Raw genomic sequence first — 115,343 nt, forward strand, 5'->3', positions numbered from 1 at the left:
ACTTATTGAAGATGAATGAAGCAGAAATTGCCAATGCTGGAGTTGGGCGTAAGTTTCAAAAACCGACCGTGATTGAATGTCTAACCGTTTGGCAAAACCTTGAATTAGCCATGGCGGGCGACCGCTCTGTTTGGTCTACTTTCACTGCGGTGATGTCTGGTGAGCAGAAGGACAAGCTCACCTCGGTACTTGAACTTATTCACCTAAAAGACGAAGCCGCCAACTTGGCTGGCAATCTCTCTCACGGACAAAAGCAGTGGTTAGAGATCGGCATGTTATTGATGCAGAACCCCAAGCTGTTACTGGTGGATGAGCCCGTTGCAGGTATGACTCACCAAGAGATGGATCGTACATCGGAGTTACTTAACTCACTGGCAGGCAAACACTCTGTAGTCGTGGTTGAACACGATATGGATTTCGTTCGTTCAATCGCTAGCCATGTCACCGTACTTCATCAAGGTCACGTGTTGGCCGAAGGCACCATGGATCAAGTGCAAGCTCACCCTGAAGTTAAACAAGTTTATCTCGGAGAATAGGATGCTAGAGGTTAAATCAGTTAATCAATATTACGGTGAGAGCCACACATTGTGGGATTTAGACATGCAGATCCCAGAAGGCAAATGCACGGTATTGATGGGACGCAATGGCGTTGGTAAAACGACTCTTCTGCAATGCATCATGGGGCTAGTTAAAGTCAAAAGTGGTGACATTTCGTTATCGGGTGAATCGCTTTTGAAAACCGATGCCGAAGATCGTGCTCGCCAAGGAATCGGTTATGTGCCGCAGGGACGTCAGATCTTTCCGATGCTTACTGTGCAAGAAAATCTAGAAGTCGGTTTGCCGATTCGCGACAAGGGTGACCGTAAGATCCCAGAATTTATCTTCGATATCTTCCCTGTATTAAAAGAGATGCTGCATCGACGTGGTGGCGACTTATCTGGTGGTCAGCAACAACAGCTCGCGATTGGTCGTGCGTTGGTGGTTAACCCTAAGCTATTGATCTTGGATGAACCGACAGAAGGTATTCAGCCCAATATCGTGCAAGAGATTGGCGACATCATTCGTATGCTTAACGAGAAGATGGGACTCACGGTTCTGCTTGTAGAGCAAAAGCTACCATTTGCGAGAAAGGTTGGTGATCGCTTCTGCATTCTTGACCGTGGACGTCAGGTCGCGGAAGGAGAAATGAAAGGGCTCAATGAATCCTTGATCAAGGAGTACCTGACCGTATGAGTGCTTTATTTTCTTTGAGCGAAGAAAGGGACGCTTCTCTAACCGAGGCTTTGTCTCTGAATGAAACCATTGAACAAGATATTCGAGACGGCTGGCAGGCGAGCTTAAACCTCACCTTTGTCGACCGTGGTGATAAAACCGTTTTAAAGAATCGTCAGCAGTCTGGTCCGCTTGCGGTGCAACGCCCCTTGTATCCTGATGGGGAAACGTGTCACACCTACTTACTCCATCCCCCCGGCGGAGTAGTAGGTGGTGACACTCTCAACATTGAAGCGACCATAGAAAGTGGCGCTCATGCGCTAATTACCACCCCCGGTGCCACTAAGTTTTATCGTTCTAATAATAAGTACGCCAAGCAGAAGCAGACCTTGCGAGTGAAGAAAGATGCACGCTTGGAATGGATGCCGCAAGAGAACATTTTTTTCCCTAATGCACACGTACGTTTAGACACTGAAATTCGGCTAGAAAAGGGCGCACAGTTTTGGGGTTGGGAGATGCACTGTTTTGGGCGACCTGCACAGAATGAGGGATTTGAGCATGGTCACCTTGTAGGGAAAACAGAAATCTATCTTGATAATCAAAGGCTTCTCACTGAAGGTTTTAATTTTCATGGTGGCGATAAGTTAATGATAAATATGGGGTTACTTGATTTCTCAATGATGGGAACCTTTTATCTTACGTTAAATGAGAAGCAAGATTTAGAGTTGGTACAGAGCTTGCTCTTATCTATTACACAGCAAGCTTCACAGCAATCAGTCACATCGAAAGTGCCGAATGAGCCCACATTAATAATGGGTGCGACGCAAATAGAGGGATTGATTGTGGTGCGAGCCTTGGGTAATTGGAGTGAAGACATCCTCCAAGCCTTTGGTCAGATATGGCAAGCAACTCGCTCTCATTTGTGTGGTAAGACTCCTGATTTACCAAGGATTTGGGCGACTTAGCGATTAGCCCTTTTTGTACCGAGGGCGACTTCCGGCCCTCGGTACATTTTTTAAAGCTTGCTGTGTTTGAATCCCACTTACTGCTCATCCGTTTTTGAGCACTAAGAAAACAACACTAACAGCGGGCGGCTAAATGGAATTAACACCAAGAGAAAAAGATAAGCTACTTATCTTCTGTGCAGGAATGCTGGCACAGCAGCGCAAACAAAAAGGCTTAAAACTCAACTATCCAGAATCTATTGCACTGATCAGCAGTGCCATTCTCGAAGGTGCCCGCGAGGGTAAAACCGTTTCAGAGTTGATGGATTTTGGACGCACACTTCTTACTGTCGATGACGTTATGGAGGGGATCCCTTCCATGATCCCTGATGTACAAGTCGAAGCCACTTTTCCTGATGGCACCAAGTTGGTGACCGTTCATGAACCTATCGTGTAGGGAGAAGTAAGATGGCTGGTTCCACAAAAAAATACTCAGGTTTCGTTCCCGGCAAAGTAGAAACCGCTCCCGGTGACATCACCTTAAATGAAGGTCGCGAGACAACGTCAGTTAAAGTTCAAAACATTGGCGATCGTCCTATTCAAATTGGCTCTCATTACCACTTCTATGAAGCAAATCCTTCGCTGATCTTTGATAGAGAAACCACTAAAGGCTTTCGACTCAATATCCCTGCGGGCACTGCAACTCGATTCGAGCCGGGTCAGTCGCGTAGCGTCGAGTTAGTACGTTATGCCGGTAAGTTAGAAATTTACGGCTTCCAAGGAAAGGTGATGGGCAAGCTTTAAGAGCTCCTCACGGAAATAATTAAAACAACAAAGGATTGATCATGGCGACGATATCCAGACAGGCTTACGCCGAAATGTTCGGGCCAACAGTTGGAGACCGAGTGCGTCTTGCTGACACCGATTTATGGTTAGAAGTTGAAAAAGATTACACCGTTTACGGCGACGAAGTGAAATTCGGCGGTGGCAAAGTCATCCGTGATGGACAAGGGCAAAGCCAACGTCCAAGTGCTGAGACACCGGATTTGGTGATTACCAACGCCATCGTATTAGACTACTGGGGCATCGTGAAAGCCGATGTCGCAATTAAAGATGGCCGAGTTCAGGCATTAGGTAAAGCGGGCAACCCAGATGTTCAACCGGGTGTTGATATTGTGATTGGCCCAGGCACCGAAATTTTAGCCGGTGAAGGCTCTATTCTGACGGCTGGTGGCATTGATTCACACATCCACTTTATCTGCCCGCAACAAATTGAAGAAGCGCTAGCTTCAGGTGTTACCACCATGATTGGCGGTGGCACTGGGCCAAATACGGGTACTAACGCAACCACATGTACGCCAGGGCCTTGGAACATGCACCGCATGTTGGAATCACTCGATCAATTCCCAATGAACTTTGGTTTGTTAGGTAAAGGTAATGCAAGTCAGCCAGAAGCTCTACGCGAACAAGTCGCAGCAGGTGCAGTCGGTTTGAAGTTGCACGAAGACTGGGGAACAACCCCCGCTTCAATCGATACCTGCTTAAGTGTTGCTGACGAGATGGACGTACAAGTTGCGATTCATACCGACACTCTGAATGAATCTGGTTTTGTTGAATCGACACTTGGCGCAATCGGTGACCGCGTGATTCATACATATCACACCGAAGGTGCGGGTGGTGGTCACGCTCCTGATATTATTCGTGCTGCAGGTGAACCGAATGTTCTGCCTTCTTCGACTAACCCTACACGACCTTACACCATAAACACCGTCGATGAGCATTTGGACATGTTGATGGTATGTCACCACCTTTCCCCGTCTATTGCTGAAGATGTGGCGTTCGCCGAGTCGCGTATTCGTCGTGAAACCATTGCCGCTGAAGACATTCTTCATGATTTAGGTGCGTTTTCTATGATCGCTTCGGATTCTCAAGCGATGGGGCGAGTGGGTGAAGTAATAACTCGAACTTGGCAAACCGCGCACAAGATGAAAGTTCAGCGCGGTAGCCTAAAAGAAGATTCAGACTACAGCGATAACTTCCGTCTAAGACGTTATGTCGCTAAGTACACCATCAACCCTGCGATTACTCATGGTATGTCTCATGAAATCGGTTCTATCGAAGCCGGAAAATTAGCAGACTTAGTGTTGTGGAAGCCCGCTTTCTTTGGTGTGAAACCAAGCGTGATTTTGAAAGGCGGCATGATCGCCATGGCACCAATGGGTGATCCCAATGCTTCTATCCCAACCCCTCAGCCAGTTCACTATCGCTCTATGTTTGGTAGCTATGGCAAGGCGTGTCAGAACACATCGATGTTGTTTGTTTCCAAGGAAGCCAAGGCGCAGAACATCGATAAGCAGTTGGGGCTGCAGAGTTTGATTGGCGTAGTGAGCAACTGCCGAAACATCAGTAAAGCTGACATGAAGCTTAACGATTGGATGCCGAAGATTGAGGTCGACTCTCAGACTTATCAAGTGCGCGCTGATGGCGAGCTGCTTACGTGTGAACCTGCTGAAGAACTGCCAATGGCTCAAAGATATTTTCTATTTTAATAGCTCGGCTGAAGGCTCTTATCTTAGACCTTTAGCTGAAGCTCGTGTTTTAGCTCTTGGCTGAGGGCTCTTATTTTGAACGTTATAAATCTCACAAGGAGATTGAGGTAATAGCATGATTGAACTAACTCATATTCAAGAGGAGTTAAACACGACTCCTGATGGCTTTCTAAGTCTACCGATCGATAGTCGTATTAAGAGTCGTCTTAAAGTCACACTCGATGACGGGCGCAATGCAGGGCTGTTTCTACCACGAGGTCATATCTTGCGTGGCGGTGAACAACTCTCAAGTGAATGTGGCTTGGTCGTGGAAGTGAAAGCGGCACCTGAAACCGTTTCGACTGTTTACTGTGAAGATCTGCTCCTACTAACGCGAGTGGCTTACCACCTTGGCAATCGACATGTTCCGTTGCAAGTGGAAGCTGGCTGGGTTCGTTATCAACACGACCATGTTTTGGATGAAATGGTTGAAGGCTTAGGCGCTAAAGTGACCACCGAGACACAACCGTTTGAACCTGAAGGCGGCGCTTATGGTGGTCGCTCGGGTGGTCATCACCACCATCATTAATCGAGTCATTTGAGACTCACCCATTTATAGATACAACCACGATATTAATAACTATAAACGCAAGGAACTCGCGATGAACTTTAAAACAGCTGCAGGCTTATGTACTTTCACAATAGCTTCTCTAACAACATCGACATTGGCATTGGCTCATCCAGGTCATGGATCTCACTCGGTTCATGAGTCTCACTCATTTATGTCTGGCTTAACTCACCCTGTGACAGGCATGGATCACCTGATCATGCTGATCGCTTTTGGTCTATTAATTGGCGCACTGTCATTTTCAACCAAGATCAAAGCAGCTTTGATTGGTGGTGGATTAGTATCGTTAATGCTTGGTCTTATCGCAGGCCAAGCCTTGGGTTTCTCTGTGATTGTTGAACCAGCGATCATCGCTTCTCTGTTTGTAGTTAGTTTATGTTTATGGCATGTATTCTCACCATCAACTAAGCGTGTAAACAGTGTATTAGGGGCTTCGATTGGTATGTTGTTTTTCCATGGTTACGCACACGGTGTTGAGGCGGCAAGTAATCTGACTCAGTTTGCAGCAGGCATGGGCATCAGTGCTTTGGCATTAATGGTTATCGGCACTTTGGTTGGCCGTGCGGTTTACTCTAAATGGCTGTCGGTTGGCGTGGCTTCAGCAAGCGCACTATTGATTTTAGGCGCGTAAGCTCTCGAACTTTTTGATTCTAGAAGGCAGAGAGCAAGAGTATGACCAAAACAGAAAATATCGCTATTTATCGTCTCTTTCAATTGATCAGTCCATCGTTGCCGATTGGTGGTTTCACTTATTCGCAAGGGCTAGAGCTTGCTGTAGAAGCGGGGTGGGTGACCGATCGCAACAGCATGGAACAGTGGCTCAATACCATCGTCAGTTCCAGTGTCGCGACTTTGGAATTGCCCATCTTAGAGCGCCTTTATCACGCGCTAGAAAAAGGCGAGCTCGATGAGATTGAGCACTGGTGTAACTATTTGTACTCAAGTCGTGAAACCAGTGAATTGCGAGCGGAAGAGAAACAGCGTGGACAAGCCTTGAATACTCTGTTGAAGCGTTTAGACATCGATATTTCGTTGGTGGACTCTGTTGATAGTCATCCTAACCAACTGTTGGGCATGTGTATGGCTGCTCAACATTGGGGCATTGATTTAGAAAGTCTCAAGCAAGGTTATTTATGGAGTTGGCTTGAAAACATCGTTACCGCAGGGGTCAAGTTAGTGCCTTTAGGTCAAACCGATGGTCAGTTGGCACTGATTAATATCACCAACACGTTTCCCGAGATCATTGAGAAAGCACGCACGATAGAAGATTGGATGATAGGCAGCTTTTCGCCATCAATGGCATTAGCAAGTTCACTGCACGAAACACAATATACGAGACTATTTCGTTCGTAGCGGTCAGCACAAGCGATGTAGTAAAAAGAATATAAGGAAGTAGACAATGGAAAGTTATAAGCAACCCCTTCGAATTGGTATTGGCGGCCCGGTAGGCTCTGGTAAAACAGCCTTGTTAGAGGTGCTATGTAAGGCGATTCGCGACAAGCTAAACATTGCCGTAGTAACCAACGACATCTACACCCAAGAAGATGCCAAGATACTCACACGTGCTGAAGCTCTCGAACCTGACCGCATCATTGGCGTAGAAACCGGTGGTTGTCCGCACACGGCTATCCGTGAAGATGCGTCGATGAACTTAGCTGCCGTAGAGGAGCTTGCTAAGCTACACAAGAACCTCGATGTGGTATTCGTCGAAAGCGGTGGTGACAACCTCAGTGCCACGTTCAGTCCTGAGTTAGCCGACCTTACTATCTACGTGATTGATGTTGCTGAAGGGGAGAAGATCCCACGTAAAGGTGGCCCAGGTATTACACGATCTGATCTGTTGGTTATCAATAAAATCGATTTAGCACCGTATGTTGGCGCGTCACTTGAGGTGATGGAGCAAGATACGCAGCGCATGCGTCCAACCAAACCATACGTGTTCACCAACCTAAAAGAGAGCCAAGGTTTGGACTTCATCATCAACTTTATTGTGACGGAAGGTATGCTGACTATGAAGGAGCCTTCTACGACTGAGTCGTGAATCATGAATAGGGAGTAGAGTTTAAATCCGTTCGCTTTCTAATTTATTAGACACAAAAAAGCCCTGTCGATTATCGATAGGGCTTTCTGATTTTAAAGGGCTTTTAACGTTCGAGTCGAATCTAAAGCTCGCTCTTAGCGACTCTTGTTGTCACTTGTGACTCAATCACGCCATCTTCAACTTGAGTGGTGATCACTTCACCTGGTTCGACATCGTTAATTGATGACACGGTATTGCCCGATGTTGAATGGGTAATGCTGTAGCCTCGCTTCAAGGTTGCCAGTGGGCTCACTGTCTCTAACTTCTCTGCAGCCATGGCTAGCTGGTGGCGAGTGGTTAGCAGTGTTTTATCCATCGCATCCAATAGCTTCTGTTCTGAGCGTTGTAGATGCAACTTCTGTTCGCCAAGGCGCTTCACTGGCGAGTTCAACTGAAGCTGATGTTGTTTACGTTCAACACGCTGTGCATGCTGCTTTAGGTATTGAGCCATACCACGACGTAAGCTCATGTCTAAGTCATCAAGCTGCTGACTCTGTTTTTGCAGTTGGTAGCTAGGGTGTTGTTTCTCTAAGCGGTATTTCAACGTTTGAGTTGATTGCGCTTGTTTGATTAGTACATGACGAATTGCACTGACTAAGCGAGCGCGTTTAGAGACAAAAGCTTGTTCTTTATGACTGTTATCACGGCTAACCAGTTCGGCTGCTGCTGACGGTGTTGGTGCACGCATATCTGCGACGAAATCAGCTATAGTGACGTCAATTTCGTGGCCAACTGCGCTGATAATCGGGATCTGGCTTGCTGCAATTGTGCGAGCAACGATCTCGTTATTAAAGCACCATAAGTCTTCTAATGAACCGCCGCCACGACCCACGATCAACACATCACATTCATTGCGTTCGTTAGCTCGTCCAATCGCTTGAGCTATCTGAATTGCAGCCTCTTCGCCTTGAACCATGGTTGGGTAAACCACAACAGGTAATGAAGGATCGCGTCTTTTCAGTACATCAAGGATGTCAAACAGTGCAGCACCGGTTTTTGAGGTGATCACGCCAACGCGCTTTGGGTGTTCAGGAAGCGGTTGCTTGCTTGATTGAGCAAATAATCCTTCTGCGGCGAGGTTCATCTTAAGCTTTTCAAACTCTTGTTGAAGCTTACCATCACCTTCTGGCTGCATGCTTTCGATGATTAGCTGATAGTCACCACGCGGCTCATAAAGAGACAGACGTGCTTTGACTAAAACTTGATTACCGTTCTGAGGCTTAAAAGTCACACGACGGTTATTGCCACGAAACATAGCGCACTTAACTTGAGCGCGAGAGTCTTTAAGGGTGAGGTACCAGTGACCAGAGACAGGTGCAGAGAAGTTTGAGATTTCACCAACGAGCCAGACTATCCCCATTTCGTTTTCTAATAGGAGACGAACCTCTGAGTTGAGGCGAGAAACAGTAAAGATGTTTGGATTAGTCATAGAAGCACTATCTTTCCTTGAAGGAAGGTCTTTCTTGGAATCTCACAGGGCGTGAGTATGGAAGATAGCGGCAATATAATACATAGCAAGGGGGTAAATGCAAATTAAAAATACAAAAATGTGTAGCCAAGCGATTTCGTTGGCCGTATAATCCGTCCGCAATATCTAATCCAAATGCAGTTTAATTTTCCTTAATTGGCTGCCCTCATTAGGCGAAACGATGAGATTGGATTGTTTCTTTTTACTCCTATTATTGTGAGATATTGCAAATGCTAAGAATTGCCAAAGAAGCGCTGACATTCGACGACGTACTGCTAGTGCCAGCACACTCCACCGTTCTCCCTAATACAGCTGATCTTCGCACTCAGCTGACGAAGAATATTTCCTTAAACATCCCTATGATCTCTGCATCGATGGATACTGTGACAGAAGCTCGCCTAGCGATTGCACTGGCACAAGAAGGCGGAATCGGCTTCATTCATAAGAACATGTCTATTGAACAGCAAGCTGAAATGGTTCGCCAGGTTAAAATTTACGAAGCAGGTGTGGTTTCTCACCCTGTTACTGTAAACCCTGACGCGACAATCGCTGATGTTGTAGCTCTTACTCAAAAACACGGCTTCGCTGGTTTCCCTGTTGTTACTGAAACAAACGAACTTGTTGGTATTATTACTGGCCGTGACGTTCGCTTTGTGACTGACCTTTCTAAGAAAGTTGACGTAGTAATGACACCTAAAGCTCGCCTTGCTTCTGTTAAAGAAGGTGCAACTCGTGAAGAAGTTCAAGAGAAAATGCACGAAGCGCGTGTTGAGAAAGTTCTTGTTGTAAATGATGACTTCCAACTTACTGGAATGATCACTGCAAAAGATTTCCACAAAGCAGAACGTAAACCAAACGCTTGTAAAGATGAGCGCGGCAGCCTACGTGTAGGTGCAGCTGTTGGTGCTGGTGCTGGTAACGAAGAGCGCGTTGCTGCTCTTGTTGAAGCTGGCGTAGACGTTCTACTTATCGACTCTTCACACGGTCACTCTGAAGGCGTACTTAACCGTATCCGCGAAACTCGTGCTGCCTACCCTGATCTACAAATCATCGGTGGTAACGTAGCAACTGGCGCTGGCGCTCGTGCTCTTATCGAAGCGGGTGTAAGTGCAGTTAAAGTGGGTATCGGCCCGGGTTCAATCTGTACGACTCGTATCGTTACTGGTGTTGGTGTTCCTCAAGTAACAGCAATCGCAGACGCAGCTGAAGTAGCAAACGAATACGGTATTCCAGTAATCGCAGATGGCGGTATCCGCTTCTCTGGTGATATCTGTAAAGCGATCGTTGCTGGCGCATCTTGTGTGATGGTTGGTTCAATGTTCGCGGGTACTGAAGAAGCACCGGGTGAAGTTATCCTTTACAACGGTCGTTCTTACAAGTCTTACCGTGGTATGGGTTCTCTTGGCGCTATGTCTCAAGGTTCTTCTGACCGTTACTTCCAATCTGACAACGCTGCAGACAAGCTTGTTCCAGAAGGTATTGAAGGTCGTATCGCATACAAAGGTCGTCTAAAAGAGATCGTTCACCAACAGATGGGCGGTTTACGCTCAAGCATGGGCCTAACGGGTTCTGCAACTGTTGAAGACATGCGTACTAAAGCTGAGTTTGTTCGTATCTCAGGTGCGGGCATGAAAGAATCTCACGTACACGATGTTCAAATCACGAAAGAAGCACCTAACTACCGTTTAGGTTAATAATACGTCCAAACGTTTGAATAATGTGCTGATTTAGTCGGCACATTAATATACCAATCGTAGTAAATAACGGGTCATCCTAGCTTGTTAAAAAGCTCGATAACTTCGTTAGAATTTTTGATTGTAGAATAACTACTTATCAGAACTCTTTGTCGAATAGAGCAGCCTTGTTCTCAAGCTTTTTTCCTGCGCTATTCCTGAACACTTACTTACTGTGATTGGTATTATATCTACCGCTTGTTTTGTTTAGAGAGTGATTCTCACAAAACATCGCCTTACAGATAACCTACGAAAACGTTTGCTTTATTTCTTGAAGAGTTAATCAGAGGTGAGTAAACTCGCCTCCGTTTTATCACATAGCCAATAAGACTACTTACAATGACTAAAAATATTCATGACCAACGTATTCTAATTCTGGACTTCGGTTCTCAATACACACAGCTAGTTGCTCGTCGTATTCGTGAGATCGGTGTTTACTGTGAACTTTGGAGCTGGGACGTAGAAGAAGCGGATATTCGTGAATTCAATCCAGACGGCATTATCCTATCTGGCGGCCCTGAAAGTGTAACGGAAGAGAATTCTCCACGTGCACCTCAGTACGTATTTGATTCAGGTGTTCCTGTCTTCGGTATTTGCTACGGCATGCAAACTATGGCTGAGCAACTTGGCGGTAAAGTAGCGACGTCTACTGAACGCGAGTTCGGCTACGCAGCTGTACAAGTGACTGGCGAATCAGCACTTTTCGCTGACCTTGAGACGACTCAAGATGTTTGGATGAGCCACGGTGACAAAGTGGTTGAGATCCCTGCTGATTTCACAAAGATCGCTGAAACAGACACTTGCCCATACGCTGCAATGGCAAATGAAGATAAGAAGTACTACGGCGTACAATTCCACCCAGAAGTAACACACACTAAGAACGGCCTAAAAATGCTTGAGAACTTTGTTCTTAATGCATGTGGTTGTGAAGGTCTGTGGACTCCAGCTTCAATCATTGAAGATGCAGTTGCACGTATTAAAGAACAAGTAGGTGACGACGAAGTTATCCTTGGTCTTTCTGGTGGTGTTGATTCATCAGTAGTAGCAATGCTTGCTCACCGAGCGATCGGCGACAAACTAACATGTGTATTTGTAGATAACGGCCTTCTTCGTTTAAACGAAGGTGAGCAGGTTATGGAGATGTTCGGCAATAAGTTTGGCCTAAACATCATCAAAGTAGATGCTGAAGAGCGTTTCCTTAACGCTCTGGAAGGCGAAGCTGAACCAGAAGCGAAACGTAAGATCATCGGCCACGTATTCGTAGATATCTTCGATGAAGAATCTAAGAAACTGAAGAATGCTAAGTGGCTTGCTCAGGGTACTATCTACCCAGACGTAATCGAGTCTGCTGCATCTAAGACAGGTAAAGCACACGTAATCAAATCTCACCACAACGTTGGCGGCCTTCCTGATGATATGGAAATGGGCCTTGTTGAGCCTCTACGTGAGCTGTTTAAAGATGAAGTACGTAAGATCGGCTTAGAGCTTGGTCTTCCATACAACATGCTTTACCGCCACCCATTCCCGGGTCCAGGTCTAGGTGTTCGTGTACTTGGCGAAGTGAAGAAAGAGTACTGTGATTTACTGCGTCGTGCTGATGCTATCTTCATTGAAGAGCTTCACGCTGCTGACCTTTACCACAAAGTATCTCAAGCATTCACGGTATTCCTACCAGTACGTTCAGTTGGCGTAATGGGTGATGGCCGTAAGTACGATTGGGTTGTATCTCTACGCGCAGTAGAAACTATCGACTTCATGACTGCTCACTGGGCACACCTACCATACGACTTCCTAGGTAAGGTTTCTAACCGTATTATCAACGAAGTTAACGGCATTTCACGTGTTGTTTACGATATTTCTGGTAAGCCACCAGCAACTATCGAGTGGGAATAATCTTTTAGAGATTTAACCAGCTTTGATTAAGATCTTAAGCCTCGAACTCAGTTCGGGGCTTTTTTCTTTTTGATTCAGGGTATTAAAGAGCCATATCTAACCTCTAGAAACCAAATGGGTTGGAAATTAGATATCAGCTCAAGAAACCATGAGACGCTTTGTTGTATGAGCTATATATCAAAAATATCACTCGCAATTTTTATAAATTCATACAGCAACGGCTATGGTATTTCGCGTGTGAAGCATACTCTTTGATGGACTTATTAAGGACAGATAAGAGAATCCATCATGTTAAAAATCAAATATTTGGCGACAGTGCTCGGCTGCACATTGGCTGCGCAAAGTCATGCGTCTTTGAATATCCAACCTGATCCGCAAAACCCGAATGGTTACCTTGTTGAAAAGTCGGCATTACAAGCTGCTGAACAAGCGAAAACATCCGATCCTATGTATGCGATCTGGTCACAGGTATTACAAACTCGTCCCAATAGTGTTGTTGAAGCTATAGAGCCGGGCTTAGCCTCGAATCCTGAAAACGTAAAACGAGTCGAACGTGTATTCCCTCAATCTGAATGGAACTTCCTCACTCAGATGGCTGCACCAGAATACACCTACACTCGTTTCTTACGTGCGATTGGTAAATTCCCCGCTTTCTGTGGAGAGTACACCGATGGTCGTGACTCCGACGCTATCTGTAAAAAATCCATTATCACGGCCTTTGCTCATTTCTCACAAGAGACGGGTGGCCACATCGCGATAGACAACACCTCTGATAACCCATTAGCGCTAGAAGAGTGGCAGCAAGCGTTGGTACATGTTCGTGAAATGGGCTGGTCTGAAGGCCAAGAGGGCTACACTACGGGTTGTGGTCAGAACGATTGGCAAAATGCTCGCTGGCCATGTGCCGCGGGGCAGGGTTACTTTGGGCGAGGTGCCAAGCAGCTTTCTTACCATTTTAATTACGGTGCGTTCTCTGAAGTGATGTTCGATGGTGATGCAACGGTGTTACTGAATAATCCGGGCTTAGTCGCTGATTCTTGGCTGAACTTGGCTTCTGCTATCTGGTTCTTCCTTACTCCTCAAGCACCTAAACCAGCAATGCTGCACGTTATCGACCGCACTTGGACGCCATCTCAGCGCGAATTAGATGCGGGCATTGGTTATGGGTTTGGTACCACGATCAATGTGATTAATGGTGGTATTGAATGTGGGGAGCAGAACAAAGATAAAGGCCAACCGGTTAACCGTATTCGTTATTGGGAAGGGTTAGCAGCACACTATGAAATCCCTGTAGAAGCGGATGAAGCTAATACTTGTTGGCAACAAACGCCTTACGGAAGCTTGAACCTCAATGGAGCAACCGATGTGTTGTACACCAACTGGGATGGCAACTGGAAATACTACGCAGACCGCCCAGAAGGTTATTCATTTGAATGTGAGCTTGTTGGTTTCCAAACTGCATACTCTGCCTTGGTTGCTGGAGATTACGAGAAGTGTGTGACCAATTTTTATGGTTCTCATGCGAGCTGGCCTGAAGTGAAGGTGGTCGAAAAGCTTGATCCGGTAGACCCTGGTACTGATCCGGGTGGTAATGGTTGGAGTGCGACTAAGGTTTACAACGCGGGTGACCAAGTGACTCACTATGGTGCGACTTACGAAGCGAAATGGTGGACACAAGGGGATGACCCTGCCAATGGCGGCCCTTGGAAGTTGCTTACTGGAGATCCGACACCACCCGTCGTCACAGACCCGTCGCCAGTCGATCCAGTTCCGGTAGAACCAACACCGGTTGAGCCGCCTGTCGTCGTTGACCCATCGGTATTTATTACATGGCAAGCAGGTGTCAGCCAGGTGAGTAATGGTGACAAGGTGACACATAACGGCAAGTGCTTCGTAGCTAAAAACGGTCCGGGTGTTTGGGAAAGCCCCGTACAGTCGAATTGGTTCTGGGATGAAATTAGTTGTCAGTGATCTGTCATTATTAATCAACCTCTGCTTTAGATTGGCTTACTAAGCTGACCCGTGTTGTTCAAAAGCCGAAAGTTATGACTTTCGGCTTTTTTATTGCGCCTTCTCACCATGAGAGTTGAGAAGCCACACTATCCACACTATCAAACACTGAGTTGAATAATGACTCCTACTTTCTTTCATTAAGGAAATCGTTTCAGGTAGGTTGCTCTGCACTCTCGTTAATAAGAGGATTATTTAACTAGTTATGAAATAAAGTTCTGTACAAATGACTCTTGTGAATTTATATTCATTTTTTAATTATATTTATTCTTTTATTTTAGGGTTAAGGTGTACCTATGGAACAGACAGATATCACGTCACTCATCCCCATTGTGATTACTTTGGTGTTGTCATTGGCGACAAGGAATGTAGTGATCGGCCTTTTTGCTGGCGTATTGAGTGGTGTAGCAATGCTCACCGGTATGTTTAGTGAACTTAATCCTCTTGATACGTTCGGCACTATGGTGAAAGGCTATCTGGTACCTCAACTGACCGATAGCTATAATGCAGGTGTGATTATGCTTTTGATTTTCATCGGCGGTTTTGTTGCTTTGATGGAAAAGTCCGGTGGTGGTGTCGCATTCGCAAAGCGGGTGACTCAGTGGGTAAGCAATAAATGCCAAGCTCAAGTGTCTGCTTGGTTAGGTGGAATTGTTATATTTTTCTCAGACTTAGGCACTCCTTTAATTGTCGGCCCTGTTTTTCGTCCCCTTTTCGATAAACTGAAACTTTCAAGACAGAAGCTAGCATTCATTATTGACTCAACCTCCTCTCCCGTCGCGATTCTTATCCCTTTTATTGGCTGGGGTGTTTATATCATGGGGTTGATTCAAAAAGAGTTTACCGCTTTGAATGTCAACATGTCGGATTGGGATGCTTTCATCGGCGCGATTCCTTTTCAGTTCTACGCTTTCTTAGCGATCTTTATTGTTCCTTTAGTTTCTTTTAAAGGTTTAGACTTCGGACCAATGGCAAAGGCAGAGCGTGATTGCCAAGCGGGTCTTTGTTCTGGTGCGAATAATGAGTCCTTGAATCCTTTCTCGCATAAAAATGCAAAAGCATCTTTTGTTTGGGCACCGCTACTCGTGATGGTCGTTGTATTGTTCACCATGTTGGTTCCGCAAGGCTTCCCGTTCCAAAAGGTTGCAGGTTCGTCATTCAGAGCGGCTTTATCATCGGCTTATTTTTTTGCTGCGATTACCTTGATCTCGCTAATGGCTTATTACGGTGTAAGAAAATTGTCTGATGGTGTTTCGGTGTATTTAAAGGGCATGGGAAATATGATGCCTGTAGCGATCATTCTTGTATTGGCATGGGCGTTAAGCACCGTCGGTAAAGAGTTAGGCGCCGCGGCTTATATTGCAGAACAAGCACAAAGTGGCTTTCCTTACTGGTTAGTGCCTGCCGTCGCTTTTTTGTTGTCGGCGATTATTTCATTCGCAACGGGATCGTCGTGGGGAACCTTCGCGATTATGATGCCATTGGTTATTCCAACCGCTTTTGCGATTGATGCGCCTTTACTAGTGGCAATCGGTGCTGTGTTGTCGGGAGGTTTGTTTGGGGATCACTGTTCACCGATCTCTGAAACAACCATTCTTTCTTCAACTGGCGCAGGGTGTGATCAATTTGAACACTTTAAGACTCAACTTCCTTATGCGTTGATGAATGGCTCTATCGCATTGGTGAGCTTTGTTGTGGCAGGCTTTACGGGAAGTACATGGGTTGTGCTAGGAGCTCTGATTGCTCAGCTTATCCTTGTGACTCTGTTAGCCAAGTACGATGCGAGTAAAAACACTTCTTCAGAAGTTCAACCTCAAGTGTCTGAATCTAAAACACAACAAGCGTAATTTAAGATTACAGAAGAGGGCGAGATTCCAGATATCTCGTCCCTCGATTCTGGAATGACGATCCAATGAGTAGATACGGGATGCGAGTAAACGAGTAACGAAAAGCTCGCCATCTGTTGCCTACGTTTGCTATTAAGGGTGCGCTTACTCAAATCTAAAGACTCTTTTCGCATCCCCATCTCGTTTATCGTACCTAAAAAAACCTCGTCATTCCCCACAGTAAGTAACGAACGTGACAGAGGGCTTTTGTGTGCCGCAAGTGCTCATATCGAAGAGTAGATTCCAGATATCCCGTCCCTCGATTCTAGAGTGACGTAGCACCAGGCTTTGTCTCATTGCCTCAACACTTACCTCACTCGTCATTCCTTACAGTGAGGAACGAACGTGATAGGGAATCTGTTTATTGATAGTTTCGGTGAATTGAATAGGTTCATTATGAAACCTATTTTCCATAAGATCATTTGTACAATCTTAGTTTTCGATAACTGGATTACCTAGTTGTACGGTTTATAGATTAAAATTTTCTGATAATTTTTATCGTTTTTTTTTAATCAACCACTTTAATAAGGTAAATTCGTAATGTCGACCAAACTAGCTAACCCAGCGCCACTAGGCTTAATGGGTTTCGGTATGACCACCATTCTTCTTAATATCCACAACGCAGGTTTCTTCCCAATCGATTCTATGATTCTTGCAATGGGTATTTTTTACGGTGGTTTGAGCCAAGTTATCGTGGGCACTATGTGTTTCAAACGTGGTGACACGTTCGGTACAACTGCGTTTACTTCTTACGGCCTATTCTGGTTGTCTTTGGTTGGTTTGATTGTAATGCCTTACATGGGCCTTCCAGCAAGCCCTGCTGCATTCATGGGTTGGTACCTATTACTATGGGGTATCTTCACAGGCTTCATGTTCATCGGTTCTCTATGTTACCCAGTTGCGAAGCAAGTAGTATTCGGTTCACTAACTATCTTGTTCTTCCTACTAGCCGCTCGTGATTTCACTGGCAGCGAACTAATCGGCACTATCGCTGGTTTTGAAGGTATTTTCTGTGGCGCTTCAGCTATCTACTTTGCAATGGCACAAGTAATCAACAACGAATACGGCCGCACAGTATTGCCTATCGGTGAGAAGAAAGCACCTCAAATGGCAACACAAGAAATCGCTGCTTAATGCTCTAACTCGGGAACAGTTAGTTTGTTATAAGCCGTTTATTGGTTATGAACAAAACAAAAGGGGTTAGCCGAAATGGCTAACCCCTTTTTTATGCGTTATTAATAGAGCCAGTTAAAGAGGTCTATTTGTTAAAGCAATCTATTTGTTAAGGCGAGTTTAAGCTGAAGGTTGCTCTACAGGTTTAGTGTCTGCAGTTTCAGCTTCAGGAGATTTTCCTGTTTTACGCTTGTACTTCTCTTCCCAGTAGGTAGCACCTTTAATGCCTAGTTTTACAGGGTTGAACGTGTACTCAGTGACGCCTTGTTTCTGCTGTTCTTCGTAGTCTGCAAGAGCTTTAAGCGCAGGCTTAGACATGAAGAAGATGATCAGAATACCGACAATGTTTAACCACGCCATCAAACCAACACCAACATCACCCATTGCCCATGCAAGGTTAGCTGTTTTAACTGTGCCATAGAAAACGGCAGTAATAAGAACAAGCTTAAGTACGAACATCATACCAGGAATTTTGATAGTACGACGTAGGTAAGCAATATTCGTTTCTGCGATGTAGTAGTAAGCAAGAATTGTTGTAAATGCGAAGAAGAACAGAGCAAATGCGATGAACGGCTTACCAATGCCTGGTAGTGCACTTTCAATAGCAAGCTGTGTAAATACAGGACCGTTGGCACCAATGTTTGCTGCTAGGTTCTGAACAAGGAACACACCTTCAGCGCCGCCGTGAACGTTGTAAGCACCAGTGATGATGATCATGAACGCTGTAGCTGAACATACTAAAAGTGTATCGATGTAGATAGAGAACGCTTGTACCAAACCTTGCTGAGCTGGGTGATCAACACTTGCAGCCGCAGCCGCGTGAGGACCTGTACCTTGACCCGCTTCGTTTGAGTAAACACCACGCTTAACACCCCAACCAATTGCAGCACCGAAGCCTGCCATAGGTGTGAATGCATCGCCAATGATCATTGCGAAAACCGTTGGCACTTGGCCGATGTTTAGCAGAATGATAACGAACGCGATGATGATGTAAGCCAGTGCCATGAATGGAACAACGATTTGTGTGAAGTTCGCAATACGTTTAACACCACCAAAGATGATGAACGCTAGGATAATAGCAACTACAGTACCAGTGAAAATTTTAGCGAAACTGAATGTACCGATAGCTGTTTCAATCATGTCACCTGAGCCAAATGCAGCTTCTACAGCATTACCAATACTGTTTGACTGAACACCTGGAAGCAAAATACCACATGCAAAAATAGTCGCGATAGCAAAGATCCAAGCGTACCATTTTTGACCCATCGCTTTTTCGATGTAGTAAGCCGGACCACCACGGAACTGGCCTTCATCTTCTTCTTTGTAGATTTGCGCTAGCGTTGATTCTGCGTAAGCTGTTGCAGCGCCAAAGAAAGCCACTACCCACATCCAGAATACTGCACCTGGGCCGCCGAAACCGATAGCGGCAGCAACACCAGCAATGTTACCTGTACCGACACGGCCAGATAGAGAAACGGCCAGAGCTTGGAAAGACGAGATGCCTTTTGACGAGCTTTTACCCGATAGTAGCAAGCGCCACATTTCAAAGAAGTGACGGATTTGAACAAATCGAGTCATGATGGAGTAGAACAAACCTGCACCTAAACATAGGTAGATAAGTACTGGACTCCAGATTATTCCATTCAAAAAATCAACGAATGACTGCATGAGTATTTTCCCTGTTAGTTTTGCTTATGATTGTTTTTCGAACAACACAATACTTCACTTGTAACCCGAGTGTTAAATTATTTAACTGCTTATTAGGATTACTGTGACATAAAGCATGTTACAGGGAGTGTTTGTTAACGCTTAGTGCTAATTTGATAATCGTTTCATTAAAATTGATATGCAATTAGTTGTTTTTAGTGTCGGTTTGTAAAGTGAATAAATAGTGATTAATACAAATTTTCGAAACTCACAATATGTGTCAGAAGGGAAAGTAGAAGAAAAATGAGAGGAAACGTTGTTCAGTACTAATGACTGTTAACACATTACGACGGTAAAGACGCAAGAATATATCACCGATATAGTGAGATTAGGCAGGTTTAAGGGGAGGTATTATTTAAAATATCAGTAGTGATTTTTAGAACTTTCCGTAAGGATTACCGTAATCAGAAATCGTGAATCAATCGCCTGTTTTAAACGACTTTAAATCCTTTCCCAACCAAAGCTTGAGCGAACTCAGACTGAGTGTTTGGATCTCCGTGAATCAAATGTACCTCTTTGGGTGGCACGGTTATTTCTTCTATAAATCGATTGAGATCATCTTTATCAGCATGGGCAGAGTAGCCAGACATGCCATGAATTTGAGCATTGACCTCAACGTGTTGGTTATCGATGGAAACCTGTTTCTCTCCTTGTTGTAGCTCTCGCCCGAGCGTTCCGTGAGCTTGATAGCCTGCTAAAATTACATCGGTGCGTTTATCGGGAAGTAAAGCTGATAAGTAGTTCATTATCCTGCCGCCCTGACACATCCCAGAAGCTGCGACCACAATTGCGGGTTCACCTGTCGAACGCAGGCGATTGACGATTTTCTTGTGCATTCTATGCCCATCAACAGTAATGCATTGCTCAAAAGCGAGTGGGTGACGTTTCAGTTCAAGACGTTGTTTTGCTTCTTGCCCCCACAACTCTTTAAAGCGTCGGTAGGAACGCGTCACTTTCTCTGCCATGGGAGAATCGAGGATGATAGGAATATCGCTACTGAGTTGATGCTTAAAGATCAGGTGTTCGATATCAAACAAAAGCTCTTGTGTTCTACCGACGCTAAAAGCCGGAATTAGAATGACGCCACCATCGAGCAGCGAACGATCAATGATCGCTTTGAGGCGGTCTGAACGAGTAGCAATATCATCATGTTGACTTGTGCCATATGTGGATTCAATAAACAGATAGTCGGCTTGTTGTGGTGGCTTTGGATCGGGCAGAAGTGGTGTGTTACTTGGCCCTAAGTCACCAGAAAAGACCACAATCTCTTGGCTAGATAACTTAATCTCGATATAGGCGGAACCTAAGATGTGCCCAGCAGGTTGAAAGCGAGCATACAGAGTATTTGGCCTATGATGATCCATTCCGTTATTTTGCAGCTTAGGAGCGATTGAAAACCACTCACCATAAGGCTTAGGAGCAATCAACGAATGAATTTTTTTGAGTATGAGTTTTGATTGTTTATGACTGAGCCCTTGCAGTTTTAGCCCGTCTTCAATCATTAAAGGAGCGAGTTCAGCGGTGGCTTGCGTACAATAAATCGGTTGGTTAAAGCCGCTGGCGAGTAACCAAGGTAATCGGCCAATATGGTCAATGTGAGTATGAGTCAGCAGCAGAGCGCTGAGGTGGGACGTTTCAAATTCAATATCAAGAGGGTGTGCGTCTTCCCCTTGAAGCTTTTTACCTTGAAGATCCAAACCTTGAAAAAGGCCACAATCGATGAGCACCGCTTGGCCTGAATCTCTTAGCTCGTGACAAGATCCGGTGACAGTATGTTTGCCACCATGGTGAATCACTTCCATCGTTTACTCCCATTGCTCTATAAAGCCGTTACGCCTGTTTTTATTTTGCGGATAAACGCCAGCAAGTAAAACGAGAACAATGAGAGTTGCGATCGTTGAGTGTCTTTTTAAGTCATTGAGCGATGGCTCAGTGTGTTCGTTGTGATTTAGCTCGTAGAAGAACGGTCTGAATCCAGCTCTGGGTGTTGTTGTTCCTCTAAACGAGCCACTTCGGCATCAAGTTCTGCGATTTTCTCTGCCATGAGTGCGTGACAGCGATTGGCTAACTCTCTTGCGTCGCTGAGCTTGTATCCAGACACATCGATAGGTTCCAGCATCTCGGTGATCACAATGCCATTATTAACTCGGTTGAGGTCAATCTTATTGTGCGTAGTGCTGGTACACACTGGGGTAATAGGTACGCCGGCTTCAATCGCCATCCGGAAAGCCCCTGTTTTGAATGGCAATAATCCACGCCCTTTACTGCGTGTTCCTTCTGGATAAACCCAAACAGACAGATCTCGCTGATGAATCGCTTCTGCCACTTGCTTGATGGTATCGCGTGCTTTGGATTTATCTTCACGATTAATCAGAATGTTACCTGTGATCCAATACAGCAAGCCAAAGAAAGGCACATACAGCAAGTCGCGTTTACCCAGCGAAACAGTACGCGGCCTCAGCATCCCCGGATCGGTGACAAAATCCAATATGCTTTGGTGGTTAGAGATGTAGACGCTTTTTTCTGACGTTGGCGCATTGTCTAGGCCGCGCTGCACCAGTTTTACACCGACGATCTTTTGTAGCTGGTTGAACCAACGACAGAAAACGTACACATGCTTGGGGTTCTTGGGGCTAAACAAGCAGTAAACAAAAGCACAGAGGGTAGTGAAAATAATAAACACCGTAGCCAAAATTATACGAAGAACAGCAAGCACAATTCACTCCTTACTCACCGCAAGATTGCAGTGATTAAATAGTTTTAGATGCTTGAAGTTTTCACTCTATTTAACCGAATTGCAACAATTAACTGTTATAGGGTTCTGTTTTTAGATCTTTATATAAAACAAGGACTAACAATGGGTGTTTGACACGATCATCGAGCTTACACGTGTTCACTAGTAGCGAGGCATGTTCACCAATACTGTTTATTTGGATCCAACTTTTCTACCCATTCTGGATCTTGACGCGATTCCAAGTAGAGTTGTAGACCGTTATAAGACATGAAAGCTGCAGGGCCACCAAGATGTTCGAAATAGTCAAAATAATCATCTTCGAGTGAACAAAGGTGAGCTAAATCTTTAACGTTATTCATCATTGCCCATTGAATAGCGAACACCGGAGCCGTCGAACCTGAAATGCTGACTTCTTCGACATTTGGGTTGAACAGTGAATTGGCTTGCTCAAGCTGTATCTCTTCTTGCTCAGACTCTTGCTGTAACACCTCTTCGATGATCTCTGAGCGTTTGGTATTAGAGACATTCTTATTCAGCTTGGCGATTCGAAGCGCGTAGCTAAAACGGTCAGTTGAAACGATGTCGACAAGTTGCGATAGCAGCTCTTTGTCTACGCCCGCAGCCTTGGTGAAGTAGTCGATACACGAATTGATTGAAGCATAACGAGTACCGTCGAATTCAAAGCCACTGGTTTCGTCGTAGGCCTCGATTACAATGTCATCAACCGACAAAGGCCAACCTTTATAGTCAATTCGCTGCTTGGCGATTTGATACATCTTCCAAGCACTGCGCCCAAACCCGCCAAGCGTCGAGCCCGAGAAATCTGAATCAATAAGCTCTTGCTCCGTCCAGTTCTCACCAACCCCTAAGTGCTTTGCATATTTATCGATGAGTGCGTGTTTTATCTGATCGCGCACAGCCCAAATTGAGGTCAGATTCTTTGAGTAGTTAATTCTCGCACACTCATTACAAGCCGGCAGTGCTATCGGTGAGTGACCAATCTTGGCAACAGCTTGCGCTGTCTTAGGAAATTCAACAACATCATTGGAAGGTTCACCACAAAACCAACAGGTGTGGCGTAGGTTGAACGGGGTATCTATATGTGAGTATGTGTTCATTAGTCTAATTCTGCAGGGGGTGAGGTTGGGGTAGCATCAAAATAATTATCCCTGTTCACGTGTCACCTTGCACCTGGTTTGTTTCATTTTCCGTGGAGTTTAATTTTAAGTCGTAGATTACAGGAATCGTCCTATAGATATATATTGATATAAAACAGTGACTAACGATGAATGTTTATGGATGTAGCTGAAGTTACATGTGCCGCTAGTAATCCTGTATGGCCGCCATTACTATGGTGTTAATTTCCTTACTCCAATAGCGCATATGTCCTCATCGATTCCTTTTTACGATAAAAATGCCCACACACTTTGTGAGCAGTACAACTCAGTGACGTTCGAGACGGTACATCAAAGTTGGCAAGCTTATTGGCCCTTAGAGGGTGATAAAGTGCTAGATGTCGGTGCTGGTAGTGGACGTGATGCGTTATGGATGCAGAAAGTTGGGGCTGACGTTATCGCAATAGAACCCAGTGACTCATTACGCGAGCAAGGCTCTGAATATACCGGGCCAAGTGTTACATGGATTGATGACTCACTTCCTTCGCTTGGCCGCACTGAAAACCTCGGAATGCGCTTTGACCTGATACTGGTGAGTGCTGTTTGGATGCACTTAGCCCCGTCCTATCGAGAGCGTGCATTTAGAAAGTTGTCTAACTTATTAGCCCCAAACGGCAAGTTGGTGATTACTCTGCGTCATGGGGAGTTTCAGGATAGTCGAGAAGGGTACCAAGTTTCAGTTGAAGAACTTGAGCGGTTATCAAAAAACAGTGCCTTGTTGGTTCGTCATGTCGATGATAGCCAAGATACTTTGAACCGCAGTGAAGTGTGGTGGCAAACCGTGGTGATGACATTACCTGATGATGGTTCCGGTGACTTGAACAAGGTGCGACACATTATTGTGAATGACAATAAGTCAGCGACATACAAGTTGGCCTTGTTAAGAACCTTACTGAGAATAGCTGATGCTCATTCTGGCGCTGTGATTGATCGAACTGATGGGAAAATCTCACTTCCAATGGGCTTGGTCGCTCTTTATTGGGTTAGACAGTTTAAGCGCTTGATTGATATCGATATAGAAGGCACTGGGATTCAGCAAAATAGCAACACAACGAAGGGACTTGGGTTTGTAAAAGAAGATGGCTGGAACAAACTCAAGCACTTAAGTGCCGATGATCTAGCTATTGGAACTATGTTTTTGGGCGAGGAAGCCAAGGCTTTACAAAAGCTATTTTCACAGACGATTAGCACCATTAAATCAGGGCCTGTGACGTTTATTTATCAAGGCTCGAAAGACAACAGACTATTCGATATATACCCTCCTCAAAAACGACGGAAGAGCCGGGAATCATTGGTCATGGATAGTGAGTTCCTAGAAAGTTTTGGCTATTTCACTCTCGATGAAAGCCTGTGGGAGTGCTTTAGAATCTACCACTCTTGGATTGAACCGCTAGTGGTGAATCAATGGGTCATGGAGATGCAGCGTTTCGAGTTAAACCGACAGCGAAATATCTCATTACAGACTTATCACGACTGCTTGGTATGGATCGATCAAAACCACGACACTCGCGATGTGCGTAAACGTGTCGAGCAACTTAGATCTAATCGTGCCGACATTGTTAGCGTCTGGAGTGGAAAGTCATTGAAAAATGAGTATCACGTTGATCACTGTTTGCCTTTTGCTTACTGGCCAAACAACGATAAGTGGAACCTCTTTCCAACTACGAGCAAAGAGAACCTAAGTAAAAGTGATAAAGTTCCCACAGCGGAAAAGCTTCGTTCGTCTAAGTCTCGGATTCTTGAATGGTGGCAATTGGCGTGGAGCGACTCTGATCATTTTGAACAGCAGTTTTTTTCTGAAGCGGCACTTTCTTTACCCAACATACCAGCACTGTGTCGAGACTTTGAAGAGGTGTTTGATGCAATGGGCTTGCAAGTACGTGGAGTAAAAAGTCGACTTCTGATCAGTGAGTGGAACTGAGCAGAAAATAAACGAGTTATTGAGGCGATTTACTATCAAGACAACAATGAAATACATCGGAATTGATGGCTGCAAGGCGGGGTGGATCGCTTGGATTGTCTCTGGCAATGAGCTACCTACGTTCAAAGTGGTAAACACGCTCGATGAGTTAGTCGATGAACTTGCAGGTTCGACGACGTTAATCGATATGCCGATTGGTTTTAGCGATTCACAGACTCCGGATAGATTATGCGACAAAGCAGCAAGGCGTTTTCTTACCAGCAAACGTGGATCTTCGGTGTTTCCGGTACCGTGTCGTGAGGCGGTTTATCAAACCGATTACATTGCGGCGTGCAGTGCAAATGTGGAGCAGCTTGATAAGAAGTTTTCTAAGCAGACTTGGGGAATTGTGCCCAAGATCCGTGAGCTTGATGAACTCATTGAAGCTCATCCAGATCTTTCTATAAGAGAATCACATCCTGAGGTCGTGTTTGCAGCTTTGAAAGGCGAACCGTTGACCTTTTCCAAACGAACACAAGAAGGCAAAGATGAACGGCTTTCTATTATTCAGCAACTAGCCCCTCAATGGTGTGACGGTTTGTTGTTGGCCATTTCAAACACAAAGCGTAAAGACGTTGCAATAGACGATATTTACGATGCGTTCGTACTTATGCTGGTTGCCTGTCACGCTCCGCAATTATCGACCTTGCCTGAGCTTTCTGATGTTGGTGGAGCTCCTGACACAGATCAGAACGGACGAGTTAGAGAGATTGTTTATTGGAATAAACCGCGCTAACAAAGCGTGCGTTTAGCTTTGTTTAATGTGTTATTTTTCAAACCCTGTTTACTTCCACTCTTATTATTTTTGAGTCTTTGATATGAAACGTTTTTTTGTCGGCTGGCTGGCCACTGTGCTTAGTGCTGCGAGTTATGCTCAAGTTGCCCCTATATCTCAATGGCAATGCGACATGATGAAAAAGAACAATGTCTTGAGTAGCGGTGCCCCCGTTGGTTGTGAGCGATTATCCAAAGTGGATTTCGATTTCGTTAACTTTAAGGGCGAAACGCAGCAGGGGAACATGATTGTGCTTGATGTTGTTGCGCCGGCTGTTGAACAAATCTTTTCAGAGCTCAAACTGCGCAATTTTCCTCTTCATTCCGCTCGTTTAATGCGTGAATTCAGAGGTGACGATAACGCCTCAATGGATGCGAACAACAGCAGTGCGTTTAACGCTCGTCCTATTACAGGCGGAGGAGGTTGGTCGAAACATGCGTATGGTGTGGCAATAGACATCAACCCAGTTCAAAACCCTTTCTTAGCGTTTGATAGCAACGGAAAAATCACGGTAAAGCCTTCAAAATCTGCGACAAGCTATGTGAATCGTACTCGTTTTCGCGCGCGTGATGAAATTGAACGTCGAGGCATGGCAGAAGAAGTGGTTGAGCTGTTCGCCCATCATGGTTTTATGATCTGGGGAGGGGATTGGAATAGCCCAATCGATACTCAACATTTTGAGGTTGGATCAAGAAAGTTCGTTACCCAACTGCTCGATAAACCTCTACCTGAAGCAAAGGTGTTATTTGAGCGTTACATCGAATCTTATCGACAATGTTTAAATAAGAACCACAGTGATTCAAAAAATAAAGGTGAGGACGCAGAAAAAGCTCGCGCTATCTGTGCAAAGAAAACAGTCGGGACTTTTTAGTGCTATGTTTATCTAGAACCGTTTGTGTTTTAGCAAGTTAAGCCTGCTTAAGGTGTGTTTTGAATCGCTAAGGTCAACGTATGTCGTTGGCCTTTTTTATATTCATTTCTTCAATATAACACTAGGCATTAAAAAGGTTATTGGGTATCCATTAGTCAATAATCGATAAGGTATTGCTCTGCAAAGTCATCGGTTTGTCATTGAAAAACTCATAGCGTTAACGTTATGTGAGAACCTGTGCTGGTAGGGGAACTCTTCGCCGAAACGCCAGTATTATTAGTGAACTGATCACAACGGACCAACTAATGAAAAAGATACCTTTGGCTCTAACTCTTCTAAGTACGCTACTTTTTTCACAATATGCTTTGGCTACAGACACTTCGCACACGACTCAAAACCCAACTTATGAATTGGATGGTAAGGCGGTATTAGGCCGTACTGAGAATGTATACCTCTCTAGCGTTCAAGGGCTAAAAGACGTTCCTTTCATTGGCAAAATCGACACTGGTGCAGAAACTACCTCTATGCATGCTGAAGATATTCATGTGAAGAGCACGAATGCCGATTATAAGAATCTTAAAGACAAAGAGTTGATGGCGGCGTTAACCGAAGACTTGTTGAATAATTCCGATGTTGATTACGATGATTGGAATGGCAGTGCCTTTGCGAAATATGAGGCTGTGGTGTCTTTTAAAGTTCAAAACCCGCGCACGGGAGATATGGTATTAATCGAAGCGCCTTTAGAGCGTGTCAGCATGATACGTAGCCGCACCAGCAGCACGCCTTTACTTCGTCCTACCGTAAAAATGTCACTCACCATTGCGGATCAAGAATTAAAAACAGACGTTAACCTTACCGACAGAAGCCATTTTTCAGCACCAGTGCTGATTGGCAAAACTTTTCTTGCTGATAACGCTTTAGTATTTGCGGGCTATGACTACTTGCAAGAGCAGGAAAACGCGACAGTAGTAGGTCGAAAAGAGGTAGTGTCTATTTCAGGAATGGCGATGAATGGGACCTTCTCTTTAAAGAATCGATACAGTATTTTGCATTCAAAAAATATCGATGTAGACAAGAAAAACAATGAAGTCACGTTTGATATGGTCGATAACGACGGTAAGCAAAAAGAAATGACACTGCCATTAGTTCGTATGTTGAGCGTGAGTGGTAAGAAGAGACCTTTGGTGTATGTACCTGTTCAACTCGATGAAAACATCACTAAAGATGTTCTAGTGTACTTACGTGACCGTTCAAGTAGTGAGTCACAGTTGAGGTTTGGAACCAGCACCGCTAGCGAACTTTTCATGATTGATACCAACGCTGAAAATATTCTTTCTGAAGGTTCTGAGAATTTCAGCGAGGTCGCGAAGAAGACTGAGCCACTGATTATCTCACCGGAAGAAGATATCACATTAGATGGTTTCCCTATGAAGGCTGTTGCTTCATTTACTGTCAACACGCCTTTGTTGAAGGTCGACAGTTTTGAAATGACAGGTAAAGGCAAAGATGCTTCTGTTGAATTCTTCCTTATTGATGCGAATGGTGAGCAACAGAAAGTCATTAAGAAAATAATCAAAAAGCTTCGAGTTGGGGATGACGTTCGCCCAGTTGTAAGTGGTGAATTTTTAGGTGCTGGTAAAGTTCGCCAACAAGAATTTGCTATCGACGTACTTAATAGCAACGAGAAAGAGTCCTACTTCGTGTTAGGCAAAAAGATGGCGAAAGATGGGGTGTATGTGAATACTCGATCTGACTACCTTTTGAAATCGGAGCCTTTATTTAAAGTTGGGCACATCGAAGTTGTTGAAGTCAACGGCATGACGTTCCCTGCCAAGTTGGATACTGGCGCGGATGTCAGCTCAATGAATGCAGTCAACATCAAACGATTCAAGAAAGATGGCCAAGACATGGTGAGTTTTACCTACCAAAACAACCAAGGCGATAAGCAAGATTTCACTAAGCCAGTGATTGATGTGATGCGTATTAAAGCCAAGAAAGGCGAGAAGGTGAACATTCGCCCTGTCGTCGAAATGAAGGTTAAGTTAGGTGACTTAGAGAAAGAGGTAAGGGTAAACCTTCAAGATCGCTCTCGCTTTGAATACAGCATGATCCTAGGTAAGAACTTCTTAAAGCACGGCGCAGTAGTGAGCAGTAATGAAGATTACTTGCTGGGCGAGATGGATTAACGCCTGAACTTATCTAAGTTCGTAAGATAACAGTTCTAGACGGCCACACATTTCAGCAACGGGATGTGTGGTTTTTTATTGTTGACGTGCTAAAGGTAAGTCACTGTTAAAAAGAAACTTTCCTTGTTATGGCTAGTAAAATAAAGATAAAAAAAGGGCCAACTCTTTCGAGTTGGCCCTTTCCAAACGTTTGGTGGAGCTGGCGGGAGTTGAACCCGCGTCCAAAAATCATTCATCATTGGTACTACATGCTTAGTCGATCTTTAATTTCACCAGCAACCTGCGAACCGACACGCTAGTTAAAGGCTAACCTGAATTATAATTCGCGCTTTTCCTCTCAGGTGGGAGAATCCGCGCTAGCTAGTTTGGGTTTGATCTCTTATTGGTCCCCGTCTTACGAGCGGAAGCTAGGGTAAGAGAGCTCTGAGCAGGTTATTAAGCTGCTAGTGCGTAGTTTTCGTCGTTTGCGACTATTTTTTTGCGGCTTTTAACGTGGCCAACCGCCCCACGGCATGCACCTCAGACTTCAAAATTCCTGTCGAATCCTAAATCAGCCCCAAGTGTTATTTGCATAGTACCAGAAAAGCTTACCCTGTCTAGCACTGTGCGTTTAAGTGCTTAAAATTAACGCAAATTACTCTTCATAATTCGTGCTTTATCTCTCGCCCAATCTTTTTCTTTCATATCAGTACGTTTATCGTGCAGCTTTTTACCTTTCGCTACGCCAACTTTAATCTTCGCCCAAGAGCGAGACCAGTAAAGCGCGGTTGCGACAAGTGTCATGCCTTCACGGTTAATACGACCGATAAGGTTATCGAGTTCTTTTCTCGACATTAATAGTTTACGGATACGTGTTGGGTTCGCCACGATATGAGTACTCGCTTGAGTTAGCGGAGTAATCGTCATACCACTGATGAATGCTTCGCCATCTCGGATGTATACGTAGCTTTCTGCGATATTGGTTTTGCCTTCACGTAGGGATTTTACTTCCCAGCCTTGTAGCTCAAGCCCCGCTTCTATCTCATCATCGATGAAATATTCGTGGCGAGCTTTCTTATTAAGCGCAATGGTATTACTACCGGCTTTTGATTTTGATTTATTCTTTGCCATAATGGCCTCATTATACGGAATGCGCCCTAGATGGGGAATCCTTTTTATTTGCGCTCTGGCCCAATACAATTAAAATTGCAGTTTGTGTTAATGTAACGCTGTCTTTAACAGGAGTCTATATGCCAAAGGTTACTCGTTCAGCATTAGTGTCTTTTAGTGCCGACCAGATGTTCAGCTTGGTCAATGATGTTGCTCGTTATCCTGAGTTTTTGCCAGGATGTTCTGGTTCTCGTGTGATCGAATCTTCAGATTCCGCGATGGTGGCTTCGGTTGATGTCTCTAAAGCTGGTATCAGTAAAACATTCACTACGTCGAATCGAATGGCGGATGGTGCTGAAATTTTAATGGAGCTGGTAGATGGCCCGTTTAAGAAGCTGGAGGGGGGCTGGTATTTCACTCCTCTAGACGACCAAGCATGTAAGGTTGAACTTAAACTAGAATTTGAATTTTCTAGTCGAATGATTGAAATGGCATTTGGCAAGATTTTCAATGAACTGACAAGCAATATGGTCAGTGCTTTTACTCAACGAGCGAAACAGGTTTACTAAGCCATGACTATTGAATCAGATATGATCCACGTAGAAGTTGTGTTTGCGCTTCCACATGAGCAGCGTGTATTTACCTTAGTGGTAAATAAGAACGCGACCGTTGAAGAGATTATTGCGCAGTCTGGTGTTTTAGAGTTGTATCCAGAAATCGACTTAGCGAAAAATAAAGTTGGCGTATACAGCCGCAACGTTAAGTTAGATGCAACCGTTCGAGATAAAGATCGTATCGAAATTTATCGAGCACTGTTAGCTGATCCCAAAGAGATTCGCCGTAAGCGTGCTGAACAAGCAAAAGCGGCTGCAGCTAAATCGTAATGCTAAACAAATTTGAGTAAGAAGAGAGCTCGCTATATTGGCGAGCTTTTTTGTGTCCGTTAGCCTGAAAATGAAGATTAATTTGTTACAGGATATTAAAAAGCCTGCTCATGTGAGCAGGCTTTTGCGATTCTTACTTTGTCGGCTGAGAGCTTTGTCGACTGATAGCTTTTGACTGGAAAGCTTTGTTGGTTGAAAGCTAGCGAAGGCTTTCGAAGAATTCATCACTGGCTTCAAAATCACCATTGATCGTCACTAAGGTGCCCGTTGCATCAAAGTTAACAACAAGATTTTTTTGAATCGAGTCTTCATGGCCTTTTGTGTGGTGGTAAATGTAGTACCACGTATCTGGGTAGCCATTTTCGATAAGCATAGGTGAGCCCATAACGTAACGAACTTGTGTTTTTGTCATGCCAAACTTCAGCTGATCGACAGCTTCTTGTTCAACATAGTTACCCTGATTGATGTCAATTCGATAAACCAACTTCTCTAGTAGAGAGCAACCGGTCAACATTGTTAGTGCAAGTGGAACTGCAACTAACCACTTTTTAATTCGCATAGTCTGAGATCTTTCTTCGCTAAAATACTGCCTGATAATAAACAAGCTCCAGCAAGAAGTAAAAAGCTCCTTGCGCTTTGAGCTTGTTATGACTGGCAATTTTGAATTAAGTTGCAAAATTGGCAAGATTTTTCGGTAAATTATCAGAAAGTTGCTGAATATGTAACCTAAGCAGCGATTAATAACTCTTTTGCGTTGGCCAGTGTCGATTCGGTAATCTGGCTGCCACCAAGCAGTCGAGCAAGCTCTGAGACGCGTTGTTGCTCATCAAGCGTGTGCATTTGGGTCTCGGTTTTACCTGATTTCGTGTTCTTCGCTACAAACAGTTGTTGGTGACCGCAACCGGCAACTTGAGGTAAGTGCGTCACACACATTACTTGTGTCGATTCGCCCAGCTTACGTAGCATTTTTCCGACAACTGCTGCTGTTGGCCCACTGATACCCACATCGACTTCATCGAAAATCAGGCTTGGTGTGTCCACTTTTTGCGCTGTGATCACTTGGATCGCTAATGAAATACGTGAAAGTTCACCACCAGAGGCTACTTTAGCAATGGGCTGCATTGGTTGGCCTGGGTTGGTCGAAACAATGAAGGTCACATTATCCATACCCAATGGAGAAGGGTGTGTGTTGGTGTTGTTCACTTCAATGGCAAACTGTGCTTTTTCCATGCTCAGTTCGTGCATGCTTTGCGTGATCAGCTTGTTGAGCTCTTTTGCGTAACGAGTTCGAGATTTATGAAGCTTCTCTGATTTAGCAACGAACGATTGGTATTGGTTTTCTACCTCGTTTGCCAATTCATCCAATTTTTCATCGGAACAATCAAGCGCTTCAACTTGTTGTAATAAATCTTGGTGATGCTTGTAAAGCTCTTCTGGCAACACGTGATGCTTGCGAGACATCGACATCACTTTTGAGAAGCGTTCTTCAACGTAAACCATACGACCTGGATCGACATCAATGCTGTCTAGGTAGGTTCTTAGTTCACTGTTGGTCTCTTCAATCTGAATGATGGCTTCAGAGAGTAAGTTGGGCAGATCAACTAACCTTTCATCAAGCTCAGCTAATTGAATTAGGGAGTGATTGGCCGATTGCAGAATACTAAGCGCATTAACTTCTTCGCCTTCGTAAATAAGCTCGATAGCCTGCTGGCAGGTTGAGGCCAATTCTCCGCTATTGGAGAGGCGCTTATGCTCTTGTTCGAGGTCTTCATATTCTTCCTCCCCAATAGATAGCTCATTTAACTCTTTGATTTGATATTCTAGAAGCTGTTTTTGAGCTTGGTTTTGCTGGCTATTTTCACGTAACTCTTTTAAGTGGTTATCGGCTTGTCGCCATGCTTGGTAAGCATTACGTGTCGATTTCAATAGGTTTAAGTGGCCTGCGTATTGATCAAGCATGGCCATTTGGTGGTCGCTTTTCATCAGCTGGTGGTGCGCGTGTTGGCCATGAATGTTGATCAACAACTGCCCTAGTGATTTCAATTGTGAAAGAGGGACAGGACTACCGTTGATGAATGCACGAGAGCGACCTTCTTTGGAGATGGTTCTACGTAGGATGCATTCACTGCCATCAAGCAGTTCATTGTCTTCTAACCAGCGTGTAGCGTGCAGATTGTTCTCAAGTAAAAAAGCGGCACTGACTTCGGTTTTATCTTCTCCTTGTCTTACCATTCCTGCATCAGATCTTCCCCCAAGACATAAGCCTAAAGCATCGATAGCGATAGATTTACCCGCACCCGTTTCACCGGTGATTGTTGTCATGCCTTTAGAGAGTTCTAGCTGTAAAGACTTAACAATAGCGAAATTATTAACACTTAAATGAGCCAGCATTTTTATTTACCTGTATAACTGAACAATACTGTATATAAGCTCAGTATATACTGTTTCTTTATACAGTAAAGTCGACAGGTGAAATTTTTTTGTGACAGATCTCAGAATTGAGGTTGCCTGTAGGCTACTGAAACCGCTATAGATTCCCAACTTAGTCTGGGCGTGAAGGGATGAGGTACATTAGGGCTATGAGGACTTATAAGGTTTCGACGGGTAAAAAAAAGGCTGACGAACATCGTCAACCTTTCAAATTCTCGTCTACTGCCAGAGTCGCTAATTCAATTAGAACAGCTTACTTGACCAGCCTAGTTTGTTACGTAGGACATGGTAGTAGTTGTAGTCTTTAGGGTGAATCAGCTTGAGTACATTCGGGCTTTGGTAAATGTGGATCTCATCGCCAGGAGAAACAGGCAGTGAAATTTGACCATCGCAGCTTACTTCCTGAGTGCCGCGGTTATCAGGCGATACGATAAGTTTAATACGACGTTTGCCATCAACCACTAATGGACGACTTGAAAGCGTGTGTGGGAACATTGGCACTAGCGAGATTGCATTGAGGCTTGATGACAAGATAGGGCCACCACCAGAAAGCGAGTAAGCCGTTGAACCCGTTGGAGTCGATACGATCAAACCATCAGAACGCTGTGAGAACGCAAAGCTGTCATCGATATACACTTCGAACTCGATCATGTGTGCGACTTGACCTGGGTGAAGTACGGCTTCGTTGAGCGCTGCGTTATGACTTTTTATTTGGCCATGACGATGAATTTCAGTCTCTAGTAGGAAGCGTTCTTCTTCCATGAACTCACCTTTGAGTACATCGATAAGTGCGCTTTGGAAGTTTTCAGGGTTGAGATCGGTTAGGAAGCCAAGGTTTCCTCGGTTCACACCGATGACTGAAATATCGAAACGCGACAATATTCTAGCCGCACCGAGCATATTTCCGTCACCACCCACAACAATTGCGAGATCGGCTCGTTTACCTAACTCAATCAGGCTAGAAAAATGTTCTTGTGGGATATCGTCCAAAATACTGGAGAGCCTATCATCAACAAATACTTGATAACCCTCAGTACTTAACCACTGATAGAGCTCTCTATGAGTCTGAATTGCTTGCTGATCTCGAGGTTTACCAATAATAGCGATGACTTCAAATGGCTTTTTCATAACGTTTCCAAACGAATTAGGCTTGAATCAAAATTCTTCATCCCCATAATAAAGGCAAGTTGAACGTCTATGCGAGTGTTTTATATCAATTTGAGGCGCAAACACGCCTGTCACTGGCATTGAAAACGAATTCTGGAGATATCATGAGCAACGAAGAAAACAAAGTAACCGAAGAAGAACTAGATCAGATCATTGCTGAAGCTGAGAAAGTTGAAGAAGCTGAACTGAATGAAGACGCGGCTGATGAGCAGGAATCAAAAATTGCTCAACTAGAAGCGGCACTGCTTTCTAGCGAATCTAAAGTGAAAGAGCAGCAAGATTCTGTTCTTCGCGCAAAAGCTGAAGTTGAGAACATGCGTCGTCGTAGCGAGCAAGAAATTGATAAAGCGCGTAAATTCGCTTTGAACAAATTTGCTGAAGGTCTACTTCCTGTGATCGACAACCTAGAGCGTGCAATGCAAGCTGCAGATGCAGAAAACGAAGTGGTTAAACCATTGTTTGAAGGTGTTGAGCTAACGCATAAAACATTCGTAGATACTGTTGCTAAATTTGGCCTTAAAGAGATTAATCCTGAAGGTGAAGTGTTCAATCCTGAATTCCACCAAGCGATGTCTATTCAAGAGAGCCCTGACCACGATTCAAACACGGTTATGTTCGTGATGCAAAAAGGCTACGAGCTAAACGGTCGTGTAGTTCGCCCTGCGATGGTAATGGTTGCTAAGTAATTTATCGTTAAGTGACTTTTAGCGGTCGCGAAATAATTCACTAATTAATGTGAAATGAGAAGAGAGGCTTATGCCTCTCTTTTTTTATGCCTATCACTTGAGAATCCACGTAAATAGTCATCATTGGTGCATTAAGAATGTCGTTCCTTTAATTTTACCCAGATTATTAATTTAGAGTTTTATATTATGAAACTAGTTGATATCTGTGAAATGTTTTGATGTCACATTTGTAATGTTTTTGTAAATAAATGCTTTTAATTGTTATCGTTGTATGTAAAATCCACTGCAATATAGCGATTTTGGTCGCATATATAACTATAAAAGTACAAATTTCAAACACAACAAACTGGAGAAGAACGATGGATAAATCGCTCTCAAGTAAGATTTTTGTAGGCTTGTTTGCTGGCCTACTTATTGGTACTGCTATTCAGTACCTATTCAGCGGTATTGCGGTATTCGATACTTACCTGCTTGGTTTAGCAGAAGGTGTCGGTGGGATGTTTGTCTCTTTGATCAAACTATTGGTTGTTCCGCTGGTATACGTTTCTATTGTATGTGGAATCGTTGAATTGAAAGACATCCGTTCTTTCGGTCGCCTAGGTGGTAAAACTTTTGCTCTTTACATTATCAACACCATCATCGCGATTTCTGCAGCTCTCACTGTTGGCCTTATTTTCCAACCAGGTGCAGGCGCAGACTTAGCGGGTACGATTTCAGAGACAGTTCAACTAACAACAACTGAAACTCCAGATATCTTCTCTCTAGTTGTAAATATCGTTCCTAGCAACCCTGTTCAGGCGTTTGCAAGTGGCGACATGCTACAAATTATCTTCATGGCAATTTTGACAGGCCTTGCTATTCAAGCGCTTGACTCACGTGGTGGTCCAGCGATCAAAACGTTCAAGATGGCTAATGAAATCATGATGAAGCTTATCGGCCTAGTAATGAGCCTGGCTCCGTTTGGTGTATTCGCACTGATGATTCAACTAGGTGCAACACTTGATGCAGACACGCTAATGTCGGTAGCTGGTTATGTAGCACTGGTTGTTGCAATGCTAGTGTTCTGGATTTTCTTCTTCTACCCAATGATGGTTGGCATCGCGACAGGTATTACACCTAAGCAATTCCTACGTGCAATCCGTGAGCAAATCCTTTTCTCACTATCAACAGCAAGTTCGAATGCGACAATTCCTGTAACAATGCGCACCCTAACTGAAAAGCTTGGTGTATCTAAATCAGTGGCTGGTTTCGGTGTTCCACTAGGCGCGACAATGAACATGTCTGGTGTATCTATCTACATCGCACTAGCGACAATGTTCGTAGCAAACGCATTCGGTCAACCAATCAACACTGCTGACATCTTTACTCTTGGTCTAACTATCTTGCTACTGTCTATCGGTGCTGGTGGTGTTCCGGGTGGCGGTGTTGTAATGGTCGGTGTTCTTTTGCACCAACTAGGTTTACCACCAGAAGGTCTAGCTATCATTGCTGCAGTAGACCGTATCAACGATATGTTCTGTACTTCTTCTAACGTAGTAGGTGATACAGCGGTTAACACTATCGTTGCTAAGTCTGAAGGCGCAATCGGCGTTGAAAAGAACGAAGAAACTGAACTACAGAAAGCAGAAGCTTAATACCTAATTAAGATTTGATAATTGGAAGCCTCGCTCAATGAGAGCGGGGCTTTTTTGTGTCTGTCATAAAGTGCGTCGGATCTGTTGAATTGGTTAGTCAATCGATAGGGAGTATCTGGTGTAAGTCTCATTTTTTATTTTTTCTGGCACCGTAATAGGCCATCAATTTTCAATATTTAATCTCGATCACATATAATAATACAATATTATTTTATTGTTTTGACAACCTACATTCTGACGACATAAAGGAAACCCAATAATGAAGTTGTCTTACCTTAGCTTACTGACGGCCACTCTTTTAGCTGTTCCAGCTCTCGCTTCAAATATCAATGTTGGTCAACAATTTGATCTTGACCCTGCAAAAGCACCAGCACAAAACTTTGATTTATCTAAATGGAAAATTAACTTACCTGAGTTAACGACCGAAGGATCTAGAAAAGGCAAAACGCTAGAGATCGGTAAGAAAGAACTGTCGAATGTAGACACACCTTACGTTCACCCGAAATGGTTCTACACTGATGCAGAATCTGGGGCGATGGTATTTGTGGCTCCGAATACGGCACCAACGACACCAAACAGTAAGAACACTCGTAGTGAGCTAAGAGCAATGCTGGCGGATAGTTACTCAGATCCGAGTAACAACTTTGCTATTTCGAGCCATAAGAATGCAGAAGAGTTTGGCTCTATTGGCGGCCAAATGACTGCGACGCTTTCTGTCGACCAGGTGAGTACCAGTGGTAACTACAATAAAACAGGCGCATTTTCAGTCGTCATCGGGCAAATTCACGGCTCGGACAATGAACCTCTTAAAATTGTTTACCGTAAACTACCAGAGCATGAGCATGGTTCATTAACATGGAACTACGAGCTCAACCCGCCGAAAGAATTGAAAAACGCGAAAGATGAAAATGGAAAGAAACTTCGTAAAGACATTCGCCATGATGTATTTGGTCAATACAATTTGAAAAAGGGCAGTTCTGACCCTAGCGATGGCATTAAGTTAGGTGAAGTTTTTTCATATGATGTAAATATTAAAGATAACATCATGCACTTAACGTTTACTAAGAATCCAAACTCGTCGGATCCAATTGTGAAGACATATGATGTTGATCTGGCGAAAGGTAAATATCAAGGACACGACGTTGATCTTGGCTATGGTCAAGATTGGATGTACTTCAAAGCGGGTGCATACAATCAATGTAACACTAAGAAGTCGAGTTCGGCATGTGAGTGGCGTGGTATGGAAGCGGGTGACTACACACAAGCGAGCTTCTACCAGTTAATTCTCAATCAATAATATTGCGAATCCATAACTAACTGAACAAGCGTTATTTGAAAAAGACCTTCCTAGTGAAGGTCTTTTTTTATGTGAAATAGAATAGGGCGACTATTTTATTGCTGAAGGTGAACGCATGAATGTGTCAACTTTGGCGCCTTAAACCGTAAGGGATGAGCTACTTTTTCTTCTTAAGCAGAAAGATAGGGAAAAAATCAGATTTTTTTTACTTTTTCCCTTGAAAACCAGTTTGCAGCCCTTATCTATGGTGCATACGAAAGCAAATTACATTTGCACTTTAATTTTGTGTATTAGGGTTGATTCCCTGATTACCACCCCCACATATGTGGGTATAGCAAAAAACTAAATAATATATATTCGGAGATGGCCTGATGGGTAAAATCATTGGTATTGATTTAGGTACTACTAACTCTTGTGTTGCTGTTCTTGACGGCGACAAACCACGCGTACTAGAGAATGCTGAAGGCGAACGCACAACAGCATCGGTAATCGCATACACTGAAGGCGAGACGCTAGTTGGTCAACCTGCAAAACGTCAAGCTGTTACTAACCCTCAAAACACACTGTTCGCTATTAAGCGTCTAATCGGTCGTCGTTTTGAAGATGAAGAAGTTCAACGCGATATCGAAATCATGCCTTTCAACATTGTTAAGGCTGACAACGGTGATGCATGGGTTGAAGCGCAAGGCCAAAAAATGGCTGCTCCTCAAGTATCTGCTGAAGTTCTTAAGAAAATGAAGAAAACAGCTGAAGACTTCCTAGGTGAAGAAGTAACTGGTGCAGTTGTAACTGTTCCTGCTTACTTCAACGATGCTCAACGTCAAGCAACGAAAGATGCTGGTCGTATCGCTGGTCTAGATGTTAAACGTATTATCAACGAACCTACTGCTGCTGCTCTGGCTTACGGCCTAGACAAGCAAGGTGGTGATCGCACTATCGCTGTATACGACCTTGGTGGTGGTACATTCGATATCTCTATCATCGAAATCGATGAAGTAGAAGGCGAGAAGACTTTCGAAGTTCTTTCAACTAACGGTGATACTCACCTTGGTGGTGAAGATTTCGATAACCGCATGATCAACTACCTAGTAGATGAGTTCAAGAAAGAGCAAGGTATCGACCTTAAAGCTGATCCACTAGCAATGCAGCGTGTTAAAGAAGCAGCAGAAAAAGCGAAAATCGAGCTTTCTTCTACTACTCAAACTGACGTAAACCTACCTTACGTTACTGCTGATGCGACTGGTCCTAAGCACATGAACATCAAAGTGACTCGTGCGAAGCTTGAGTCTCTAGTTGAAGACCTAGTTCAACGTTCTCTAGAGCCACTAAAAGTAGCTCTAGCAGATGCTGACCTATCTGTAGGCGAAATCACTGACGTTATCCTAGTTGGTGGTCAGACTCGTATGCCTATGGTTCAAGCTAAAGTAACTGAATTCTTCGGTAAAGAGCCACGTAAAGACGTGAACCCTGACGAAGCTGTTGCAATGGGTGCTGCTGTTCAAGGTGGTGTACTAGCTGGTGACGTTAAAGACGTTCTACTACTAGACGTTACTCCTCTATCTTTCGGTATCGAAACGATGGGTGGCGTAATGACTAAGCTTATCGAGAAAAACACAACTATCCCTACTAAAGCGGATCAAGTGTTCTCTACAGCTGAAGACAACCAAAACGCAGTAACTATTCACGTTCTTCAAGGTGAGCGTAAACAAGCGACTTACAACAAGTCTCTTGGTCAGTTCAACCTAGAAGGTATCCAACCAGCACCACGTGGCATGCCACAAATCGAAGTAACATTCGACCTAGATGCTGATGGTATCCTGAACGTATCTGCTAAAGATAAAGCAACAGGTAAAGAGCAAAAGATCACTATCCAAGCATCAGGCGGTTTGTCTGAGGAAGAGATCGAAGCGATGGTACAAGAAGCAGAAGCTAACAAAGAAGCGGACAAAAAGTTCGAAGAGTTAGTTACTACACGTAACCAAGCTGACCAAATGATCCACGGCACTAAGAAGCAAGTAGAAGAAGCTGGTGAAGCTCTACCTGCTGACGAGAAAGAGAAGATCGAAGCGGCTATCACGGCACTAGAAGAAGTTAAGTCTGGTAACGACAAAGAAGCTATCGACGCTAAAGTTCAAGAACTTATGCAAGCTGCTCAAAAGCTAATGGAAATTGCTCAACAGAAAGCTCAAGCTGAACAAGCAGGTGCTGACGCTGGTGAACAATCTAAGCAAGACGACGATGTTGTTGACGCGGAGTTTGAAGAAGTTAAAGACGACAAAAAATAATTTTTCGTCGCTATAACACGTGATTTCTGCGTCGAAGGTACTCACTTACACTTACCTTTTGGTTGGTTAAGAAAGTCCGTGCCTTCTCCTTGAACTAACGTGTTTTAGCTTAGAAAAAGTAGTTTTTCGATTTCTAAATATACGGGCGTCAGAGGTAACTCTAACGCCCGTAAATTTGTATTTAGACTTGTCTATCTAGATAATAGCTTTATTCGGTATTTCAGCCGACAGAACTTTTATCTAGATTGATACACAGACTACTGAAGTGATCATTCGGTAGTAGCAATTATTTTGGTGACCTAGAACATGTCAAAACGTGATTTTTACGAAGTATTAGGCGTAAGCCGCGATGCATCAGAGCGCGATATTAAAAAAGCGTACAAACGCTTAGCGATGAAGTTTCACCCGGATCGTAACCAAGGTGACGATACTGCGCCAGAGAAGTTTAAAGAAGTAAAAGTAGCGTACGAGATCCTGACCGATCCACAAAAGAAAGCAGCTTATGACCAATACGGTCATGCCGCTTTTGAACAAGGCGGTATGGGCGGCGGCGGCGGTTTCGGCGGCGGTGGTCAAGGTGATTTCGGCGATATTTTCGGTGACGTATTTGGCGATATCTTCGGCGGTGGTCGTCGTGGTGGTGGTCAAGCGCGTGCACAACGTGGTTCAGATTTACGTTACAACATGGAGCTTTCTCTAGAAGAAGCGGTTCGTGGTGTTTCTAAAGAAATCGAAGTACCAACACTTGTTGAGTGTGATATTTGTGATGGTAGTGGCGCTAAAGCGGGCTCTTCAGCACAAACATGTGGCACTTGTCATGGCCATGGCCAAGTACAAATGCGTCAAGGCTTCTTTGCGGTTCAACAGACTTGTCCTACTTGTAATGGTAAAGGCAAGATCATCAAGGATCCATGTAACTCATGTCATGGCCAAGGTCGCAAACAGAAGACTAAAACGCTTAACGTTAAGATCCCTGCTGGTGTTGATACTGGCGACCGTATTCGTCTATCTGGCGAAGGTGAAGCGGGAGAGCAGGGCGCTCCAGCTGGCGACCTGTACGTACAAGTTCACGTAAAAGAGCACAACATCTTTGAGCGTGACGGCAACAACCTTTACTGCGAAGTACCAGTTAGTTTCACCATGGCAGCATTAGGTGGTGAGGTTGAAGTTCCGACATTGGATGGCCGTGTAAACCTTAAGGTGCCAGAAGAGACACAAACGGGCCGTATGTTCCGTATGCGTGGCAAAGGCGTTAAAGGCGTTCGTGGCGGCGGTGTGGGTGATCTAATCGTTAAGCTAGTGGTTGAAACACCGGTTAAGCTAAGCTCTCGTCAAAAAGAACTACTGCGTGAGTTCGAAGAAACATGCTGTGGCGAAGCAGCAAGCAAACATAAGCCAAAGTCTGAAGGTTTCTTCAGCGGTGTTAAAAACTTCTTCGATGACCTTACTAAGTAATTAGATCGTGGTTTGAAAATTTTAAAGCCTGCCTATGTGCAGGCTTTTTTGATCTTCTCGTTTAGTTAAAAAATGCAGCTATGTATATGCTTAGTCATTCTTTACTCATACCAAGGATATTAACTTCTATTAGTTCCAGCAATTTACAGGGGATTCTTCACCTGAAGATTTGAGCGTCATTGTTTTGGGAGTGCCTAGGCAAGAGTCACCACTTTGCCCCTTAGTTGACTGTGCCGTGGCGGTTATTGTATATGCCATGCTGCTTGAACTTGCGACAGAAAATACATAGCGATCACTTGGTGATTCACATATAGCACAAGCCCCTCCTGAAATAATACTGCCCCAGTTATAGACACCGTTGTATGACTGCTCAAGTGTGAGTTGTATTTTTGCCATATCAGCTAATGCTGCTGTTCTATGCGATTTAATGACATGTTCGGTATAGCTTGGGTAGGCGATAGCGGTTAGTACTCCAATAATAGCCACTGCGACCAATAGTTCGATCAATGTCATCCCTTTGCAACTTAAGTTGTTGTTGTTGCATTTATTTTTTCGAATCATCACGAGTAGTTCCTTCTCTATATTCAGCCTATTTTTCTTCGGTGGTAGCATCCTTGCAAGATTAAATACGGTTACGTATCGGTTTACATAGGAATTTGGGAAATGTCTCGCGGGTTTACCTTCTTAGAGCTACTCATAACCATATCAGTGCTCTCTATATTATTGGCTGTTGCCGCTCCAAGTTTTAGTTCTGTCTCGGAAACAGTGAAGATGCAACGGTTAGCTACTGAGTTGAATGGTTTTATGATGCAGGCAAAATCTGAGGCAGTTATGAGAAATACTGATCTTTGGGCTCATTTTTTAATGAATGGTAATTCAAATGACACCGGTGATTGGAAAATTGAATTGACCGAATTCGATATTCCGAATACTGGTACGACAATTCTTACACTGGAAGGTGCTTCATTTCGAAACGTAGATTTCACCGTTAACTACAGTTCTGAACAAATTAAATTTAGTGGAGTAAACGGTAAAGCTAAAGATGGCCATCTCTTATTTGATATGAACTCTAAGCCTTTAAAGCTTATAACATATCGTACTTCAGGAAGAATGAGAATTTGTGGTGTAGAAGGAGACTTTTATGGTTATCAGATCTGCACTTAGGAGGCAGCAGTTCGGTGCAACATTAGTCGAATTTATGATCTCTTCCATTTTGGGAATTGTCGTTATTGGAAGTGTGGGGTCGGTATTTATATCCGGACAAAACATCGCATCCGAGAGAAGTAAAGAATTATTACTATTACAACAAGTTTCAGGAGCTCTTCAATACTTTAAAGAAGATATCCAGCGTGCGGGCTACGATGGAGGGACAGGTGTATCTCTAAAATTATCAGGCTCCACCGATACTTTATATATTTCTCCTGATTCAAAAACGGTTGCATATGCTTACACTCATCAATCAGAGATTCGAAATGTCGCTTTTGTATTTGATTCAGGTTTGGTCAAGGTGTGTGATAGCCCCTCCAGTATCGTAAAAACAGTATCAGCGGCGATTAGTGGGTGCTCTTCTATCTTTGAGCCGAATCAAATTAGAGTCGTTGATTTTCATGCGAATCAGTCAAGTATTGAATCTCAAGGGGTTAGTTCAGGTATTACAACCATTATGATTTCTGCTGAATTAGTAGGAGATACGTCCGTTAATTATTCATCAAGTGTGATTGTAAAAAATAGGAATTGGCGATGAATAAAAATCAACAAGGTGCGGTTGTTTTACTTACAACAAGTGTATTACTAGTTACTGCGTTAATGTTGACTTTTGGTAGTTATCGCTCTGTTTTTTATCAAATAAAAAGATCTCAGAATGAAGTAGAAGCGCGCAAGCAACATTGGGAAGCAGAGGGAGGTCTAGAGTGTGGTTTTACATATATTGTTAATCAAAAATTGCAATCAATACCCAATAATTTAGCGACAGTTTGTAACTCGTATAGTTTTTCTTCCTTAAATGCTGACTTTACAAACCCTGAAATTTTGCTTTCTCAAGTTGGTCATAGCAGTGTTAATAAAAAAATAATCTTTTCATCTTCAGTTGGTTATGGAGCTATGAAGTCGACTTCTGATGTTATTTCTTTTGGCTCAGCACTTTTTTCACCACCAGACCCTGGTGAATTTGACTCGGCTGCTGAAGCTTATGAGTGTATCGGGGCAGTGGTTAAATATAGGTTTATTGCGACTGGTATTACCAATCATGGCGTAAGTAGTTCTATTGAATCTCCAGGAGCCGGGCATGATCCCACTAAGGATTGTAAGCCTTCTCATAAGACATCGACAGCTGTTAAATCAGGGATATGGGAGAACTCCTTTGGAGTGATAAGTTCTCATAATGTTGGGTTAGATATTCAGCGAGATGACACTATCGACCCTTTTAAAGATTTTTTCGGAGTCGATAAAAGTAAGTGGCAAGAGGTTCGTGATGATGTAGATAACGAATTTATTAAAGTTTCAATGCCTTCTAGTAGTGTTGATTGCTATAGCCAATTTTCTGATTCAATAGTGAATGGACAGCCCAATAAAGTTTGGATTGATGGCTCTTGCCAACTAGCGCCAGTTGATGTGACGAATATTGTAAATTTACAGGCTGCACACCCGGGAACCGATTTGTTTTTACTTGTTCATGACGGTGTTTTTGGGGTCACTGGTTCTGGCGATATTAGCGGTGTATTTTTTCATTTTAATAATACTTACTCTCCCACTCCTTCTCAATGGGACTCGATGACGGAAGTGAAACCTTTTGTAAATTCAGTATTTAGTGACCTAATTAATACTATGTATGGTTCTTCAAGTACTCTTACGCCATATCATGCAACTTATGCGCAAGCTGGCGCATTCAGTTTCACGGGGGGACAATTTTTTGATACAGAAGGGCAAATGGCGCTATTTAATAACTCTCTGAATTTTTCATTCAATTCAGATGTTATTGATGAGTTCGAATTTTCACCTAAGCCAAGATGGCAAAAAGGTTCATGGAATGATTTATAAGCAAAAAGGTTTTAGCCTAATTGAAGTACTCATTTCATTTTTATTGATAGGAGTCGGTTCGCTAGGGCTAATTAAGTTACAAACATATGTTGAGCAAAAGTCTGACTTTGCTATTCATAGTGTAGAAGCTTTGAATTTGGCTGAAAATAAGCTGGAATGGTTTAGAACTCGAGGCGCATCTGCCGCTTTATCGAGTATAACGCCTGCGGATTTTGCTACGGATATTGTTGATGGCATGGATCACTCGCATTTTAAATATCAACTTGATTGGACAGTGACGAACAGTTTATCCGGAGCGCTGAAGACCGTTCAGATAACAAGCTCATGGGAAGACCGGTTTGGTAATAATCAAGAGATCGAATTACATACCATGATTTCTAAATACAGCGAGTTCGATTGATTGGGTTTATAACTTCAATGTCGTGATAGTTTGCTCTTCTCGGACATTCTTTATGTGCCAGTTAAAACTCTGTATATGGAATGGTATGTTTTGTGTTTTTGTATTGTTGCTGTTGTATGGTATTTTTGCAAAATATGTCTCCATTTATGGAAAATAAGATGGAATCTTGTGCTTTTTAATGACGACTTTAATAGAATATGTGCTGCACCAATAGGCCATGGTCCAAACTTATATTAGGCCTAAACAAACAACATCACATATGGAGTTACCATGAGTAACCAAGCCGTAAAAAAAGCACCATCGACTGAGAAGATCAGTGGAATGGACCGCTTTCTAAACTTCATTGAACGCGCCGGCAACAAAATTCCAGATCCAGCAATTCTGTTCTTCTGGGCTCTAGTTATTGTATGGGTAGCATCTGCACTTTTGTCGAATCTTTCATTCGATCTAATCAACCCTCAAACGGGTGCTGCTCTAGAAGTTAACAACCTACTCACTGGTGAAGCGCTTGCTAGCTTCCTCGCGAATATGGTTACCACGTTCACAGGTTTCGCACCTCTAGGCATCGTACTTGTTGCTATGCTAGGTGTTGGCGTTGCTGACTCTTCAGGCTTCATTACGACTGGCCTTAAGAAGATGCTTAATTTCACGCCAGCTAAGCTATTAACGCCAATGCTAATCTTGGTTGCTATCGTGTCTCACACAGCAGCAGATGCAGGTTACGTTCTAGTCATTCCTCTTGGCGGCATCATCTTCCACGCAGCGGGTCGTCACCCTCTAGCGGGTATTGCAGCAGCGTTTGCTGGTGTATCAGGTGGTTTCTCAGCGAATTTCATTCCTTCAGGTATTGATCCGCTACTAGCAGGTTTCACTCAAACCGCGGCAAACGTTCTTGACCCTGTATACGTGGTTAACCCTCTAGCGAACATCTTCTTTACTGGCCTATCTTCAGTTCTAATCGTTGGTATAGGTTGGTACGTAACAGAGAAGGTTATTGAGCCTCGTCTTGCTAACACACCTGTTGATGAAGATGCAGAACAGGCACCTGACCTAGGTACATTCACAGCGATTGAATCTAAAGCATTCAAATTTGCTGGTTGGGCAATGGTTGCGGGTATTGGTCTACTTATCGCAGCTTTGGTTCCTGAAAACTCAGCACTTCGTTCGCCTGAAGGTGAACTAACAGCGTTCTCAGCGCCAGTAATGAAGTCTATTGTTCCTCTGATCTTCATCCTGTTTATTATTCCAGGTATCGTCTACGGCCGTGTAGCGGGTACTTTCAAGAATAGTAATGATGTTATCAAAGCAATGTCTGAGACAATGGCAACGATGGGCGCGTACATTGTAATGTCGTTCTTCTGTGCTCAGTTCCTATCTGCATTCGCTCAATCAAACATCGGTACTATGCTGGCACTTTATGGTGCAGAAGGCTTGAAAGCGATGGACCTTCCAGGTGAAGCAACGGTTGTTGGTATGATTCTACTAACGGCTGCAGTTAACCTTCTTGTGGGTTCAGCTTCAGCTAAGTGGGCTCTTATTGGTCCTATCTTAGTTCCTATGCTAATGGTTGTGGGTATCTCTCCAGAGCTATCTCAAGCGGCTTACCGTGTTGGTGATTCAGTGTCTAACATCATCTCTCCATTGATGGTGTTCTTCCCACTGGTTGTTGTTTACTGTCAACGTTACGTTAAGTCGACAGGTATCGGTACTCTAGCTTCTCTAATGATGCCATTCTCGATTGCTATGCTAATCGGTTGGTCAATCTTCTTGCTAGCTTACTGGGCTCTTGGTATCCCACTAGGTATCCAAGCTCCTTACACTTACACAATGTAAGCTAAGTAAGAAAAGCAAAAAGTTAGTAAGATAAAATCATCGAAGCCTGCACCAAAATGTGCGGGCTTTTTTTTTCGCTATTTTTGTCTATTTTTTTATATCTAAGACTTTTTATATCCACAACTTTTTATATTCAAAATCAAGGCACTCAGCTTATACTCCGGATTACGGCTAATTGTTGGCCGGTAAAATTAGGAAATCCAAGCCACATGAAGATTCTGCTTTTAGTGGGGTTAATTGTTTTAAATGGTCTGTTTGCTATGTCAGAGATTGCACTGGTAGCAGCAAAGAATAGTCGGTTGAAACGCTTAGCCGAAAAACATCGCTCCGCTCAGGTTGCTCTCGAGCTCAAAGAAAATCCTACTCGTTTCCTTTCAACCATTCAGATTGGTATTACAGTGATAGGCCTACTCAGCGGTATTGTGGGTGAGGCGACCCTATCTGCGCCACTGGCCGTTCAACTTGAACTCTGGGAATTCGACCCTGCACAAGCAAATATCCTGTCTACTGCGATCGTCGTTGTTGGTATTACTTATTTCGCGATTGTTGTGGGTGAGTTGGTGCCAAAGCGTTTTGCTCAATCCCAAGCTGAAAACATCGCCGTGTTAGTCGCATTGCCTATCTTCTGGTTATCTAAAATCGCGACACCATTTGTGTTTGCGTTGTCTGCTTCAACCGAAGGTATTCTCAAATTAATGGGACGTGGTGGTGAAGAAGATAGTGTCACTGAAGATGACATTCATGCCCTAGTGAAAGAAGGCTCTGAATCTGGTGTGATAGAACGTGGCGAGCAAGAGATGATTCGTAATATCTTGCAGCTTGATGATCGTCTTGTGAGCTCGTTGATGACCCCACGGCGAGACGTCGATTTTCTGGATATTGACCAACCTGTTGAGCAGTTGCTGAAGAAGCTGCGTTTATCAAAGCACAGCGTATTTCCACTTTGCCAAGACCACCTTAATCAAGTCGTCGGTACGGTGTCAGCCAAAGCTTTGCTGAATCAGGCGGGCAATTTAAGTATTCAAGTTATTATGGGGCTCTCTAAATCCCCAATCTATGTTCCAGAGTCGATGAAGGCGTTGCGCTTACTGAGCTACTTTAAAGGTTCAGGTGCTGAGATGGTCTTTATTGTTGATGAATATGGCGATGTGCAAGGCCTTGTGACGCACTATGACATTCTTGAAGCGATCGCCGGTGAGCTGTCTAATAACCCTCAAGACCTGTGGACTGAGGAAGTCGAAGACGGTTTACTGGTGGATGGATTGATCCCGCTCAGTGAACTAAAGAATCGCTTAGAGCTATCAGAGCTAGAAGTTGAGAAAGAAGGTTTCCAGACGTTGAACGGCTTAATCTCTTGGTTAATTGGTCGCTTACCTGAGGTTGGCGAGGTTGTCGAATATCAGCAATGGCAGTTTGAAATTACCTCGGTTGAAAACAATCGAATTGTCAGCGTCAAAGCGACTCCGATAACCAACGACTTTAGCGACGCTAGTCGTTAGTGACTCAATGAACAGGCCTGCCGTTAATATCTTTAATCTCGCTATTGTTCGTTGTCTCGCTATTGTTCATTATTACTAAGATTAGGTATGCTTCACGGCATACCTATTTTTTGCTTTACCTTTTTGGAGTTCCCTTTGTCAGATCATCAATTTAGCCCTCAAGATGAAATCTTCATGCGACGCGCCATCGAGGTAGCGAAGCAAGCTGAGAAAGAGGGAGAGGTTCCCGTTGGTGCGATACTGGTTAAAGATGGAGAGATTATCGCTGAAGGGTGGAACCGTTCGATTGGCAGCCACGATGCGACAGCACATGCTGAAATCGAAACCTTACGTAAAGCGGGCCAAGCTTTGGAAAATTATCGCTTACTTGATACTACGTTATACGTCACTTTAGAACCATGCCCTATGTGCGCAGGTGCTTTGTTACACAGCCGCGTAAAACGAATTGTCTTTGGAGCGCCAGACTTAAAGGCGGGAGCTGCAGGTACAGTACTTAATTTGTTTGAAAGCCAAGCCTCATACCACTATGCCGACGTTGAACATGGCTTGCTAGAAGCTGAGTGTCGTGAGCAATTGCAGGCGTTTTTCAAGCGTCGTAGAAAAGAGATCAAAGAGAAAAGAAAGCAAGAGCGCTCAGAGGAAGAATCGAGACAGAAATAAGGCCCATCTAAATAGGCACTCTATCTTTTAGGAGTGCCTAAGTGCCTAAGCAAACTTACTTGGTCATCATGGCATTTACTCAGCAATCATCTGCATGAAAGCACGGTTGCGCCAAATGATCTTTTTCTTATTATTTGAAAGCATACGCTTACGACGGTTTGCAGCAACAGTCTTATCAAGGCGTTTCGATTTCAGCTTGTTCTTCATCATTTCAATGACTTCCTATTTGTCGTCTGACTTTTTAATTTGGACTAACGATTTAATTATAGTGTTATTCGTTTATTTGGCCTGTCGTACGCTTGGCTTACTTAGAAGAGCAGTTCTAGTCTAAAGCCAGCATCGAAGTTCAACAGAGCATAATCTTGATTGTGGTGTGCCGTTATAAGGTTCGATTGTTACTGCAATATGACATTCCTAATTTCACAACACAGTTTTATGGTGAGAATCCCCAGTTGCTTAGTTGCTTAGTTGCTTAGTTGCTAGTTACTTAGTTACTCAGTCAGAGATTCTGCTATTTTGCTTCTTATCTTGCAGACAATAAAAAAGAGCAATGCTAATTGGCATTGCTCTTTTGGATTTTACTGCAAGGATTCTGAACTGCTGACTGTCGGCTGAGCTGCGCTGATAGTCGATTCTGCACCTGAGATTTCTAGAGGTGGGATCACCACCAAATCTTCAAGGTTAGCCTCTTGTTCTTTATTTCGCTTATTTACATGACCAATAATGCTTTGGTAATAACGGCGAATGTTCTCTACGTAGTTCTTAGCTTCATCACCACGTGCATACCCGTACCGAGTTTGGCTGTAATATTTCTTTTGTCTTAGCAGAGGTAACCTATCTTTTACATCACCCCAAGCGTCAGGATCGCCACCTTGCGCTTTGGTTAAGCGACGAGCATCCATCATATGTCCGTAACCGACGTTATATGAGGCTAGGGCAAACCAGATTTTTTCGTGTTGGGTGATTGAGTCTGGAACTCGGTTAACGATACGACGCAAGTATTCAACACCACCTTGTACCGACTGTTTAGGGTCAAGACGGTTAGTCACGCCAACGCTTTTCGCTGTGGGTAGCGTCAGCATCATCATGCCACGTACACCGGTTGGTGAGCGAGCAACAGGATTCCAGTGTGACTCTTGGTATGCCAAAGCGGCAATCAAGCGCCAGTCAAACTCTTGAGAGTATTCCTGAAAGAGTGGCGACCATTTTGGCAGTTTGCTATCCAGTGCACGGATAAAGGCGCGAGTATCAACGTAATCAAAGGTACCAATGTGACCTATATACTTCTCTTCGAGTGATGCGAGCTCACCAGATTGTTTTAGGTTGCCGAAGAATTCAATCAGTAAAGCATACAGGCTTTCGTCTTCAGATTTCTGTAAGTACCAAGAGATAGGTTGGTCTTCTGTTAGCTCAAAAGCGAGAGCGACCTCTGGATACAAACGTTGCGCCAATGAAAGCTCAATTGAATCTGCAACGGTAAACAGTCGCTCTCCTGTCGAGACTTCTTTTAGTAGGTCGTTGACGTCCGCATTACCGACCGCATCGTAGGTAAAGTCATCATGTGTGTTCTGTAGCTGTTTTAGTGTTGGCTCGAAGTGTGAGTCTTTTACTACAACTAAAGAGGGGGTCAGTGTTTCGCTTGATGACGCCTCTTCTGATTCAGTTTGTGCTTTTTCAAACTCAGCCTGACGTTCATTTTCAAACTTGATCAGTTGCTCAAGGTTTCTTGGTCGCCACTGGCCTTTTTTGTACACGACTTGTTGGCTTACATAATAATAAGCTGGCGCAGCGCGATAAGCGCGTGTCAGGTTACTATTTTGCGTTAACCCAGTTGCGATAAGATCGATTTCGCCTTTCTGTAACGCTGGGAATAGGCCGGATAAACGGTAAGCGGGTTTAACCTCAAGCTTTACACCAAGCTCTTGCGCAAACTCACGAGCTAATTCGTAATCCAAGCCTGCTGGGCCATCTGGACCGATGTAATAAGAGAGTTGGTTATTCAAGGTGCCGACACGAAGAACGCCACGGTCTCGTATCTGCTCAAGAACACTTTTAGGTTCAGATTCAATCTGGCATCCCGCTAACCCAAACAGAGCGATAGCGATCAGAAGGAATTTAGACGAAAAGATGAGCGTAAATTTAGGCATCAAAATGAAATCTCAAAAAGTAGAAGCTCCTTTATACCAAACCCCGCAAGACTGGCAAAGCTGCTTTAATTAAACAGTTGTAAAAGTGCTGATAAATGCAGCAAAAGTTCCATTTGAGCAGAAAGATAAAAAAAATAACGCAAACGGTTGCTTTTGGTGTTACGTCACAAAAAGAAATGCTTTATAATGCGCTCGCATTGAAGAGGTGGGATCGGCATAGGTTTGGCAACCTTCGGGAATAGCTTCGAAGAAAACAGTTAGGTTGTTCCTATAACCCACTGAATTTATTCCAATACTACCTTAATCAACTGCATAAGAGACCTAAGCACATGAGAATTTTGCGTGGCTCCCCAGCTCTATCTGAGTTTCGTGTTAACAAGCTTTTAGAGCTTTGTCGTGAATTAAGCTTACCTGTAACAGGTATTTACGCTGAGTTTGCCCACTTTGCTGATCTAACGGCAGACCTAGACGAGTCTGAAGTTGAGAAGCTAGAAAAGCTACTGACTTACGGTCCAACGATTGAAGAGCATGAGCCTGAAGGTTTATTGCTGCTTGCAACGCCACGCCCAGGCACTATCTCGCCTTGGTCTTCAAAATCAACAGATATCGCACATAACTGCGGACTGGCTAAAGTGTCACGTCTAGAGCGCGGTACTGCTTTCTACATTGAAACCTCTTCTGAACTTTCTGAGCTTCAACTTGTTGAGCTGAAAGCAATCCTGCACGACCGTATGATGGAAGTGGTTTTCACTGACTTCGAATCAGCGGCTGCACTATTTACAGTTGCTGAGCCTGCTCCATATGCGGAAGTTGACCTATTAACTGGTGGGCGTAAAGCGCTTGAAGAAGCAAACGTTATCCTAGGTCTAGCACTTGCAGAAGATGAGATTGATTACCTTCTTGAAAGCTTTACTGAAAAGCTAGGTCGTAACCCGACTGACATCGAGCTAATGATGTTTGCACAAGCGAACTCAGAGCACTGTCGTCACAAGATCTTTAACGCTGATTGGACTATCGATGGCGTTAAGCAAGAAAAATCATTGTTCAAGATGATTAAGAACACCTTTGAAACGACACCAGAACACGTTCTGTCTGCTTATAAAGATAACGCAGCAGTAATGACCGGTTCTGAAGTGGGTCGTTTCTTCCCAGATCCAGAAACTCGCCAATACAACTACCACCAAGAAAAAACACACATCTTGATGAAAGTTGAAACGCATAACCACCCAACGGCAATCTCTCCATGGCCGGGCGCATCAACAGGTTCAGGCGGCGAAATCCGTGATGAAGGCGCAACCGGTATTGGTGGTAAGCCAAAAGCTGGCCTTGTTGCTTTCTCTGTATCTAACCTTAAGATCCCGAACTTCGTTCAACCTTGGGAAACTGACTTTGGTAAGCCGAGCCGTATCGTTACTGCTTTGGATATCATGCTTGAAGGTCCTCTTGGTGGCGCAGCATTCAACAACGAATTTGGTCGTCCAAACCTATTAGGTTACTTCCGTACATACGAAGAGAAAGTAAATTCTCACGCCGGCGAAGAAGTGCGTGGGTACCATAAACCAATCATGCTTGCTGGTGGTCTAGGCAACATTCGTGATGATCATGTTCAGAAGAAAGAGATCCCAGTAGGTGCAAGCCTAATCGTTCTTGGTGGTCCAGCAATGAACATCGGCCTTGGTGGCGGTGCTGCATCTTCAATGGATTCGGGTTCATCTTCTGAAGACCTAGATTTCGCTTCTGTACAACGTGAAAACCCAGAGATGGAACGTCGTTGTCAGGAAGTTATCGACCGTTGTTGGCAGCTTGGTGATGCGAACCCAATCGCATTCATCCACGATGTGGGCGCGGGCGGTATCTCGAATGCTCTTCCTGAGCTAGTCGACGACGGCGAGCGTGGCGGTATCTTTAATCTACGTGACGTACCAAACGATGAGCCGGGCATGAGCCCACTTGAGATCTGGTGTAACGAATCTCAAGAGCGTTACGTTATGGCGGTTGCTGATAAAGACATGGCAACGTTCGACGCGATTTGTAAACGTGAACGCGCACCATATGCAGTGGTTGGTAAGGCAACAGAAGAGCGTGATCTGAAACTAGAAGATTCACACTTCGACAACACGCCAATCGACATGCCTATGGACATCCTATTAGGTAAAACACCTAAGATGCACCGTGACGCGAAGACGCTAAAAGCAAACAATCCTGCGATTGACCGTTCTGGTATCGAACTAAACGAAGCGGTTGACCGTATTCTTCGCCTACCAACAGTGGCAGAGAAAACATTCCTAATCACTATCGGTGACCGCTCGGTAACGGGTCTTGTAGCTCGTGACCAAATGGTTGGCCCATGGCAGGTTCCAGTTGCTAACTGTGCGGTAACGGCAGCAAGTTACGACTCTTACCACGGTGAGGCGATGTCTCTTGGTGAGCGTACGCCAGTTGCACTACTTGATTTCGGCGCGTCAGCTCGTCTAGCGGTTGGTGAAGCAATCACTAACATTGCAGCGACCAACATCGGCGATATCAAACACATTAAACTGTCGGCTAACTGGATGTCTCCAGCAGGTCACCCTGGTGAAGATGCAGGCCTTTATGAAGCGGTTAAAGCCGTGGGTGAAGAGCTATGTCCGGCACTGGGTCTAACTATCCCTGTGGGTAAAGACTCAATGTCGATGAAGACTAAGTGGGAAGAGAACGGCGAGCAGAAAGAAGTCACGTCTCCGCTATCTCTTGTTATCACTGCGTTTGCACGTGTTGAAGATGTTCGTAAAACGATTACTCCTCAATTACGTACAGACAAAGGTAATACAAGCCTAGTTCTTATCGATTTAGGTAACGGCAAAAACCGCATGGGTGCAACAGCACTTGCTCAGGTTTACAAGCAGCTTGGTGATAAGCCAGCAGACGTAGACAACGCGGCACAGCTAAAAGGCTTCTACGAAGGCGTTCAAGCACTTGTAGCGAACGACCAAGTTGTCGCTTACCACGATAAAGGCGATGGCGGTCTATTCGTAACGCTAGCTGAAATGGCGTTCGCAGGTCACTGTGGTGTTAATGCTGATATTGCAGCGCTAGGCGAAGATGCTCTAGCAGCACTATTCAACGAAGAACTGGGTGCGGTAATCCAAGTTCGTAACGACGACCTAGACACAGTACTTTCAACTCTTGCAACAAATGGCCTAGAAGCGTGTTCACACGTAATCGGCTCTGTTGAAGCCTCTGATGAGCTAGTGATTAAGTCTGGCGAGTCTGTAGTGATTGAACGTAACCGCACTGAATTACGTACTATCTGGGCTGAAACCACGCACAAGATGCAAGGTCTACGTGATAACCCAATCTGTGCAGACCAAGAGCACGAAGCGAAGAAAGACAACTCAGATCCAGGTCTGAACGTGAAACTAAGCTTTGACGTAAACGAAGATATTGCAGCGCCATTCATTAACACGGGCGCTAAGCCTAAGATGGCGATTCTACGTGAGCAGGGGGTTAACTCTCACGTTGAAATGGCAGCAGCATTCGACCGTGCAGGCTTCGAAGCGACGGATATTCACATGAGCGACATCCTAACGGGTCAAGCGGTATTAGAAGAGTACAACGGCCTTGTAGCTTGTGGTGGCTTCTCTTACGGTGACGTACTAGGCGCTGGTGAAGGTTGGGCTAAGTCGGTTCTATTTAACGACTCGACTCGTGATCAATTTGAAAACTTCTTCAAACGTGAAGATACCTTCTCTCTAGGTGTGTGTAACGGTTGTCAGATGTTGTCTAACCTACGTGAACTTATTCCGGGTGCTGAGTACTGGCCACGTTTCGTTCGTAACGAATCAGAACGTTTTGAAGCTCGTTTCAGCCTAGTTGAAGTTCAGAAGTCTGATTCTGTATTCTTCAACGGCATGGAAGGTTCTCGTATGCCAATCGCTGTTTCTCACGGTGAAGGCCGCGTAGAAGTGCGTGACAACGACCACCTAAACGCGATTGAAAACTCAGGTACGGTTGCTCTACGCTACGTTGATAACAACGGTAACCAAACGCAGCAATACCCGAACAACCCGAATGGTTCGCCAAACGCTATCACAGGTTTAACGACTACCGATGGCCGCGTAACTATTATGATGCCTCACCCAGAGCGTGTATTCCGTACGGTTGCTAACTCTTGGTCTCCAGAAGGTTGGGGCGAGAATGGCGCTTGGATGCGTATGTTCCAAAACGCACGTAAGAATGTGGGTTAATCTGGTTCACTAAACTGAATCATTTGAAAAGCCAATAAAAGCGCAGACCGAAAGGTCTGCGCTTTTTTGTTGGCAACTCTTTAGGAACCAGAGCGAAACAATTAACGTTTGCAGTTTGCTGTTCTAAAAAACTCCACTACGCTAAATGTTATGGAATCAATTTGTTAGGCTCTGAATTTCTGTACGTGAACAGGAAGACTGCTGTTTGGCTATGCAAAAAACTGAATCAATCATTGTGGCATAAGAGGGAACTATGAAAACAACAATTACAAAAGCCGTTGCAGTAGCAGCGATTGTCATGTCGTTAGCTGGGTGTGTTGGTAGTAATGCGGTTACTGGGAAACTAATGAAGTTTAACGTTGAGGTTGTAGACAACCGTTACGCTCGTGCCGGGGTCAACTTCTTGCTTGCTCCAGTTTACGCTTTAACATTCGCAGCCGATTACATCGTATTCAACTCGATCGAATTCTGGGTAGGCAAAAACCCACTCACTGGCGCGCCTCACATCTTTGATAGCAAAGTCGACACCATGATTGATGTGAACGACAGCCTAGATGATTCGCTGAAAGAAGCCCCACTTAGTTTCAACAATCGTCATATCGAGCAAGGCGAAATGCAACAAATCGATGAAAATACGATACGTATGGACATTACCTATAATGATGGCCAAAAAGCTGTACTGATGGGTGTTCGTGATGGCGACAAGGTCAGTTACTACATGGATGGAACATTGGTTTCAGAAACTTCTATTCAGGCTCTTGAGCAGCTGGCAGCCGAAAAAGCATAATCTAGTTTGTTTATTCTTATAAAAGAAAAGCCGCTGGATTAAACCCCCAGCGGCTTTGTAGTTTTTAGTATCTAGTAATTTAGCGTCTAACGTTTAGATTAGTTGTTGCTGTGTAGCTCGCTGTTTAGTTCAACAGCAGACTTGTTCGCTAGGCACTCAATTTGACCTGTGATCGAGTTGCGACGGAACAGCAGATCAGAAACGCCAGCAAGGTCACGAGCTTTAATGATTTCTACTTCGTTGCCTTCTTTATCTAGCATGCGAACTTTAGTTCCCGCAGTCACGTAAAGACCCGATTCAACCGTACAACGGTCGCCCATTGGGAAGCCAAGACCTGCATTTGCACCTAGTAGACAGTTTTCGCCGATAGAGATAACCATAGTACCGCCACCTGACAGAGTACCCATGATAGAAGCGCCGCCGCCGATATCAGAACCGTTACCCACAACAACACCAGCAGAGATACGACCTTCAACCATGCTCACACCAGTTGTACCTGCATTGAAGTTGATGAAACCTTCGTGCATTACTGTTGTGCCTTCACCTACGTGTGCGCCAAGACGAACACGAGAAGTATCAGCGATACGAATACCTGTTGGTACCACGTAATCCACCATTTTAGGGAATTTGTCTACGCAATCTACAGTCAGAGCACGACCAGCTAGACGAGCTTCAATTTGACGCTCCGCTAGTTCAGGAAGGTCGATAGGGCCTTCGTTTGTCCATGCGATGTTGTGCAGTAAACCGAAGATACCGTCTAGTACCGTACCGTGCGGTTGTACTAAGCGGTTAGAGATAAGTTGTAGCTTTAGGAAGCCTTCAGCAACAGATGCAGGCTTCTCGTCAGTAGCAAGAATAACAAGAACAAGTGGCTGTTCAGACGCTGCAGCTTTTTCTGCGAAAGATGCGTTTGCTGCATCGTCGTTTGCTGCGAATGCTTTCGCTAGTTCTGCGCTTTGTGCAGCAGAGATTTCGATAGCTTGGTTGCCTTCAGAGTAACCTGATACTTCAGCCACTGCGGCCACAAGAGCGTCGCTTGGATTTAGAAGTGGATTAGGGAAGAACGCTTCAATAATTTTATTGTCGCGATTTGTGGTTGCCGTACCGAAGGCTAGTGAAAAGTAAGCCATGTTGAATCTCCATGTGTTGAGTCTTGATTTTGCTATTCAATAACAGAAGCTCGAATAAGAAGCGCTGCCGTTAGCAAAGTTAATTTAATTGCGTTCATCATAAAGAGAGCGCCCTCGTTATGAAAGGGCGTATCGGGATAAAGTCTGTAAAATGATATTGCTTGTCTTTTTAGCGATAGTTTTCATTATCCGGATATTATAGCTCGCTCTTAAACAGGGGCGTGCTTGCTTAAGTAGCGCTGTGTCATTTCATTTCCACACCTGACACTTATCTTTAGCCCATCCTCTTGTTAGCAGTATCAATAGAGTGAGTCACACTTTCTTTATAAATTCATGTTTATTATCAGAATTATTCGACTTCTGTTGATTAATCGCTTGTGCCTACAGTTAGGGTAAATACTCAATTTTCCAGAAGTGTAATTAAGAGAACGATCACTAAAACCCTGCAAGATGTCAGTATATTGCCTGCCATAACGACATTAAAACGATTAATAAAGGATCTTCTATGAATTTTACTAAGTCTTTACTGGTGCTCTCTATCGGCATAGCGATGGTTGGTTGTGGCTCGGATAGTGACGACATCACGGTAACGTGTGACACAGCTGCTTCTTGTACCAAGTTTACTGTGTTACATACTAACGATAATCACGGTCGTTTTTGGGAGAACAGTAAGGGTGAGTATGGGATGGCGGCTCGTAAGACGCTGATTGATAGTATTCGTGCAGAAGTTACTCAAAATGGTGGTGAGACGATACTATTGTCCGGTGGCGACATTAATACTGGTGTGCCAGAGTCTGATATGCAGGATGCGGTACCAGATTTTGTAGGTATGAATCTTCTTGGTTACGACGCGATGGCGTTAGGTAATCACGAGTTCGACAATAGCTTGGATGTGTTAGATATGCAGGCGGAATTGGCCGACTTCCCGATGCTAGCGGCTAATATTTATATCAAAGATGGAGACACAGTTACTGATGAACGCCTTTTCTCTCCATATAAAGTATTCACTATCAATGGCTTAAAGGTTGCGGTTATTGGCCTGACAACTAAAGATACGGCGAAATTAGTTAACCCTGACAACGTCGCGACGATTCACTTTGCCGACCCGCAAGTCGAAATCAAAAAAGCCATAAAAGAAATTGAGGCCAATGAAACGGTTGATTTGATTTTTGCTACGACTCATATGGGGCACTACGCAGATGGTCAGCATGGTAGTGAAGCGCCTGGCGATGTGTTGCTTGCTCGCTCTCTAGAAGAAGGTCAGTTAGATGCCATTATTGGCGGGCACTCTCAAAATCCTGTTTGTATGGAAGGTAATGAATATGCTGATTTCAATCCGGGAGATGACTGTAAGCCGGATCAGCAAAATGGTACCTACATCATGCAAGCTCACGAATGGGGTAAATATGTAGGTAGAGCTGATTTTGAGTTTTACGATGGAAAGCTGCATTTAGCGAAGTACGACCTGATACCCGTGAACTTAAAAGAGAAGGATGAAAATGGTGATTACCAATTTATCCAATCTGAAATTGAACCTAATTCAACAGTAATTGCTACTCTTTCCGCGTATCAGCAGCAGGGACAAGAGTTGTTAGATGTCATTATCTCTAAAACCGATGCGAAGCTTGAAGGTGACCGTAATGTGGTTCGATCTGAGCAAACTAACCTTGGTCATTTGTTAGGGGAAGCTTATCGCACTTATAAGTTAGTTAATGCTGATTTTGGTGTGATGAACTCTGGTGGTGTTCGTGACTCAATTGCGGCGGGTGATATTGCTTATCGTGATGTGCTGACGGTTCAACCTTTCGGAAACTTCGTGACCAAAGCAACGATGACAGGGGCTGAGGTTAAAGCATATTTAGACGTTGTTGCGACGATGACTGCAGGATCTGGCGCTTATGCCCAGCTCGACAATATTAGCTTAACCGTCGACTGTGATTTGAGTGATGTGACCATTCGAGATATCAATGGCAAAGGCTTTGATTTAGCGGACACCTACACGTTCTCCGTGATCAGCTTTAGTGCCGCTGGCGGTGATGACTACCCAATAATTGATGTTGAGTCGACGCAGTTAACGGATGCCGCTGTGTTGCGCGAGTTCTTTGTTAATAACCCTAATGTCACTGCCGCGCAGTACGCACCAGCAGATGGTGATCTAATCTATATGAGTAATGGTTTAGAAGTGAAAGGCTGCCCAGCGAACTAATTCACAAACAAGCCTTAAAAAATAGCCAGCAAATTGCTGGCTATTTTTGTATTGGAATTTTGAGGTATTAACTAGATAAACAGCGCCTTGTAAGCCTGTTCTATCCCTTCAATCAACATCTGCATACCAATAACTGCAAGTATCAAACCCATCATTCGAGTAATTACGTTCAACGCACTTGGTCCGACAGCTTTAACAAAGCGCTCCCCGAATACAAACAGTATGTAGGTTAGGGTACATAGGAGGCCAAACGCAACAATGGTAATGATGGTCTCGTAAATCCCCTCTGTGCTGGCAAAGTTCATCGCAGTTGCAATGGTGCCGGGACCCGCTAGTATTGGCATGGCTAAAGGTGATACCGCGATACTCAATGCTGCATCTTGCTGCGCGTCTGAATTGACCTTCTCTTTTGCTTTGGCATGCGTCGAGTCACCTTGTAGCATGTGAAAACCAATCAGAAATACAAGAATACCGCCGGTTATGCGCAGTGCGTAAAGCGTGATACCAAACAGGTCAAAGATGAGCTTGCCGGAAATAGCAAAGGTACTCACGATGATAAAGGCGATGAACACTGAGCGGAAAGCGATCGACTTAACCATCTCTCTATTGCTATCAGCCGTTAAACCCAAAAATATTGGGGTATTGGCGATGGGATTCATGATGGCAAAAAAGCCCATGAATACGGTGATGGTATGAATGATCAACTCTTTCATATTATTCCTTTAAAAATATAAGGTTAAATACCTAGCGATAGGTGCATTTAATCTTATAGATAAATAACGATTAGGAATAGATAGTAGAGCAAATATGGATAAAAAACAGCCAGCTTCAAACTGGCTGTTTAGATTTAGTGATAGATGTCGAGGTTCATTTGCGCGTTATTGTCGGTTTATCAATTAACGGATTTCTTATGGAGCCTCTAATTAGATTTACTAAGTTCAGTCGTTAGGCGTTTTGAGCTTCACTAACAGCAACCGCGAGAGCGACTGTCGCGCCTACCATTGGGTTGTTACCCATACCGATGAAGCCCATCATTGCCACGTGAGCCGGAACAGAAGAGCTACCAGCGAACTGAGCGTCAGCGTGCATTCTGCCCATGGTATCTGTCATGCCGTAAGACGCAGGGCCTGCTGCCACGTTATCTGGGTGTAATGTTCGACCTGTACCGCCGCCTGAAGCAACTGAGAAGTAAGGTAAACCTTGGCGAGTACGCTCTGCTTTGTAGATACCTGCAACAGGGTGTTGGAAGCGCGTTGGGTTAGTTGAGTTACCTGTAATACTCACATCTACTTCTTCTCTGTGCATGATTGCCACGCCTTCACGTACATCATCAGCGCCGTAACACAAGATCTCTCCGCGAGGGCCTTGTGAGAAGCGGCGACGTTCTGTTTCAACAAGCTCACCCGTTTGGTAATCGTATTGAGTGCGCACGTAGGTAAAACCATTGATGCGAGAAATTAAGTAAGCCGCATCTTTACCTAGACCATTGAGTATTACCTTTAATGGGGTGTGACGTGATTTGTTGACGTTGAGTGCAATTTTAATCGCACCTTCTGCAGCAGCAAAAGATTCATGGCCCGCAAGGAAAGCAAAACAGTGGCTTTCTTCATTTAGAAGACGCGCAGCTAGCGCACCGTGGCCGATCCCCACTTGGCGTTGCTCAGCAACACTGCCAGGTTTGGTGAATGCTTGAAGGCCTTCACCAATGATATTCGCAGCTTGTTCAGCGTTGCTTGCTTTGCGGAATAGAGCGAGTGCTGAACCAAGGATATAAGCATCGGCAGCGCTTTCAAAAGCAATAGGTTGGGTGTCCATCACCATGGCTTTTGGATCAACGTTGTGGGCTTTACAGTATTGGTTCGCTTGCTCTAAAGAATCGAAGTTCATTTCTGCCAATACGCGAGTTACTGATTCATTAAATTGAGTGTTCATCATATCTTTCCTCTAAATTGGCAAAAATTATTGTTGGCGTGGATTAATGGTGGTTACAGCTTCATCGAAGCGACCGTAGGTTCCCATAGCCAGGTCTGCTGCTTCATTGGCTGACATACCTTGATTAATCGCCTTCATCATTTTGCCGAGGTTGAGATATTCGTAGCCAATTACTTCGCTATGGTCATCAAGTGCAAGCTTGGTCACGTAACCCTCTGCAAGCTCTAGGTAACGAACGCCTTTCGCTGAGGTTGAATAGCTGGTACCTACTTGACTACGTTGTGTTTGACCTAGGTCTTCTAATGCCGCGCCAATTTCTAGGCCGCCTTCAGAGAATGCTGATTGAGTTCGACCGTAAACGAATTGCAGAAAGATTTCGCGCATCGCTACGTTAATAGCGTCACACACTAAGTCAGTATTCAGGGCTTCAAGAATGGTTCTTCCTGTGAGGATTTCGGCTGCCATCGCGGCTGATTGAGTCATGCCTGAACAACCAATCGTTTCGATTAGCGCTTCTTCGATGATGCCGTTTTTTACGTTTAGCGTTAGTTTGGCAGCACCTTGTTGTGGTGCACAAGTGCCAACGCCATGGCTTAAGCCAGAAATAGCGATAACGTCTTTTGGACTAACCATAGCGCCTTCAACTGGAATTGGCGCTGAAGTGTGAAGATCACCCCTTTGAATAGGGCACATTGATTGAATTTCTGAAGAGTAGTGCATAATGTTTTCTCACTGATAGAGCCATTTAAGACCTAGGGCGTTGAGAAAACAGGACGTGTTGGAAGAGGTGCGGCTAATTCACTACAGATCTTGAGTATCGGTAATCCAAAGGTGTCATGAAGCTCGGTCTTAATAGACTAAGTCCATTTCAAAATGGAGGAATAGCGATACATCCAACAGTATTACCTGTTTTCGATTCTGTAGGAGTCATTAGCACTGTTCGAAAAGAACGGGCGGTTGAAGCAAAAGCTTAGGTGGAACCCCATCACCTGATGACTATAGATTAGATCTTTATCACACTTTTGTGCAAGCGAATGTTTAGAGCGATTTCGACTATAAACAAGCTTCATTATATTTCAATAAGTATAAAAAAACGCCAACAACGGACTCTTATTAGAGGCATTATTGACGTTTTTTAGAAAGGTATCAGCTAGTTATGCTGCATCTTCTTCTGCGTCTTCAACAGCTTCAAGTTTCTTTTCTTTTTTCGGAGCTGGTTTGCGCTTAGCACCTAGTGCGTAAAGAACTTCTTCTTTATTCTTCGCTAGGTACATTGCAAGTTCTTCTTGCTTGCCTTCATCTTCAACTAAATCGCTTTTGCTTAACAGTTCAAAAAGCTCATCAGCCATATCCAGCATTTTGTCGTATGCGTCAGCTTCGGCTTTAGAGGTAAAAGTCATTTTCTCTTCTCCGTTGCGTTCGACCACGTACTTGACGATAACAGCCATGGTTAATCCTCTAAGTTTGATAAATTTTACTGGCTTTTTATACAGTTTCTGATGCAAAAAGTCCAGTTGATGACCTAACTATGCGGCCTCAATCTTGATGTGTAGCCCAGTCTTCACAATAACCCATGAAAGATTTCAGTAACGGGCTTTGATATTTGTCTTTGTGCACCAGCATCCAGAATCGGCGTTTCATGTCGAGCGGGACATCGAGTGCTTTTACTCGGCCGGAATCAATCGCTCGTTGTGCGGCTAACCGTGATAAACAGGCGAGCCCAAGCCCTGCAGAAACCGAATTGATGATGGCCTCGGTGGTGTTGAGTTCAAAGGACTCATACCAATGCTCAATACGAGGTGCGACAGCACGCAGGAAAAACTCGCGAGTTCCTGAACCTGACTCTCTCAGTATCCAGTGGCTGCCTTCTAAATCTTGCAATGCAACTTTGTCTTGAGAAAGGAGAGGGTGTTGATTACTAACGATAATGCACATTTCATCGCTACTGAACTGGCTAGAGATCAACTCCGGATGGAGTGTTTTTCCTTCAATTAACGCGATATCCAGTTCATAATCCACCAACTTTTGGCAGATCAGCGCACTGTTTGAAATGAACAAGCTCTGATCTTGATGCTGAGTTAGTTCGCGAAAGCCAGACAGAATAAACGGTGCAACCTGATTACCAATCGTGTCACTCGCGCCAACCTTTAAATTGCCACTTAATGGTTGGTCATCTCGGAACAAAACATCGATACCTGCGGCTCTATGAAGAATCTCGTCAGCCAAAGGAAGTAGCTTTTGTCCTTCTTGATTGAGAATTAATCGGTTGTTGACCCGGTCAAATAGAGAGTGGCCCAATTGTTTCTCCATTTCGCCCAGCGCCATGCTGACAGCAGCCTTAGACAAAAACAGTGCTTCCGATGCGGCGGTAAGCGTCGAATGTTGGGTAATGGTGACAAACACTTTGAGTTGTTTGATTGAAATATTAGCCATCAGGTTCCTAGTTTTACGCTGCTGGTGGAAAGGTGTCGTTCAGTATTAATGAACACTTGTTATATATAATTGGATATTGTTTAACGAAGCGCAAGCGTATTATGGCTTCAACAAGCTGATGAGTTCACAAGTTTAGTGAATTAAGTTTAAGAGAGGCTGACATGATTCAACGTATTAAATATAGATTAACAGGAGCTCCAACACCCATGGCAGGGTTAGCACTCGCAATTGCAAGCTTAGGCTGGTGTTGGGATGGTGTTTTAGTTGCACAAGGTACTTTACACACACCGGGTTTGGTGCAATGGATCAGTGCTGGCATTGCGGCCGTATTACTTCTTGTTTTAGCTGTGAAATTTTTGATTCACGGCCACTTATTACGTGAAGACCTTGCTCACCCTGTTGTCGGCAGTGTTGTACCCACATTCGCGATGGGTTGTATGGTGGTGTCTGCTTCGTTGGCTCCAATCTCTCAATTCTTACAAGAAGCAGTGTGGCTCGCTTCGGTAGCGTTACATGTCGTGTTCTTGGTGAGCTTCTTATACCACAGAGCTAAAAACTTTGAGATTCACCACATGGTGCCAAGTTGGTTTGTGCCACCGATCGGTATTATCGTAACTGACGTGTCTTTCTCTGGTAATCCAGTTTTAGAGCCAGTAGCGAACGCGACTTTGGTATTTGGTTTATTGGTTTACGCTGTGATGCTACCACTGATGGTTTACCGTTTGATCTTCTCTCACGAAGTGCCAGATGCAGCAAAACCAACGATTGCGATTATGGCAGCACCAGCGAGTCTATCTTTAGCAGGCTACCTAACGGTGACGGCAAATCCTTCACCTGTGATCATTGGCTTGCTATTTGGTATCGCGGTGTTGATGACCTTTATTATCTACATCGCGTTTTTCAAACTACTTCGTCTGCCATTTAGCCCAGGTTATGCGGCGTTTACCTTCCCAATCGTGATTGGTGCAACGGCGTTATTCAAATTGGCGGCTTGGATGCAAACTGTTGGTGTGGAAACTCACTATGTGGATCAAGTCTTTAACCTAGCCTATCTAGAATTGATTGTGGCAACGTTTGTAGTGGGTTATGTGGCGGTTCGTTATTACATGAATTACAAACCTCACCGTGTTCTAAGTGCGGTAGGCAGTAGATTGTAAGAAGCAATAGTTCAAAAGATAAACGGACCTTAAGTTTTCAGTATTTCATCAGCTTATATTCCTAATCCAAACTCGGCACTTATGCTAATCTGGCTTTATATTGTGGCAAGATTAGCGTGAGTGCACTTTGTTTACTGTTTACCATTCCAATAAAGTCGATACTTTAAAAATCCTTCTCGTTCACTTAATTAAAAGTGACCCTTTAGCCAATCCTTTCGAAAAAGAGCAGATCTTGGTTCAGAGCCCAGGTATGTCTCAATGGCTTAAGATGGAACTCGCCAAAGAGTTTGGTGTAGCAGCAAATATCGATTTCCCACTTCCTGCAACCTTCATTTGGGATATGTTTACCCAAGTGCTTCCTGATGTACCTAAACGCAGTGCTTTTAACAAAGAAGCAATGACGTGGAAGTTGATGAGTTTGCTACCCGCTAAGCTTGACCACCCTGATTTCCTGCCCCTGCAACGCTATCTTGAAAACGACGAAGATGATTCGAAGTTGTACCAATTGGCAGAGAAAATTGCCGATATCTTCGATGGATACTTGGTGTATCGACCGGAGTGGATGGCGATGTGGGAAGCGGGAGAGCCCGTTGCCGAGTTAATTGATGATGAGGGGCAGCAAGAGCATCCTTGGCAGCCGATTTTGTGGCAAGCACTTTATGAGCAAACCTTGTCTCAAGGCCAATCAAAATACCACCGTGGCAATTTGTACCACGACTTCATTGAAGCGCTAGCCAAGCAACAAGGTCAATTACAACATCTGCCGAAACGTTTATTTGTGTTTGGTATTTCTTCGTTGCCTCCTCGTTACATGGATGCGTTGAAAGCTTTGGGTGAGCAGATTGATGTGCACTTGATGTTCACCAACCCTTGCCAACATTACTGGGGCGATATTCGCGACCGTAAATATTTGGCAAGAGTTGAAGCCCAGCGTCGCAAGCAGTTTGCGTTGGTTGATGGTTTACCTCAGCTAGAAGGTGAAGTCTCACCATTGAAAGATGGCATTGAAGCCAATGTTGAAGATGAACTGCACACCAGCCAAGCCGTGGGTAATAGTTTGCTTGCGTCTATGGGTAAATTGGGCAGAGATAACCTGTTTTTGCTATCTCAATCAGACAGTGAAGAGCACGAGTTCTTTATTGATGTAGAGAGAGACAGCCTGCTCCATCAATTGCAAGCCGATATTCTCCAGCTAGAAGAACATCAAGATGATCACATCTTAGATTCCAGTAATCATAAACAGGTGGTTGAGCTTGGCGATCGTTCACTGACTGTACATGCGTGTCACAGCCCAATGCGTGAGGTGGAAGTCCTCCACGACCAACTGTTGGCAATGTTTGATGCAGACCCGACACTGAAACCACGCGATATCATCGTGATGGTGTCTGACATTAATGCTTATAGCCCAGCGATTCAGGCGGTATTTGGTAATGCTCCGGGTGAGCGTTATATCCCTTACTCGATCTCTGATAGAACGGCTGACCAAGAAAGCCCAATTCTGACCGCCTTCATGAAGTTGGTCGCGCTACCGAACACGCGTTGTTTAGCTTCTGAGTTATTAGAGTTATTAGAAATTCCAGCGATGATGGCATGCTTTGGTATCGATGAATTTCAATTCGAGCAAGCTAAGCTGTGGGTTGAAGAAGCGGGTATCCGTTGGGGCGTCGACTCGTCTACCGCAACGGAGTTTGACTTGCCTGCTACTGAGCAAAATACCTGGCTATTTGGTATCCAGCGCATGTTGCTGGGTTATGCGATGTCAGACTCTGCAGGTTTGTTTGAAACCGAACACTCCCCGATTGCCGCTTATAACGAAGTTCAAGGCATTAACGCCGAACTTGCAGGTAAGTTAGCGCACTTTATCGATCGTATTACCCATTACCGTCAACGCTTAACTGAAACACAATCTATCGATATGTGGCGTGAAATCTTGCTGCAAATGATTGATGATTTCTTTGCGGTCGAGCTGGAAGGCGAGGTGGTGCTTAAGTCGATTCGTGATGCGCTTTCGCAACTGAATGAACAACTTGACGATGCCTTGTATGAACAAGAATTGTCGCCAAGCATTATCTACCAGTACCTCAATAATAAGCTATCTGGCGCGCGCATTAGCCAACGTTTCTTAGCTGGCCAAGTTAACTTTTGTACCCTGATGCCCATGCGCTCCATTCCGTTCAAAACGGTTTGTTTGTTAGGTATGAATGATGGTGTTTATCCTCGGTCAATGCCACCAGAAGGTTTTGATCTAATGAACGGGCGCACTCGTCCGGGTGACCGTTCTCGTCGTGATGATGACCGATACCTATTCTTAGAGGCTATGTTGTCGGCGCAAGAGTGCTTGTACATCAGTTATGTCGGCCGTTCGATTCAAGATAATACTGAGCGAGTGCCGTCGGTATTGGTTTCAGAGTTAATTGAGTACTGCCAACAGAACTACTGCTTAAGTGAAGACCAATCCCTACCAAGTGATGATTCAGGTATCAAGCTGACTCAAGCGATCAGCTTTGAACATACCATGACACCATTTAGCCCTGCAGCCTTTACTCAAGGTGACGCAAACCATGTGCTGAGTTACGCCAAAGAATGGCTTCCTGCGGCTAACCGTTCCGGTGAACGTAGTGGTGAATTCAATCGTGCCTTGGATGACTATTTGTTGGGTGCAACGTACCCGTTGGAACTCGACTTGGTTGAGTTACAGCGTTTTTGGCGTTTGCCAGTGCAGTACTTCTTTAATCGCCGTCTAAAAGTGGTGTTTGAACCGCCACTTCCTGTGATGGAAGACGATGAGCCGTTCGTACTCAATGGACTAGAGAGCTTCCAGCTTAAAGATGCGCTGCTGCAAGTGTTGCTGGACCATCCTGAAGGTGCAGATGAAGCGGTGCGCCTGTTTGTCTCTGAGCAAAAAGCACAGGGTCGATTACCGGTCGGCGCCTTTGGTGATATCGAATTTGAAACCAACCGTGTTCAAGCGGAAGACTTAGCCAAAGAAATTCGATTTGTGAGCGGATCACCGCAGCAAGATCTCGAAGTGAATATCGAATTTGATGTGTTAGGCGAAGGCAAACCTGTTCGTTTGATGGGTTGGTTAACTAAAAACTATCAATCGGGTCTAGTTCGTTTCCGTAGCGGTAAAATACGCTCTCAAGATTATTTGGCAGCGTGGATTGATCATCTATGTTGTGCAGTGATGGGACATGGAAAAACGACCCATATTATTGGCTACGACAGAAAAGAAGGCGTGGTTCACCAAACGCTACAACCTATTGGCGATGCGCTTCAGGCGAAGAGTTTGCTGGCTGAGTTAGTACGACTGTTTTATCAAGGCATGACAGCACCACTGCCTTACTTCCCGAAAACCGCGTTAGCTGGTGTTGAAGCGGGCTTTAGCCGCGGTAAATGGGTTGATGACGAAGAAAAGTCCCTAAAGAAAATGGCTGATACCTTTAATGACAGCTTCGCCTTTACTGGCGAGGGTCGAGATACTTACATCTCACGTATTTGGTCTAAGTGGGATGATGCTCTGGCTGCTGAGTCGCGAATGTATTCAACGCTTGTGCTGCAGGCCGCAAGACTCGCCGCTGCCGATCTTGAAGATCAGGAATAATCGGCAGTGATCAGCAAGATCACCAACAATATGCTTATCAAAGAGATGCGTTTGAATAAAAGCATGGGAAATAAAGAGTTAGATGTAAACTTGGTGTGCAGGGCTTATAAAATGACGAGAGGAAGTCGTTTATGAGGAATCAAGGTACAGGAAATAAAGTGGCCGCCAGTAAATCATTATTAGTGTAGGGCGTTCGCTGTACGGCCACAGGTCAGAGGGACCATTATTCAGTGGTTCAAAGTAACGCATGAGTATAAAACTCGTAGGCGGTCCTGAACTCGTGGGCGCATAGTAGCGAGGCGATCTGAATTGATCCGTGAGAGAGATCGCACTAACTATTAACAAATTAGCGTAGGACGTAAATTGAATGACATTTTCTACGCTAGGTCACATTTGTAACAACACATTTATCAGAAGGCAGTAAGGCATGACGACTACAAGCAGTGCTCAGGTAATCGTTCCACAAACACTTGATACCATGACGTTTCCACTTCATGGCGCGCGTTTAATTGAAGCATCAGCGGGTACGGGTAAAACATTTACTATTGCTGGCTTGTATTTACGTTTACTGCTCGAGCACGGTACTGCTGCGCCGCAAGGTGATCTGACGGAAGCTACTCGACACCATGAGCCGCTGACCGTAGACCAAATTCTGGTTGTGACTTTTACTGAAGCGGCAACCGCAGAGCTACGCGATCGTATTCGTGCGCGAATCCATGATGCACGTATTGCGTTTGCTCGTGGTCAAAGTGACGACCCAGTGATTGCTCCTCTCTTACAAGCCATCGATGATCATGCTGGTGCGGCGAAAACTCTGCTCAATGCTGAAAGGCAAATGGATGAAGCGGCGGTATACACCATTCACGGTTTCTGTCAGAGAATGTTGACTCAGAATGCCTTCGAGTCTGGAAGCCGCTTTGATAATGAATTTGTGACCGATGAAAGCCATCTGAAAGCACAAGTGGTTGCCGACTATTGGCGTAAACAGTTTTATCCGTTACCCATTCAACTTGCAGGTGAGGTGCGAAATATTTGGGGTTCTCCCGCTTCGTTACTTGCCGATGTAAATCGCTATCTGACGGGCTCTCCGCTGAAATTGACGGTAGATGCGATGTCGGGAGACCTGCAAACTCTGCACAATCAAAACTTAGATAAAGTGAAGCAACTTAAGGCGTTGTGGTGTGAATCCGAAGCGGACTTTTTGGCTTTGATTTCTGGATCGGATGTGAATAAGCGCAGCTACACTAAGAAGTCTTTGCCGACTTGGTTAGAAGCCGTCACAGCATGGGCGCAAAGCGACACTCATGATTACCAGTTTCCAGATAAACTAGAGAAGTTCTCACAAGCAACGTTAATTGAAAAAACACCAAAAGGCACTGCACCTCAACACGCAGTTTTCGAAGCGATTGAAGACTTCTTAAATTCTCCAGCAGATCTAAAAGCTCCTTTGCTGGCACATGCGATTATTCATTGTCGAACTATGTTGGCTAAGGCTAAACAGCAGAAGCAGTGGTTATCGTTTGATGATTTGCTGACTCAGTTATCCGCGTCAATCGATGTAGATGAGCAATCACTGCTGGTGGAGAGAATTCGCACCTTATACCCAGTAGCGATGATTGATGAATTCCAAGATACCGATCCGTTGCAATACAGTATTTTTAGCCGAATCTATTTAGATAACCCGCAATGCGGTTTGTTTATGATCGGTGATCCGAAGCAGGCAATTTACGGCTTCCGTGGCGCGGATATCTTTACCTACATTAAGGCGAGAAACCAAGTTAGTGCTCACTACACGCTGGGGACTAATTGGCGTTCGAGTGCTGACATGGTCAGTGCGGTAAACCAAGTGTTTATGAATTCGGATAGCCCGTTTATCTACGATCAAGATATTCCATTCTTACCTGTCGCAGCCAGCCCATCGGCTGACAAACGCCAGTGGGTGATGAATGGTGAAACTCAGCATGCATTGACCTTTTGGCTACAAGAAGCGGAAGATAAGCCATTACCGAAAGGCGAATATCACAAAGCCATGGCTGAGGCGACGGCGAGTCAAATTCAAACCATTCTGACCGCTTCTCAAAATCAACAAGCCTATTTTGATAACGGCAAAAAACAACATGCTGTGAATGCGGGTGATATTGCAGTCTTGGTTCGTACTGGTAGTGAAGGTCGCCTGATTAAGAACGCGTTGTCTGAACAAGGCATTGCAAGCGTGTATTTGTCTAACCGAGATAGCGTTTTCACCAGCTTGGTCGCACAAGATATTCAGCGTTTACTACAGGCGGTGCTGACACCTGAAAATGACCGTGCATTACGCGCCAGTTTAGCGTCGGAGTTGTTTGCTCTGGATGCCGCCTCATTGGATGAACTCAACAACGATGAAGTGGTTTGGGAAAACGTCGTTAACGAATTTCGAGAATATCGTAAGTTGTGGCTGCAACGTGGTGTGTTACCAATGCTTCGCAGTGTGATCAGTAAACGACATCTCGCGGAACGTTTACTGGAAGAAGAAAATGGTGAGCGCTCACTCACTGATTTAATGCACATTGGCGAATTGTTGCAACAAGCAAGGCAGGAACTCGACAGTGATTATGGCTTGCTGCGCTGGTTAGCAGAAGCGATTTCCGATGCTCAAAATGGTTTAGGTGGCAGTGAAGACGACATTCAACGCCTTGAATCAGAAAGAAACTTAGTTCAAATTGTTACTATTCATAAGTCGAAAGGCTTGGAATATGACCTCGTATTTTTGCCGTTCGTGGCGAGCTACCGAGAAGCGAGTGAAGGTAAATTCTACGACCATGACTCAGATACCACGGTACTTGATATTACGGGCAGTGATAGTGCTCTAGCACAAGCGGATAAAGAGCGATTGGCAGAAGATCTACGTTTGATTTACGTGGCGCTTACTCGTGCGGTTTATGGCTGTTTTATTGGTATGGCTCCTTTACGTAAAGGGCGCTCAACCAAAGAGCCGACCGGTGTTCACTTAAGTGCTATGGGCTATTTGGTTCAAAATGGACAGGAGCAAGGTATTGCCGAGTTGCATCAAGCTTTGTTAGTGATTGAGAGTAAGAATTCAAGCGTACTATTGTCTGAAACGCCTACCGCTCACGAACAAGTTTTTGTGCAAACAGAGCAAGTGAGTGACGACTTACAGGCCAGTGAACTCAAGGCTTCAATTGACCGATCTTGGCGTATTACCAGTTACTCAGGCTTAGTCAAACAGGGCAGTCACGGCGCGAGCCATGATGCGACCATTGAGGTGTCTGGTTTCGATATCGACTCAGCGGATGAACAAGACGAGTCGGAATTGATTGAACCGGAACGTTCTATATTCTCGTTCCCTCGCGGTGCTCGCCCAGGTACCTTCTTACATACCTTGTTTGAGGATGTTGAATTTACCGAGCCAGCAACCAGCGAACATAACACGCAAGTAATCACTCACTTATTAGAATCAGAGCAATACGAAATAGAGTGGTTACCTGTACTTCAACAACTGGTCGATACGGTGCTGAACACCGCGTTAGATGGTAAGGACTTAAAGCTAAGCAAGAAAGACTCAACGCAACGATTGGTCGAGATGGAGTTCTTGTTGCCGATAGAAGTGTTGGCCGCATCTGAGCTCAATCAAACCATTCAGTATCATGATCCCTTGTCGGCCAAGGCGGGCGACCTAGGTTTCCAAACCGTGCAAGGCATGCTGAAAGGCTTCATCGATTTGGTGTTTGAGCATCAAGGTAAATACTACGTGCTCGATTGGAAATCGAACCATTTAGGTGATGATGTTGCCGTCTACCATGGTGAAGCATTGAAATCGGCGATGGCCGCCCACCGCTATGACCTGCAATATCAAATCTATGCATTGGCGCTGCATCGTTTCTTACGTAGTCGTGTTGCCAATTACAGTTACGAACAGCATTTTGGTGGGGTTTATTACTTGTTCTTAAGAGGAATGGACGGACAATATCAACAAGGTATTTTCTCGGCTAAACCAACCTTGGGTTTGCTCGATGAAATGGATCAATTGATTGACGGTAAAGTGATAGACAGACGTTCAGCACAATTGAATGACGATGAAACTGGACAGATGGGGCTTTTATAATGACAACGACCACTAATACCAGCATAGAGACAGCGAACTCAGTTAAGCCAGTTTCACTTATCCCTGAGCAACTCATGGATGTATTAAAGTTCCTCGCTGATAAGGGCTCAATTCGTCAGTTGGATTATCAATTTGCCCGTTTTATTGCTCAGCAAGCAGCGGCTCACTCTCAAGAAGTCGGTTTTCTCGCAGGGGTGGTGAGCCATGAATTAGGCAAGGGGCATATCTGTACTCAGCTTATACAGCAGTATACGGTAGGCCCTGAACAAACGGCGGATCTTGCTCAGTTACTTGGGTTGTACGGTGAAACGGCACTGCAACTGAATCAAAAGTTATTAGGTATTGATTGGGTGGCGGTACTTCAATCGTCAAACCTAGTTGGTACAACTAATGATTGCGTTAAGCCGCTGATGTTTGATGGACAGCGAGTTTATTTACAGCGCTATTGGAACTACGAAGTTGTGTTGGCTGAAACGTTAAACCGTCTAAGTAATCCAGTCGAGTTCAATATTGAACAGAAGAAGGCGCTCACTGAAACGCTGAATCAGTTATTCGCACGCAGTTATCACTTTTTGTTTAACGCATTAGCCAAGGCTGGTTCGAGTCAACAAACCTCTCAGGTGTTACGCCAACAGTTGGTGTGTGACCATCTCGATATCGTTGATGAACAGGCTCTAGATTGGGGCGCGATCGACCAAGTGATTGTTCAAGCCAAGCAAGTAATGGATCTAGAGGTGTTGGATAGCCTAGTGCCGTTATCCGTCTGTTTGAACTGGCAAAAGGTCGCAGCAGCAGTGGCGTTAAGTCGTCGTTTTGCTGTGATTTCTGGTGGGCCGGGTACTGGTAAAACGACCACGGTAACCAAATTACTGTCGGCTATGGTCGAGCAATCGTTAAGCCAAGGTAAAACACCGACGATCAAGCTGGTGGCACCGACAGGTAAGGCGGCGGCACGTTTAACAGAGTCGATTGGCAAAGCGATTGAGCAGCTGCCTTTAGCGCCTGAAGTAAAAGCCAACATACCAACGGAATCGAGTACTTTACACAGATTACTCGGCGCGATCCCTAATCGAGCGGAATTTAGACACAACCGACGTAATCCACTTCACCTTGATATCTTGGTGGTGGATGAAGCTTCGATGGTCGACTTATCCATGATGTATAAGCTGGTGGATGCACTCCCTGAACACGCAAGGCTTATCTTGTTGGGGGATAAAGACCAACTCGCTTCAGTTGAAGCGGGCGCGGTGTTAGGTGATATCTGCTCGTTTAATTCAACAGGCTACAGCACAGCGCAAGGTAATTTGATTGCGGAGATGACAGGCTTTGACGCGATAGCTAATACAGGGCAGGTCAAAGCTGGATCGGTTAACCCTCCTGCGATTGCAGATAGCTTGTGTATGCTGCAGAAGAGTTATCGTTTCGATGCTCGTTCAGGTATCGGGCAGTTGGCAAAAGCAATCAATAACGGCTCTGCTAATCAGGTCGATCAAGTGTTTGCTAAAGGATTTGGAGACATTGAAAATCACCCGCTGTCGAGTGATAGCTATAACTTGATGCTGCGTACCTTAGTTAATGAGTATGGTGAGTATCTCAATAGAATGAATGTTCCTTTAAACGAGCTAGAGACTCAAGAAGCGCGAGCTAAATCGGTTCTCGATTTGTTCAGCAAATGTCGATTGCTGTGCTCCGTTCGTGAAGGCGATTTTGGTGTTAAAGGTTTGAATAACAGGATCGAAAGGGCGCTAGCAGCAAGACGTTTGGTGAATCCGCACAATGACGAATTGTGGTATCACGGGCGACCAGTAATGGTAACGCGTAATGACCATGGTTTAGGTTTATATAATGGTGATATTGGTATCTGCATGCTTGAGGCCGATTCCAGTAGTGCTTCTTATGATATTTCCCATTCAATAGCTGCGAGTTCTGCGCCTAGATTGAAGGTGTATTTTGAATTGCCGGATGGCAGCGTGAAAGCGGTGCTTCCAAGCCGAGTTCCCGATCATGAAACGGCTTATGCGATGACGATTCACAAATCTCAGGGTAGCGAATTTGATTTGACCTTAATGATCCTGCCGCCAGATTTTAGCCCCATTCTAACGCGAGAGCTTATCTATACCGGTATTACGCGTGCAAAGAAACGATTGATGATGTTCAGTGATACCAATGTACTAAAACGTGGTATTAAAGTGAAAACAGAGCGAGTTAGCGGTTTAGGAAGTCGTTTAACCGGCTAATGAGTTGTTCACTTTAACTGTTAGTGGGTTCTAGTGAGGGGTAACGCAGCTAAATGGCTAAAAGGTAGTACATAAAGCAACCATCCCTGGTCGCTTTGAGCGTTATTAAGAATCTGTTCCTAAAAACGCTCGAGTAAATGATATATGGTTTATCTTGTATTTGGCTTGGCAGTTCAAGATAAACTCTTTTAGATTCTCGCTCACAGGGAAAACGCAGTGTACGTCTAAACCTTCTAAGAATTGGTTATCAGCCATATCCCAAAAACTTTGCAGCGAATTACAAACAATGGTTCTCATATCAATGTTGCTCTTTTTGCTGTTTATATTAACGCTCAACATATTGATGTCGTGCTAAACGTTAACGGGGATAGCAATCCGTGCAGTGACCTCCTCAATGTTACAGGTTCAAACATTGGGGGTATTCCAATAAAAACGTTTGTTTATATCCATAAACGTGCAAATTCTATACAATTATTGGTGTGAGTTAAAGTGCATACTTGATAAAACTCATATAGTAAACGATTACATTTGCAATTATTTTTGGAACAAAGTGAGATTTCGATCTAAATTTTTAATTATACGTTCAATGCTAAGATTTTTGAATTTCGTTGATAGTTATAAAGCCCCTGCTTTTCCATCGGTAATTCATCAACCCCAATCTCGTAAAACCCTTGTTCGCGGAACCAATGAAGGCTGTGCGTGGTAAGAACAAATATCTGGTCGATATCTCGAGACTTGGATTGGTGACGCATGTAATCCAGTAGCAATTGACCACGGTTCCCATCTCGATAATCAGAGTGGATAGCGACGCACGCCATCTCTGCCATGTGATCTTCTGGATACGCATAAAGCGCAGCGCACCCAATAATAAGCCCGTCTTTTTCAATAATGGTAAAGCGATGGATCTCCTGTTCTAACTGCTCTCTTGAGCGACGAACTAAGATACCCTGTTCTTCCAGGGGCCGAATGAGATCAAATATGCCACCAATATCATCAATCTGAGCTTGTCTTACTTGCTCAGCACTTGCCATCACGACTTGGGTACCAATACCGTCAAAAGAGAACAGCTCTTGGATTAACGCGCCATCGACCTTGTAACTGATTAAGTGGCAACGTGGAACACCGGCTCGACAAGCGGAGATAGCACCTTTTAGGAAGCGTAGTGTTCCCGTGCTCATATCTTCGGTCGGATTCTGAGACTCCGTTAAGCGTTCTAGGATTTGTTTAGCGTCTTTAGGGAACAGTTCGGCGAGTACATTACCGCTTTCGTCGGTTACCCCTTGTTCGGAGCAAAATCCAATCAGCTTGTCTGCCTTTAAGCGAATCGCGACTTGTGTTGCGACTTCTTCAGAAAGCAGGTTAAAACTTTCTCCTGTCACGGAGCTAGCAATTGGACCTAACAGGACAATAGAGCCTTGATCAAGTGTGCGATTAATCCCTTCGATATCGATTCGACGAATACGTCCGCTGTGGCAATAATCCGTACCGTCATCTACGCCTAGCGGCTGAGCCGTAATGAAGTTACCACTCATCACATTCAGTTGAGTGCCTGCCATTGGGGTGTTATTAAGGCTCATCGAAAGACGAGCTGTAATAGCCAGCTGTAATTGACCTGCGGCTTGCATCGCTACCCCTAAAGAATATTCGTCAGTGACTCTAATGTTCTTATGGTAAGGCGTATGGCAATCTTGCTTTGCTAGCAGCTGATTTATCTGTGGTCTTGCCCCGTGAACGAGAACAATCTTGACTCCTAGGCTGTGGAGTAGGGCTATATCACTAATAATGTTGCCGAAATTTTTGTCAGCAACAGCTTCGCCTCCTAGCATAATGACCATGGTTTTGCCACGGTGAGCATTTACGTAAGGTGTTGATTGTCTGAAGCCTTTTACTAGCGCTGTACTTCTTAATTTCACAGAACAAGTCCATTTTGTTTATTTATTCGCTAATTTAGCATTTAAATTCAAATTTAAACAACATGTTTTTGGAATAAAGCGCAAACTATTCTCATCGAGACTTCATTATACAAACGGTCTCAGTGTAGAATATATACAGCATCTTTATGAGTAGTAACCGAATGCAGCAAGCGCCAGCAAGAAAGAACAAGATCGATGAGATAACGGAAAACCTTTACAGCGAAGCAGAACAACGCAATCAGTCTAAATTGAAGCGTAAGATCATCGAACGTTGCTTGATGGTATTGGCCCTAGTGGGTTCATTTGCTGTGGTTTCTTTATTCAGCGATGTGCTTTCACGAGTACAAGATGCAGCAACGCCTGACCACTTGTTGTATGGCACTTGGGTAGAGCAGGACGTTGCACATTATGTAACGGACGAATTTGTGCTCAATGCCAATGGTGTGTCAGTACGAGGATCTGTTGTGTCGACTAGTTTTGATTTCGATGGGAACTACTTCGAATATAAGACGGGAGATAGAGCCTATCGTTTTCGTATCACTAACTCTGACAACACAGAGATGGTGCTCGATTCAGACGCTCACTATAATCCTGTCTTCCGTCTTAAGGGACATATGGTTAATTCAGTTCGATAGGTTATCTTACTGTAAACTCTTACAATCTAAGATTGTGTTATCTGACCGTTTTTGTCATCCTCGATGCATAGAATTTTAGGATGACTCTTGTGATTAAAAAATGGCTTCCCCTTGTTGCTGCCTCTTTACTATTTGGCTGTGCTCAACCCACCGATCGTGCTCAACAACACTTTGATGATGAATTTCCTCGTACCTTAAATAAGGTCGATCAGGTTGAATCCAACAAACCAAGAGACTACACCGCATTTGCAGAACAAGCTGAGATGGTGGTTTCTAAATCTCCTTCAATGGCTAAGATCTATGAACCGTTGTATCAGCAACTCAATGAGTGGGCGATGCTGAGTGGCGATCCTAGCGAATTAGCTAATTTCGGTGTTCAAACCGCTCAACTTGGTGGTGGCGATAAGCAAGGTAATGTTTTGTTTACTGGTTACTTTTCTCCAGTCATAGAATTACGCCATGAAGCGAACGAAGAATATCAATTTCCTGTCTATGGGCTCCCTGATTGCGGTAAAGAGTGTCCCACTCGCGAAGAAATCTACAATGGTGCGTTGGATGGGCAAGGCCTTGAACTTGGCTATGCAGCAAACCGTATCGACCCGTTTATGATGGAAGTGCAAGGTAGTGGCTTTGTGCATTTTGGTGACGACGACACGCTCAAGTACTTTGCTTATGCAGGAAAGAACAACAAAGCTTATGTGAGTATTGGTCGTGTATTGATCGATAGAGGCTTGGTTCCTCGTGAAAAAATGTCACTGAAAGCAATCAAAGAGTGGGTATTGGCGAATGAGCCTGAAGTGGTAAAAGAGCTACTTGAACAAAACCCTTCTTTTGTATTCTTTAGTTCTAGAGCAGATTTGTCGGTAATGGGAAGTGCTGGTATTCCATTGTTACCAATGGCTGCCGTTGCTGGAGATCGTTCGATATTACCTATGGGTACACCTATTTTGGCTGAGGTTCCATTGTTGAATGCCGATGGCACGTGGAGCGGCGCGCACCAACTAAGATTGTTACTGGTTTTGGATACGGGCGGCGCAGTTAAGCAGAACCATTTAGATCTCTACCATGGTATGGGGCCAAGAGCGGGTACTGAAGCGGGTCACTATAAGCACTTTGGTCGTGTATGGAAACTTGGCCTAGATGGCTCTGCAACCGAAGCGCCTTGGGCTTTGCCTCCTGAGAAGTTTGAGTAAACGACGATAAAATAGGGCATTGAAAGCGAATCGCTAATCCCCTAGACTTTTAATTCAAGAGTGCGTATAAAACGCACTCTTTTCTTTTTCTCAGAAATAAATTGGCGGCAATAATGCGTGAATTGACCACACCAGCTTCAGAAAACTATGACCAACGATTTGGTGGCACTCGCCGTCTGTATGGCAATAGTGAAGTCGACATACTTAGAGCGGCACATGTGTGTGTGATCGGTATTGGTGGCGTCGGTTCATGGGCGGTTGAAGCGCTTGCACGTACTGGTTTAGGTGAGCTAACGTTGATCGATATGGATGACGTGTGCGTGACTAACATTAACCGTCAGATCCACGCTATGTCGGGTACGGTTGGCAAGAGCAAAATCGAAGTGATGGCTGAGCGCGTTAAGTTGATTAACCCTGAGTGTAAAGTGAACCTGATTGATGACTTTATTGGTCCTGACAATCAGGCTGAGTATTTGTCGAAAGAGTTCGATTTTGTTCTCGATGCGATTGATAGCATGAAAGCTAAAGCTTCGCTGTTGGCGTATTGTCGTAGTAACAAAATCAAAGTGATCACCACGGGTGGTGCGGGTGGCCAAGTCGACCCAACTCAAATCAAAGTGGCTGATCTGACTAAGACGATTCAAGACCCGTTAGCGAAGAAATTGAAAGACACATTACGTCGTCATCACAATTTCCCTAAGAACCCAGCACGTAAGTTTGGCATCGATTGTGTGTTCTCGACTGAGCAACTTAAATACCCTCAAGCTGACGGCAGTGTATGTGCTGCGAAAGCGACCGCAGAAGGGCCAAAACGAATGGATTGTGCGACAGGTTTTGGCGCAGCAACGGTGGTAACGGCTACGTTTGGTTTTGTGGCGGTTTCACGTATCGTAGAAAAGATCGTTCAAAAGCATACTAAGTAACTCGTTACTTTGAGCTTACTAAGAATTTACTGGATATAAAAATGACGTCATTTCCAAGTTCTCCATTCGGCCAAGAAATTACCAGTGATGATATTGTCGCAAAGATGCAGACTTTCAGCGGTTGGGAAGACCGTTATCGTCAAGTGATTCAATGGGGAAAGAAACTGCCAACCATGCCTGACGAGCTGAAAAATGAGCAGGTTGTTGTTTCTGGTTGTGAAAGCCAAGTCTGGCTAGTTTCTCAGAACATCGACGGTGTTTGGTACTTTTGTGCTGATTCTGATGCTCGTATCGTTCGCGGCCTTATCGCATTAGTGATGTCTGCTTTTGATGGAAAAACATCAGCACAGATACAATCGTTCGATATTGATAGTTACTTTGAAAACATCGGTCTAATTACTCATCTAAGCCCATCTCGCGGTAATGGATTAAAAGCGATTGTTGCTCAAATCCAAGAGCTAAGTGCTTAGCATCTCTTAGATACACAGAAACAAAAAGGGTTGGCGCTAAACGCCAACCCTAAATAATTTCGCTACTCGTTATTCTTTACTATCTATAGCATATCAACGGCTTTTTCTATCGCCGCAACGAGCTTTTCAACATCATCCATGTTGTTGTAAATACCAAATGAAACTCGAACCGTTCCTTTTACATTAAGCGCATCCATCAATGGGTGAGCACAATGATGTCCTGCTCGAACCGCAATACCTTGTTGATCCAACAGTGTCGCAATATCTTGATGGTGAACACCGTCCATCACAAAAGTAATCACACTTGAATTGGGTTTGTAGCCAAGAACCTGGATATCATCCAATTGGTTGAGTGCTTGGTAGGTTTTCTGTTGTAGCTGGTGGATGTGAGTTTCCACATCGTGCTGCTCAAACTTATGTAACCACTCTATCGCTGTACGTAATGCGATGGCTCCCGCCACGTTTGGCGTGCCAGCTTCAAATTTACCAGGCAGTTCAGAAAATGTGGTGCCAGAGAAAGAGACGCGCTCGACCATTTTGCCACCACCATGCCAAGGTGGCATTACTTCGAGCAATTCAAGTTTGCCATAAAGGACACCGATACCTGCAGGGGCATAGAGCTTGTGCCCTGAGAAAACATAGAAATCCGCATCTAAAGAAGAAACATCAACTGGCTCATGAACGATGCCTTGTGCGCCATCGACCACAACAATCGCATTCTTCATGTGGGCTTTTTCTATGACAGCTTTAATCGGCTGACGAGAACCGGTAACGTTGGTTATCTGAGCTAATGCAACAATTTTGGTCTTATCATTAAGCAGATGATCAAAAGCTTGTAGATCAAATTCACAATCTGATGTCATCGGTACTTTAACGACTCTAGCGCCGGTTTGTTCTGCCACAATTTGCCAAGGTACAATGTTGGCGTGATGCTCCATTTCGCTAACCAAGATCTCATCGCCGGGCTGAAGCGTGCTTCTTGCGTAGGTTTGAGCAATTAGGTTGAGCGCTTCGGTGGCACCGCGAGTCCAGATGATCTCTTTTGACGATGTCGCGCCAATAAACTGAGCGACCTTATCTCTTGCTGCTTCAAACTGACTGGTCGCGTTCGCTGTTAAGCTGTGGCTACCACGATGAACATTGGCATTTTGCTTGGAGTAATACTGGCTAATGGCATCAATAACCACCTGAGGTTTTTGTGTCGTTGCCGCGCTGTCTAAGTAAATCAACGGTTGTTGGTTGATGGTTTGTGATAGCGCAGGAAACTGCTCTCGGATGTGATTGATATCAAGCATCTATTTTTACCTAAAATCTTGGAAATTGGTGCTAGCGTTATGCTGAGCGGTATCGTTATTTTATCGCGACTTGTGAACGGTTGCTGACTAATCTTGCTGATTCCAACTATTTTCTCGTTCTTTAACCTGATCGAAGAGCTTTTGGTTAACAGGAACATCTATCTGATGCTTAAGTGCCGTCTTTATTAGGTGTCCGGTAATGAAGTCGATCTCTGTCTTTCGTTGGTAAAACATATCTTGCTTCATTGAAGAGTTGTTCTTTGCTGTCGCTTGAATAACCTTGTTGACGCTTGTCTCTAATTCGTCGAATGAACAAGTAATGCCTTCTGCCAGCATCACTTGTGTGATTTCTCTAATTATAGAACTCAAAACTTCGCTAAATCTTTGGTCAACAAGCTCTCCGTTTGTGATTTGTTCCAGCCCAGTCAATGGGTTGATGGCACAATTGATGGCGAGCTTAGTCCATAGCGCTGTTTTTATCTCTGGGTTCCAACTTACAGTAGGTAAGGCATGTTCCAACACATCGACTAAAAAAGTGCACTGTTGACCCTTGAGGTTAAAAGTCCCCAATTGTGTTTGGCCGATTCCTGTGTGAGATACATTATTGCGGTCGGGTTTGAATGCAGCTTGGGTGGTAGTCGCCAATACTACTGGGTGAGCATCAATTTGAGTTGCTATCTGATCGACCGCACCCATTCCGTTGTGCAGGAACATGAGAATGGTGTCGGGATCGAGGTGTTGAAGTAGCGGAGTGGTTGCTTCTTCTACTTGCCAAGCTTTGACCGTGAAGATGACTAAATCACTTTCAGATAGCTTTTCGATATTGTGATTACTGAAGGAAAGAGAAGCTTGCTCATCCAATGATAGTTCCATTGAGTTGTTAGCAGAGCGGCCCCACAAAGAGACATTATGACCCGCTTGAAGTAGTTTTATCGCCCACAAAGAGCCAATAGCCCCAGGCCCAACAATAGTAATGTTCACAGCAATACCGAGATAAGAAAGTGGTGCTGCAAGGATAGCGAGGCATTAAATGAAAGCAATAAAAAATGGCACCCGAGGGTGCCATTTAGGAAACTTTCTTAGAAGTTCGATTAGAACTTGTAAGTTACCGCTACGTAGTGACCTACGCCAGAAGATTCAGCTTGTGAACTTGCATCCCATGGAAGGTCAGCGCCGTCTTCAAAACCGTATACATCGCTATATAGTTTCAAGCCGTAACCAACTGCAAAGCGATCTGAGTGCCAGTAGATACCATTAAACATTGCGCCGCCGTTGCTTACTTGAGCGTATTCATCTTTCATACCGAATTGGTAATCGATGTAACCTTGGTAAGAGATGAATGAACCGTTCTCGAAGAAGTAGAATGGTTTGAACCAGTTAGTTGAAACTTGGAAGCCGTTCCAATCTTTTTGGTTTGAATCGTATGTACCGTATAGGTTTAGGCCAACTTTACCGAACCATGGAACCATTACGTCAGAACCAAGACCAACTTTCTGAGTGTTAACACCACCATTGTTACCATCCCACTCGAAAAGAGTTGAAAGGTATAACTCTTCAACTGGACCAAAAGACAAATCTTTACCAGTTAGGCCATCAAGAGACATACGAGGAGCAAACTTCATGAAGATTTTGCCGTCTTTGTCTGCTTTATCGCTGCTTGAGTCTGATGTTAGGTTAAATACATCAACATAGCCGTACAGATCGAAGATTCCTGAGCGACCGCCAAATTCCATTTCTAGGTAATCATGAGTAGATTCGTAAGGACCTTTCTCGTTGATTGCACCCATAATGTTGAACTGCATCCACTTGTAATCATTTTTGTGGATGTCGCCGTCAGAATAATCAGCCGCCATTACTGGAGCAGATGCTGCTGCAAGTAGGCCAAGAGTTAAAAGTGATTTACGCATAATGGAACTCTCTATGTTTGAAATAAGTAACCCGCTAATCCGTGCGTGTTTATATGTCCGAATGCCGAGCATAATAGCGATTTTGTTCTCAAATAAAAGTGAGACGGAGTGTAAACTACAATTATTATGGTGAGATCGATCACATTAATGATCTAAATGACGGAACTTTAAGATGGCAATGCATCTTGATGCACCACTAATTCTATTGGTTTTGTGAAATTTGATTATTTTGTGGATAAATTGGCTAAATACCATCCTAAGCAAACGATTCTACTGAATAGAGTGACATGCATATCAAAATCAACAGTATTCCTTTCTAAGTTTTTTCTTCCCCCAAATGGGTTAAATCGTCTGTCTCGTTTTCTTTGCTTTGATCTATTTTTGACCGACTCCGTAATGAAGTTGGAGTTATTTAATGAAGAACTCTGGTGACGAGTAAATCGGATTACAAACCCTGTTGCTTACCACTAAAAAGAGATAACGAGACAGTTCTTTGCGCTATACACAGATTAAGTGTTGACAGACTTTTAAGAAACTTCCTTTTGTGCGTTGAGCTGTTCTAAATGTTTTGGAGAGAAGACTAATGAAATATTCACCAATTTTAGCAGTAGCAATTTCAGCGCTTTTTATTGTCGGCTGTAATGACGACGATGAGCCCACAACGCAAATTCAAGCGGTACATGCGTCACCAGATGCGCCGCTTGCGAATGTTTTGATTAACAGTCAGGCACGTTGGACGGGTGTCGATTATGCCAACGCATCAGGGTATACATCAGTGACAGCTGGGCAGACTTCCGTTCAAGTTGACGTTCAACTCCCTGGCGATGCCGTTTTAACTGTATTACCTCAAAACCAATTTGAATTGAGCAGCGATACTGATTATACAGTGATGGTAGTTGGTGATGCTGACGGTTCGAATAATCCAGTTGAAGCGTTAGTCGTGACGAGACCTGCGAGTGGTACAGCAACAAGCTCAAGTTTAGATGTGCAGGTTGTTCATGCGGCATCTGGTGTTGGGGATGTGAACTTATACGTTACAGGTCCGAGTGATCCTCTAGGCACACCTCTCGGGACGTTAGGGTATAAAGATTTCACAGACGTTCTGAATATCCCTGCTGGGCAGTATCGAGTGAGACTAGAAACAGTGAGTGGTAGTGCTATTGCTTTTGATTCTGGAGAAATTACTCTGTCTGGCGGTAGTGAGTTGACTATAGCGGCGGTACCTAGAGCTGATTCAAACAGTGCGTCTCCAGTGAAACTTATGGTGATGGATGGTAAAGGCTCATCTTTGATTTACGATATGGCAGAAACCGCAGAAGTAAGAGTGGGGCACCTTGTGGATGGTGCACCAAATGTAGATGTGTATGTGAATTCAACCCAGTTTGCTCCGCTTGATGATTTGATGTTTAAAGAAGTTCGTGGGTTCTTAGATCTAGCGGCAGGGAGCTACGATATTGACATCTATGAAACTGCGACGACGTCTCCCACATTTATTGATGTTGATGGTTTAGCTGTGTTTACTGGTATGGATTACAGTGTGTATGCAGTAGGAACAGTATCGAATCTTAATTTGGAAGCTCTGGTTGTACCGGAAAATAGACGCCCTGTTGCCACTAGTGCGGTATTGAATATTACTCATGCAGCGGCTAACCCAATCGCAGCGTTAGTTGACATTTACTTAACCGAAAACGTGGGAATTTCAGGAAGTACACCGGCATTGAGTAACGTGAAATTCAAAGATTACGCGAATGGTATTTATGTGGCAGCGGGATCTTACTACGTGACGATTACTGTAGCAGGAGACCCAACTACTGTTGCCATTGACTCTGCGCCTGCAACCTTAGCTGATGGTGTCGTTTATCAAGTTGTGGCGATTGATGATGTGGCGGGAATGGGCTTCAACTTATTAGTGAGTGATACAACAGACTAGATCTGTGATGTCAGTAATCAGAAAACAAAAGAGGGCAGCTCAATGCTATCCTCTTTTTTCTTTTGCTCTTATTCTTGGTTGGTTTTAGCTTTTTCTAATAAATCAGTGAAAAAGTGGCGTAACGAATAAAGCATGATCAAGCTTGGAATGACCATTAATGAGGTCAGTATAAAGAAGGTTGACCAATCATTGAGGAAATCAACCAACTCACCACTGAAGGAAGCCAGCGTGGTGCGACCGAAGTTACCCAAGGATGCGAGTAATGCATACTGGGTTGCAGAGAAGGCTTGCCCAGTTAATAGTGTTAAGAAAGACACGAATGCTACTGTCGAGAATGCCGTTGTAAAGTTATCGACAATAATTGTTGCCAAGAACAGAGTTTCACTTGGGCCCGCTTTAGCTATCCATGCAAACATCAGGTTACTGGCTGCCATTGCTATACCGCCAATCATCAACCCGCGCACAATACCGAACCTGACATTGAAGATACTGCCTAACAAGGTGAAGAATATTGTTGCGCCCCAGCCAATTAGCTTGGAGTAGTGACCAATTTGTTCGTTGCTAAAGCCTATCTCTTTGTAGAAGGGGATCGACATTCGCCCTAAGAAAGCTTCGCCTATCTTAAATAGGAATACAAACAGCAGAAGAGTAATCGCTACCTGAACACCATTCCGCCTAAAGAAATCATAAAACGGTTCTAATACTGTGACACTGAACCACGCCACAACTTTTGAACCCACCACTTTATTATGACGTTGCAGAGCTTCTTTTTGTAGTGCTTCACGTTTGGTAATCGGCTCACCAACAAACAGCGTGAACAACATCAAAACGACGACGACACCAGCCATACCGTAATATACACCGTTCCAACCTATAGAATCGGCATTGATAAATGCCAGATAACCCGGAAGTGAGTAACCTGTCCACCATCCGACAACGGCCATAGCAGAAGCTTGTGGCAATTTTGATGATTCTGATTTTGGAAATGAATCAATACGGAAAGCATCAATCGCGATATCTTGAGTAGCAGAAGCAATTGCAATTCCAAGCGCAAGCATGGAAGTGAACATCAGATCATTGGCTGGGTTCACTCCTGCAATTAATAATGTGCAGATCAATACAAAGCTTTGACATAAAAATATCCAGCTGCGTCGTTGACCTAGAATGGCGTGCAGGATTGGCAACTTGACTCGGTCAACCAAGGGAGCCCATAAAAAATTAATGGCGTAGACTGCAAATACGCTACCAAAATAGCCGATTGCAGCGCGAGTTAAGCCCGCATCTTTAAGCCATCCAGACATGTTGGAGCCAATAAGAACCCATGGGAAGCCACTCGAACAACCTAACATAAACACCCAAAGTAAGCGTTTATCTAGGTAGCTGCGGAAAGTCTGCATCCAAGTAAGAGAGGGAGTGCCTGATGACATAGGGCGTCCTTGTATAGAAAAACGCCCTTAAGAAATAAGGGCGTTTGATGAGGTTACTTAAGAAGGGTTACGTTGGTGATGACGATTGGGTCGGTTGGGATGTCTGACATACGTCCCATTCGTTTAGTTGGAATGGTGGCCATCTTTTGAATGACATCAAACCCCTCAGTCACTTTGCCAAATACAGCGTAACCAGGATTACCGCCTTTCGCGTTTAAGAAATCATTGTCAGCAAAGTTAATGAAGAACTGACGAGTCGCAGAATCAGGCGCATTAGTGCGAGCCATAGCGATCGTTGCTGTATCATTCTTTAGACCGTTACTGCCTTCGTTCTTGATTGGAGCATAAGTCGCTTGTTGATTCATGTCCTGATCGAAGCCACCACCTTGTGCCATAAAGCCCGGAATAACTCGGTGGAAGATAGTGCCTTCGTAGCTGCCGTCTTCAACGTATTTTAAGAAGTTCTCAGCACTAATCGGTGCTTGTTCTTGGTTTAGTTCAATAGTGAAGTCACCTAATGTTGTTTCAACGTTCACTTTAGGACCAGCCCAAACGCTCACGCTCACCAGCATTAATGCGATAGAAGTAAGAATACGGCTCATTAGAAACGTTCCTTCATGTAGTTTTGTAGTTCAGGGTCATTCGCGATTTCAGTAAGAACCAAGTTGATCACATCGTTAAGCACCATTGAGATGTCGTCGTTTGATGCGCTTAGTGCTCCGGTACGAGTCGCTGTACCGTTGAATGTTTTAACTAGCTTACCTTCAGGTGTTTCAGCAGTTACTTCAAGCGTCACTTTACCGTCCATTTGGTTTTCCATAATGGTGTGCTTGACGGTAACAAGTGCTTCTTGAATTTCTAAAACCACAGAGTTTTCACTGTTTACGCTTGCACGAAAACCTTGTGACTCTAGCTGTTGTGCTAAAGCGTTTTCCAGAGAAATACGCATATTTTGCTTTGCGTGAATTGGTTGGATATTTGAACGTCCACTATCAACCAATGCAACATACTGAGCAGCACGTACATCTTTACTGGTTAACGTGTATGTTTTGCCTTGCACAAGGTTGCTTGAGCTTAATGAAGCTTCTGGCATTACGTTGATCTGTTCTTGCTGAGGGGCTGAACATGCTGTTAAAGCCATAATAGAGGCAGCCAAAATCAGTTTTTTCATTCCTTTATCCTTTCTAAATTCACACAAGAAGCTCGGTATTTTAAAGCGGTCTACTGCCTATTTGTTAAAGTTAGCAGGTTCTCTTGTTGCTTGTAATATCTCAAATTTTTGGTTCAATTCAAGCGTTTCAACGTTCGCTTCACCAAATAATCTCGCTAGTTTTACATCGTATCCGAGGTGACGGTTACCAATAACAATTAATTTGCCCCCATTGCTTAGAACATGCTTTGCATCACAGAACATTTGCCATGCAATGTGATCAGTAATCGCTTGTTGCTGGTGGAATGGAGGATTACACATAACCAAGTAAGTGCTGTTTTTCTTAAAGCCATCTAAACAGTTGTTAGCAATGAACTGAAAGTTGCCTTCTTCACCTAGGTTATCTATTACATTTTGTCGTGCTGATTCCACAGCCATAAAGCTCTCATCCACACAAGTGATACGAGCTTGTGGGTTTAATTGGCCTGCTTTTACACTCAATACGCCATTACCACAGCCTAAGTCGATGATATGACGTAGTTCAGGATCTTGAGGGATGTGCTCTAGCATATAACGAGCGCCTTGATCGAGTGCTTCCCCTGAGTAAACATTTGGTAAATTTTTCAGACGGATATCTTCACCGTCTACATCCCACTCAACGTAAGGTTCGACTTTTTGAATCGGCTGGCAATTTGGAGAAGATAAGACTAAGCGATGTTTTTTCTTTGCTAGCGATGTTTTTGTTTCGCCTAGATATTTTTCAAAAATGTTAAGCGTTGAAGTGTGTATCTCTTTCACTTTATTTACACCAATGACTTGGCAGCCTTCAGGTAACGCTTGACGTAATTGGCTTAACTGCCAAATCAGGTGACGGTTTGTTTTCGGCAACTGCATAATCACAAGATCAATCCCGTGTGGGATCGCATCCATTGTGTTTAAGAAACTCACACGATTACTTTGATTACGTTGTAAGTTTTTCAGTGCGCCACGATGGGAGATAAAAGAATCACTCATCATCGTGACATCATGATCTTTGGAGAACCAAGTAGATAGAGCACCAAAGCTATCGTTCATGATTAAAATGTGTTTACCAGGTTCAAGATTCATCTCTTCAACATGGTTGATAATGTATTCGTCGCCCGCATCCCAAGCTTGAAGAGTTTCATTTGAACGTTTAGGGAAACGATGTAAGGTCAAAGTTCTATCGAGAAGGGTAAGATCGGTTTTCATACTTGAGGTGCTTATAATAAGAAATAACAGAGATATTGTCTCAAATGCAGGCTAAACAAGATAGAAAAAACTCAACCAAACCGATGCCGTCTGCAATGAAATACTCAGACAGTCGACCTGTTAGGGTTTATAATCACCTCACAGTAATGCCAATACGTTATTAAGGAATCACAATGATCCAAGAAGTTATCGAAACAAAATTGCACAATGAGTTTTCACCAAGTCATTTAAGCGTGGTGAATGAGAGCTATATGCACAATGTTCCGGCTGGTTCTGAGAGTCATTTTAAAGTGATTGTTGTCAGTGATGTGTTTGAAGGTTTGCGCCTTATTGCTCGTCATCGAGCGGTAAATAAGGCACTTTCAGAAGAGTTAGCCAATAATATCCACGCACTGTCTATTCACACTTATACAAAAGATGAATGGATGAAGCAGCTAGATAGCGTGCCAGACAGTCCAATGTGTATGGGTGGCGGAAAGTAAGAAGGCCTATATACAGAGAAAAGCGCCATGGCGCTTTTTTTGTCGTCAAACTTATGTATTTTTCGTTCTTATATCACCCAAACTGATGTCAAATTGAACGGGCTCAAATACCTACAATGAGTAATGTTTTTATTAACAGTGTTTCAACATAACTAGTAAAATATTAGTTTGTGACAGAGTATTAATCTCTTGTTTAAAACACGATTCAAAAGCCATTTTATCTGTGCGGCTCGTCAAATTTATACATATTTGAGAGGCCATATGCTTCAAATCTCACCAAATAAAGGCTGTATTCAAGTTATTGGTCATGGCATCGAGTTGTCAAAAAATGCTAGAATATCGCACCTGATAAATCTCACATGATTCGTGTGGTGATTTTATTATGAAAATGTTGCGATTTTGGTATCTCAAATTTACCAAAACCGGACACTGTAATGTCGTGTCTAAGGGCGAGTTTAAAACGTCCTGAATTTACGCAATTAAAAGAATCTTTTTCCCGATAAAGTAGTGCAAGTGCGTATGATTACAATAAATAAGGGTTTGGATCTTCCTATCGCAGGAACTCCATCCCAGGTGATTAATGATGGTAAGTCCATCACTAAAGTCGCCTTGCTTGGCGAAGAGTACGTTGGTATGCGTCCTACGATGCATGCTCGCGTTGGTGATGAAGTGAAGAAAGGCCAAGTTCTTTTTGCAGATAAAAAGAACCCAGGTGTTGTATTTACTTCTCCAGCAAGCGGTAAAGTTATTGAAGTGAACCGTGGTGCTAAGCGTGTTCTTCAATCAGTAGTGATTGAAGTAGCAGGCAATGAGCAAATCACGTTCAATAGCTATGAAGCTAGCCAACTAGCAGGTCTTGACCGTGAAACGGTTAAATCTCAGTTAGTTGAGTCTGGCGCATGGACCGCTTTGCGAACTCGTCCGTTCAGCAAGGTTCCAGCCATTGATTCTGAAACTCAGGCTATTTTCGTAACTGCTATGGATACTAATCCGTTGGCAGCTGAGCCAGAATTAATCATTAACGAGCAGTCTGATGCTTTCGTTGCTGGTTTGGATCTTCTTTCAACTCTGACTAACGGTAAAGTGTACGTTTGTAAAAAAGGTACTAGCTTACCTCGTTCAGCTCAGTCTAACGTTGAAGAACATGTTTTTGATGGCCCACACCCTGCAGGTCTTGCAGGCACGCATATGCATTACCTATACCCGGTAAATGCACAAAACGTAGCGTGGAGCATTAACTACCAAGATGTTATCGCATTCGGTAAGCTTTTCCTTACTGGTGAGATTTACTCTGAGCGTGTTGTTTCTCTGGCTGGTCCAGTAGTTAACAACCCACGTCTAGTTCGTACTCAAATTGGTGCTAGCCTTGAAGAGTTAACGGACAGCGAGTTGATGCCAGGTGAAGTTCGCCTGATCTCAGGTTCAGTGTTATCTGGTGTTCACGCTTCAGGTCCACATGCTTACCTTGGCCGTTACCATCAACAGGTTTCGGTTCTTCGTGAAGGTCGTGATAAAGAGCTGTTTGGTTGGGCAATGCCTGGTAAGAACAAGTTCTCTGTTACTCGTTCATTCCTTGGTCACGTGTTTAAAGGTCAGTTGTTCAACATGACAACGACAACAAACGGTAGTGATCGCTCTATGGTTCCAATTGGTAACTACGAGAAAGTAATGCCATTAGATATGGAGCCTACTTTGCTGCTTCGCGATCTATGCGCTGGCGACGTTGATAGTGCACAAGCACTTGGTGCGCTAGAGCTAGATGAAGAAGATTTAGCACTGTGTACCTTTGTATGTCCTGGTAAGTACGAGTACGGTCAGTTACTTCGTGAATGCCTAGATATAATTGTGAAGGAAGGGTAATTTTCATGGGCCTTAAAAAGTTTATTGAAGACATCGAGCATCATTTTGAACCAGGTGGTAAACACGAAACGTGGTTTGCGCTTTACGAAGCTGCAGCAACACTGTTCTACACACCAGGTACAGTTACAAAGAAAAGCTCACATGTCCGTGACAGCGTTGACTTAAAACGTATCATGATCATGGTTTGGCTTGCGGTATTCCCAGCAATGTTCTGGGGTATGTATAACGCAGGTGGTCAAGCTATCGCAGCACTAAACCACATGTATTCAGGTGCAGAGCTGGTTTCTATCATTGATGGTAACTGGCACTACTGGCTAACCGAAATGTTAGGCGCCTCCTTAGGGGCCGATGCAGGTTGGGGCAGTAAGATGCTCTTGGGTGCGACTTACTTCTTACCTATCTACGCAACGGTATTTATCGTTGGTGGTTTCTGGGAAGTACTGTTCTGTATGGTACGTAAACACGAAGTCAACGAAGGTTTCTTTGTTACTTCTATCTTATTTGCGCTTATCGTTCCGCCAACACTTCCTTTATGGCAAGCAGCATTAGGTATTACCTTCGGTGTTGTTGTTGCTAAAGAGATCTTTGGTGGTACGGGTCGTAACTTCCTGAACCCTGCGCTTGCTGGTCGTGCGTTCCTGTTCTTTGCATATCCTGCACAGATTTCAGGTGACGTAGTTTGGACTGCAGCTGACGGTTTCTCTGGTGCAACTGCGCTTAGCCAATGGGCTCAAGGCGGTGGTAGTGCACTAATGAATACAGTATCTGGTGAGACGATCACTTGGATGGATGCGTTCATTGGTAACATCCCAGGTTCTATCGGTGAAGTATCAACGCTTGCACTTATGATCGGTGCTGCAATGATTGTATACATGGGCATTGCTTCATGGCGCATCATTGCTGGTGTAATGATCGGTATGATTGCTGTATCAACATTGTTTAACGTGATCGGTTCTGACACTAATGCAATGTTCAGCATGCCTTGGCACTGGCATCTAGTTTTAGGTGGCTTCGCATTTGGTATGTTCTTCATGGCAACAGACCCTGTATCAGCGTCATTTACCAACGGTGGTAAATGGTGGTACGGCATCCTAATCGGCGCAATGTGTGTAATGATTCGTGTAGTTAACCCTGCATACCCAGAAGGCATGATGCTTGCGATTCTATTCGCAAACTTATTTGCTCCTCTGTTTGACCACGTTGTAATCGAGAAGAACATTAAGCGGAGACTAGCGCGCTATGGCAAGTAATAACGATAGCATTAAAAAGACGCTGTTTGTTGTTATCGCATTGAGCCTAGTGTGCTCAATCATCGTTTCAACAGCTGCAGTTGTTCTTAAACCTAAGCAACAAGCTAACGCAGTTCTGGATCAGCAAACTAAGATCCTTGAAGTTGCGGGCATTGAACTTGCAGGTGATATTCCAGCACTGTACGCAGAGAACATCGAACCTCGTTTAGTTGATTTCGCTACTGGCGATTTCGTTGACGGCGATGCTGCTGCATACGACCAACGTAAAGCGGCAAAAGATCCAGCTCAGTCAATCAAGCTTTCAGCTGAAGATGACATCGCTAAGATCATTCGTCGTGCTAACATTGGTACGGTTTACCTAGTGAAAGATGGCGCTGAAACTTCTAAAGTTATCATCCCTGTTCACGGTAACGGTCTATGGTCAATGATGTACGCATTCGTTGCGGTAGAAACTGATGGCAACACAGTTTCTGGTATCACTTACTACGAGCAAGGTGAAACTCCTGGACTTGGTGGTGAAGTTGAGAACCCAACTTGGCGTGCTCAATTCGTTGGTAAAAAGTTATTCGACGACAACCACAAACCAGCTATCAAGGTAGTTAAAGGTGGTGCTCCTCAAGGTTCTGAGCACGGTGTTGATGGCCTTTCAGGTGCAACACTGACCAGCGTTGGCGTTCAACATACATTTGACTTCTGGTTAGGTGAAATGGGCTTTGGTCCGTTCCTAGCAAAAGTTCGTGATGGAGGTCTGAACTAATGTCTAGTGCAAAAGAAATTAAAAAGAGCATCTTAGCGCCAGTGTTGGATAACAACCCTATCGCGCTACAGGTTCTTGGTGTGTGTTCTGCTCTTGCGGTAACCACTAAGCTAGAAACAGCATTTGTTATGACTATCGCGGTAATGTTTGTTACTGCTCTGTCTAACTTCTTCGTTTCTTTGATCCGTAACCACATTCCTAACAGTGTGCGTATCATCGTTCAGATGGCAATTATCGCATCATTAGTAATCGTGGTAGACCAAGTGCTTAAAGCATACCTATACGATATCTCTAAGCAGCTATCTGTATTTGTAGGCCTAATCATTACTAACTGTATTGTAATGGGTCGTGCTGAAGCATTCGCAATGAAGTCTGCACCAATCCCATCTCTAATCGATGGTATTGGTAACGGTCTTGGTTACGGTTTCGTTCTTATCACTGTTGGTTTCTTCCGTGAGCTTCTAGGCTCTGGCAAACTATTTGGTATGGAAGTACTACCTCTAGTGAGCAACGGTGGTTGGTATCAGCCAAATGGCTTGATGCTTCTAGCACCTTCTGCGTTCTTCCTAATTGGTTTCTTGATTTGGGCAATTCGTGTGTTCAAACCAGAACAAGTAGAAGCGAAGGGGTAAGGTAGTCATGGAACATTATATTAGTCTGCTAGTTAAATCGATTTTCATCGAAAACATGGCGCTTTCTTTCTTCCTAGGTATGTGTACATTCCTAGCGGTATCTAAGAAAGTTAAAACTTCTTTTGGTCTTGGTGTTGCGGTAGTTGTAGTACTTACAATCGCTGTTCCTGTAAACAACCTTGTTTACACACACATCCTAAAAGAAAACGCGCTTGTTGAAGGTGTCGATTTAAGTTTCCTTAACTTCATCGCATTCATCGGTGTTATCGCGGCACTTGTACAAATCCTAGAGATGGTTTTAGACCGTTTCTTCCCACCTTTGTACAACGCACTAGGTATCTTCCTTCCACTGATCACAGTTAACTGTGCAATCTTTGGTGGTGTATCTTTCATGGTAACTCGTGACTACAACTTTGCTGAGTCTGTTGTTTACGGCTTCGGTTCTGGTGTGGGTTGGATGTTAGCTATCGTTGCTCTTGCGGGTATCCGTGAGAAGATGAAGTACTCTGACGTACCTCCAGGTCTACGTGGCCTTGGTATCACGTTCATTACTGTTGGTTTGATGGCGTTAGGCTTTATGTCTTTCTCTGGTGTTCAACTGTAGGGTAAGCACCCAGTAATAAGGAATAACAAATGCAAAGCATTATTCTTGGCGTAGCGATGTTTACCATTATTGTACTGGCTCTAGTTCTAGTGATTCTTTTCGCTAAGTCTAAGTTAGTACCATCAGGTGACATCACTATTTCAGTAAACGGCGACCCTGAAAAGGCGATCGTTACTCAACCTGGTAGCAAGCTACTTGGTGCCCTAGCTGGCGCTGGTATCTTCGTATCTTCTGCTTGTGGTGGCGGTGGCTCTTGTGGTCAGTGTCGTGTAAAAGTTAAGTCTGGTGGTGGCGACATCTTACCTACTGAACTTGATCACATCACAAAAGGTGAAGCTCGCGAAGGCGAACGTCTTGCATGTCAAGTTGCTATGAAAACTGACATGGAGATTGAACTAGACGAAGATATCTTTGGTGTTAAAAAGTGGGAATGTACTGTTATCTCGAATAACAATGAAGCTACTTTCATCAAAGAATTGGCTCTAGCAATCCCTGAAGGTGAAGAGGTTCCGTTCCGAGCGGGTGGTTATATTCAGATTGAAGCTGAACCACATCACGTGAAATACGCAGATTACGATATTCCTGAGGAATACCGTGGTGACTGGGATAAGTTCAACTTGTTCCGTTACGAGTCTATCGTTAAAGAGCATTCGATCCGTGCTTACTCTATGGCTTCATACCCAGAAGAGAAAGGCATCATCAAGCTTAACGTGCGTATCGCAACTCCGCCGCCAAATAACCCTGATGTAGCTCCTGGTGTGATGTCTTCATACATCTGGTCTCTTAAAGAAGGCGACAAATGTACTATTTCTGGTCCATTTGGTGAGTTCTTTGCTAAAGACACAGACAATGAAATGGTATTCATCGGTGGTGGTGCAGGTATGGCGCCAATGCGTTCACACATCTTCGACCAACTTAAGCGTCTTAACTCTACTCGTAAGATGTCTTACTGGTATGGTGCACGTTCTAAGCGTGAGATGTTCTACATTGAAGATTTCGACGGCCTAGCGGCTGCAAACGAAAACTTCGTGTGGCACTGTGCACTGTCTGATCCTCAACCAGAGGACAACTGGGACGGTTACACAGGTTTCATCCATAACGTATTGTACGAAAACTACCTGAAGGATCATGAAGCTCCTGAAGATTGTGAGTACTACATGTGTGGTCCACCAATGATGAATGCTGCTGTTATCGGCATGCTTAAAGATCTTGGTGTAGAAGATGAAAACATCCTACTAGATGACTTTGGTGGTTAATCCATTTAAGTGATTGATATTATGGCTGACTCCTACGAGTCAGCCATTTGTTTTTCTAAGATAGCTTTTGACAATACAACGGCTTATATAAGAAAGAGTAAGGTGTTAAAAATACCTATTTATTCTCTTATTTTTCCTTATATAAATCCTCAACATTAAATAGGAGTAAGCAAGTGAGAATTTGGCTTGTTGCATTAACTTCTTTGATTTTTCTTGCTGGCTGTGAGCAGCCAAGAGAGCAAGTGCATTTAAGTGGCCCAACAATGGGCACCAGTTATAACATTAAGTATATCAATGGTGATGAGTTTCCTGAGTCAAATGAAGTTCATACCGAGATCGATCGTCTGCTTGAAGAAGTGAACGATCAAATGTCGACTTACCGTGAGGACTCTGAGCTGAGCCGTTTTAATCAACATCGTGGTGCTGACGCTTTCGAAGTTTCTGAACAAACTGCTCTTGTAGTGAAAGAAGCAATTCGTTTGAACGGTCTTACTGAAGGCGCGTTGGATGTTACTGTAGGTCCTCTGGTTAATCTGTGGGGTTTTGGCCCTGAAGCTCGCCCTGAAGTAGTTCCAACAGATGAAGAATTAGCGGCTCGCAAGGCAAAGGTTGGTATTCATCATCTTAGCGTTGAAGGCAATAAACTGAAAAAAGACTTACCAAACTTGTATGTTGATCTTTCAACTATTGCAAAAGGTTGGGGCGTTGATGTTGTTGCAGATTATCTGGATTCAATTGGCATTCACAACTATATGGTAGAAGTGGGCGGGGAAATCCGCTTGAAGGGTTTAAATCGCGAAAGTGTAGGCTGGCGTATCGCTATCGAAAAACCAAGCGTTGAAGAGCGTAACATCCAAGAGATTATTGAACCAGGTGATATGGCGATCGCGACATCTGGTGATTACCGTAACTATTTTGAGCGTGATGGTGTGCGTTACTCTCACATCATTAACCCAGAAACAGGAAAGCCTCTTCACCATAAAGTGGTTTCTGTGACAGTTTTAAACCCGTCTTCAATGACTGCAGACGGCTTATCTACTGGCTTAATGGTCTTAGGTGAGGTTAAAGGAATGGAAGTCGCAAACCAACATGACATCCCAGCATTCATGGTGGTAAAAACAGCAGATGGCTTTAAAGAAATTGCTTCTGAAGCATTTAAGCCATACTTAGGTAAATAAGGTAAGCGAGAGAATTATGAATACATTTCTGATTACATTTGGTGTTTTTCTTGCCGTAATCACAGCAATGTCTATTGGCTATATAGTCCAAAAGAAAGTTGTGAAAGGCAGCTGTGGTGGCTTAGGTGCTGTTGGTATCGATAAAGTATGTAACTGCCCAGAACCTTGTGATGCGCGTAAGAAACGTGAAGCGCGCGAAGCATACCGTGAAGAAAAACTGGCTGAACGCCAACAAAAAGAAGCGTCTTGGAATAAAGACCGTATTGCTTAATTTGCGATATTGATTCTGGAGCTGGTGTCACCGAGCTCCTTAAAATGCAAAGAGCTCAAGGCCAATGGTCTTGAGCTCTTTTGTTTTGGTTGAGTCAGTTTAGTTGCGATTTTTCAATTTGTTGGTTGTTGCGAGCGAATATGAGCTGGTTTCTACCTTGCTCTTTTGCGGTATACAACAATTCATCTGCGGCTTTGATTTGTTCATCCAAACTGCCAACCAAGTCAGTAACACCGATACTCATGGTTACTTTAATCGATTGTGAATCATGCATTACGTTTTGGCTTTGTATCGCAACCCTCATTAATTCTAACTTCTCGACAAAGGCCTCAAATGGGCCACATGATTGAATACAAAACTCTTCACCACCGAAACGAACCGCTACGTCATCTTTAAAGTGGTCTTTGATGATCTTTCCTACTTCAATCAGCACTGCATCGCCACCGTCATGGCCGTAGGTATCGTTCACTTTCTTGAAGAAGTCGATATCCATCATCGCGATGCTTCGTTGCTCGCAACCTTTACATGTTTGATTGAATAGGTAACGACGATTCCAAAGGCCAGTTAAGGCATCTTCGTTGGCATGCCGAAATAGCTCGTTGGTCGCTTCTTTCATATCTAGCAACTGATGGATACGACAGAAAAACTCTTCTTGGTTAAAGGGCTTATAAAGGAAGTCGTTCGCGCCAGCTTTGAGGAAGCGTGCTGTCATGGTGCGGTCATCACTGCCAGATAGACCTAGAATCGCGAGTTGATTACGGTCGTGGTGAACTCGAATATCGCGGGTCATCGAAATACCATCTTTGTTTGGCATATCGTGATCAGTAACGACAAAAGTAATATCAGTATCGTTTCGGAGAAGCTTTAGTGCTTGTTCTCCGTCTTCGGCCTGGACCGTTTGAATGTATTGATGTTCTAAAAGTTGCACGATATACCGACGAACCACAGTTGAGTCATCTACGACCAGAGCTTTGTGATGTCGATTATTCGAGATTCTTTTGACGAGAGGAAGTAAATAACTTACCGATGACATGCTGTCTTTGAGGATGTAATCAAGCACACCTTTAGCGAGCACCTGCTCTCGAAGTGTGTTGTTGAACATGCCAGTGAGCACTATGATCTTTTGTTGGTAGCCAAGTACTAAATCAATGATCTCGCCATCTTGACCGTCGGGTAAGCAGTAATCTAATACCGCACACAAGAAGTCTGTCTCTTGCTCTAAGATAGCTTTCGCTTGTGCCACTGATTCGGCTAACTTTACGTCATAGCCATCGTTCTTAAGTTGTTGGTAAAGGTAGTTTCTGAATGCACGGCTATCTTCTACCACTAGTATTTTTTCACTCAAAAGCGATCCCTACTTATAGACTAAATACTCGTTAACAATACTATCAGAATTGTAGGTGGCTATTGAAGTGAAACCTGTTGAGCTGGACTCTATATCATTTTAAATTTGAGAATAATTGATTATACTGTTCATAGATACAGTTGTAAGGTTGAGTTATTTCTAGATGCGTAGTGCGGACCAAGATAAAGTGAGAAAAATAATCCATGTTGATATGGATTGTTTTTACGCAGCTGTAGAAATGCGAGATAACCCGTCTTATCGGAATCGACCGCTCGCAGTGGGTGGTCATGAAAAACAGCGCGGTGTTTTGAGTACGTGTAATTACGAAGCGCGAAAGTTTGGTGTTCGTTCTGCAATGCCGACAGCTAAAGCTCTACAACTGTGCCCTGGTTTGCTAGTTGTTCCAGGAAGGATGCCGGTCTATGTAGAGACCTCTAAAAAGATTCGTGAGATATTTTCTCGATATACATCCATCATTGAACCTCTGTCTTTGGATGAAGCCTTTCTTGATGTTACGGATTCGAAGCAGTGTCTTGGTTCAGCAACATTGATTGCGGAGTCGATTCGTCGTGATATTTGGAATGAACTCAACCTGACGGCTTCTGCTGGCATTGCCCCAATAAAGTTCTTGGCGAAAGTGGCTTCAGATCTGAACAAGCCTAATGGTCAGTTTGTTATTCCGCCTCAAGACGTACAAGCTGTTATTGACGAATTACCACTCGAAAAGATTCCCGGTGTTGGTAAGGTGAGTATTGAGAAGCTGCATCAATCGGGTTTCTTTACTTGTAAGGACATTAAAGAATCTGACTATCGAGACTTACTACTGAGGTTTGGCCGCCAAGGTGCATCACTTTGGAAGCGTAGCCACGGCATTGATGATCGAGAAGTTATCATTGAGCGAGAGAGAAAGTCGGTAGGCGTAGAACGTACCTTCACTCAGAACATATCAACATATGCTGAGTGTTGGCAGGTGATAGAAGATAAGCTATTTCCTGAACTTGAAACTCGTTTAGAAAAAGCCAGCCCAAGTAAAGCGATTATCAAGCAAGGAATTAAGCTCAAGTTTGCTGATTTTCAACAAACCACTATTGAACACATCCACGCCTCTTTAGATCGCGAACACTTCAAAGAACTGTTAAGTGAAATACTGAAAAGACAACAGGGGCGAGAAATACGCCTTCTTGGTTTAAGCGTAATGCTGCAACCCAAAGACCAAATGCGTCAGTTGAGTTTCTTTTAGGGGAAGGCGTTGAGAGCTTGAGTTTAGAAGTGCTGGTGTTTGAATACCGACTAGACTTCACAGCCTAATCGGTTTATCTAAATATGGAAGTTGGCTTACCTAGGAAGCTGTTTAACTCGCGCTAAGGTATCACTGAATGGCTGTTGTTCTAATTTTCCGTAACCCACCATTTTATTGGCTTTAAGCTTGGTTGAAAGCGGGGTGGCGATTCCGCATAGAAAACGAGTAATGGCTTCGTCGGTAATCAATTGTTGACTCTTAGATACGAACTCATGAATCCATGTCATCACAGTTTCATCGTCAACCGATTCTACATCGACAGTTGGTAGTATTGCAATTTCTCCTCTACATACAGAGCAGTGACCACAGTTTGTTGGCGCTTTGTCATCGGCAAAATAGCTCGCAAGACGAGAGCTTAGGCAAGTATCGCCTTCAAAAAAACTCAGCATTTGGTTAAGACGGTTGATTTCACTGTTTTCTTTCGCCTTAAATAGCTCAGTTAGACGTTCCGACAGTTGCATCATATCTTCAGAGGTATTGTGGATTGTATACACATCCGTGATCTGCTTACTTTCTAGCTCAATCCAGCCTTGTTCATTAAAGTAATCGATAGCCGCAACAACACGCTGACGATCGGCCTGGAAGTGTGTCCACAACGCATCGAAATCAACTTGGCACCAAACTCTCGCTTGAGGAGAACATTGGAAAATTGCTTCTACGAAGTGTCGACGTTCTCCTTGAAACTGCTCCGTGATCTGCTGCTTAGGGCGAATGAACTTAAATTTATAATCAGCAAAGTAGCTGTATTTAGGCTCAATCACACCTTCAATTTCGAGATACACCAGTAGTGTTTTTAGCGGTAACTGACGAATGTTGGACTCTCGCGATAGTTGGTTGAGCATGATTTCCCATTGGTTCGTGCCAGAAGCACCAATGTTCTGGTTTTCGTATATCTCTTTTAAGACCGCTTGAATGGATATGTTGTCTGGCGTGTCGCCAAAGACAAAGTTCTCTAGAGTACTTAGGCCATACTTGTTGGCGAGTAAAATACATTCAGATGGCTGACCATCTCGTCCTGCCCGTCCAATCTCTTGCGAGTAATTTTCTATCGATTTTGGTAGGTCGAAGTGAATGACTCGTCGAATATTTGATTTGTCGACACCCATTCCAAAAGCAATCGTCGCCACAATACAGTTCACTTCGTTATTCATGAATTGTTGTTGAATCGTATCTCTATTTTCTGGCTTAAGACCCGCATGATAAGCTACGGCGTTAATGCCAGCATTACGAAGCTGTTGAGCTACCATTTCTGCCGTTTGCTGAAGAGTGACATAAACAATGGTTGGCGCTTGAGATACCTGGTTAACGACATTACACAAGGTTTCTAGCTTATTAGTTTGCTCACAAGGTTGAATCGATAGGTCGAGGTTTTGACGATAGAAACCCGTGACCACAACACGCTCTTCAGCGATCTCAAACTTAGATTTCATATCTTGGATAACAGATGTTGTTGCGGTTGCTGTGAGCAGCAATACTTGAGGAATATTGAGCTGTTTTTGGTATTGAGGCAGCTTCAAGTAGTCTGGTCTGAAGTTGTGCCCCCATTCTGAAATACAGTGCGCTTCGTCGACCACGAGTAACGAGATCGGTACTTGGGAAATAAACTGACGAAAGCGTTCATTCTTCAGGCGTTCGACCGAGATCATCAGGATCTTGGTGTCTCCGTTACGTACCGACTGCATCACTTGTTGGGCGGTTTGCCTGTCTTGGCTTGATTCGATGGCGGCCGCGCTTATGCCTTTGCTGTGCAAGAAGTTGAGCTGGTCTTTCATTAAGGCTAACAGTGGAGATATCACTAAGGTTAAGTGTGGTAGCTCTAGTGCTGGTAATTGATAGCAAAGCGACTTGCCTGAGCCTGTAGGGAATATCGCGGCAGTAGAGTGTCCAGATAGAACATTATCAATGACTTGCTTTTGCCCATTACGCAGTGAGTCGAATCCGAATACTTGTTTTAACTTCTGCTCAATCATTTATGTTCTACCTGAGTTATTAAGTGTCGTATTGATGCTAAAGCGGTCACCTCTCGATGATAGCGCTGCTTTATGAATCAAATGTCTTGCACCTGATTGTACCTAATTCTATTCTGTAGCTCCTATAGAAAAGCACTTCAAAAGTATGAATAAGTCTGAGCTTCTACAAATAATCATAGAGCAACTTGAATCCCGATTACGTATCGCACAATCTGCGACTCAACGCGCCATTGACGCTGCGACAGATGAAGAGACAGTACCTGAGCATAAGTACGATACATTGGCACTAGAAGCTTCATATCTTGCCCATGGTCAAGCGATGCGAGTGCAGGAGTGTGAAGATGATATCCAGTGCTACCGAAATCTCGTCTTACGAGACAGTGAAAAGATTGCAGTAAGCAGCTATGTTGTGGTTATTGACGAAAATGATGAATGTAAACACTTTTTCATTGGGCCAAGAGTCGGAGGACTTTCTGTCGCGTGGAATGATAATGAGGTTGCTATCGTAACGGTGAACGCACCTTTTGGTCAGGCTCTAATGGGTAAAGAAATCGGTGATGAGGTTGAGTTCATGGTTGCTGATAAGCGATTTTTCTATGAAGTGGTATCGATTGACTGAATATTAGACCAATAAATATAAACGTTTCTCTGACAAAGAAGCATAAACCAAGGGTATAGTCATTAGTCAGATTAATGAGAGGATGTTATGAAAAGCAATGTATTTACGAAAAACCGTGTATTTACGAAAAACAATGTATTAATCGCATCGTTAACAGCGGTAATCTCTTTTGTGAGCCTGCCAACTTTTGCTTCCCAGTGTCGAGTTGATTTGAAGAATGAATTACGAATTGATGATCAAAAAGTCGAAATCCATCAAGTAAACGGTGATACAGCGATTCTCGATGGCAACAACGATCTTTATATTCATGGTGAAAAGGTGGCACTTGATGCCGTTCAACAAGCGGCGATTGAAAAATACCGCGACAGCATGAATGAGTATTTGCCTCGTGCAAAACAAATGGCGAATGACAGCTTAGCCTTGGCGAATGATGTTATTGATGACATCGCTGCCAGCCTAGATTCTCCAGAGTCGTTTGATAATGTAAAAGAATCAATGAAAACGTACTTTGCTGAATTAGAGTCTCGTTACTATAAAGATGGCGAGTTAGTCCTGCCGGCTGACAGTTTCGATTCTATGGCCAATGGCTGGTCTGAAGATTTCGAAAAGGCTAAGGAGATCTTTAACCAAGAGTTTATCTCAAGTGCCTTTAATGCGATGTCTGAAAAGATGAAGCAAGACGGTGGTTTAAACCTTACCGAATTGGCTGATAGTATGGCTGAATTAAAGCTTAAAGTTGAAGAGCGGATGAAAGAGCATGCTCAACAAATGGAAGAGGAAGGCACTGAGTTCTGTGATTCTCTTGATGAGATGGCAGAACAAGAGAAAGAATTGCATGAAATCATCCCTAACCTAAAAGACTATCAAGTATTCACTATTTAATCTGAATTTAACGATGAAGAATAAGAGCACCGGTTGGTGCTCTTTTTGTATGTGTGTCTTTATGGATGTAGGTGTTTATGGAGCTATGGGTTCAGCCGCACGAGCAACTAACTCGAGATACTCTATTTTTCTTAGCCCGCATCTCGTTTTGTCGTTATCCAGTAAACGATAAGACCAGTTATTTGTTAACTATGTGGTTATAAATAGCGTATTGATTGTAAAAATTAGAGAATTGTTCATTTATTAGTTGTGCCTATCATTGCTTTTTATTACTGTACTCCTCAACTAGTTCACTGATTTTTGTGCGGGCAATATGGATCAACAATCTTCCTCTTCAAGAGAGCATTTCAGCTCTCGTTTAGGTTTTATTTTGGCAGCGGCGGGGGCAGCTGTTGGTTTGGGTAATATTTGGGGGTTCCCAACTCAAGTTGCCAGTAACGGTGGTGGTGCCTTTCTTCTTGTCTATTTGATCATGATCTTCGTAGTTGCCTTTCCTATGCTGGTGGTTGAGATGGCGATTGGCCGTCATGGTCAAGCAAATCCTGTCGATAGTATGCGCTCGTTGACCACTAGCCCTTTGGGTAAGAAAGTCGGTGAGTTTGTCGGTTGGGTCGGGTTGAGTGTGCCAAGCGCCGTGTTGGCATTTTATAGTATTGTTGGTGGCTGGTTGATCTGCTTCCTAATTGGTGCTGTCGCTGATCTGATTGGTCTGGAGGCTGCTGCGGATTGGTTTAAAGGCTTCAGTGTTGAGCGAAATGTATTTGGCACTGTCGCATTCTATGTGCTGACTATTTTGATTGTTCAGGGCGGTGTTAAGCAAGGTATCGAGAAATGGTCGACTCGTTTGATGCCTGCGCTGTTTGTTTTGTTTGGTTTATTGTTTATTTACATCATGACGCAATCTGGCGCGATGGAAGGTCTAAAACATTATCTAGTTCCAGACTTCGAGAAAGTGTGGGATAGAAAACTGATTCTGGCGGCAATGGGACAGGGGTTCTTCTCGCTCACCATTGGTGGTTGTTCAATGTTGGTTTATGGCTCTTACTTAAGCAAGAAAGAGAATTTACCAAAAATGGCAATGAACGTTACTTTAGTTGATACAGCTGTTGCTTTTATTGCGGGTTTAGTTGTGATGCCAGCAATGTTTGTTGCGATGCAAAAAGGTGTTCAAATCTACGCTGAAGATGGCTCATTATTAAGCTCTGATACGCTAGTATTCACGGTTCTGCCTTTGATGTTTGACAGTTTAGGCGTACTTGGTCAGATCTTCGCGATTGTCTTCTTTTTGTTGCTAACGATTGCCGCGCTGACTTCATCGATTTCGATGCTGGAAGGGCCTGTAGCGCTAGTGAGTGAGCGTTTCAATACCAGACGAACACCAACGAGTTGGGTGATTGGTGGTGTTATTGCACTGTTCAGTGTGGTGATTGTTTACAACTTTGCCGCGATGTTTGGAATGGTTGCGATGATAGCGACTCAGTACCTTCAACCGGTTGCTGCACTGATGTTTTGCCTATTTGGTGGTTGGGTATGGAGCCGAGCTTCAAAAGTGAAAGAGCTTGAGCAAGGTTGCCCTGACTTCCAATTGGGTTGGTTTGGTAAGGTTTGGCCAATGTATGTGAAGTTCGTGTGCCCAATCTTAGTGGCGACGGTTATCTGGGCTTCATTTGGTTAACGCAGAGCTCATCTGAACCTAAACACTCAGAACTTGAAATGTTAAGCACAAAGCCACTCATAGGGAGTGGCTTTGTTGTTTCGATATGAAGGTATAGCTGAATTTGCAAGATAGAAAAAAGGCGCTGAACATAATAGTCAGCGCCTTTGTATTTTTAGTTAAGTAATCGTGACTACTTAATTTCCATACCTTGTGCTTGTAAGTCTGCATGGTAAGAAGAACGTACAAACGGGCCACAAGCTGCGTGAGTGAAGCCTAGTTCTAGAGCAATTTCTTTCAGCTCATCAAACTCTGAAGGTGGCACGTAACGTTCAACGGGTAAGTGGTGACGGCTTGGCGCAAGATATTGGCCAAGTGTTAGCATCGTTACACCATGTTCACGAAGGTCTTTCAGCACTTGAACGATCTCTTCTTTCGTTTCACCAAGCCCCATCATCACACCTGACTTCGTTGGAATGTCTGGGTGCTGCTCTTTGAATTTTCTCAACAGATTGAGAGACCACTTGTAGTTCGCGCCTGGACGAGCTTTACGGTATAAGCGCGGCGCTGTCTCTAGATTGTGGTTAAAAACATCTGGCGGGTTGTCTTTCATTAGATCAAGTGCAACGTCCATACGACCACGGAAATCTGGAACCAGTGTTTCAATGCGAATGTTTGGATTCTGTTCGCGAATTTCACGGTTACAGTCAGCAAAGTGCTGAGCACCACCATCACGCAGGTCATCACGGTCAACCGAGGTGATTACTACATACTTCAGTTTCATATCTTTAATCGTCTTAGCCAGTTTCTTCGGCTCTTCTGTTTCAGGAGCAACAGGACGACCATGGGCAACATCACAGAAAGGGCAGCGACGAGTACAGATAGCGCCAAGAATCATAAACGTTGCCGTACCGTGGTTAAAACACTCGGCTAGGTTAGGGCAAGACGCTTCTTCACAAACTGAGTGTAGGTTGTTTTTACGCATTGCTGATTTGATTTCTTGGATACGATGGCTGTCTGAAGGAAGTTTAATCTTCATCCATTCTGGCTTACGTAAAACTTCTTTCTGTTCAGCAGGCATATTCTTTACGGGAATTAATGCCATTTTGTCAGCGTCACGATATTTAACGCCTTTTTCCATTTGGATTGGTTTGCTCATGATTTTATGCTTCTGCTGTAATGTTACTGGTGGCCTGAATGTCTACTTGGTCATAGCCGAGTAGCTCTACGAGCTCTTGTATTAACTGTTGCTCAACGTTTTCTAGTTCACTTGGCCCGCCGAGTTGGCTTACCTGCGCCATTTCCATCCCTTGGTAACCACACGGGTTAATACGAAGAAATGGAGACAGGTCCATATCGACGTTGAGTGCTAGCCCATGGAACGAACAGCCACGTCGAATACGCAATCCAAGTGAACAGATTTTCTTGCCATCGACATAAACACCAGGAGCGTCAGGTCGGGCAGATGAATCTATATTGTAAGCTTTCAGAGTATTGATTACGAGGTTCTCGATATGAGTCACCAAATCGCGAACTCCAAATTTCTTGCGGCGGATGTTAATCAGAAAGTAAGCGACTAACTGACCTGGACCATGATAAGTCACTTGGCCACCGCGATCGCTTTGTATCACAGGGATATCACCAGCATTTAATACATGCTCAGCTTTACCTGCTTGTCCTTGAGTGAAGACAGGGTTGTGTTCAACCAACCAAATTTGGTCTACGTCTTCTTCCGTGCGTTCGTCTGTGAACTTATGCATGGCTTTCCACACAGGTTCGTAATCCTGACGGCCTAATTTTTTTACGATTAGCTTATTTTGCAAAGCAGCACTCCCTCAAGGATTAATAAAGTGAACGCATTATAAACGCGAAACATGATTCTAACTACAGACGGACTGCAAGGTTTTTCAACTTTCTTTGTATTTATTGAAAATTAAGTTGAATGTTTTGGGTGCTGATAGGTCGCTTTAAACAAAAACAGCGGCAATAAGCCGCTGTTTTCATGTGTAATCGAAGATTACAGAACCATACGAACGATTTCGATCTCGCCCAGTTCTTTATATAGCGTTTCTACTTGCTCAATTGATGTCGCTGTAATGTTGATAGAAACAGAGTGGTAGTTACCTTTTGCACTCGGTTTTAGCGTTGGGCTGTAGTCACCAGGAGCATGACGCTGAATCACTTCTAGCACTAGCTCAGTCAGTTCTGGCTTCGCGTGGCCCATAACTTTATAAGTGAATGAACAAGGGAACTCTAAGAGATCTTTTAGTTTTGCATCAGAATTGATGTTCATGATTAGCTCCAAAAGGCTAGAATCTCGCAAATAGGCGAAATGTCGATAAAAAACGTTTTCGGTCAACAGACACGAATAATAAGGCGGAATATTACGTGTAAATATCACCGAACTCAAGATCAACAAAAGCCGCACAGAGCGGCTTTTAGTTCACTAATGAGTAAATCATGAACTTACTCATTAGGTTAGCTATACAACAAGTTCGGTTTTACTTAGAACAAACCTTTAGCTTGTTTAGAATAAACCCTTGAACAGAAGAACTAGGTAGTCCCATAGACGGCTGAATAGGCTGCCTTGGTCGACATCTTCAAGTGCTAGTAGTGGGTATTCAGCTACGTCTTCACCGTCGACTTGGTAGAATAGTTTACCAACTACATCGCCTTTGCTGATTGGTGCTTCAAGTTCTTTTTCAAGAACGAAACTTGCTTTCAGGTTCTTAGCTTGGCCTCGAGGTAGAGTAACGAATGTATCTTCGTCTACACCCAGTGCCACAGTATCTTGGCTACCCATCCAGATCTTTTCTTCTACGAAGGTTTCTCCAGCTGTGTGCGGTGCCACTGTTTCGAAGAAACGGAAGCCGTAGCTTAGTAGTTTTTTGCTTTCTGTTTTACGAGCGTTAGCATTTTTAGTGCCCATAACAACAGCAACTAGGCGCATTTTGCCTTCTGTCGCTGAGCTTACTAGGCTGTAACCTGCGTTACTTGTGTGGCCCGTTTTGATGCCATCAACGTTCATACTTTTATCCCATAACAGACCATTACGGTTGTATTGGGTGATGCCGTTGTATGTAAATTTTTTCTCTGAGTAGATACGGTACTCATCAGGAACGTCACGAATGAGTGCCTGACCAAGTAGAGCCATATCGTAAGGGGTAGAGTACAGATTCGGGTTATCTAGACCGTGCACATTAGCAAAGTGCGTGTCTTTCATGCCGATAGAGCTTGCCCATGCGTTCATTAGGTCAACAAATGCATCTTCAGAACCTGCAATGTGCTCAGCCATTGCAACACAAGCATCATTACCTGATTGAATGATGATGCCACGGTTCAGCTCTTCAACCTTCACGGTTGTACCCACTTCCACGAACATCTTAGAAGAATCAGGGAAGTTTTTAGCCCAAGCATTTTCACTGATAACAACGTCATCGGTTAGATTGATGTTGCCACGATCCAGCTCTTGGCCGATCACGTAGCTCGTCATCATCTTGGTTAAACTTGCTGGAGAAAGCTGAGTGTTCATCTCTTTCTCTGCTAGTACTTTGCCTGAATGGTAATCCATCAGAACAAAACCCTTAGCGGCGATTTGAGGTGCATCAGGAACAACAATAGGAGCGGCGAATGACGATGTAGCTATCGTTGCAGAAAGAGCAACAGAAGTAGCAAAAATCGATTTAACAAGTTTATTAGATTTAATCATTTTGAATGCAATTATTTGGTGAACTATTCATATATTAACAGAATCACTCTGTCACACCAGAGCGCTGATTACCAGAAGTAACTGTTAGATTAATTAGCGGGTTAGCGTGTGTTTCTTTATATAAGCTGACGGGTAACCCATTAGCTTAACTTGTTCCAATTTCTCTTGAGTCAGAGCATAGTCATGAAATGGCCCAAGCATCAATCGGTAGTTGTCATCATTTGGCTGCAAAAACGTTGCTACTGCTAGCTTTTCGCCTAAATCTTTGGCTAACTTCTCAGTTCTATCTTTATGAGGTGATGTGGCCACTTGAATAATAAATTGCGGTAAAGCCGCCTTTTTATTTGCGTCAGTTGGCATAGCCACAGTGATGACTTCAATCTCAACATTAGCTGTGCCCGTTCTCAAAACATCGAGCTTGTAAGCCGCCGCATAACTAAGGTCAATAATTCGGCCTTCATGGAATGGACCTCGGTCATTGATACGAACAATCGTCGTTTTATTATTGTCGGTATTCGTCACTTTTACATAGCTTGGAATTGGCAAGGTTTTGTGAGCAGCAGACATCGAATACATGTCATAGATCTCACCATTTGATGTTAAATGACCATGAAATTTCTTACCGTACCAAGAGGCTTTTCCTTTCTCGGTAAACCCTTCTGTTTTCCTGACGATTTTGTAATCTTCACCACGCAGAGTGTAGTTATTATTACCGCCTAAACTGTAAGGTTCATACTGAGGGTGAGCATCTTCTAAGTGCTCGACTGATATTGGCGTATCTGGCGCAATATCCGAATCAATGTCATAGCGGCCTGTTGGTTTCTGAGAAGAACAACCGTTGATTACCATCGCTAAGCCTACTATCGAGACTATCTTTTTGATTGACAGCCTATCAACAAAGGGGGCTTTTTTGATTAACGTTGTATTGATAGACATCGATTAAGTCGCCTTTGAAAATGCTTTTCTGTGTGTATGGATTGACATTAAAATACCAAAACCAGCCATTAGGGTAACCATTGAAGTACCACCATAGCTAACCAAAGGAAGAGGAACCCCAACCACTGGAAGAATGCCACTTACCATGCCTATGTTTACAAATATATAGACAAAGAAGCTCAGTACAATGCTGCCGCCCATCATTCTACCGAATGCTGTTTGAGCCTGGCTAGCAAGTACTAAGCCACGTCCAATAATGAATAGGTAGATAGCAAGTAAGAACAAAATTCCGATCATGCCCCACTCTTCTGCAATGACAGCAAAGATGAAGTCGGTGTGTCTTTCTGGAATGAATTCCAGTTGGGACTGAGTACCTTGCAACCAACCTTTTCCTGATATCCCACCAGAACCTATCGCAATCTTACTCTGGATAATGTGGTAACCCGCACCTAATGGATCTGATTCAGGATCAAAAAGGGTTCTTACACGTACTTTTTGATATTCGCGCATCAAGAAGAACCACAAAATCGGAATAAATGCGCCCAGGGCAATCGCAGCACTCGCTATAATTTTCCAGCTGATACCAGCAAGGAATATCACAAAGATACCAGATGCTGCAATGAGTATTGAAGTGCCTAAGTCGGGCTGCTTAGCGATAAGAATCGTGGGTACAAACACCATTACCAACGAGATAGCCAAAGTTTGGAAAGTCGGTGGAAGTGAGCGCTTACCGATAAATCGAGCCAGCATTAAAGGTACTGCAAGCTTTAGCAGTTCTGAGGGCTGGAATCTGATAAAGCCAAAGTTCAACCAGCGCTGCGCACCTTTAGAGGCTTCACCAAAGAACAACACGCCTAACAACAAGATGACACCGCCTGCAAACAGTAGCGGTGCCAAGGTTTCATAGGTTCGGGGTGAAAGTTGCGCTAAGAAGATCATCACACCTAAAGACAGCACCATACGCATCGCTTGGCGGTCCATCATCGCGAGGCTTTGTCCACTGGCGCTATACATGATCAATAAGGCAAAACCCATTAAGACAAGAATGCCGAGTAATAGTGGTAGGTCGATATGCAGCCTTTCAAACAAGGCTCTATTTCGTCCGGTAGAAGGATCAAGTTTCATTATTTCGTTGCCTTACTTTCATCTTCTTTAGCGAGGATTATGTGGTCCAATATTTTTCTGACGACAGGGCCGCCATTTGATGAACCACCACCTGCGTTTTCTAATACGATAGTCACAACCGCTTCTGGATCTTCAAAAGGCGCATAACCAGTAAAGAGTGCGTGATCGCGTAAATGCTCTGCGATTTCGTCAGCGTTGTACTCTTCATCTTCTTTTAGGCCAAAGACTTGTGCGGTACCTGATTTACCAGCGGTTTGGTAAGACATCTTCTGGAACGAACGCCTTGCCGTTCCTTTGCGTCCGTGGTTTACCAACCTCATGCCTTCTTGTGCGATATCCCAATATTTTTGCTTAACTCCAGTGACCGGTGGATAGGTTTCGATTTCCGATACTGTTTGTTCATCGAATGGCTGACCATTATCAATTGTTGAGCGCAACAAGTGAGGGGCGATTACTTCCCCTTCATTAACTAATACTGAGGTTGCCTTCGCGATTTGCATCGGTGTCGCTGTCCAGTAGCCTTGGCCAATACCAACAGGGATCGTATCACCTTGATACCAAGGCACACGGTGTCTTGCCATTTTCCATTCACGCGTTGGCATATTGGCTTTACTTTCTTCGTGAATATCGATGCCAGTGTAATCACCGAAGCCAAACATCATCATCCATTTAGATAGGCGATCGATGCCTAGATCAAAGGCTATTTGGTAAAAGAAGGTATCTACCGACTCTTCAATTGCTTTCTCTATATCGACGACTCCGTGACCCCAGCGAAGCCAGTCACGGAAAGGTTTTGTCTTAGAGTTTGGTATTTTCCAATAACCAGGGTCATTACGTGTTGTATTTGGCGTGATCACGCCTTCTTGTAAAGCAGCTACCGCGATGAACGGTTTGATCGTAGACGCTGGCGGATAAATCCCCAACGTGGCACGGTTAACCAAAGGTCGATCTTTGTTTTGCAATAGCGCGTTATAACCTTTAGAGGAAATACCATGCACAAATGCATTGGGATCATAGCTTGGGCTAGAGACCATCGCTAGTACGCCATTGTCTTTGGGATCGAGAACGACCGCCGAACCACGTCGACCATCGAGTAGTTTGTGTACGTATAACTGCAGCTTGATATCTAAGTTCAGCACGATATCTTTGCCTGGAACGGAAGGAACAAACTTGAGCGTGCGGATCACTCGCCCGCGACTGTTTACTTCGACTTCTTGATAACCAGCCGTGCCGTGTAACATATCTTCATAATAGCGCTCTATACCAAGCTTACCGATATCGCGTGTAGCTTGGTAATTAGCGTCTTTCTCTTCTCGAACTAAGCGTTGCATATCGCGATCATTGATACGTGATACATAGCCTATGACGTGAGTCAGCACATCACCATAAGGATAGAAACGCTTCAACGTTCCTGTCACTTCAACTCCCGGGAATTTATGTTGGTTTACAGAGAAGATCGCAACCTGTTCTTCGGTAAGCTGATTTAGAATGGGTACTGATTTGAAACGTCGTGAGTTGCGACGCTCACGGTTAAATCGTTCGATTCGTTCTGGTGGAATCTCGATTAATGTTTGCAAACGGATGATCGTATCATCCATATCTTTAATTTTTTCAGGTATGATCTCTAGGTTGAAAACAGGACGGTTTTCAGCCAGGAGTATACCGTTTCGGTCGTAAATTAGACCACGGTTAGGTGCAATTGGCACGACCTTGATGCGGTTGTCGTTAGAGCGAGTTTTATAGTCCTGATATTGGTTGACCTGAATGTTATACAGGTTAACGACCAACATCGACATCATCACTATGATCCCCATAAACGCAACAAAAGCACGGCTAGTAAATAGTCGTGCTTCTGCTTTGTAATCACGGATTTGGCTACGTTTACGTAACATTAACGCTTATTCTCGATGATAAGGATGGTTAGCAGTGATGCTCCAAGCTCGATACAAGCTTTCAGCCATGATAACGCGTACTAATGGGTGAGGGAGAGTAAGCGCAGACAGAGACCAGCTTTGATCTGCTGCCGCTTTACATGCAGGAGCTAATCCTTCAGGCCCGCCAATCAGGATAGAAACGTCACGTCCATCCAGTTTCCAACTTTCCAATTGCTCAGCCAGTTGTGGTGTATCCCATTTTTTACCTGGGATATCGAGCGTGACAATGCGATTTCCTTTTGGAACCGCTGCCAACATTGCTTCGCCTTCTTTTTGAAGAATTCGTGCAATATCAGCATTTTTACCGCGTTTCCCCGCAGTGATCTCAATGAGTTCTAATGGCATATCATGAGGGAAGCGGCGTTTATATTCTTTAAACCCTTCTTCAACCCACTTTGGCATTTTTGTACCAACTGCGATTAACTGGATCTTCAAAGCTTAGCCCCAAAGTTTTTCTAGTTGGTAAAGTTCACGATGTTCTTCTTGCATAACGTGAAGCATGCTGGTGCCCATATCTAGAACAACCCATTCACCTTCTTGCTGACCATCCATACCTAGTGGCTGCATACCTGCTTTACGGACTTCATCAGCAACATGTTGTGCAATAGAGGCAACATGGCGCTTAGAAGTACCAGTGCAAACGATCATGTAATCAGTAACACTTGATTTGCCTTCTACATCGATGGTAACAATCGATTCTGCTTTCATGTCGTCGGCTTTGTCTGCAAGAAAATCTTTTAGTTCTTCACGTAACACAGGGTGTTCCTTTAATCTGAAATTAGCTTTGTTTAGGATCTATTGACCCTAGAATATAACACGCTTTTATGCGTGAAATGGTATTGAAGCTGTAGGGAGACAAAACTCTACACTTAACTGATGAATTAGTGGCCAAGGCGACTGTTCATATTGAGTTTTTGTCATCAATTCTGCTTGTGTGAGCAGCGCAAACAAAGAGTGTAATTGAGAAATTGAAACTCTTGTTAGCGCGGCGTTATAAAGAGGCTTTTTAGATTGCCAGATACGGTGCTTTTCAAAGACTTGGCTGATCGGCATCTGTTTCATTTGTTGCTGCATTTGCAATAGCAGAGCAAGTTCACGCTGTATGCTACGCAGCAAGATAACTGGCTCGACACCTTCCGCTTCCAATTGTCTCAGAATTCGTTGTGCTCGATTGCCTTTACCTGCCAGTAATGCATCACTCCAATGGAAGGGAGTAAAGTGATTGTGGCGGCTTAGAGACTCTTCTAAGCGTACTAACGTAAGCTTTCCGTCTGGATATTGAAGCGCCAATTTTTCTAAGCTTTGTGTTAGAGCAAATAGATTACCCTCATGCCATTGTGCCAGCATTTGAATAGCTTCAGGATCTGGCAGTAAACCGATTTTACGACAGCGCGCTTGAACAAACTGAGGTAGTCGGCCAACATCCGGAGTTAGGCAGCTGACCCAATGTCCTTGATTCGAGAGCGCCTTAAACCATTTTGCATTCTCTTGAGCTTTAGTGAGTTTAGTGCCCACCAAGATCAACAATATATCACTGTGGATATGCTCGGAGATCGCGAGAAGCTCTTTTGCTATCGCGGCATTGACTCCTGATTCTGGTAGCTCAAGTTCGATGATCTGACGGCTAGAGAATAGGCTTAGCGCTTGAGTGCAGTCGTAGACTTGATTCCAGTCGAGGCTATTATCAATCGCAAAGCGATGGCGTTCATCGAAGCCTTGCTCTTTAGCTGCCTTTTGAATCGATTCTCTACTTTCTTGCAGCAACAAAGGCTCGTTGCCAAAAATCAGATAAACGTTACTTAGCTGCTTTGCAAGTTGCTCAGGTAAACGATCGGCAAAAATACGCATCAAATAAACCTATTGTTCAGCCGATTCGCTTAGTGTTGACTGCTCTTCGGAAGTCGGTACTGTTTCTGCGTCTTCAATTTCGATGTTTTTGATGTTGTATTGCTTCTCAAGTTCTTTTACTTGAACGTGCTCTAACGCTTCTAGGTCCATGTTATCTGCCGCTATGTTGGCTTTTAATCGAGCCATCTGACGAAGGATTTGGCTTGTTGCCAACTTACGCATTTCATCTTCGATCATGTCTCGTTCAACCGACTTCGCAAGTGCAGTTAACGGGTTATCTAGATAGCTACGGGTTACGCTAGTCGAGAATGTTTTATCACCAAGCTCTGGTATCGTTACGCGATACCTAGCTCTGAACGTCAGCTCTTTCTCTGCCGCA

Annotated in this window: 98 protein-coding genes, 1 other RNA gene and 1 riboswitch (2 of these 100 cut by a window edge); of the genes, 58 read left to right on the forward strand and 41 right to left on the reverse strand. The window is 44.0% G+C overall.

Annotation, left to right across the window (positions count from 1 at the left end; genetic code table 11):
* The 10 genes from urtD to ureG form a co-directional block, all read left to right on the forward strand.
* A protein-coding gene (gene urtD / locus ACFI6G_RS12960; protein WP_016767142.1) for an urea ABC transporter ATP-binding protein UrtD crosses the window boundary here: on the forward strand, positions 1 to 536 show its 3' portion. It extends 307 nt beyond the left edge of the window; only the last 536 of its 843 coding nucleotides appear in the window; its start codon lies beyond the left edge, outside the window; its stop codon occupies positions 534 to 536.
* A gap of 1 nt (position 537) precedes the next feature.
* Complete coding sequence (urtE, locus tag ACFI6G_RS12965; protein WP_010440573.1) at positions 538 to 1,233, forward strand: urea ABC transporter ATP-binding subunit UrtE; 696 nt, start codon at positions 538 to 540, stop codon at positions 1,231 to 1,233.
* Positions 1,230 to 2,177: an urease accessory protein UreD gene (locus ACFI6G_RS12970; protein ID WP_016789116.1), complete on the forward strand. Its 948-nt coding sequence runs from the start codon at positions 1,230 to 1,232 to the stop codon at positions 2,175 to 2,177. The genes urtE and ACFI6G_RS12970 overlap by 4 nt, the downstream gene beginning before the upstream one ends.
* Positions 2,178 to 2,310: 133 nt before the next feature.
* A complete protein-coding gene (ureA, locus tag ACFI6G_RS12975; protein ID WP_004735119.1) occupies positions 2,311 to 2,613 on the forward strand; it encodes an urease subunit gamma in 303 nt (100 codons plus the stop codon).
* An 11-nt stretch (positions 2,614 to 2,624) separates the two neighbouring features.
* Positions 2,625 to 2,960, forward strand: coding sequence for an urease subunit beta (locus tag ACFI6G_RS12980; protein ID WP_010440579.1), 336 nt, complete (start codon positions 2,625 to 2,627; stop codon positions 2,958 to 2,960).
* A 41-nt stretch (positions 2,961 to 3,001) separates the two neighbouring features.
* On the forward strand, positions 3,002 to 4,705 hold the full coding sequence (gene ureC / locus ACFI6G_RS12985; protein ID WP_010440581.1) for an urease subunit alpha: 1,704 nt from the start codon (positions 3,002 to 3,004) through the stop codon (positions 4,703 to 4,705).
* Between the two features lie 115 nt (positions 4,706 to 4,820).
* Positions 4,821 to 5,273, forward strand: a complete 453-nt coding sequence (gene ureE / locus ACFI6G_RS12990) for an urease accessory protein UreE (RefSeq protein WP_016767144.1) — start codon at positions 4,821 to 4,823, stop codon at positions 5,271 to 5,273.
* Between the two features lie 73 nt (positions 5,274 to 5,346).
* The gene (locus ACFI6G_RS12995; protein ID WP_016767145.1) at positions 5,347 to 5,943 is read left to right on the forward strand and encodes a HupE/UreJ family protein; all 597 of its coding nucleotides are present in this window, start codon (positions 5,347 to 5,349) and stop codon (positions 5,941 to 5,943) included.
* A 41-nt stretch (positions 5,944 to 5,984) separates the two neighbouring features.
* On the forward strand, positions 5,985 to 6,665 hold the full coding sequence (locus ACFI6G_RS13000; RefSeq protein WP_016767146.1) for an urease accessory protein UreF: 681 nt from the start codon (positions 5,985 to 5,987) through the stop codon (positions 6,663 to 6,665).
* Positions 6,666 to 6,711: 46 nt separating this feature from the next.
* Positions 6,712 to 7,353, forward strand: a complete 642-nt coding sequence (ureG, locus tag ACFI6G_RS13005) for an urease accessory protein UreG (protein ID WP_004735125.1) — start codon at positions 6,712 to 6,714, stop codon at positions 7,351 to 7,353.
* A 121-nt stretch (positions 7,354 to 7,474) separates the two neighbouring features.
* Here the strand turns inward: ureG and xseA are convergent, their stop codons facing one another.
* The gene (gene xseA / locus ACFI6G_RS13010) at positions 7,475 to 8,821 is read right to left on the reverse strand and encodes an exodeoxyribonuclease VII large subunit (protein ID WP_016799843.1); all 1,347 of its coding nucleotides are present in this window, start codon (positions 8,819 to 8,821) and stop codon (positions 7,475 to 7,477) included.
* Between the two features lie 269 nt (positions 8,822 to 9,090).
* On the opposite strand from xseA, the gene guaB reads away from it, so the two are divergent.
* From guaB to ACFI6G_RS13035, 5 genes are all read left to right on the forward strand, one after another.
* On the forward strand, positions 9,091 to 10,554 hold the full coding sequence (guaB, locus tag ACFI6G_RS13015; RefSeq protein WP_010440594.1) for an IMP dehydrogenase: 1,464 nt from the start codon (positions 9,091 to 9,093) through the stop codon (positions 10,552 to 10,554).
* Between the two features lie 378 nt (positions 10,555 to 10,932).
* Entirely contained in the window at positions 10,933 to 12,486 is a 1,554-nt protein-coding gene (gene guaA / locus ACFI6G_RS13020) for a glutamine-hydrolyzing GMP synthase (RefSeq protein ID WP_010440596.1), read from the forward strand.
* A 288-nt stretch (positions 12,487 to 12,774) separates the two neighbouring features.
* Positions 12,775 to 14,457, forward strand: a complete 1,683-nt coding sequence (locus tag ACFI6G_RS13025) for a chitinase (RefSeq protein WP_102424093.1) — start codon at positions 12,775 to 12,777, stop codon at positions 14,455 to 14,457.
* Between the two features lie 335 nt (positions 14,458 to 14,792).
* Positions 14,793 to 16,343 (forward strand): Na+/H+ antiporter NhaC family protein, encoded by a 1,551-nt coding sequence (locus ACFI6G_RS13030; RefSeq protein WP_010440609.1) that lies wholly within the window; start codon positions 14,793 to 14,795, stop codon positions 16,341 to 16,343.
* 579 nt (positions 16,344 to 16,922) lie between these two features.
* Positions 16,923 to 17,516, forward strand: a complete 594-nt coding sequence (locus ACFI6G_RS13035) for an acetate uptake transporter (protein ID WP_010440610.1) — start codon at positions 16,923 to 16,925, stop codon at positions 17,514 to 17,516.
* A gap of 159 nt (positions 17,517 to 17,675) precedes the next feature.
* Here ACFI6G_RS13035 and ACFI6G_RS13040 read toward each other — a convergent pair whose 3' ends face one another.
* The 4 genes from ACFI6G_RS13040 to ACFI6G_RS13055 all read right to left on the reverse strand — a co-directional run bounded on the left by ACFI6G_RS13040 (position 17,676) and on the right by ACFI6G_RS13055 (position 23,114).
* Entirely contained in the window at positions 17,676 to 19,223 is a 1,548-nt protein-coding gene (locus ACFI6G_RS13040) for an alanine/glycine:cation symporter family protein (protein ID WP_016767148.1), read from the reverse strand.
* A gap of 470 nt (positions 19,224 to 19,693) precedes the next feature.
* Positions 19,694 to 21,064, reverse strand: a complete 1,371-nt coding sequence (locus ACFI6G_RS13045; RefSeq protein ID WP_016767149.1) for an MBL fold metallo-hydrolase RNA specificity domain-containing protein — start codon at positions 21,062 to 21,064, stop codon at positions 19,694 to 19,696.
* A 146-nt stretch (positions 21,065 to 21,210) separates the two neighbouring features.
* Positions 21,211 to 21,978, reverse strand: a complete 768-nt coding sequence (locus ACFI6G_RS13050) for a 1-acylglycerol-3-phosphate O-acyltransferase (RefSeq protein ID WP_462710293.1) — start codon at positions 21,976 to 21,978, stop codon at positions 21,211 to 21,213.
* Positions 21,979 to 22,175: 197 nt separating this feature from the next.
* Entirely contained in the window at positions 22,176 to 23,114 is a 939-nt protein-coding gene (locus ACFI6G_RS13055; RefSeq protein ID WP_102277604.1) for a hypothetical protein, read from the reverse strand.
* A 265-nt stretch (positions 23,115 to 23,379) separates the two neighbouring features.
* On the opposite strand from ACFI6G_RS13055, the gene ACFI6G_RS13060 reads away from it, so the two are divergent.
* The 4 genes from ACFI6G_RS13060 to ACFI6G_RS13075 all read left to right on the forward strand — a co-directional run bounded on the left by ACFI6G_RS13060 (position 23,380) and on the right by ACFI6G_RS13075 (position 28,963).
* On the forward strand, positions 23,380 to 25,092 hold the full coding sequence (locus tag ACFI6G_RS13060) for a class I SAM-dependent methyltransferase (RefSeq protein ID WP_016784814.1): 1,713 nt from the start codon (positions 23,380 to 23,382) through the stop codon (positions 25,090 to 25,092).
* Positions 25,093 to 25,138: 46 nt separating this feature from the next.
* On the forward strand, positions 25,139 to 25,867 hold the full coding sequence (locus ACFI6G_RS13065; protein ID WP_010440627.1) for a DUF429 domain-containing protein: 729 nt from the start codon (positions 25,139 to 25,141) through the stop codon (positions 25,865 to 25,867).
* Positions 25,868 to 25,949: 82 nt separating this feature from the next.
* On the forward strand, positions 25,950 to 26,777 hold the full coding sequence (locus ACFI6G_RS13070) for a M15 family metallopeptidase (RefSeq protein ID WP_462710294.1): 828 nt from the start codon (positions 25,950 to 25,952) through the stop codon (positions 26,775 to 26,777).
* A 305-nt stretch (positions 26,778 to 27,082) separates the two neighbouring features.
* Positions 27,083 to 28,963: an ATP-dependent zinc protease family protein gene (locus ACFI6G_RS13075; protein WP_010440630.1), complete on the forward strand. Its 1,881-nt coding sequence runs from the start codon at positions 27,083 to 27,085 to the stop codon at positions 28,961 to 28,963.
* 191 nt (positions 28,964 to 29,154) lie between these two features.
* Here the strand turns inward: ACFI6G_RS13075 and ssrA are convergent.
* Positions 29,155 to 29,521: a transfer-messenger RNA gene (gene ssrA / locus ACFI6G_RS13080) on the reverse strand.
* 66 nt (positions 29,522 to 29,587) lie between these two features.
* Complete coding sequence (gene smpB, locus ACFI6G_RS13085) at positions 29,588 to 30,073, reverse strand: SsrA-binding protein SmpB (protein WP_004735156.1); 486 nt, start codon at positions 30,071 to 30,073, stop codon at positions 29,588 to 29,590.
* A 119-nt stretch (positions 30,074 to 30,192) separates the two neighbouring features.
* Between smpB and ACFI6G_RS13090 the strand changes: the two genes are divergently transcribed.
* Positions 30,193 to 30,621: an SRPBCC family protein gene (locus ACFI6G_RS13090; protein WP_010438915.1), complete on the forward strand. Its 429-nt coding sequence runs from the start codon at positions 30,193 to 30,195 to the stop codon at positions 30,619 to 30,621.
* A 3-nt stretch (positions 30,622 to 30,624) separates the two neighbouring features.
* On the forward strand, positions 30,625 to 30,936 hold the full coding sequence (locus ACFI6G_RS13095; RefSeq protein WP_010438916.1) for an RnfH family protein: 312 nt from the start codon (positions 30,625 to 30,627) through the stop codon (positions 30,934 to 30,936).
* A gap of 199 nt (positions 30,937 to 31,135) precedes the next feature.
* Here ACFI6G_RS13095 and bamE read toward each other — a convergent pair whose 3' ends face one another.
* From bamE to nadK, 3 genes are all read right to left on the reverse strand, one after another.
* The gene (gene bamE, locus ACFI6G_RS13100; RefSeq protein ID WP_010438918.1) at positions 31,136 to 31,495 is read right to left on the reverse strand and encodes an outer membrane protein assembly factor BamE; all 360 of its coding nucleotides are present in this window, start codon (positions 31,493 to 31,495) and stop codon (positions 31,136 to 31,138) included.
* 167 nt (positions 31,496 to 31,662) lie between these two features.
* A complete protein-coding gene (gene recN, locus ACFI6G_RS13105; protein WP_010438921.1) occupies positions 31,663 to 33,327 on the reverse strand; it encodes a DNA repair protein RecN in 1,665 nt (554 codons plus the stop codon).
* Between the two features lie 282 nt (positions 33,328 to 33,609).
* Positions 33,610 to 34,494: an NAD(+) kinase gene (nadK, locus tag ACFI6G_RS13110; RefSeq protein WP_010438923.1), complete on the reverse strand. Its 885-nt coding sequence runs from the start codon at positions 34,492 to 34,494 to the stop codon at positions 33,610 to 33,612.
* Between the two features lie 143 nt (positions 34,495 to 34,637).
* On the opposite strand from nadK, the gene grpE reads away from it, so the two are divergent.
* The 5 genes from grpE to dnaJ all read left to right on the forward strand — a co-directional run bounded on the left by grpE (position 34,638) and on the right by dnaJ (position 41,890).
* Positions 34,638 to 35,219, forward strand: coding sequence for a nucleotide exchange factor GrpE (gene grpE / locus ACFI6G_RS13115; protein WP_010438924.1), 582 nt, complete (start codon positions 34,638 to 34,640; stop codon positions 35,217 to 35,219).
* A gap of 359 nt (positions 35,220 to 35,578) precedes the next feature.
* The gene (locus ACFI6G_RS13120; RefSeq protein WP_010438926.1) at positions 35,579 to 36,853 is read left to right on the forward strand and encodes a dicarboxylate/amino acid:cation symporter; all 1,275 of its coding nucleotides are present in this window, start codon (positions 35,579 to 35,581) and stop codon (positions 36,851 to 36,853) included.
* 259 nt (positions 36,854 to 37,112) lie between these two features.
* A complete protein-coding gene (locus ACFI6G_RS13125; protein WP_102385576.1) occupies positions 37,113 to 38,150 on the forward strand; it encodes a polysaccharide lyase family 7 protein in 1,038 nt (345 codons plus the stop codon).
* 371 nt (positions 38,151 to 38,521) lie between these two features.
* Positions 38,522 to 40,435: a molecular chaperone DnaK gene (gene dnaK / locus ACFI6G_RS13130; protein ID WP_010438931.1), complete on the forward strand. Its 1,914-nt coding sequence runs from the start codon at positions 38,522 to 38,524 to the stop codon at positions 40,433 to 40,435.
* Positions 40,436 to 40,741: 306 nt separating this feature from the next.
* On the forward strand, positions 40,742 to 41,890 hold the full coding sequence (dnaJ, locus tag ACFI6G_RS13135) for a molecular chaperone DnaJ (RefSeq protein ID WP_010438932.1): 1,149 nt from the start codon (positions 40,742 to 40,744) through the stop codon (positions 41,888 to 41,890).
* Positions 41,891 to 42,019: 129 nt separating this feature from the next.
* Here dnaJ and ACFI6G_RS13140 read toward each other — a convergent pair whose 3' ends face one another.
* The gene (locus ACFI6G_RS13140) at positions 42,020 to 42,451 is read right to left on the reverse strand and encodes a type IV pilin protein (protein WP_010438935.1); all 432 of its coding nucleotides are present in this window, start codon (positions 42,449 to 42,451) and stop codon (positions 42,020 to 42,022) included.
* A 102-nt stretch (positions 42,452 to 42,553) separates the two neighbouring features.
* Between ACFI6G_RS13140 and ACFI6G_RS13145 the strand changes: the two genes are divergently transcribed.
* The 7 genes from ACFI6G_RS13145 (at position 42,554) to tadA (ending at position 49,318) form a co-directional block, all read left to right on the forward strand.
* Complete coding sequence (locus tag ACFI6G_RS13145; RefSeq protein WP_010438937.1) at positions 42,554 to 43,054, forward strand: GspH/FimT family pseudopilin; 501 nt, start codon at positions 42,554 to 42,556, stop codon at positions 43,052 to 43,054.
* Positions 43,032 to 43,634 carry a PilW family protein gene (locus ACFI6G_RS13150; RefSeq protein ID WP_010438939.1) on the forward strand — a complete coding sequence of 201 codons (603 nt, stop codon included), beginning with the start codon at positions 43,032 to 43,034 and terminating at the stop codon, positions 43,632 to 43,634. Before ACFI6G_RS13145 ends, ACFI6G_RS13150 begins: the two co-directional genes overlap by 23 nt.
* The gene (locus tag ACFI6G_RS13155; protein ID WP_010438941.1) at positions 43,631 to 44,926 is read left to right on the forward strand and encodes a hypothetical protein; all 1,296 of its coding nucleotides are present in this window, start codon (positions 43,631 to 43,633) and stop codon (positions 44,924 to 44,926) included. Before ACFI6G_RS13150 ends, ACFI6G_RS13155 begins: the two co-directional genes overlap by 4 nt.
* Positions 44,916 to 45,326 carry a type IV pilus modification PilV family protein gene (locus ACFI6G_RS13160; RefSeq protein ID WP_016768353.1) on the forward strand — a complete coding sequence of 137 codons (411 nt, stop codon included), beginning with the start codon at positions 44,916 to 44,918 and terminating at the stop codon, positions 45,324 to 45,326. The genes ACFI6G_RS13155 and ACFI6G_RS13160 overlap by 11 nt, the downstream gene beginning before the upstream one ends.
* A 270-nt stretch (positions 45,327 to 45,596) precedes the next feature.
* A complete protein-coding gene (locus ACFI6G_RS13165) occupies positions 45,597 to 47,159 on the forward strand; it encodes an AbgT family transporter (protein ID WP_462710295.1) in 1,563 nt (520 codons plus the stop codon).
* Positions 47,160 to 47,368: 209 nt separating this feature from the next.
* Positions 47,369 to 48,658 (forward strand): hemolysin family protein, encoded by a 1,290-nt coding sequence (locus tag ACFI6G_RS13170; RefSeq protein WP_010438948.1) that lies wholly within the window; start codon positions 47,369 to 47,371, stop codon positions 48,656 to 48,658.
* Positions 48,659 to 48,745: 87 nt separating this feature from the next.
* A complete protein-coding gene (tadA, locus tag ACFI6G_RS13175; RefSeq protein WP_462710296.1) occupies positions 48,746 to 49,318 on the forward strand; it encodes a tRNA adenosine(34) deaminase TadA in 573 nt (190 codons plus the stop codon).
* A gap of 75 nt (positions 49,319 to 49,393) precedes the next feature.
* On the opposite strand, the gene ACFI6G_RS13180 is transcribed toward tadA, so the two are convergent.
* Positions 49,394 to 49,528 (reverse strand): hypothetical protein, encoded by a 135-nt coding sequence (locus ACFI6G_RS13180; RefSeq protein ID WP_010438952.1) that lies wholly within the window; start codon positions 49,526 to 49,528, stop codon positions 49,394 to 49,396.
* A 368-nt stretch (positions 49,529 to 49,896) separates the two neighbouring features.
* Positions 49,897 to 51,465 (reverse strand): membrane-bound lytic murein transglycosylase MltF, encoded by a 1,569-nt coding sequence (mltF, locus tag ACFI6G_RS13185; protein WP_010438955.1) that lies wholly within the window; start codon positions 51,463 to 51,465, stop codon positions 49,897 to 49,899.
* Between the two features lie 329 nt (positions 51,466 to 51,794).
* Here mltF and purL point away from each other — a divergent pair, with 329 nt between their 5' ends.
* Both purL and ACFI6G_RS13195 read left to right on the forward strand, forming a co-directional pair.
* Positions 51,795 to 55,691, forward strand: a complete 3,897-nt coding sequence (gene purL / locus ACFI6G_RS13190; RefSeq protein WP_462710297.1) for a phosphoribosylformylglycinamidine synthase — start codon at positions 51,795 to 51,797, stop codon at positions 55,689 to 55,691.
* A gap of 253 nt (positions 55,692 to 55,944) precedes the next feature.
* Positions 55,945 to 56,478 carry a DUF3332 domain-containing protein gene (locus tag ACFI6G_RS13195; protein WP_462710298.1) on the forward strand — a complete coding sequence of 178 codons (534 nt, stop codon included), beginning with the start codon at positions 55,945 to 55,947 and terminating at the stop codon, positions 56,476 to 56,478.
* A gap of 98 nt (positions 56,479 to 56,576) precedes the next feature.
* On the opposite strand, the gene dapD is transcribed toward ACFI6G_RS13195, so the two are convergent.
* Positions 56,577 to 57,608, reverse strand: coding sequence for a 2,3,4,5-tetrahydropyridine-2,6-dicarboxylate N-succinyltransferase (gene dapD / locus ACFI6G_RS13200; protein ID WP_010438963.1), 1,032 nt, complete (start codon positions 57,606 to 57,608; stop codon positions 56,577 to 56,579).
* 505 nt (positions 57,609 to 58,113) lie between these two features.
* Between dapD and ushA the strand changes: the two genes are divergently transcribed.
* Positions 58,114 to 59,814 (forward strand): bifunctional UDP-sugar hydrolase/5'-nucleotidase UshA, encoded by a 1,701-nt coding sequence (gene ushA, locus ACFI6G_RS13205; RefSeq protein ID WP_299072076.1) that lies wholly within the window; start codon positions 58,114 to 58,116, stop codon positions 59,812 to 59,814.
* A gap of 71 nt (positions 59,815 to 59,885) precedes the next feature.
* Here the strand turns inward: ushA and ACFI6G_RS13210 are convergent, their stop codons facing one another.
* The 5 genes from ACFI6G_RS13210 to ACFI6G_RS13230 all read right to left on the reverse strand — a co-directional run bounded on the left by ACFI6G_RS13210 (position 59,886) and on the right by ACFI6G_RS13230 (position 64,179).
* On the reverse strand, positions 59,886 to 60,527 hold the full coding sequence (locus ACFI6G_RS13210) for a MarC family protein (protein ID WP_010438967.1): 642 nt from the start codon (positions 60,525 to 60,527) through the stop codon (positions 59,886 to 59,888).
* A 232-nt stretch (positions 60,528 to 60,759) separates the two neighbouring features.
* On the reverse strand, positions 60,760 to 61,749 hold the full coding sequence (locus ACFI6G_RS13215; RefSeq protein ID WP_016797245.1) for a GGGtGRT protein: 990 nt from the start codon (positions 61,747 to 61,749) through the stop codon (positions 60,760 to 60,762).
* 24 nt (positions 61,750 to 61,773) lie between these two features.
* Positions 61,774 to 62,466, reverse strand: coding sequence for an iron-sulfur cluster assembly scaffold protein (locus tag ACFI6G_RS13220; RefSeq protein WP_065206889.1), 693 nt, complete (start codon positions 62,464 to 62,466; stop codon positions 61,774 to 61,776).
* 194 nt (positions 62,467 to 62,660) lie between these two features.
* A riboswitch (Fluoride riboswitch) is annotated at positions 62,661 to 62,745 on the reverse strand.
* A 155-nt stretch (positions 62,746 to 62,900) separates the two neighbouring features.
* Positions 62,901 to 63,194 (reverse strand): YebG family protein, encoded by a 294-nt coding sequence (locus ACFI6G_RS13225; protein WP_004735185.1) that lies wholly within the window; start codon positions 63,192 to 63,194, stop codon positions 62,901 to 62,903.
* An 88-nt stretch (positions 63,195 to 63,282) separates the two neighbouring features.
* The gene (locus ACFI6G_RS13230; RefSeq protein WP_017110226.1) at positions 63,283 to 64,179 is read right to left on the reverse strand and encodes a LysR family transcriptional regulator; all 897 of its coding nucleotides are present in this window, start codon (positions 64,177 to 64,179) and stop codon (positions 63,283 to 63,285) included.
* A 161-nt stretch (positions 64,180 to 64,340) separates the two neighbouring features.
* On the opposite strand from ACFI6G_RS13230, the gene ACFI6G_RS13235 reads away from it, so the two are divergent.
* The 4 genes from ACFI6G_RS13235 (at position 64,341) to recD (ending at position 75,279) form a co-directional block, all read left to right on the forward strand.
* Positions 64,341 to 65,336: a TDT family transporter gene (locus ACFI6G_RS13235; protein WP_462710299.1), complete on the forward strand. Its 996-nt coding sequence runs from the start codon at positions 64,341 to 64,343 to the stop codon at positions 65,334 to 65,336.
* Between the two features lie 127 nt (positions 65,337 to 65,463).
* Positions 65,464 to 68,940 (forward strand): exodeoxyribonuclease V subunit gamma, encoded by a 3,477-nt coding sequence (gene recC / locus ACFI6G_RS13240; RefSeq protein ID WP_462710300.1) that lies wholly within the window; start codon positions 65,464 to 65,466, stop codon positions 68,938 to 68,940.
* Positions 68,941 to 69,367: 427 nt separating this feature from the next.
* Positions 69,368 to 73,042, forward strand: coding sequence for an exodeoxyribonuclease V subunit beta (gene recB / locus ACFI6G_RS13245; RefSeq protein ID WP_462710301.1), 3,675 nt, complete (start codon positions 69,368 to 69,370; stop codon positions 73,040 to 73,042).
* Positions 73,039 to 75,279, forward strand: coding sequence for an exodeoxyribonuclease V subunit alpha (gene recD, locus ACFI6G_RS13250; protein ID WP_102286475.1), 2,241 nt, complete (start codon positions 73,039 to 73,041; stop codon positions 75,277 to 75,279). The genes recB and recD overlap by 4 nt, the downstream gene beginning before the upstream one ends.
* 105 nt (positions 75,280 to 75,384) lie before the next feature.
* Here the strand turns inward: recD and ACFI6G_RS13255 are convergent, their stop codons facing one another.
* Together ACFI6G_RS13255 and argA are read right to left on the reverse strand one after the other, a co-directional pair.
* Positions 75,385 to 75,576: a hypothetical protein gene (locus tag ACFI6G_RS13255; protein ID WP_008223046.1), complete on the reverse strand. Its 192-nt coding sequence runs from the start codon at positions 75,574 to 75,576 to the stop codon at positions 75,385 to 75,387.
* A gap of 278 nt (positions 75,577 to 75,854) precedes the next feature.
* The gene (gene argA / locus ACFI6G_RS13260) at positions 75,855 to 77,192 is read right to left on the reverse strand and encodes an amino-acid N-acetyltransferase (protein WP_010438993.1); all 1,338 of its coding nucleotides are present in this window, start codon (positions 77,190 to 77,192) and stop codon (positions 75,855 to 75,857) included.
* A 161-nt stretch (positions 77,193 to 77,353) separates the two neighbouring features.
* Here argA and ACFI6G_RS13265 point away from each other — a divergent pair, with 161 nt between their 5' ends.
* The 4 genes from ACFI6G_RS13265 (at position 77,354) to csdE (ending at position 80,413) form a co-directional block, all read left to right on the forward strand.
* Positions 77,354 to 77,827 carry a DUF2850 domain-containing protein gene (locus ACFI6G_RS13265; protein ID WP_010438996.1) on the forward strand — a complete coding sequence of 158 codons (474 nt, stop codon included), beginning with the start codon at positions 77,354 to 77,356 and terminating at the stop codon, positions 77,825 to 77,827.
* An 80-nt stretch (positions 77,828 to 77,907) separates the two neighbouring features.
* A complete protein-coding gene (mltA, locus tag ACFI6G_RS13270; RefSeq protein WP_016784792.1) occupies positions 77,908 to 79,020 on the forward strand; it encodes a murein transglycosylase A in 1,113 nt (370 codons plus the stop codon).
* 113 nt (positions 79,021 to 79,133) lie between these two features.
* On the forward strand, positions 79,134 to 79,943 hold the full coding sequence (gene tcdA, locus ACFI6G_RS13275) for a tRNA cyclic N6-threonylcarbamoyladenosine(37) synthase TcdA (RefSeq protein ID WP_016768337.1): 810 nt from the start codon (positions 79,134 to 79,136) through the stop codon (positions 79,941 to 79,943).
* 41 nt (positions 79,944 to 79,984) lie between these two features.
* Complete coding sequence (gene csdE, locus ACFI6G_RS13280; protein WP_016768336.1) at positions 79,985 to 80,413, forward strand: cysteine desulfurase sulfur acceptor subunit CsdE; 429 nt, start codon at positions 79,985 to 79,987, stop codon at positions 80,411 to 80,413.
* 83 nt (positions 80,414 to 80,496) lie between these two features.
* On the opposite strand, the gene csdA is transcribed toward csdE, so the two are convergent.
* The 3 genes from csdA to ACFI6G_RS13295 form a co-directional block, all read right to left on the reverse strand.
* Entirely contained in the window at positions 80,497 to 81,708 is a 1,212-nt protein-coding gene (csdA, locus tag ACFI6G_RS13285; RefSeq protein WP_010439023.1) for a cysteine desulfurase CsdA, read from the reverse strand.
* Between the two features lie 87 nt (positions 81,709 to 81,795).
* Positions 81,796 to 82,689 carry a 2-dehydropantoate 2-reductase gene (panE, locus tag ACFI6G_RS13290; protein ID WP_016768334.1) on the reverse strand — a complete coding sequence of 298 codons (894 nt, stop codon included), beginning with the start codon at positions 82,687 to 82,689 and terminating at the stop codon, positions 81,796 to 81,798.
* A gap of 110 nt (positions 82,690 to 82,799) precedes the next feature.
* A complete protein-coding gene (locus tag ACFI6G_RS13295) occupies positions 82,800 to 83,615 on the reverse strand; it encodes a nucleoside-specific channel-forming Tsx family protein (RefSeq protein ID WP_016784788.1) in 816 nt (271 codons plus the stop codon).
* Positions 83,616 to 84,198: 583 nt separating this feature from the next.
* Here ACFI6G_RS13295 and ACFI6G_RS13300 point away from each other — a divergent pair.
* Complete coding sequence (locus ACFI6G_RS13300; RefSeq protein ID WP_010439033.1) at positions 84,199 to 85,545, forward strand: DUF4397 domain-containing protein; 1,347 nt, start codon at positions 84,199 to 84,201, stop codon at positions 85,543 to 85,545.
* Positions 85,546 to 85,613: 68 nt separating this feature from the next.
* Here the strand turns inward: ACFI6G_RS13300 and ACFI6G_RS13305 are convergent, their stop codons facing one another.
* Genes ACFI6G_RS13305 through ACFI6G_RS13320 form a run of 4 tightly spaced genes read right to left on the reverse strand, consistent with a single transcriptional unit; the run spans position 85,614 to position 89,352 of the window.
* Positions 85,614 to 86,972 carry an AmpG family muropeptide MFS transporter gene (locus ACFI6G_RS13305; protein WP_016790319.1) on the reverse strand — a complete coding sequence of 453 codons (1,359 nt, stop codon included), beginning with the start codon at positions 86,970 to 86,972 and terminating at the stop codon, positions 85,614 to 85,616.
* Positions 86,973 to 87,025: 53 nt separating this feature from the next.
* Positions 87,026 to 87,574 (reverse strand): peptidylprolyl isomerase, encoded by a 549-nt coding sequence (locus tag ACFI6G_RS13310; RefSeq protein WP_010439038.1) that lies wholly within the window; start codon positions 87,572 to 87,574, stop codon positions 87,026 to 87,028.
* Entirely contained in the window at positions 87,574 to 88,143 is a 570-nt protein-coding gene (locus ACFI6G_RS13315; RefSeq protein WP_010439040.1) for a YajG family lipoprotein, read from the reverse strand. Before ACFI6G_RS13315 ends, ACFI6G_RS13310 begins: the two co-directional genes overlap by 1 nt.
* A gap of 57 nt (positions 88,144 to 88,200) precedes the next feature.
* Positions 88,201 to 89,352 carry a methyltransferase gene (locus ACFI6G_RS13320; RefSeq protein WP_010439042.1) on the reverse strand — a complete coding sequence of 384 codons (1,152 nt, stop codon included), beginning with the start codon at positions 89,350 to 89,352 and terminating at the stop codon, positions 88,201 to 88,203.
* Between the two features lie 173 nt (positions 89,353 to 89,525).
* On the opposite strand from ACFI6G_RS13320, the gene bolA reads away from it, so the two are divergent.
* The 9 genes from bolA (at position 89,526) to nqrM (ending at position 97,642) form a co-directional block, all read left to right on the forward strand.
* The gene (gene bolA / locus ACFI6G_RS13325) at positions 89,526 to 89,834 is read left to right on the forward strand and encodes a transcriptional regulator BolA (RefSeq protein WP_010439043.1); all 309 of its coding nucleotides are present in this window, start codon (positions 89,526 to 89,528) and stop codon (positions 89,832 to 89,834) included.
* A 519-nt stretch (positions 89,835 to 90,353) separates the two neighbouring features.
* Positions 90,354 to 91,694 (forward strand): Na(+)-translocating NADH-quinone reductase subunit A, encoded by a 1,341-nt coding sequence (locus ACFI6G_RS13330; protein ID WP_010439044.1) that lies wholly within the window; start codon positions 90,354 to 90,356, stop codon positions 91,692 to 91,694.
* A 5-nt stretch (positions 91,695 to 91,699) separates the two neighbouring features.
* A complete protein-coding gene (locus ACFI6G_RS13335) occupies positions 91,700 to 92,944 on the forward strand; it encodes an NADH:ubiquinone reductase (Na(+)-transporting) subunit B (RefSeq protein ID WP_010439046.1) in 1,245 nt (414 codons plus the stop codon).
* On the forward strand, positions 92,934 to 93,701 hold the full coding sequence (locus ACFI6G_RS13340; RefSeq protein WP_010439050.1) for a Na(+)-translocating NADH-quinone reductase subunit C: 768 nt from the start codon (positions 92,934 to 92,936) through the stop codon (positions 93,699 to 93,701). Before ACFI6G_RS13335 ends, ACFI6G_RS13340 begins: the two co-directional genes overlap by 11 nt.
* Complete coding sequence (locus tag ACFI6G_RS13345; RefSeq protein ID WP_010439052.1) at positions 93,701 to 94,333, forward strand: NADH:ubiquinone reductase (Na(+)-transporting) subunit D; 633 nt, start codon at positions 93,701 to 93,703, stop codon at positions 94,331 to 94,333. The genes ACFI6G_RS13340 and ACFI6G_RS13345 overlap by 1 nt, the downstream gene beginning before the upstream one ends.
* A 7-nt stretch (positions 94,334 to 94,340) precedes the next feature.
* On the forward strand, positions 94,341 to 94,937 hold the full coding sequence (gene nqrE / locus ACFI6G_RS13350; RefSeq protein WP_009848375.1) for an NADH:ubiquinone reductase (Na(+)-transporting) subunit E: 597 nt from the start codon (positions 94,341 to 94,343) through the stop codon (positions 94,935 to 94,937).
* 29 nt (positions 94,938 to 94,966) lie between these two features.
* Complete coding sequence (gene nqrF, locus ACFI6G_RS13355) at positions 94,967 to 96,193, forward strand: NADH:ubiquinone reductase (Na(+)-transporting) subunit F (protein WP_010439056.1); 1,227 nt, start codon at positions 94,967 to 94,969, stop codon at positions 96,191 to 96,193.
* A gap of 173 nt (positions 96,194 to 96,366) precedes the next feature.
* The gene (locus ACFI6G_RS13360) at positions 96,367 to 97,371 is read left to right on the forward strand and encodes an FAD:protein FMN transferase (RefSeq protein ID WP_010439058.1); all 1,005 of its coding nucleotides are present in this window, start codon (positions 96,367 to 96,369) and stop codon (positions 97,369 to 97,371) included.
* Between the two features lie 16 nt (positions 97,372 to 97,387).
* Positions 97,388 to 97,642 carry a (Na+)-NQR maturation NqrM gene (nqrM, locus tag ACFI6G_RS13365; RefSeq protein ID WP_010439061.1) on the forward strand — a complete coding sequence of 85 codons (255 nt, stop codon included), beginning with the start codon at positions 97,388 to 97,390 and terminating at the stop codon, positions 97,640 to 97,642.
* A 94-nt stretch (positions 97,643 to 97,736) separates the two neighbouring features.
* Here nqrM and ACFI6G_RS13370 read toward each other — a convergent pair whose 3' ends face one another.
* Positions 97,737 to 98,987, reverse strand: coding sequence for a GGDEF domain-containing response regulator (locus ACFI6G_RS13370; protein ID WP_462710302.1), 1,251 nt, complete (start codon positions 98,985 to 98,987; stop codon positions 97,737 to 97,739).
* 163 nt (positions 98,988 to 99,150) lie between these two features.
* On the opposite strand from ACFI6G_RS13370, the gene dinB reads away from it, so the two are divergent.
* Positions 99,151 to 100,227, forward strand: coding sequence for a DNA polymerase IV (dinB, locus tag ACFI6G_RS13375; RefSeq protein ID WP_171343827.1), 1,077 nt, complete (start codon positions 99,151 to 99,153; stop codon positions 100,225 to 100,227).
* A gap of 95 nt (positions 100,228 to 100,322) precedes the next feature.
* Here dinB and ACFI6G_RS13380 read toward each other — a convergent pair whose 3' ends face one another.
* Positions 100,323 to 102,257 carry a RecQ family ATP-dependent DNA helicase gene (locus tag ACFI6G_RS13380; RefSeq protein ID WP_010439066.1) on the reverse strand — a complete coding sequence of 645 codons (1,935 nt, stop codon included), beginning with the start codon at positions 102,255 to 102,257 and terminating at the stop codon, positions 100,323 to 100,325.
* Positions 102,258 to 102,402: 145 nt separating this feature from the next.
* Between ACFI6G_RS13380 and ACFI6G_RS13385 the strand changes: the two genes are divergently transcribed.
* The 3 genes from ACFI6G_RS13385 to ACFI6G_RS13395 all read left to right on the forward strand — a co-directional run bounded on the left by ACFI6G_RS13385 (position 102,403) and on the right by ACFI6G_RS13395 (position 105,433).
* The gene (locus ACFI6G_RS13385) at positions 102,403 to 102,876 is read left to right on the forward strand and encodes a GreA/GreB family elongation factor (RefSeq protein WP_016784781.1); all 474 of its coding nucleotides are present in this window, start codon (positions 102,403 to 102,405) and stop codon (positions 102,874 to 102,876) included.
* Positions 102,877 to 102,963: 87 nt separating this feature from the next.
* Complete coding sequence (locus ACFI6G_RS13390) at positions 102,964 to 103,758, forward strand: YggN family protein (protein ID WP_016787615.1); 795 nt, start codon at positions 102,964 to 102,966, stop codon at positions 103,756 to 103,758.
* Between the two features lie 313 nt (positions 103,759 to 104,071).
* Positions 104,072 to 105,433: a sodium-dependent transporter gene (locus ACFI6G_RS13395; RefSeq protein WP_016768331.1), complete on the forward strand. Its 1,362-nt coding sequence runs from the start codon at positions 104,072 to 104,074 to the stop codon at positions 105,431 to 105,433.
* 172 nt (positions 105,434 to 105,605) lie between these two features.
* Here ACFI6G_RS13395 and lipA read toward each other — a convergent pair whose 3' ends face one another.
* The 11 genes from lipA to ACFI6G_RS13450 all read right to left on the reverse strand — a co-directional run.
* The gene (gene lipA, locus ACFI6G_RS13400) at positions 105,606 to 106,571 is read right to left on the reverse strand and encodes a lipoyl synthase (RefSeq protein ID WP_102385115.1); all 966 of its coding nucleotides are present in this window, start codon (positions 106,569 to 106,571) and stop codon (positions 105,606 to 105,608) included.
* 4 nt (positions 106,572 to 106,575) lie between these two features.
* Positions 106,576 to 107,235 carry a lipoyl(octanoyl) transferase LipB gene (lipB, locus tag ACFI6G_RS13405; RefSeq protein ID WP_010439081.1) on the reverse strand — a complete coding sequence of 220 codons (660 nt, stop codon included), beginning with the start codon at positions 107,233 to 107,235 and terminating at the stop codon, positions 106,576 to 106,578.
* Between the two features lie 194 nt (positions 107,236 to 107,429).
* On the reverse strand, positions 107,430 to 107,708 hold the full coding sequence (gene ybeD, locus ACFI6G_RS13410) for a DUF493 family protein YbeD (RefSeq protein ID WP_026084358.1): 279 nt from the start codon (positions 107,706 to 107,708) through the stop codon (positions 107,430 to 107,432).
* 231 nt (positions 107,709 to 107,939) lie between these two features.
* Positions 107,940 to 109,121, reverse strand: a complete 1,182-nt coding sequence (locus ACFI6G_RS13415) for a serine hydrolase (protein ID WP_010439089.1) — start codon at positions 109,119 to 109,121, stop codon at positions 107,940 to 107,942.
* A gap of 93 nt (positions 109,122 to 109,214) precedes the next feature.
* Positions 109,215 to 110,057 (reverse strand): septal ring lytic transglycosylase RlpA family protein, encoded by an 843-nt coding sequence (locus ACFI6G_RS13420; RefSeq protein WP_010439092.1) that lies wholly within the window; start codon positions 110,055 to 110,057, stop codon positions 109,215 to 109,217.
* Between the two features lie 3 nt (positions 110,058 to 110,060).
* Complete coding sequence (rodA, locus tag ACFI6G_RS13425) at positions 110,061 to 111,182, reverse strand: rod shape-determining protein RodA (protein ID WP_010439095.1); 1,122 nt, start codon at positions 111,180 to 111,182, stop codon at positions 110,061 to 110,063.
* On the reverse strand, positions 111,182 to 113,074 hold the full coding sequence (gene mrdA / locus ACFI6G_RS13430) for a penicillin-binding protein 2 (RefSeq protein ID WP_010439097.1): 1,893 nt from the start codon (positions 113,072 to 113,074) through the stop codon (positions 111,182 to 111,184). Before mrdA ends, rodA begins: the two co-directional genes overlap by 1 nt.
* Positions 113,075 to 113,080: 6 nt before the next feature.
* Positions 113,081 to 113,551 (reverse strand): 23S rRNA (pseudouridine(1915)-N(3))-methyltransferase RlmH, encoded by a 471-nt coding sequence (rlmH, locus tag ACFI6G_RS13435; protein ID WP_004735246.1) that lies wholly within the window; start codon positions 113,549 to 113,551, stop codon positions 113,081 to 113,083.
* Between the two features lie 3 nt (positions 113,552 to 113,554).
* On the reverse strand, positions 113,555 to 113,872 hold the full coding sequence (rsfS, locus tag ACFI6G_RS13440; protein ID WP_004735247.1) for a ribosome silencing factor: 318 nt from the start codon (positions 113,870 to 113,872) through the stop codon (positions 113,555 to 113,557).
* 66 nt (positions 113,873 to 113,938) lie between these two features.
* Positions 113,939 to 114,964 (reverse strand): DNA polymerase III subunit delta, encoded by a 1,026-nt coding sequence (gene holA, locus ACFI6G_RS13445; protein WP_016768326.1) that lies wholly within the window; start codon positions 114,962 to 114,964, stop codon positions 113,939 to 113,941.
* A 9-nt stretch (positions 114,965 to 114,973) separates the two neighbouring features.
* A protein-coding gene (locus ACFI6G_RS13450) for an LPS-assembly lipoprotein LptE (RefSeq protein ID WP_010439119.1) crosses the window boundary here: on the reverse strand, positions 114,974 to 115,343 show its 3' portion. It continues 287 nt past the right edge of the window; 370 of the gene's 657 nt are visible here — the last part of the coding sequence; its start codon lies off the right edge, out of view; its stop codon occupies positions 114,974 to 114,976.

The sequence above is a fragment of the Vibrio sp. PSi01 genome (assembly GCF_054960695.1).

What these genes read in the sequence shown, in the direction of transcription:
- guaA (WP_010440596.1), top strand. Translation starts at nt 10,933, where the DNA reads ATGACTAAAAATATTCATGACCAACGTATTCTAATTCTGGACTTCGGT.
- ACFI6G_RS13145 (WP_010438937.1), top strand. Translation starts at nt 42,554, where the DNA reads ATGTCTCGCGGGTTTACCTTCTTAGAGCTACTCATAACCATATCAGTG.
- ACFI6G_RS13210 (WP_010438967.1), bottom strand. Translation starts at nt 60,527, where the DNA reads ATGAAAGAGTTGATCATTCATACCATCACCGTATTCATGGGCTTTTTT.
- ACFI6G_RS13025 (WP_102424093.1), top strand. Translation starts at nt 12,775, where the DNA reads ATGTTAAAAATCAAATATTTGGCGACAGTGCTCGGCTGCACATTGGCT.
- tadA (WP_462710296.1), top strand. Translation starts at nt 48,746, where the DNA reads ATGCTTCACGGCATACCTATTTTTTGCTTTACCTTTTTGGAGTTCCCT.
- ACFI6G_RS13265 (WP_010438996.1), top strand. Translation starts at nt 77,354, where the DNA reads ATGCAGCAAGCGCCAGCAAGAAAGAACAAGATCGATGAGATAACGGAA.
- ACFI6G_RS13335 (WP_010439046.1), top strand. Translation starts at nt 91,700, where the DNA reads ATGGGCCTTAAAAAGTTTATTGAAGACATCGAGCATCATTTTGAACCA.
- guaB (WP_010440594.1), top strand. Translation starts at nt 9,091, where the DNA reads ATGCTAAGAATTGCCAAAGAAGCGCTGACATTCGACGACGTACTGCTA.
- ACFI6G_RS13330 (WP_010439044.1), top strand. Translation starts at nt 90,354, where the DNA reads ATGATTACAATAAATAAGGGTTTGGATCTTCCTATCGCAGGAACTCCA.
- ACFI6G_RS13095 (WP_010438916.1), top strand. Translation starts at nt 30,625, where the DNA reads ATGACTATTGAATCAGATATGATCCACGTAGAAGTTGTGTTTGCGCTT.
- ACFI6G_RS13215 (WP_016797245.1), bottom strand. Translation starts at nt 61,749, where the DNA reads ATGATGAACACTCAATTTAATGAATCAGTAACTCGCGTATTGGCAGAA.
- recB (WP_462710301.1), top strand. Translation starts at nt 69,368, where the DNA reads ATGACGACTACAAGCAGTGCTCAGGTAATCGTTCCACAAACACTTGAT.
- xseA (WP_016799843.1), bottom strand. Translation starts at nt 8,821, where the DNA reads ATGACTAATCCAAACATCTTTACTGTTTCTCGCCTCAACTCAGAGGTT.
- ACFI6G_RS13180 (WP_010438952.1), bottom strand. Translation starts at nt 49,528, where the DNA reads ATGATGAAGAACAAGCTGAAATCGAAACGCCTTGATAAGACTGTTGCT.
- ACFI6G_RS13140 (WP_010438935.1), bottom strand. Translation starts at nt 42,451, where the DNA reads ATGATTCGAAAAAATAAATGCAACAACAACAACTTAAGTTGCAAAGGG.
- bamE (WP_010438918.1), bottom strand. Translation starts at nt 31,495, where the DNA reads ATGCGAATTAAAAAGTGGTTAGTTGCAGTTCCACTTGCACTAACAATG.
- mrdA (WP_010439097.1), bottom strand. Translation starts at nt 113,074, where the DNA reads ATGTTACGTAAACGTAGCCAAATCCGTGATTACAAAGCAGAAGCACGA.
- ACFI6G_RS13065 (WP_010440627.1), top strand. Translation starts at nt 25,139, where the DNA reads ATGAAATACATCGGAATTGATGGCTGCAAGGCGGGGTGGATCGCTTGG.
- mltA (WP_016784792.1), top strand. Translation starts at nt 77,908, where the DNA reads ATGACTCTTGTGATTAAAAAATGGCTTCCCCTTGTTGCTGCCTCTTTA.
- ureG (WP_004735125.1), top strand. Translation starts at nt 6,712, where the DNA reads ATGGAAAGTTATAAGCAACCCCTTCGAATTGGTATTGGCGGCCCGGTA.
- ACFI6G_RS13390 (WP_016787615.1), top strand. Translation starts at nt 102,964, where the DNA reads ATGAAAAGCAATGTATTTACGAAAAACCGTGTATTTACGAAAAACAAT.
- ACFI6G_RS13255 (WP_008223046.1), bottom strand. Translation starts at nt 75,576, where the DNA reads ATGAGAACCATTGTTTGTAATTCGCTGCAAAGTTTTTGGGATATGGCT.
- ACFI6G_RS13040 (WP_016767148.1), bottom strand. Translation starts at nt 19,223, where the DNA reads ATGCAGTCATTCGTTGATTTTTTGAATGGAATAATCTGGAGTCCAGTA.
- ACFI6G_RS13320 (WP_010439042.1), bottom strand. Translation starts at nt 89,352, where the DNA reads ATGAAAACCGATCTTACCCTTCTCGATAGAACTTTGACCTTACATCGT.
- ACFI6G_RS13155 (WP_010438941.1), top strand. Translation starts at nt 43,631, where the DNA reads ATGAATAAAAATCAACAAGGTGCGGTTGTTTTACTTACAACAAGTGTA.
- smpB (WP_004735156.1), bottom strand. Translation starts at nt 30,073, where the DNA reads ATGGCAAAGAATAAATCAAAATCAAAAGCCGGTAGTAATACCATTGCG.
- nqrF (WP_010439056.1), top strand. Translation starts at nt 94,967, where the DNA reads ATGCAAAGCATTATTCTTGGCGTAGCGATGTTTACCATTATTGTACTG.
- ACFI6G_RS13170 (WP_010438948.1), top strand. Translation starts at nt 47,369, where the DNA reads ATGAAGATTCTGCTTTTAGTGGGGTTAATTGTTTTAAATGGTCTGTTT.
- mltF (WP_010438955.1), bottom strand. Translation starts at nt 51,465, where the DNA reads ATGCCTAAATTTACGCTCATCTTTTCGTCTAAATTCCTTCTGATCGCT.
- ACFI6G_RS13090 (WP_010438915.1), top strand. Translation starts at nt 30,193, where the DNA reads ATGCCAAAGGTTACTCGTTCAGCATTAGTGTCTTTTAGTGCCGACCAG.
- ACFI6G_RS13235 (WP_462710299.1), top strand. Translation starts at nt 64,341, where the DNA reads ATGATTCAACGTATTAAATATAGATTAACAGGAGCTCCAACACCCATG.
- nadK (WP_010438923.1), bottom strand. Translation starts at nt 34,494, where the DNA reads ATGAAAAAGCCATTTGAAGTCATCGCTATTATTGGTAAACCTCGAGAT.
- rodA (WP_010439095.1), bottom strand. Translation starts at nt 111,182, where the DNA reads ATGAAACTTGATCCTTCTACCGGACGAAATAGAGCCTTGTTTGAAAGG.
- dnaK (WP_010438931.1), top strand. Translation starts at nt 38,522, where the DNA reads ATGGGTAAAATCATTGGTATTGATTTAGGTACTACTAACTCTTGTGTT.
- ACFI6G_RS13055 (WP_102277604.1), bottom strand. Translation starts at nt 23,114, where the DNA reads ATGAACACATACTCACATATAGATACCCCGTTCAACCTACGCCACACC.
- recN (WP_010438921.1), bottom strand. Translation starts at nt 33,327, where the DNA reads ATGCTGGCTCATTTAAGTGTTAATAATTTCGCTATTGTTAAGTCTTTA.
- ACFI6G_RS13225 (WP_004735185.1), bottom strand. Translation starts at nt 63,194, where the DNA reads ATGGCTGTTATCGTCAAGTACGTGGTCGAACGCAACGGAGAAGAGAAA.
- ACFI6G_RS13385 (WP_016784781.1), top strand. Translation starts at nt 102,403, where the DNA reads ATGAATAAGTCTGAGCTTCTACAAATAATCATAGAGCAACTTGAATCC.
- ACFI6G_RS13345 (WP_010439052.1), top strand. Translation starts at nt 93,701, where the DNA reads ATGTCTAGTGCAAAAGAAATTAAAAAGAGCATCTTAGCGCCAGTGTTG.
- ACFI6G_RS13030 (WP_010440609.1), top strand. Translation starts at nt 14,793, where the DNA reads ATGGAACAGACAGATATCACGTCACTCATCCCCATTGTGATTACTTTG.
- ACFI6G_RS13395 (WP_016768331.1), top strand. Translation starts at nt 104,072, where the DNA reads ATGGATCAACAATCTTCCTCTTCAAGAGAGCATTTCAGCTCTCGTTTA.
- csdA (WP_010439023.1), bottom strand. Translation starts at nt 81,708, where the DNA reads ATGCTTGATATCAATCACATCCGAGAGCAGTTTCCTGCGCTATCACAA.
- ACFI6G_RS13415 (WP_010439089.1), bottom strand. Translation starts at nt 109,121, where the DNA reads ATGATTAAATCTAATAAACTTGTTAAATCGATTTTTGCTACTTCTGTT.
- ACFI6G_RS13195 (WP_462710298.1), top strand. Translation starts at nt 55,945, where the DNA reads ATGAAAACAACAATTACAAAAGCCGTTGCAGTAGCAGCGATTGTCATG.
- dapD (WP_010438963.1), bottom strand. Translation starts at nt 57,608, where the DNA reads ATGGCTTACTTTTCACTAGCCTTCGGTACGGCAACCACAAATCGCGAC.
- ACFI6G_RS13165 (WP_462710295.1), top strand. Translation starts at nt 45,597, where the DNA reads ATGAGTAACCAAGCCGTAAAAAAAGCACCATCGACTGAGAAGATCAGT.
- ACFI6G_RS12995 (WP_016767145.1), top strand. Translation starts at nt 5,347, where the DNA reads ATGAACTTTAAAACAGCTGCAGGCTTATGTACTTTCACAATAGCTTCT.
- ACFI6G_RS13300 (WP_010439033.1), top strand. Translation starts at nt 84,199, where the DNA reads ATGAAATATTCACCAATTTTAGCAGTAGCAATTTCAGCGCTTTTTATT.
- ACFI6G_RS13295 (WP_016784788.1), bottom strand. Translation starts at nt 83,615, where the DNA reads ATGCGTAAATCACTTTTAACTCTTGGCCTACTTGCAGCAGCATCTGCT.
- csdE (WP_016768336.1), top strand. Translation starts at nt 79,985, where the DNA reads ATGACGTCATTTCCAAGTTCTCCATTCGGCCAAGAAATTACCAGTGAT.
- ACFI6G_RS13380 (WP_010439066.1), bottom strand. Translation starts at nt 102,257, where the DNA reads ATGATTGAGCAGAAGTTAAAACAAGTATTCGGATTCGACTCACTGCGT.
- ACFI6G_RS13150 (WP_010438939.1), top strand. Translation starts at nt 43,032, where the DNA reads ATGGTTATCAGATCTGCACTTAGGAGGCAGCAGTTCGGTGCAACATTA.
- ACFI6G_RS13310 (WP_010439038.1), bottom strand. Translation starts at nt 87,574, where the DNA reads ATGAGCCGTATTCTTACTTCTATCGCATTAATGCTGGTGAGCGTGAGC.
- urtE (WP_010440573.1), top strand. Translation starts at nt 538, where the DNA reads ATGCTAGAGGTTAAATCAGTTAATCAATATTACGGTGAGAGCCACACA.
- bolA (WP_010439043.1), top strand. Translation starts at nt 89,526, where the DNA reads ATGATCCAAGAAGTTATCGAAACAAAATTGCACAATGAGTTTTCACCA.
- ACFI6G_RS13045 (WP_016767149.1), bottom strand. Translation starts at nt 21,064, where the DNA reads ATGGAAGTGATTCACCATGGTGGCAAACATACTGTCACCGGATCTTGT.
- grpE (WP_010438924.1), top strand. Translation starts at nt 34,638, where the DNA reads ATGAGCAACGAAGAAAACAAAGTAACCGAAGAAGAACTAGATCAGATC.
- ACFI6G_RS13120 (WP_010438926.1), top strand. Translation starts at nt 35,579, where the DNA reads ATGGATAAATCGCTCTCAAGTAAGATTTTTGTAGGCTTGTTTGCTGGC.
- ACFI6G_RS13420 (WP_010439092.1), bottom strand. Translation starts at nt 110,057, where the DNA reads ATGTCTATCAATACAACGTTAATCAAAAAAGCCCCCTTTGTTGATAGG.
- ACFI6G_RS13075 (WP_010440630.1), top strand. Translation starts at nt 27,083, where the DNA reads ATGAAAAAGATACCTTTGGCTCTAACTCTTCTAAGTACGCTACTTTTT.
- holA (WP_016768326.1), bottom strand. Translation starts at nt 114,964, where the DNA reads ATGCGTATTTTTGCCGATCGTTTACCTGAGCAACTTGCAAAGCAGCTA.
- ushA (WP_299072076.1), top strand. Translation starts at nt 58,114, where the DNA reads ATGAATTTTACTAAGTCTTTACTGGTGCTCTCTATCGGCATAGCGATG.
- purL (WP_462710297.1), top strand. Translation starts at nt 51,795, where the DNA reads ATGAGAATTTTGCGTGGCTCCCCAGCTCTATCTGAGTTTCGTGTTAAC.
- ureE (WP_016767144.1), top strand. Translation starts at nt 4,821, where the DNA reads ATGATTGAACTAACTCATATTCAAGAGGAGTTAAACACGACTCCTGAT.
- lipA (WP_102385115.1), bottom strand. Translation starts at nt 106,571, where the DNA reads ATGAGCAAACCAATCCAAATGGAAAAAGGCGTTAAATATCGTGACGCT.
- dnaJ (WP_010438932.1), top strand. Translation starts at nt 40,742, where the DNA reads ATGTCAAAACGTGATTTTTACGAAGTATTAGGCGTAAGCCGCGATGCA.
- nqrE (WP_009848375.1), top strand. Translation starts at nt 94,341, where the DNA reads ATGGAACATTATATTAGTCTGCTAGTTAAATCGATTTTCATCGAAAAC.
- ACFI6G_RS13070 (WP_462710294.1), top strand. Translation starts at nt 25,950, where the DNA reads ATGAAACGTTTTTTTGTCGGCTGGCTGGCCACTGTGCTTAGTGCTGCG.
- ACFI6G_RS13305 (WP_016790319.1), bottom strand. Translation starts at nt 86,972, where the DNA reads ATGTCATCAGGCACTCCCTCTCTTACTTGGATGCAGACTTTCCGCAGC.
- tcdA (WP_016768337.1), top strand. Translation starts at nt 79,134, where the DNA reads ATGCGTGAATTGACCACACCAGCTTCAGAAAACTATGACCAACGATTT.
- ACFI6G_RS13220 (WP_065206889.1), bottom strand. Translation starts at nt 62,466, where the DNA reads ATGCACTACTCTTCAGAAATTCAATCAATGTGCCCTATTCAAAGGGGT.
- ureA (WP_004735119.1), top strand. Translation starts at nt 2,311, where the DNA reads ATGGAATTAACACCAAGAGAAAAAGATAAGCTACTTATCTTCTGTGCA.
- ACFI6G_RS12970 (WP_016789116.1), top strand. Translation starts at nt 1,230, where the DNA reads ATGAGTGCTTTATTTTCTTTGAGCGAAGAAAGGGACGCTTCTCTAACC.
- ACFI6G_RS13125 (WP_102385576.1), top strand. Translation starts at nt 37,113, where the DNA reads ATGAAGTTGTCTTACCTTAGCTTACTGACGGCCACTCTTTTAGCTGTT.
- ACFI6G_RS13315 (WP_010439040.1), bottom strand. Translation starts at nt 88,143, where the DNA reads ATGAAAAAACTGATTTTGGCTGCCTCTATTATGGCTTTAACAGCATGT.
- ACFI6G_RS13160 (WP_016768353.1), top strand. Translation starts at nt 44,916, where the DNA reads ATGATTTATAAGCAAAAAGGTTTTAGCCTAATTGAAGTACTCATTTCA.
- ACFI6G_RS12980 (WP_010440579.1), top strand. Translation starts at nt 2,625, where the DNA reads ATGGCTGGTTCCACAAAAAAATACTCAGGTTTCGTTCCCGGCAAAGTA.
- ACFI6G_RS13035 (WP_010440610.1), top strand. Translation starts at nt 16,923, where the DNA reads ATGTCGACCAAACTAGCTAACCCAGCGCCACTAGGCTTAATGGGTTTC.
- ACFI6G_RS13060 (WP_016784814.1), top strand. Translation starts at nt 23,380, where the DNA reads ATGTCCTCATCGATTCCTTTTTACGATAAAAATGCCCACACACTTTGT.
- ureC (WP_010440581.1), top strand. Translation starts at nt 3,002, where the DNA reads ATGGCGACGATATCCAGACAGGCTTACGCCGAAATGTTCGGGCCAACA.
- nqrM (WP_010439061.1), top strand. Translation starts at nt 97,388, where the DNA reads ATGAATACATTTCTGATTACATTTGGTGTTTTTCTTGCCGTAATCACA.
- dinB (WP_171343827.1), top strand. Translation starts at nt 99,151, where the DNA reads ATGCGTAGTGCGGACCAAGATAAAGTGAGAAAAATAATCCATGTTGAT.
- ACFI6G_RS13230 (WP_017110226.1), bottom strand. Translation starts at nt 64,179, where the DNA reads ATGGCTAATATTTCAATCAAACAACTCAAAGTGTTTGTCACCATTACC.
- ACFI6G_RS13340 (WP_010439050.1), top strand. Translation starts at nt 92,934, where the DNA reads ATGGCAAGTAATAACGATAGCATTAAAAAGACGCTGTTTGTTGTTATC.
- ACFI6G_RS13000 (WP_016767146.1), top strand. Translation starts at nt 5,985, where the DNA reads ATGACCAAAACAGAAAATATCGCTATTTATCGTCTCTTTCAATTGATC.